Origin of the sequence: Marinicella meishanensis (assembly GCF_019931145.1) — a bacterium.
GTDB classification, from domain to species: Bacteria; Pseudomonadota; Gammaproteobacteria; order Xanthomonadales; family Marinicellaceae; genus Marinicella; species Marinicella meishanensis.
This window is the reverse complement of sequence record NZ_JAIOUV010000004.1, coordinates 1-115,343: the sequence shown is the minus strand read 5'-3', so window position 1 is coordinate 115,343 and position 115,343 is coordinate 1. Positions and strand designations below refer to the sequence as shown.

General features: G+C 53.6%; 100 protein-coding genes (1 of these 100 running past the window's edge). 53 read left to right on the top strand and 47 right to left on the bottom strand.

Annotated elements, in window-relative coordinates:
• The 11 genes from K7G70_RS07670 to K7G70_RS07620 form a co-directional block, all read right to left on the bottom strand.
• Positions 1–1,297 carry the 5' portion of an ATP-binding response regulator gene (locus K7G70_RS07670; RefSeq protein ID WP_223788034.1) on the bottom strand. The gene continues 116 nt to the left of window position 1, outside the view, so only the first 1,297 of its 1,413 coding nucleotides appear in the window; its start codon is at positions 1,295–1,297; its stop codon lies off the left edge, out of view.
• Positions 1,294–1,770, bottom strand: a complete 477-nt coding sequence (locus K7G70_RS07665; RefSeq protein ID WP_223788033.1) for a Rab family GTPase — start codon at positions 1,768–1,770, stop codon at positions 1,294–1,296. The genes K7G70_RS07670 and K7G70_RS07665 overlap by 4 nt, the downstream gene beginning before the upstream one ends.
• The gene (locus tag K7G70_RS07660; RefSeq protein WP_223788032.1) at positions 1,767–3,569 is read right to left on the bottom strand and encodes a hypothetical protein; all 1,803 of its coding nucleotides are present in this window, start codon (positions 3,567–3,569) and stop codon (positions 1,767–1,769) included. The genes K7G70_RS07665 and K7G70_RS07660 overlap by 4 nt, the downstream gene beginning before the upstream one ends.
• A 7-nt stretch (positions 3,570–3,576) precedes the next feature.
• Positions 3,577–3,972 (bottom strand): hypothetical protein, encoded by a 396-nt coding sequence (locus tag K7G70_RS07655; protein ID WP_223788031.1) that lies wholly within the window; start codon positions 3,970–3,972, stop codon positions 3,577–3,579.
• A gap of 16 nt (positions 3,973–3,988) precedes the next feature.
• Positions 3,989–4,666: a response regulator transcription factor gene (locus K7G70_RS07650; RefSeq protein ID WP_223788030.1), complete on the bottom strand. Its 678-nt coding sequence runs from the start codon at positions 4,664–4,666 to the stop codon at positions 3,989–3,991.
• Positions 4,667–4,755: 89 nt separating this feature from the next.
• A complete protein-coding gene (locus tag K7G70_RS07645; RefSeq protein WP_223788029.1) occupies positions 4,756–6,114 on the bottom strand; it encodes a coniferyl aldehyde dehydrogenase in 1,359 nt (452 codons plus the stop codon).
• Between the two features lie 41 nt (positions 6,115–6,155).
• A complete protein-coding gene (locus K7G70_RS07640; RefSeq protein WP_223788028.1) occupies positions 6,156–8,312 on the bottom strand; it encodes a sensor histidine kinase in 2,157 nt (718 codons plus the stop codon).
• Positions 8,309–8,860: a DUF4390 domain-containing protein gene (locus K7G70_RS07635; RefSeq protein ID WP_223788027.1), complete on the bottom strand. Its 552-nt coding sequence runs from the start codon at positions 8,858–8,860 to the stop codon at positions 8,309–8,311. The genes K7G70_RS07640 and K7G70_RS07635 overlap by 4 nt, the downstream gene beginning before the upstream one ends.
• Positions 8,857–10,116 (bottom strand): 16S rRNA (cytosine(967)-C(5))-methyltransferase RsmB, encoded by a 1,260-nt coding sequence (gene rsmB / locus K7G70_RS07630; RefSeq protein WP_223788026.1) that lies wholly within the window; start codon positions 10,114–10,116, stop codon positions 8,857–8,859. The genes K7G70_RS07635 and rsmB overlap by 4 nt, the downstream gene beginning before the upstream one ends.
• A 10-nt stretch (positions 10,117–10,126) precedes the next feature.
• Positions 10,127–11,050: a methionyl-tRNA formyltransferase gene (gene fmt / locus K7G70_RS07625; RefSeq protein ID WP_223788025.1), complete on the bottom strand. Its 924-nt coding sequence runs from the start codon at positions 11,048–11,050 to the stop codon at positions 10,127–10,129.
• 3 nt (positions 11,051–11,053) lie between these two features.
• On the bottom strand, positions 11,054–11,671 hold the full coding sequence (locus tag K7G70_RS07620; protein WP_223788024.1) for a thymidine kinase: 618 nt from the start codon (positions 11,669–11,671) through the stop codon (positions 11,054–11,056).
• Positions 11,672–12,297: 626 nt separating this feature from the next.
• Here K7G70_RS07620 and K7G70_RS07615 point away from each other — a divergent pair.
• From K7G70_RS07615 to trhA, 12 genes are all read left to right on the top strand, one after another.
• Positions 12,298–13,743 (top strand): EAL domain-containing protein, encoded by a 1,446-nt coding sequence (locus K7G70_RS07615; RefSeq protein ID WP_223788023.1) that lies wholly within the window; start codon positions 12,298–12,300, stop codon positions 13,741–13,743.
• 46 nt (positions 13,744–13,789) lie between these two features.
• On the top strand, positions 13,790–14,110 hold the full coding sequence (cutA, locus tag K7G70_RS07610) for a divalent-cation tolerance protein CutA (RefSeq protein WP_223788022.1): 321 nt from the start codon (positions 13,790–13,792) through the stop codon (positions 14,108–14,110).
• Positions 14,094–16,370 (top strand): protein-disulfide reductase DsbD, encoded by a 2,277-nt coding sequence (locus tag K7G70_RS07605; protein WP_223788021.1) that lies wholly within the window; start codon positions 14,094–14,096, stop codon positions 16,368–16,370. Before cutA ends, K7G70_RS07605 begins: the two co-directional genes overlap by 17 nt.
• Positions 16,371–16,442: 72 nt before the next feature.
• Positions 16,443–16,871: a type II 3-dehydroquinate dehydratase gene (aroQ, locus tag K7G70_RS07600; RefSeq protein WP_223788020.1), complete on the top strand. Its 429-nt coding sequence runs from the start codon at positions 16,443–16,445 to the stop codon at positions 16,869–16,871.
• Between the two features lie 23 nt (positions 16,872–16,894).
• Positions 16,895–17,347: an acetyl-CoA carboxylase biotin carboxyl carrier protein gene (accB, locus tag K7G70_RS07595; protein WP_223788019.1), complete on the top strand. Its 453-nt coding sequence runs from the start codon at positions 16,895–16,897 to the stop codon at positions 17,345–17,347.
• 14 nt (positions 17,348–17,361) lie between these two features.
• Positions 17,362–18,708: an acetyl-CoA carboxylase biotin carboxylase subunit gene (accC, locus tag K7G70_RS07590; protein WP_223788018.1), complete on the top strand. Its 1,347-nt coding sequence runs from the start codon at positions 17,362–17,364 to the stop codon at positions 18,706–18,708.
• A 12-nt stretch (positions 18,709–18,720) separates the two neighbouring features.
• A complete protein-coding gene (prmA, locus tag K7G70_RS07585) occupies positions 18,721–19,605 on the top strand; it encodes a 50S ribosomal protein L11 methyltransferase (RefSeq protein ID WP_223788017.1) in 885 nt (294 codons plus the stop codon).
• 138 nt (positions 19,606–19,743) lie between these two features.
• Positions 19,744–20,550 (top strand): zinc-ribbon and DUF3426 domain-containing protein, encoded by an 807-nt coding sequence (locus tag K7G70_RS07580; RefSeq protein ID WP_223788016.1) that lies wholly within the window; start codon positions 19,744–19,746, stop codon positions 20,548–20,550.
• The gene (locus tag K7G70_RS07575; protein WP_223788015.1) at positions 20,547–20,789 is read left to right on the top strand and encodes a helix-turn-helix domain-containing protein; all 243 of its coding nucleotides are present in this window, start codon (positions 20,547–20,549) and stop codon (positions 20,787–20,789) included. Before K7G70_RS07580 ends, K7G70_RS07575 begins: the two co-directional genes overlap by 4 nt.
• Positions 20,790–20,898: 109 nt before the next feature.
• Positions 20,899–22,476: a bifunctional phosphoribosylaminoimidazolecarboxamide formyltransferase/IMP cyclohydrolase gene (gene purH / locus K7G70_RS07570; RefSeq protein WP_223788014.1), complete on the top strand. Its 1,578-nt coding sequence runs from the start codon at positions 20,899–20,901 to the stop codon at positions 22,474–22,476.
• Positions 22,477–22,493: 17 nt separating this feature from the next.
• Positions 22,494–23,789: a phosphoribosylamine--glycine ligase gene (gene purD, locus K7G70_RS07565; RefSeq protein ID WP_223788013.1), complete on the top strand. Its 1,296-nt coding sequence runs from the start codon at positions 22,494–22,496 to the stop codon at positions 23,787–23,789.
• Between the two features lie 108 nt (positions 23,790–23,897).
• The gene (gene trhA, locus K7G70_RS07560) at positions 23,898–24,545 is read left to right on the top strand and encodes a PAQR family membrane homeostasis protein TrhA (protein WP_223788012.1); all 648 of its coding nucleotides are present in this window, start codon (positions 23,898–23,900) and stop codon (positions 24,543–24,545) included.
• Positions 24,546–24,583: 38 nt separating this feature from the next.
• Here trhA and K7G70_RS07555 read toward each other — a convergent pair whose 3' ends face one another.
• Complete coding sequence (locus K7G70_RS07555) at positions 24,584–25,609, bottom strand: FAD:protein FMN transferase (RefSeq protein ID WP_223788011.1); 1,026 nt, start codon at positions 25,607–25,609, stop codon at positions 24,584–24,586.
• A gap of 125 nt (positions 25,610–25,734) precedes the next feature.
• Between K7G70_RS07555 and K7G70_RS07550 the strand changes: the two genes are divergently transcribed.
• The 6 genes from K7G70_RS07550 to K7G70_RS07525 all read left to right on the top strand — a co-directional run bounded on the left by K7G70_RS07550 (position 25,735) and on the right by K7G70_RS07525 (position 31,125).
• Complete coding sequence (locus K7G70_RS07550) at positions 25,735–26,097, top strand: DUF6249 domain-containing protein (RefSeq protein ID WP_223788010.1); 363 nt, start codon at positions 25,735–25,737, stop codon at positions 26,095–26,097.
• On the top strand, positions 26,070–26,648 hold the full coding sequence (locus K7G70_RS07545) for an RNA polymerase sigma factor (protein ID WP_223788009.1): 579 nt from the start codon (positions 26,070–26,072) through the stop codon (positions 26,646–26,648). Before K7G70_RS07550 ends, K7G70_RS07545 begins: the two co-directional genes overlap by 28 nt.
• Positions 26,645–26,929: a hypothetical protein gene (locus K7G70_RS07540; protein WP_223788008.1), complete on the top strand. Its 285-nt coding sequence runs from the start codon at positions 26,645–26,647 to the stop codon at positions 26,927–26,929. Before K7G70_RS07545 ends, K7G70_RS07540 begins: the two co-directional genes overlap by 4 nt.
• 116 nt (positions 26,930–27,045) lie before the next feature.
• Positions 27,046–28,296 carry a DUF819 family protein gene (locus tag K7G70_RS07535; protein WP_223788007.1) on the top strand — a complete coding sequence of 417 codons (1,251 nt, stop codon included), beginning with the start codon at positions 27,046–27,048 and terminating at the stop codon, positions 28,294–28,296.
• A gap of 59 nt (positions 28,297–28,355) precedes the next feature.
• Positions 28,356–28,757: a zinc-ribbon domain containing protein gene (locus tag K7G70_RS07530; protein WP_223788006.1), complete on the top strand. Its 402-nt coding sequence runs from the start codon at positions 28,356–28,358 to the stop codon at positions 28,755–28,757.
• A 190-nt stretch (positions 28,758–28,947) separates the two neighbouring features.
• Positions 28,948–31,125, top strand: a complete 2,178-nt coding sequence (locus K7G70_RS07525; RefSeq protein WP_223788005.1) for a TonB-dependent receptor — start codon at positions 28,948–28,950, stop codon at positions 31,123–31,125.
• A gap of 83 nt (positions 31,126–31,208) precedes the next feature.
• Here the strand turns inward: K7G70_RS07525 and K7G70_RS07520 are convergent, their stop codons facing one another.
• The 7 genes from K7G70_RS07520 to K7G70_RS07490 form a co-directional block, all read right to left on the bottom strand.
• A complete protein-coding gene (locus tag K7G70_RS07520) occupies positions 31,209–32,252 on the bottom strand; it encodes an ABC transporter ATP-binding protein (protein WP_223788004.1) in 1,044 nt (347 codons plus the stop codon).
• A complete protein-coding gene (locus tag K7G70_RS07515) occupies positions 32,236–33,867 on the bottom strand; it encodes an ABC transporter permease (protein WP_223788003.1) in 1,632 nt (543 codons plus the stop codon). The genes K7G70_RS07520 and K7G70_RS07515 overlap by 17 nt, the downstream gene beginning before the upstream one ends.
• A 55-nt stretch (positions 33,868–33,922) precedes the next feature.
• On the bottom strand, positions 33,923–34,942 hold the full coding sequence (locus tag K7G70_RS07510; RefSeq protein ID WP_223788002.1) for a Fe(3+) ABC transporter substrate-binding protein: 1,020 nt from the start codon (positions 34,940–34,942) through the stop codon (positions 33,923–33,925).
• Positions 34,943–35,044: 102 nt separating this feature from the next.
• Positions 35,045–36,199, bottom strand: a complete 1,155-nt coding sequence (locus tag K7G70_RS07505) for an ABC transporter permease (protein WP_223788001.1) — start codon at positions 36,197–36,199, stop codon at positions 35,045–35,047.
• Positions 36,200–36,206: 7 nt separating this feature from the next.
• On the bottom strand, positions 36,207–37,148 hold the full coding sequence (locus K7G70_RS07500; protein WP_223788000.1) for an ABC transporter ATP-binding protein: 942 nt from the start codon (positions 37,146–37,148) through the stop codon (positions 36,207–36,209).
• A gap of 20 nt (positions 37,149–37,168) precedes the next feature.
• Positions 37,169–38,137, bottom strand: coding sequence for an HlyD family secretion protein (locus K7G70_RS07495; protein WP_223787999.1), 969 nt, complete (start codon positions 38,135–38,137; stop codon positions 37,169–37,171).
• Entirely contained in the window at positions 38,134–38,769 is a 636-nt protein-coding gene (locus K7G70_RS07490) for a TetR/AcrR family transcriptional regulator (RefSeq protein WP_223787998.1), read from the bottom strand. The genes K7G70_RS07495 and K7G70_RS07490 overlap by 4 nt, the downstream gene beginning before the upstream one ends.
• A gap of 274 nt (positions 38,770–39,043) precedes the next feature.
• Between K7G70_RS07490 and K7G70_RS07485 the strand changes: the two genes are divergently transcribed.
• Positions 39,044–40,462 carry a right-handed parallel beta-helix repeat-containing protein gene (locus tag K7G70_RS07485; RefSeq protein ID WP_223787997.1) on the top strand — a complete coding sequence of 473 codons (1,419 nt, stop codon included), beginning with the start codon at positions 39,044–39,046 and terminating at the stop codon, positions 40,460–40,462.
• Between the two features lie 13 nt (positions 40,463–40,475).
• On the opposite strand, the gene K7G70_RS07480 is transcribed toward K7G70_RS07485, so the two are convergent.
• A complete protein-coding gene (locus K7G70_RS07480; protein ID WP_223787996.1) occupies positions 40,476–41,141 on the bottom strand; it encodes a cupin domain-containing protein in 666 nt (221 codons plus the stop codon).
• 8 nt (positions 41,142–41,149) lie between these two features.
• Positions 41,150–41,914 (bottom strand): SDR family NAD(P)-dependent oxidoreductase, encoded by a 765-nt coding sequence (locus K7G70_RS07475; protein ID WP_223787995.1) that lies wholly within the window; start codon positions 41,912–41,914, stop codon positions 41,150–41,152.
• 104 nt (positions 41,915–42,018) lie between these two features.
• Between K7G70_RS07475 and K7G70_RS07470 the strand changes: the two genes are divergently transcribed.
• Positions 42,019–42,366: a winged helix-turn-helix transcriptional regulator gene (locus K7G70_RS07470; protein WP_223787994.1), complete on the top strand. Its 348-nt coding sequence runs from the start codon at positions 42,019–42,021 to the stop codon at positions 42,364–42,366.
• A gap of 9 nt (positions 42,367–42,375) precedes the next feature.
• On the opposite strand, the gene K7G70_RS07465 is transcribed toward K7G70_RS07470, so the two are convergent.
• Entirely contained in the window at positions 42,376–43,224 is an 849-nt protein-coding gene (locus K7G70_RS07465) for a DUF3667 domain-containing protein (protein WP_223787993.1), read from the bottom strand.
• A 42-nt stretch (positions 43,225–43,266) separates the two neighbouring features.
• Positions 43,267–43,986 (bottom strand): SIMPL domain-containing protein, encoded by a 720-nt coding sequence (locus tag K7G70_RS07460; RefSeq protein ID WP_223787992.1) that lies wholly within the window; start codon positions 43,984–43,986, stop codon positions 43,267–43,269.
• A gap of 131 nt (positions 43,987–44,117) precedes the next feature.
• On the opposite strand from K7G70_RS07460, the gene K7G70_RS07455 reads away from it, so the two are divergent.
• The gene (locus tag K7G70_RS07455) at positions 44,118–46,838 is read left to right on the top strand and encodes a serine/threonine-protein kinase (protein ID WP_223787991.1); all 2,721 of its coding nucleotides are present in this window, start codon (positions 44,118–44,120) and stop codon (positions 46,836–46,838) included.
• The gene (locus K7G70_RS07450; RefSeq protein ID WP_223787990.1) at positions 46,831–47,379 is read left to right on the top strand and encodes an ECF-type sigma factor; all 549 of its coding nucleotides are present in this window, start codon (positions 46,831–46,833) and stop codon (positions 47,377–47,379) included. Before K7G70_RS07455 ends, K7G70_RS07450 begins: the two co-directional genes overlap by 8 nt.
• A 29-nt stretch (positions 47,380–47,408) precedes the next feature.
• Here K7G70_RS07450 and K7G70_RS07445 read toward each other — a convergent pair whose 3' ends face one another.
• Together K7G70_RS07445 and K7G70_RS07440 are read right to left on the bottom strand one after the other, a co-directional pair.
• Positions 47,409–49,526: a DUF8740 domain-containing protein gene (locus K7G70_RS07445; protein WP_223787989.1), complete on the bottom strand. Its 2,118-nt coding sequence runs from the start codon at positions 49,524–49,526 to the stop codon at positions 47,409–47,411.
• Positions 49,527–49,546: 20 nt separating this feature from the next.
• Complete coding sequence (locus tag K7G70_RS07440; protein ID WP_223787988.1) at positions 49,547–49,816, bottom strand: hypothetical protein; 270 nt, start codon at positions 49,814–49,816, stop codon at positions 49,547–49,549.
• Between the two features lie 204 nt (positions 49,817–50,020).
• Here K7G70_RS07440 and K7G70_RS07435 point away from each other — a divergent pair, with 204 nt between their 5' ends.
• Positions 50,021–50,884, top strand: coding sequence for a tetratricopeptide repeat protein (locus tag K7G70_RS07435; protein WP_223787987.1), 864 nt, complete (start codon positions 50,021–50,023; stop codon positions 50,882–50,884).
• A 3-nt stretch (positions 50,885–50,887) separates the two neighbouring features.
• Here K7G70_RS07435 and K7G70_RS07430 read toward each other — a convergent pair whose 3' ends face one another.
• Positions 50,888–52,135 (bottom strand): RNA polymerase sigma factor, encoded by a 1,248-nt coding sequence (locus K7G70_RS07430; protein ID WP_223787986.1) that lies wholly within the window; start codon positions 52,133–52,135, stop codon positions 50,888–50,890.
• Between the two features lie 11 nt (positions 52,136–52,146).
• Positions 52,147–52,500 carry a YciI family protein gene (locus K7G70_RS07425; RefSeq protein ID WP_223787985.1) on the bottom strand — a complete coding sequence of 118 codons (354 nt, stop codon included), beginning with the start codon at positions 52,498–52,500 and terminating at the stop codon, positions 52,147–52,149.
• Positions 52,501–52,696: 196 nt separating this feature from the next.
• Between K7G70_RS07425 and K7G70_RS07420 the strand changes: the two genes are divergently transcribed.
• The 3 genes from K7G70_RS07420 to K7G70_RS07410 are packed head-to-tail and all read left to right on the top strand — an operon-like array spanning position 52,697 to position 54,338.
• Complete coding sequence (locus K7G70_RS07420; RefSeq protein WP_223787984.1) at positions 52,697–53,173, top strand: hypothetical protein; 477 nt, start codon at positions 52,697–52,699, stop codon at positions 53,171–53,173.
• Positions 53,173–53,400 (top strand): helix-turn-helix transcriptional regulator, encoded by a 228-nt coding sequence (locus K7G70_RS07415; protein ID WP_223787983.1) that lies wholly within the window; start codon positions 53,173–53,175, stop codon positions 53,398–53,400. The genes K7G70_RS07420 and K7G70_RS07415 overlap by 1 nt, the downstream gene beginning before the upstream one ends.
• Positions 53,397–54,338 carry an NAD(P)-dependent alcohol dehydrogenase gene (locus tag K7G70_RS07410; RefSeq protein WP_223787982.1) on the top strand — a complete coding sequence of 314 codons (942 nt, stop codon included), beginning with the start codon at positions 53,397–53,399 and terminating at the stop codon, positions 54,336–54,338. Before K7G70_RS07415 ends, K7G70_RS07410 begins: the two co-directional genes overlap by 4 nt.
• 17 nt (positions 54,339–54,355) lie before the next feature.
• On the opposite strand, the gene K7G70_RS07405 is transcribed toward K7G70_RS07410, so the two are convergent.
• Positions 54,356–54,823 (bottom strand): MarR family winged helix-turn-helix transcriptional regulator, encoded by a 468-nt coding sequence (locus tag K7G70_RS07405; RefSeq protein WP_223787981.1) that lies wholly within the window; start codon positions 54,821–54,823, stop codon positions 54,356–54,358.
• A gap of 47 nt (positions 54,824–54,870) precedes the next feature.
• Between K7G70_RS07405 and K7G70_RS07400 the strand changes: the two genes are divergently transcribed.
• The 3 genes from K7G70_RS07400 to K7G70_RS07390 all read left to right on the top strand — a co-directional run bounded on the left by K7G70_RS07400 (position 54,871) and on the right by K7G70_RS07390 (position 57,033).
• Positions 54,871–55,653: an alpha/beta hydrolase gene (locus K7G70_RS07400; protein WP_223787980.1), complete on the top strand. Its 783-nt coding sequence runs from the start codon at positions 54,871–54,873 to the stop codon at positions 55,651–55,653.
• Positions 55,650–56,492, top strand: a complete 843-nt coding sequence (locus tag K7G70_RS07395) for an acyl-CoA thioesterase (protein WP_223787979.1) — start codon at positions 55,650–55,652, stop codon at positions 56,490–56,492. The genes K7G70_RS07400 and K7G70_RS07395 overlap by 4 nt, the downstream gene beginning before the upstream one ends.
• Before the next feature lie 193 nt (positions 56,493–56,685).
• A complete protein-coding gene (locus tag K7G70_RS07390) occupies positions 56,686–57,033 on the top strand; it encodes a DUF4267 domain-containing protein (protein WP_223787978.1) in 348 nt (115 codons plus the stop codon).
• A gap of 26 nt (positions 57,034–57,059) precedes the next feature.
• Here K7G70_RS07390 and K7G70_RS07385 read toward each other — a convergent pair whose 3' ends face one another.
• The 3 genes from K7G70_RS07385 to K7G70_RS07375 form a co-directional block, all read right to left on the bottom strand.
• A complete protein-coding gene (locus tag K7G70_RS07385; protein ID WP_223787977.1) occupies positions 57,060–58,364 on the bottom strand; it encodes a DUF1329 domain-containing protein in 1,305 nt (434 codons plus the stop codon).
• On the bottom strand, positions 58,361–58,834 hold the full coding sequence (locus K7G70_RS07380) for a GNAT family N-acetyltransferase (protein ID WP_223787976.1): 474 nt from the start codon (positions 58,832–58,834) through the stop codon (positions 58,361–58,363). The genes K7G70_RS07385 and K7G70_RS07380 overlap by 4 nt, the downstream gene beginning before the upstream one ends.
• A 123-nt stretch (positions 58,835–58,957) precedes the next feature.
• Entirely contained in the window at positions 58,958–59,716 is a 759-nt protein-coding gene (locus K7G70_RS07375; RefSeq protein ID WP_223787975.1) for an SDR family oxidoreductase, read from the bottom strand.
• 124 nt (positions 59,717–59,840) lie between these two features.
• Between K7G70_RS07375 and K7G70_RS07370 the strand changes: the two genes are divergently transcribed.
• The 4 genes from K7G70_RS07370 (at position 59,841) to K7G70_RS07355 (ending at position 62,377) form a co-directional block, all read left to right on the top strand.
• Positions 59,841–60,449: a TetR/AcrR family transcriptional regulator gene (locus K7G70_RS07370; protein ID WP_223787974.1), complete on the top strand. Its 609-nt coding sequence runs from the start codon at positions 59,841–59,843 to the stop codon at positions 60,447–60,449.
• A gap of 10 nt (positions 60,450–60,459) precedes the next feature.
• Positions 60,460–60,942: a DUF4442 domain-containing protein gene (locus K7G70_RS07365; protein WP_223787973.1), complete on the top strand. Its 483-nt coding sequence runs from the start codon at positions 60,460–60,462 to the stop codon at positions 60,940–60,942.
• Positions 60,943–60,982: 40 nt separating this feature from the next.
• Positions 60,983–61,426, top strand: a complete 444-nt coding sequence (locus K7G70_RS07360; protein WP_223787972.1) for a hypothetical protein — start codon at positions 60,983–60,985, stop codon at positions 61,424–61,426.
• Positions 61,427–61,501: 75 nt separating this feature from the next.
• Positions 61,502–62,377 carry a winged helix-turn-helix domain-containing protein gene (locus K7G70_RS07355; RefSeq protein WP_223787971.1) on the top strand — a complete coding sequence of 292 codons (876 nt, stop codon included), beginning with the start codon at positions 61,502–61,504 and terminating at the stop codon, positions 62,375–62,377.
• Between the two features lie 60 nt (positions 62,378–62,437).
• Here K7G70_RS07355 and K7G70_RS07350 read toward each other — a convergent pair whose 3' ends face one another.
• Positions 62,438–63,187, bottom strand: coding sequence for a choice-of-anchor J domain-containing protein (locus K7G70_RS07350; protein ID WP_223787970.1), 750 nt, complete (start codon positions 63,185–63,187; stop codon positions 62,438–62,440).
• Positions 63,188–63,445: 258 nt separating this feature from the next.
• On the opposite strand from K7G70_RS07350, the gene K7G70_RS07345 reads away from it, so the two are divergent.
• The gene (locus K7G70_RS07345; protein ID WP_223787969.1) at positions 63,446–66,112 is read left to right on the top strand and encodes an alpha/beta hydrolase family protein; all 2,667 of its coding nucleotides are present in this window, start codon (positions 63,446–63,448) and stop codon (positions 66,110–66,112) included.
• 53 nt (positions 66,113–66,165) lie between these two features.
• Here K7G70_RS07345 and K7G70_RS07340 read toward each other — a convergent pair whose 3' ends face one another.
• The gene (locus tag K7G70_RS07340) at positions 66,166–68,004 is read right to left on the bottom strand and encodes an endonuclease (RefSeq protein ID WP_223787968.1); all 1,839 of its coding nucleotides are present in this window, start codon (positions 68,002–68,004) and stop codon (positions 66,166–66,168) included.
• 295 nt (positions 68,005–68,299) lie between these two features.
• Positions 68,300–69,943, bottom strand: a complete 1,644-nt coding sequence (locus K7G70_RS07335) for an integrin alpha (protein WP_223787967.1) — start codon at positions 69,941–69,943, stop codon at positions 68,300–68,302.
• 193 nt (positions 69,944–70,136) lie between these two features.
• Between K7G70_RS07335 and K7G70_RS07330 the strand changes: the two genes are divergently transcribed.
• The gene (locus K7G70_RS07330) at positions 70,137–70,709 is read left to right on the top strand and encodes an ECF-type sigma factor (RefSeq protein WP_223787966.1); all 573 of its coding nucleotides are present in this window, start codon (positions 70,137–70,139) and stop codon (positions 70,707–70,709) included.
• Positions 70,706–73,492, top strand: coding sequence for a serine/threonine-protein kinase (locus K7G70_RS07325; RefSeq protein ID WP_223787965.1), 2,787 nt, complete (start codon positions 70,706–70,708; stop codon positions 73,490–73,492). The genes K7G70_RS07330 and K7G70_RS07325 overlap by 4 nt, the downstream gene beginning before the upstream one ends.
• Positions 73,493–73,542: 50 nt before the next feature.
• Here K7G70_RS07325 and dtd read toward each other — a convergent pair whose 3' ends face one another.
• The 5 genes from dtd to K7G70_RS07300 form a co-directional block, all read right to left on the bottom strand.
• Positions 73,543–73,980 carry a D-aminoacyl-tRNA deacylase gene (gene dtd / locus K7G70_RS07320; protein ID WP_223787964.1) on the bottom strand — a complete coding sequence of 146 codons (438 nt, stop codon included), beginning with the start codon at positions 73,978–73,980 and terminating at the stop codon, positions 73,543–73,545.
• 62 nt (positions 73,981–74,042) lie between these two features.
• Positions 74,043–74,987 carry a tRNA (adenosine(37)-N6)-dimethylallyltransferase MiaA gene (gene miaA / locus K7G70_RS07315; protein WP_223787963.1) on the bottom strand — a complete coding sequence of 315 codons (945 nt, stop codon included), beginning with the start codon at positions 74,985–74,987 and terminating at the stop codon, positions 74,043–74,045.
• Between the two features lie 9 nt (positions 74,988–74,996).
• The gene (gene mutL / locus K7G70_RS07310; RefSeq protein ID WP_223787962.1) at positions 74,997–76,826 is read right to left on the bottom strand and encodes a DNA mismatch repair endonuclease MutL; all 1,830 of its coding nucleotides are present in this window, start codon (positions 76,824–76,826) and stop codon (positions 74,997–74,999) included.
• 54 nt (positions 76,827–76,880) lie between these two features.
• Positions 76,881–79,109, bottom strand: coding sequence for a ferrous iron transport protein B (feoB, locus tag K7G70_RS07305; protein ID WP_223787961.1), 2,229 nt, complete (start codon positions 79,107–79,109; stop codon positions 76,881–76,883).
• A gap of 9 nt (positions 79,110–79,118) precedes the next feature.
• Positions 79,119–79,361 carry a ferrous iron transport protein A gene (locus K7G70_RS07300; protein WP_223787960.1) on the bottom strand — a complete coding sequence of 81 codons (243 nt, stop codon included), beginning with the start codon at positions 79,359–79,361 and terminating at the stop codon, positions 79,119–79,121.
• Positions 79,362–79,631: 270 nt separating this feature from the next.
• On the opposite strand from K7G70_RS07300, the gene argS reads away from it, so the two are divergent.
• Genes argS through K7G70_RS07285 form a run of 3 tightly spaced genes read left to right on the top strand, consistent with a single transcriptional unit; the run spans position 79,632 to position 85,493 of the window.
• Positions 79,632–81,404 carry an arginine--tRNA ligase gene (gene argS / locus K7G70_RS07295; RefSeq protein ID WP_223787959.1) on the top strand — a complete coding sequence of 591 codons (1,773 nt, stop codon included), beginning with the start codon at positions 79,632–79,634 and terminating at the stop codon, positions 81,402–81,404.
• Between the two features lie 3 nt (positions 81,405–81,407).
• Complete coding sequence (locus K7G70_RS07290) at positions 81,408–81,986, top strand: SPOR domain-containing protein (protein WP_223787958.1); 579 nt, start codon at positions 81,408–81,410, stop codon at positions 81,984–81,986.
• Positions 81,987–82,025: 39 nt separating this feature from the next.
• Positions 82,026–85,493, top strand: coding sequence for a PKD domain-containing protein (locus K7G70_RS07285; protein WP_223787957.1), 3,468 nt, complete (start codon positions 82,026–82,028; stop codon positions 85,491–85,493).
• A gap of 723 nt (positions 85,494–86,216) precedes the next feature.
• On the opposite strand, the gene K7G70_RS07280 is transcribed toward K7G70_RS07285, so the two are convergent.
• The 3 genes from K7G70_RS07280 to clpB form a co-directional block, all read right to left on the bottom strand.
• Positions 86,217–87,119, bottom strand: a complete 903-nt coding sequence (locus K7G70_RS07280) for a lysophospholipid acyltransferase family protein (protein WP_223788380.1) — start codon at positions 87,117–87,119, stop codon at positions 86,217–86,219.
• 811 nt (positions 87,120–87,930) lie between these two features.
• The gene (locus K7G70_RS07275) at positions 87,931–88,227 is read right to left on the bottom strand and encodes an FmdB family zinc ribbon protein (RefSeq protein WP_431310019.1); all 297 of its coding nucleotides are present in this window, start codon (positions 88,225–88,227) and stop codon (positions 87,931–87,933) included.
• 27 nt (positions 88,228–88,254) lie between these two features.
• Positions 88,255–90,837 (bottom strand): ATP-dependent chaperone ClpB, encoded by a 2,583-nt coding sequence (clpB, locus tag K7G70_RS07270; RefSeq protein ID WP_223787956.1) that lies wholly within the window; start codon positions 90,835–90,837, stop codon positions 88,255–88,257.
• A gap of 142 nt (positions 90,838–90,979) precedes the next feature.
• Between clpB and K7G70_RS07265 the strand changes: the two genes are divergently transcribed.
• Positions 90,980–91,870 carry a hypothetical protein gene (locus K7G70_RS07265; protein WP_223787955.1) on the top strand — a complete coding sequence of 297 codons (891 nt, stop codon included), beginning with the start codon at positions 90,980–90,982 and terminating at the stop codon, positions 91,868–91,870.
• Between the two features lie 151 nt (positions 91,871–92,021).
• On the opposite strand, the gene K7G70_RS07260 is transcribed toward K7G70_RS07265, so the two are convergent.
• The 3 genes from K7G70_RS07260 to K7G70_RS07250 are packed head-to-tail and all read right to left on the bottom strand — an operon-like array spanning position 92,022 to position 95,078.
• Entirely contained in the window at positions 92,022–92,789 is a 768-nt protein-coding gene (locus K7G70_RS07260; protein ID WP_223787954.1) for an alpha/beta hydrolase, read from the bottom strand.
• Positions 92,790–92,832: 43 nt separating this feature from the next.
• Positions 92,833–93,522, bottom strand: coding sequence for a response regulator transcription factor (locus K7G70_RS07255; RefSeq protein WP_223787953.1), 690 nt, complete (start codon positions 93,520–93,522; stop codon positions 92,833–92,835).
• Positions 93,519–95,078 carry a sensor histidine kinase gene (locus K7G70_RS07250; RefSeq protein ID WP_223787952.1) on the bottom strand — a complete coding sequence of 520 codons (1,560 nt, stop codon included), beginning with the start codon at positions 95,076–95,078 and terminating at the stop codon, positions 93,519–93,521. The genes K7G70_RS07255 and K7G70_RS07250 overlap by 4 nt, the downstream gene beginning before the upstream one ends.
• Positions 95,079–95,315: 237 nt before the next feature.
• Between K7G70_RS07250 and K7G70_RS07245 the strand changes: the two genes are divergently transcribed.
• On the top strand, positions 95,316–96,029 hold the full coding sequence (locus tag K7G70_RS07245; protein WP_223787951.1) for a c-type cytochrome: 714 nt from the start codon (positions 95,316–95,318) through the stop codon (positions 96,027–96,029).
• 84 nt (positions 96,030–96,113) lie between these two features.
• Here the strand turns inward: K7G70_RS07245 and K7G70_RS07240 are convergent, their stop codons facing one another.
• On the bottom strand, positions 96,114–98,342 hold the full coding sequence (locus K7G70_RS07240) for a xanthine dehydrogenase family protein molybdopterin-binding subunit (RefSeq protein WP_223787950.1): 2,229 nt from the start codon (positions 98,340–98,342) through the stop codon (positions 96,114–96,116).
• The gene (locus tag K7G70_RS07235) at positions 98,339–98,809 is read right to left on the bottom strand and encodes a (2Fe-2S)-binding protein (protein ID WP_223787949.1); all 471 of its coding nucleotides are present in this window, start codon (positions 98,807–98,809) and stop codon (positions 98,339–98,341) included. The genes K7G70_RS07240 and K7G70_RS07235 overlap by 4 nt, the downstream gene beginning before the upstream one ends.
• Positions 98,810–99,334: 525 nt before the next feature.
• On the opposite strand from K7G70_RS07235, the gene K7G70_RS07230 reads away from it, so the two are divergent.
• The 12 genes from K7G70_RS07230 (at position 99,335) to argH (ending at position 114,910) form a co-directional block, all read left to right on the top strand.
• Positions 99,335–101,422 (top strand): FG-GAP repeat protein, encoded by a 2,088-nt coding sequence (locus tag K7G70_RS07230; protein WP_223787948.1) that lies wholly within the window; start codon positions 99,335–99,337, stop codon positions 101,420–101,422.
• Between the two features lie 151 nt (positions 101,423–101,573).
• A complete protein-coding gene (locus tag K7G70_RS07225; RefSeq protein ID WP_223787947.1) occupies positions 101,574–103,151 on the top strand; it encodes a GMC family oxidoreductase in 1,578 nt (525 codons plus the stop codon).
• Complete coding sequence (locus tag K7G70_RS07220) at positions 103,144–104,088, top strand: ABC transporter permease subunit (RefSeq protein ID WP_223787946.1); 945 nt, start codon at positions 103,144–103,146, stop codon at positions 104,086–104,088. Before K7G70_RS07225 ends, K7G70_RS07220 begins: the two co-directional genes overlap by 8 nt.
• Positions 104,085–104,897, top strand: coding sequence for an ABC transporter permease (locus tag K7G70_RS07215; protein ID WP_223787945.1), 813 nt, complete (start codon positions 104,085–104,087; stop codon positions 104,895–104,897). Before K7G70_RS07220 ends, K7G70_RS07215 begins: the two co-directional genes overlap by 4 nt.
• 37 nt (positions 104,898–104,934) lie before the next feature.
• On the top strand, positions 104,935–106,677 hold the full coding sequence (locus tag K7G70_RS07210; RefSeq protein WP_223787944.1) for an ABC transporter ATP-binding protein: 1,743 nt from the start codon (positions 104,935–104,937) through the stop codon (positions 106,675–106,677).
• 4 nt (positions 106,678–106,681) lie between these two features.
• Positions 106,682–107,188: a GNAT family N-acetyltransferase gene (locus K7G70_RS07205; protein WP_223787943.1), complete on the top strand. Its 507-nt coding sequence runs from the start codon at positions 106,682–106,684 to the stop codon at positions 107,186–107,188.
• Between the two features lie 663 nt (positions 107,189–107,851).
• Positions 107,852–108,877: an N-acetylornithine carbamoyltransferase gene (locus K7G70_RS07200; protein WP_223787942.1), complete on the top strand. Its 1,026-nt coding sequence runs from the start codon at positions 107,852–107,854 to the stop codon at positions 108,875–108,877.
• A complete protein-coding gene (locus K7G70_RS07195) occupies positions 108,874–110,076 on the top strand; it encodes an argininosuccinate synthase domain-containing protein (protein ID WP_223787941.1) in 1,203 nt (400 codons plus the stop codon). The genes K7G70_RS07200 and K7G70_RS07195 overlap by 4 nt, the downstream gene beginning before the upstream one ends.
• Positions 110,073–111,188, top strand: coding sequence for an acetylornithine deacetylase (locus K7G70_RS07190; protein WP_223787940.1), 1,116 nt, complete (start codon positions 110,073–110,075; stop codon positions 111,186–111,188). The genes K7G70_RS07195 and K7G70_RS07190 overlap by 4 nt, the downstream gene beginning before the upstream one ends.
• Positions 111,185–112,600, top strand: coding sequence for an acetylglutamate kinase (locus K7G70_RS07185; protein ID WP_223787939.1), 1,416 nt, complete (start codon positions 111,185–111,187; stop codon positions 112,598–112,600). The genes K7G70_RS07190 and K7G70_RS07185 overlap by 4 nt, the downstream gene beginning before the upstream one ends.
• Complete coding sequence (argC, locus tag K7G70_RS07180) at positions 112,593–113,570, top strand: N-acetyl-gamma-glutamyl-phosphate reductase (protein ID WP_223787938.1); 978 nt, start codon at positions 112,593–112,595, stop codon at positions 113,568–113,570. The genes K7G70_RS07185 and argC overlap by 8 nt, the downstream gene beginning before the upstream one ends.
• Positions 113,570–114,910 carry an argininosuccinate lyase gene (argH, locus tag K7G70_RS07175; RefSeq protein WP_223787937.1) on the top strand — a complete coding sequence of 447 codons (1,341 nt, stop codon included), beginning with the start codon at positions 113,570–113,572 and terminating at the stop codon, positions 114,908–114,910. The genes argC and argH overlap by 1 nt, the downstream gene beginning before the upstream one ends.
• The last annotated feature ends 433 nt before the right edge of the window (positions 114,911–115,343 follow it).

The window sequence follows — 115,343 nt, the reverse complement described above, 5'->3', positions numbered from 1 at the left end:
ACAGGGTGTGGCTGAAGCGGTTTTGGTACTCGGCAAAGGCCTCATCGGCCCGACCATCGGCCAGGTTGAGGTCGGTGATCAAGGTGTCAAAGCGTTGTTCGGCTGACTGCGCCAACAACTCGGCCAGGGTGCTGGCCGTGGTCACCTGATGGCCGGCTTGGCTGAGGTAAAAGGCAAACAGGTTCAGGCAGTCTGCATCGTCATCTACCAACAAAATGTGCCGCACCGGGGTGGTTGTTTGGTGGGTCAGGGACAAGCGAAAACAGCTGCCTGATGGGTCGCTGGCTTGTAAGGTCAGTTGACCGCCCAATTGTTCGGCCAACATTTTGCAGATGACCAGGCCGATGCCATTGCCCGCTGAATCACTGCGGCCTTCGCGGGACCAGGCGGTGAACAACTGCCGCTGAAAAGCTTCGCTCATGCCGCAGCCACTGTCCAGCACGTCCACATGCACTTGATTTTGGGTGTGGGTGGTGCACACGGTGACGTGACCCGACTCGGTGTATTTGATGGCATTGCTGATCAAGTTGGTGAAGATTTGTTGCAGTTTGTTGGGATGGGAACGCAGCGTCAAGCTGGGCTCCACCTGATTGCGCAGTTGCAAGCCTTTGCTTTGGGCTTGCAGTTGAAAGTCGGTGAACAAATCAGCGATCAGTTGCACCAGCGATACGGCTTGGCGGGTGCTGCGGGTTTGTTGTTGGTCATAATCCAGGGTTTGGCTGATGATTGTTTCCAACTTGGCCACGTTGTTGCTGATGACGGTGCTGGCCTGGGCCACATCGATGTCACCTTCACTGAGCAATTCGTTGTAACCTTTGATGGCATTCAAAGGGTTGCCCATTTCGTGGGACAAGGCGGAAATGTAGAACGATTTGGCGGAGTTGGCGGCCTGGATGTCCTCATGGGCCGCTTCCAAGGTGGCAAACAACCATTGCAGCTTTTCTTTGGCGAGGGCTTGTTCATGGGCCAGCTGTTGTTTGGCTTGGACCTGTTTGTGGACCTGGTCAATGGGCACGAATATCAGGTATTTTTGCGCCTCGGCCAACAGAAAATGAACATCGAATACCAGGCTGCCGTGGTTATAAAAAGGAATGAAGAATGGCTGCTCCAAAGTTTCTGCTGCCAACAAAGGCAAACAGGCTTGGATGTCGGTGCTGCTTGCGGGGATGCCCAAATCTTGACTGGCTTTGGGGTTGATGTGGCTGATTTGGTTGTTGGCGTCCAGCGTGATGATGCCCCATACCGCGGCTTGGTAGTGCCGGTAGATGTGCTCCAGGACCGAGGAAGGCAGGCTCACGACAGGTGTTTTGACAGTGCCAAAAAGGCGTCTTCCACATTGTCGCCGGTTTTGGCACTGGTCCAATAACTGTGTTGGCTGAACTGAGCCACTTGTTCATTGCTGGCCTCAGTCCAATTGATGTCATCGGTCAAATCGGCTTTGTTGATGAAACACACCGATGGCAAGTCTTTCAGCTCAGGGGCGTCGGCCACGATCTCTTCCAAAGTCGACAAGGAAGCCGGTTCCGTGGCATCCACCACATAAATGATGCCATGGGCGCCTCTGAGATAAGGTTTGTAGTGGTTTTCTTGTTCGAAGCCAGCGATGTCCCAAATGATGAATTTGGTGTGATCGTCGATGATTTTGGTGGCAATGGCCACGCCAACCGTGGTTTGGTATTTTTCGGAAAAGTGATTTTTCACAAAACGGTCGACCAGTGAGGTTTTGCCCACCGCAAAGCGACCGATCATGCATACTTTTTTGGATTTCATAAGGTCACCTCAAACCAAACGCCAATGCGACTCAAGTCTATGGTCTCTGTGGTGGTGCTGCATGGCACGTTGTCCAGCTCGATGTCGTCCACATCCACCCCCAAAGCCTTTAACTCATCATACACCAGCTGTAAGCGCCGTTGGTTGTTTTCATTGCTCTCCTCAATCGAACCCTGACAATCACTTTGGGCCCGCAAGGTGAGTGCGGGCACCGCGCCCACGGCTTGTAAATGGGCCAGGGACTGGGCCAACTCGGCCAATTGTTGTTGCTGCGAAGGGCCGAGGCGACTGATCGAGGAAAACAGCAGGGGTGTTTGGTTGATTTGATCAACCACAGCTGTGGGGTTCACGGTGGTCACGGCCGTTGGGTCAATGTCCCCATGGCTTACGAGCAGCTGACTGAATTCGGCCAGTGCTTGTGGGGTGCTCAAGCCGGTCAACACAAAACCTTGATCGGTTTCAGCCACCACCAGTTGATGGGGCGCCGGGTGTTGTTGCAAAAAGGCCGCCAGCTCAAAGACATGGGATTCGGTGGTTTGGTCGTGCAGTTGTTGGACGCCTGGCATCATGCCGATGAGCTGCAGTTTGGCTGGCCAGTCTGCCACCTTGTCATGTTCACCGGTTAAGGTGACTTGCTGGTCATTGACGGACACCTTGACCCCAGGGGTGTTCAACCATTGGCTCACCCGATGGCCGATCACCTCATCGGCCAAAGACAAGTATGGGGTGCTGTTGATGACCACCGGATGGTCCAGTTCGGGCAAGCGGGCCAAGGGGTCTTGTAGGCCGGTGGCAATGAATTGGTCACCGTCGTGCTGCAGGCTTTGCAGCACAAAACCCGGGGTGGACTGCAGTTGCTCGGTGACAGCATTCTGGACCTGGCGGCGTTGGTAACCAGACCACAACAACCAGGCCAACAGTGCGGTCAAGCCAATGATCCAAGGCCAAAAATTAACCCCAGATTTGGTTTCATCATCGCTGGACTGGTCTTTGGTCAACAGCAGTTTTTCCAATTCGTTTTTCAATGCCGGGTTGTTGTTCCAGCGAGATTCATCCACCAGTTGCCGATGTTGCTCCAAATGCAGGCTTTCCAGAGATTCGGTCATGGTGTCGCGCAAACGGGCCGTTGGCGCCCCTTTGATCACGGCAGCCAAGTTGGCTTGGTTGCCGTGGATCAACCACACCAGATCATCACCCAGTTCGGCTGCCGACAAGCCCTCACCGTCCTTGCTCACCGCGTCTTTGACAAAGTCCTGGATCGCCGTGAGCATGGCAGACATGGCTTCTTTGTCTTGCAGCAGGTCGTCCTCATGGCCAGCAAATTCAATCAGCATGCCCGAATGGTTGTCGATCAAAAACACCTGTTGCACCTGGTATTCAATGGTGTTGTTGAAGACGATTTCGGTGAATGGCACACCGGTGGTGAAGGCCTGCCATCGCCACCTGAGCGCTTTGGCAGAAATGCCCATTTCAACCGCCCGATTGACGTCTGCAACAAACCGACGAATGGCCGAGGTGACCGATTTTCGGATCATGGGACCGATGATGGGCAACAAGGCGTCGATGAAGGTTTGTTTGTTGGTTTTGACCGCCTGAACGTAGGATTCGGGATCGATGCGAGAAAACTTTTTTTGGAATTCAGGGTTTTCAGCGATGGTCAGGTCCGCCGCCGGATCCAGCACTTCGCTGATTTTTTGGGCCAACTGTTGTTTGTCTTGCAACAGTTGTTGGATGGCTTTTAATTGAGCAATTTCCTCACTCAGCAACAAGGCTTTGAGTTTTTCGCGGTCATTGCTCATGGTTTGTTTATTCGGCGATTTGATCCGCCATTTTTTTCAGTAAGTCAGACAGTTCGCTGCGGTGGGTAAGGCGGTGGTCCAAGTCATTGGCCCTTTCTTGCAGTTCGCCGAGGATGCTGGCTTCGGTCTCGATGATGCGGTTTTTCAAACTGCTTTCGATGGCCTGCATTTGTTCGTTTTGGTCGGCTTGCAAATCAGACAGGTTTTGCGTCTGGGTGGATTCCACTTTTTTCAGGTTTTGGCTCAGTTGTTTGTTCAAGGCATCCAATTGTTTTTTGATGCCGTTGAACTGGCTGTTGATGTCAGCTTCCAACTGGGCAAACTTTTTCTCGATGTTTTTGGTTTGTTCGCCAAATAATATGTCGCGGATTTGATCCACTGAATCGTTGTTTTTCTCTGCCATCTGACAACTCCTGAAATTAAACTTTAATCAACCGATAGCCTTTGTGATACACCGACACCAACTTCCAACCGGTGCTGCCATCCAGTGACAGCTTTTTGCGCAGGCGACTGATGTGGGTATCCACCGTGCGGGTGGTGATGGAGGAACTTTTGGTCCAAATGGTTTCCAACAAATAGTCGCGAGAAATCAAGCGGTCCTGGTTGTTGAAAAAATAATGGGCCAGCTCGAATTCTTTGGCCGTCAGTTTGACTGATTGGTGGTTATAAGTCACCACGCTTTCTTTGGCGTCAAAAGTGAAGGGGTCCACCGAAACCAAGGTGTCCATGCTTTTGCTGTGTCGACGGTGCAAGGCATGGGAGCGGGCAATCAATTCGGTTTGCTTGATGGGCTTGACCAAATAGTCATCGGCCCCTTGGTCCAAGGCTTTGACCAAATCATCCTCGTGATTGCGGGTGGTGACGAAAATGACCGGCAGGTCATGGTGCTCACTGGAGCGCACCCAGCTCAACACTTCCAAACCACTGATGACGGGCAGGTTCCAGTCCAGAATCAATAAATCCGGTCGTTCAAAGGGTAATTTTTCGATGAAATCCCGACCATTGTCGAAGCATTGGCACTGGTGATTTTTTTCTTCCAACCAGTGTTGAATCAGTTGTGCCTGATCCGGGTCATCTTCTAGGATAAATACCTTCATTCAATCACTTCAATTAAATCGCTGTGCAGTCATTCTAACTCAATTTTACATTTATTTACATCAACATAATCCAAAGTCTTAAACGATTCTCAACGATTCAACAGTTGGATGAATGATTGTTTGAGTCGGGTGTATGGGGCGCGAACCAGGCCATTGAGGTTCAAGCGCGATTGGTAGTAAGTGGATTTCATGTGGCTCATCGCCAAAAAACCCTGATAACCGTGGTAACTGCCCATGCCGCTGGCACCAATGCCACCAAAAGGCAGGCCTTGTTGGGCAAACTGCACCAAGGTCTCGTTCACCGTCAAGGACCCCGAGTGGGTTTGGTCGCGCACTTGTTTGATCACCGCTTGGCGGTTGCTGAATAAGTACAATGTCAAGGGCCGGTCTCGCTGGTTGATGAAGGCCAATTGTTCGGCCAAGCCCTCACAGGTGATGATGGGCAAGATGGGGCCAAAGATTTCTTGTCGCATGATGGGGTGATCCAATGGTGGGTTGAGGACCAAGGTGGGGGCCATTTTTTGCCCTTCGGTCACGGTGCCCAAGTGGTGGATTTGCTCATTGGGAATCCCATCCAACAATTGTTGCAGTCGTTGGTGGTGGTGTGGGTTCACCACACAGCTGTAATCGCGGTTGTCGGCTGGGTTGGGGTAGGATGCGGTGGTCACCTGGCTGATGGCCTCAACCAATGCTTCCATCCGTGCGGCATCGATCAACACATAGTCGGGTGCCAGACAGGTTTGTCCGGCATTGAACCACTTGCCCTGAGCGATGGCTTTGGCCGCCCGTTTGATCGGGTATTTGTGGTCAATCAACACCGGTGATTTACCGCCCAATTCCAAGGTCACAGGGGTCAGGTTGTCACTGGCATTGCGCATGATGATTTTGCCCACCTGGGTGGAGCCGGTGAACAAAATGTGGTCCAAGGGCAAGGCACTGAAGGCATTGGCCACGGTGGCATCGCCCAGCACCACGTGCACTTCATCGTCGGCGAACACTTCGGCCAGCATGGTTTTGATCAAGGCGGCGGTGTGACCGGTGATCTCCGACGGTTTGACCATCACCCGGTTGCCGGCCGCAATCGCCGCCACCAGGGGCTCCATCACCAAATTAAATGGGTAATTCCAGGGCGCCATGATGCCGACCACCCCTTTGGGTTGTGGGGTGATGGCGCATTTGGAGGGGAAAAATTTCCAGTCGGCGTGCCAGCGGCGGCTGCGAACCCATTGTTTGAGGTGCCGTTGGGTGTGCTTGATTTCTTCCAAGCAGACCATGATTTCGGCCAACAAGGACTCTTCGGTGCTGCGGTGCGAAAAATCCCGGTTGATGGCCTCTGCCACTTGCTGCTGATGGTGCCGAATGGCTCGGGCCAGGGCTTTGAGTCGTTGGATCCGCGTGGCCAGTGCCAAAGGTGGCAGGGCTTGCATGGTTTTCAGTTGTCGTTTCATGGTTCGTTTGCTTGGCTGATGGGTGGTGGCTGTCACAGGGTTCAGGCCACCGGTAAATGGATGGTGATGACGGCGCCGTGTTGGTGGTTGTCCACGCGGATGGAGCCGCCGTGTTCTTCGACGATTTTTTTGACGATGGCCAGGCCCAGTCCCGAGCCACCTTTTTTGGTGGTTTCATAGGGCTCAAACACGTGATCAATGATGTTTGGGGCAAACCCGTGGCCGTTGTCTTTGACCGTGAGGATCATTTGCTCGCCGGTGGTCTCGGTGCTGATGTCAATGCGGATGTCGCCTTGGTCCACGCTTTCTTGGGCATTCTTGATCAGGTTGGTCAACAATTGGCGTATGCGGCCCCGATCCAGCAGCATTTGTGGCTCTGGATCGGCCAGCTGCACGTTGAAGATGATGCCTGGGTGGGACAGGCTGTACAGGTCCACCATTTCGTTGATCAAAGGATTGAACCCGCCCAACTCTTTTTTCAACTCCGGCGGTTTGGCATAGTCTGAGAAGGCGTTGACCAGGGTCTTTAAATTTTCCACTTGGGAGACGATGGTTTGGGTGGCGCGATCCAGGATTTCGTCTTCTTCCTGGCTCAGCTTGCCACTGAAGCGCATGTGCATGCGTTCGGCCGACAACTGAATCGGGGTCAGGGGGTTTTTCACTTCATGGGCCAAGCGCCTGGCCACCTCACTCCAGGCGGCATCGCGTTGGGCCTGGTTGATGATGGTTTGGTCATCAAACACGATCACGTGACCGCCGCCCTCCATTTCGGCTTCACTGATCTGGCTGCCCCGCACCAACAAGATGCGGCGCAATGAATCTTCCGCGATCAACACTTCTTGTTGCCAATACTGGGTTTTGTCCGCCACTTTTTGTTTGATCAAGTCCACCAAAGGCGACAAGGTGGGGTTTTTCATGGCAATGAAGTCGATGTTTTGGTTGATCAGGCTGCGATCGGACAAGTGCAAAATTTTGTGGGTGGCTTCATTGCTCAGGCGAATCAGGAAATCGTTGTCGATGCTGATCACCCCGCTGGTCAAATGCGACATCACGCTTTCCAGATAGGCCCGTTGGTTCTCGGCCTCACTCTGGGCCCGGTGGGCCAGGGCGCTGGAGGTGGCGATTTGGGTCGACATGGAATTGAACGATTCCACCAACAAGCCCAGCTCATCGTTGGAGGCCACCGGGATCACCCGGCTGAAGTTGCCGCGGGTGATGGCGTCGGTGGCTTCGGACAACATTTTGATGGGTTCAACCAAACGCCGGGCGGAAGAAAAAGCCCGCAACATGGCCAACAACACGCTGATCAACAACACAATGGATAGGATAATCATGAAGGTGCTTTTCAGTTGTTGCCGCTGGAAATTTTGTTTGTTGTACTCGTGGTACTGGGTTTCGATGTTGATGGCCAAGCTTTCATATTCTTCAGGAATCGGAAACAAGCCCTGCAAGATGCGATTTTGTCCGATGTTGATCGAGCGGTTGCTGCTGATTGGCACCGCCACCCGCACTTGCAAGCCCTCATCTGCTGAGGGTTCAACCCGGGCCAGGATGCGGTTGTTGTTCAACTCGGTGATGGTGCTTTGCGGCAAATTGGGTGACACAAATTTCAAAGGGTCCAGTGAATTGGAAAACAGCAACAAGCCATCGGCACTGTAAATGGTCAGGGAGTTGGCTTTGGAATTGTCCAGCAAGCGATCCAAGTATATGCCTTGGTTCAATGGATCCACTTCGGCCAATTCGGCCGCCATGTCACGACCGGTGTTCAAATGGGTGTTGGTCTGGGTGTCCAGAAAGATGTTGCCCAAAGAAATCGCATCATTCAAGGCTTCATCGGTCGCCACATCAAACCAGGAATCAACGTATTGGTTGACCAACATGGTGGCAAACAAATACAACACAATCACCGGCGGCAAAGACAAGCCCGTGAACATCAACACCATGCGCGTGGTCAGTTGAATGCCGGGTTCTTTGTTGCGGCGTTTGATCACCAGCCAGACAATGCGCTGGATGATGATCAGAATCAAAATCACCACCGCCAACACCGATGCGGCAAACAGCCAAATGTAGATGCGGTTGAAGTGTTCTTCGCCTTGCACCGCAGTTCCCAACAAATACAGGGCCACCAATAAAGTGAACACCAACACAAAGATTGGCAGGTTCTTATTCATCAGAAACGACTGCAAGCGTTTCTTCATGGGCTGGTTTCCGGGTCAGTGGTGAGGTTCAGTGGGTGTACTTGCCAGTCGGTGTTGAGGTTCCAATCCGGATCAAACACATTGGGCAGCTGCATGATGGAGGGCAGGGCTTGTTTGTCTAAAAACAAGCGTGTTTGCAGATAGTCAGCCGCTGGTTCGGCCTGAAAACTGAAGGTGGTGGCCCCACCCATGTGCGCCAGCAAGCCATTGAGGTTGGCAAAACTTTGTTTGGTGTTGGTGTTGCGGTTGTGCAGTTGGTACTGGCTGCTGAGTGAAAAATACCGCACTTGCATGGTTTGGATTTTGTGGTCGATTTGGCGGTCCAGCCACCAATCCACCGATTGCTTGAGCTGCACTTGCATGACAAACGTGATGACGATGCCGCTTTGGATGGCTTGGGTGACTTTGTCAGAAAGTTGGATATCGAATTGAGGGGTGATGAGTAATTCCGGCCCCAGCCGCTGTTGATCGACCCCCGTGAACTCGGTGGCGGCGGTGACCCAGGCCCAAGCCAACAACAGCACAGCGATGGTGGATGGCCGCCTCATGCCGTGCGCCGCAACAGACAATAATAAAAACCATCCATGTGTTCAGAGCCGGTGAGGATTTGTTGCCCGAAGGCACAGTCCACCGCGCCCTCGATGGCCATGGGCAGCGGGCTGAAAGACGGGTTGTGTTGCAGAAACTTTTTGATGGCACGCTCGTTCTCTGAACGAAAAACCGAACAGGTCGCATACAACAAGGTGCCGCCCACCTGCAGCAATGGGGCCATTTGCCGCAGAATTTCTTGTTGCAGTTGGGTCAATGGTTTCAAGTGTTCTGGTTGCCTCAGTAATTTGATGTCGGGATGGCGCCTGACCACGCCAGACGCGCTGCACGGCACATCCAGCAATATTTTGTCATATTTCGTCCCCTGAAACCATTCTTTTGGTTGGGTGGCATCGCCCAATATCATGCGGTTTGCCTTAAGTTTCAGGCGGCGGAAGTTGTCCTTGACCAAGGCCAATCGGTCCGGGTCCTGTTCCAGGATGTCCAGTTCAATGCCCGGCGCCAATTGCTGCAGGTGAGCGCTTTTGCCACCGGGTGCAGCGCAGGCGTCCAACACCCGATCGTGACCTTCTGGTGCCAACAGGTGGGCGGCGTATTGGGCCGCGGCATCTTGCACCGACAGGGTGCCGGCTTGTAAGGCCTCATGGATCGGGGTGCCGGTGTCGGTCAGGCGCCAGGCTTGGGCCAAGTGCGGGTGTGGTTGTCCCGACTGCGCGGACCAGTCCAATTCACTGCGCACCCACAAGGGCGGTGCTTGGTTGTTGGCGTCGACGATTTGACGCCAATGGTCCGGCCAGTCCTTGCGCAACAAATCCAGCCACCAGGCCGTGTGATTCAGTTGCGCCGATTCGGTGCTGGGCTTGAAATCTGTGTCAGCCAGGGTCAACTTCAAAACTTTGTTGAGCAGGCCGGCGGCCCAGGCCTTGCGCATTTTCTTGGCGGCTTTGATGGCCTCGTTGACCACCGCGTGGTCGGGGGTTTGCAGCTGAACTTTTTGACCCACACTCAAGGTCAACAGGGTGCTCAACCACTTGTCTTTGACCGGTTTGTCGACGAATTTATGCCACCGCGCTTCCAGGTTTTGGTGGTGGCGCAGGGTCTGGTAGCAAATGTTTTGAATCCAAGCCCGATCGGCGGCTGGCAAGGTGTTGGGGACCCCAGCTTGCAAGGCCGCTTTCAGGTGTTGTTGTTTGTGCACCACTTGATACAAAACTTGGGTGGCCAGCAAGCGGGTGGGTTGGGCAGTGGCGTTCATGAACCGAGACTCAAGCTTGATACCAGGCGGCGCGGGAGGCCATGAAAGCCTCCACCGGCATGCGTTTTTTGCCCGCCTTTTGCAGTTCCAGCAGTTGCAAATGGCCTTCACCACATTGCACCACCAAGGTTGATTTGTCGGCATGGATCACCGCACCGGGTGCGCCAATGTCTGCGCCCTCCAGCGCGGCAGCTGACCAAATTTTCATGGCTTCGCCTTGCAGTTCAGTGTGGGAGCCAGGCCAGGGATTGAAGGCCCTGATTTGGCGTTCAATTTGGGCCGCCGTTTGGGTCCAATCAATGGTGGCTTCGGCTTTGGTCAGTTTGTGGGCATAGGTGGCTTGGTCATGGTTTTGGGCTTGTGCGGGTGGCAAGCTGCCGCTGACCAGTTCATCAACGCATTGCACAATGGCCTCCGCACCCATGTGACTGAGTCGGTCATGCAGGGTTTGGCCGGTGTCATCTGGTCTGATGTCCGTGGGGTATTGATGAAACACCGGCCCGGTGTCCAACCCGGCTTCCATCTGCATGATGGCCACCCCGGTTTCGGCATCGCCGGCAAGGATGGCGCGGTGGATCGGTGCCGCCCCCCGCCACCGTGGCAACAGGGAGGCATGGATGTTCCAACAACCATGTTTTGGCAAGTCCAGGATGTTTTGGGGAATGATCAGACCATAAGCCACCACCACCATCAAGTCGGCGTCCATGGCCGCCATCAAATCCACCACGGCGGCATCTTTCAAGCCGGTCGGTTGGAGCACGGTCAGCCCCAGTGCTTCGGCGGCCTCTTTGATCGGCGTTTTTTGCATTTGTTGGCCGCGCCCCTTGCGCTTGTCAGGCTGGGTGAACACCGCGGTGATGTCGTGCCCGGCAGCAGCCAGACCTTGCAGTGGAGGAACGGAAAATTCAGGGGTGCCACAAAAAATGATTTTCATTGGTCAAAGGTCCTCCAACGGCAGTGAAATTTGTGAGGGTTTGATGCTGCCTTGGTCATGGAAGATGCGTTTGTATTCAGCGCGCGAGACCGACACGTACCGTTCGTTGCCACCGATTTGGATTTGGGCCCCGGTTTTGATGGCTTGGCCGCGTTCGTCAATGCGCACCACCATGATGGCTTTTTTACCGGTGTGGCAAATGGTTTTGAGTTCACGCATTTCGTCGGCCCAGGCCAGCAGGTATTGGCTGCCTTCGAACAGTTCGCCTTGAAAATCAGTGCGCAAACCATACGCCAGCACCGGAATGTCCATTTTATCCACCACCTCAGTCAATTGATACACTTGGGCTTTGCTCAAAAACTGGGCCTCATCCACCAGCACACAATCAACCGGACCATGGCTTTGCACCAAGTTAAACAGGTCTTCTTTTTGGTTGAAAATGATTGAAGGTGATTCGATGCCAATCCGAGATTTGACCACGCCCTGGCCAAAGCGGTCATCCAAAGAGGATGACAAAATCAGGGTTTGCATGCCCCGTTCTCGGTAGTTATGACTGGACTGCAACAAATGCGTGGTTTTACCGGCATTCATCGCAGAATAATAAAAGTACAGTTTGGCCATGAGCAAACCAGCTAAAAACCCCGTATTCTAGGGCCTGTTAACACCAACTGCAAGGCGACTGCTGGATCGTATTTTTCAGCCATCAAGGCATCAGTCGTGATGTGTGGTCACTCCACATGAACGAATGAATAACGCTGAGGGATGGAAAATACGACCCAGCCCCATGGGTTCAGACTGCAAAGGCCACACCCTGCGTTGCTCATCGTTCGATTGGAATGACCAAACCACGCGATTCGCGCTTTGATTGTGACTTCTGCAGCCTGAACAGTGGTCTTGCAGTTGGTGTTAACAGGCCCTAGCAGAAGCCAGGCTGGCTGACAGCCCGAACGCACCCTTGGTTGCCTGGGCTGGCGCGGCGATTGTGGCTTTTCACACAAGCCCCACAGAAAAGTGCTATACTGATTGGGTGATAAGGGGGCTTTTGCTGCTGGATGCATGGCGGTGATGAAGCACTTGCTTCGCCATCATGGCATTTTTGGTAAGCATAAGAAGTGGGTGAATCGGTCAATCATGACCGGATGGTCCACCGCTTTCTGTGCTGCAGTAATTGACCGAATTGTTACCCAAATGACATCAGGTAGCCAATGAGGAAAAGGTATTGGATAATTGGGGCAAGTTGTGTTGTCTTGTTGGCAACGGCCTTGATTGCGGCCTTTTACATTTACCAGTTGTTTCAAGATCACACCACCTTTCCAGGCAACGTGTGGTACTGGTTAACCCTCAACACCTGGATCATCATCAGTGTCGCCACCATCATCTATTTGTTGCACGTGGCGGTGTACCAAACGCGGCGCAAGCGCTGGCTGAGCATCATTCGCAACGCCCATGTGGATTACCTGACCGGGCTGCCCAATCAATACCAGCTGATCAAAGACCTGAAACACAGCGAGCACACCAACCTGGCCTTCCTCAAATTCAACAACTACAACAGCATCCTCAACACCTATGGCCCAGCGGTTACTGATGGGGTGGTCAAACAAGTGGCGGCGGTGCTGGCGGCATTCGAGCATCCGCTGATGCAAAAATCCGGGCGATACTACATCCAACAAGCGGTGTTTGCGGTGCTGGAAGACCAGGACACCAGCTATGAGAACATCGCCACCATCACCAAAGCGATCGTCAAAAACATCATGAATACCCGCTACCAGGTGGGTGATGATGAATACATCGCCTTGAACATCACGGTGGGGGCGGTGCGGCAAAATGAAGACGCATTCATGCTGGCCAACATGGCCTTACAAGAAGCCGAATCTCAGAAACTGCAGTTTTATTTGATCGATGACCTGCAAGCCAACCTACCGGCCATTTACAAACGCGATTTGGCCTTGACCCAAGCCTTGTTGCAAGGCATCCAAGACCGGCGATTGGTGGCTTGGTTTCAACCGATTTATCACGCCAGACAACACACCGTGGTCAAATACGAATGTCTGGCCCGCTTGTTGGACGAAAAGCAACAAGTCAAAATGAGTCCCAATGTCTTCATGCCGCTGGCTCATCGGGCCAATTTGTATCACATGGTGACCCGCGTGATGGTCAAACATGCCTTGCGTTTTGCCGAACGGAATGAGGTGGTGGTCAATGTCAACATCAGCCTGTCGGACATCAACAACCGCCGCACCTGTGACTACATCTTTCACAAAATCAAGCAATCCAGTCATGGCCATTTGATCCATTTTGAGTTGTTGGAAAATGAAGCCATCATGGAATCGGCGGCCATCGTGCGGTTCATCAATCGCTTGCACGATTTGGGCTCCCGCGTGGGCATGGATGATTTGGGCAAAGGCTATTCCAACATCGAACGGTTGCTCAATTTACCGATCGATTTCGTGAAAATTGATCGCAGCATCATGGAAAACATCACCCAAAACCTGGAAATGCAGCAGGTGGCCAAAGGCATCGTGCGCCTGGCCCACAAAAAGCGCCTGAAAGTGGTGGCCGAATATTGCGCCGATGCCGATTTGACTCGGCTGGCCAAAGACTTGGGGGTGGATTACCTGCAAGGCTATTATTTGGGCAAGCCAGCTCCCGGCCCGGTCATTGACGCCCCAGCCACGGCCGAAGCCAACGGCTGATATTTCTGTTAGAATGGCGCCTGAAACATCCCGCCAATAAATTTGTATGAAAACAGACTGCATTCAGGTCTTTGTCAGCTGTGCCAGTCAAGCCGAAGCCAACATGATGGTTGAAACTTTGTTGACTGACCAAATAATTGCCTGTGCACAAATCATGCCAGGGGTTGAATCTTTTTATCGCTGGCAAGGTCAAATGACCCAGTCTTCCGAGGTGCTGTTGGTGTTAAAAACCCGGCAATCTCACTTTGAACGGCTGCGGTCCACGATCAAACAGCACCACAGTTATGACGTGCCTGAAATCATTGCCGTGCCTCTGGTCAACGGTGATCAGGACTATTTGAATTGGATCCATGAAGAAACCAAATAACAACATTAATGGTCGACTGCCCGTGTGGCAGTGGACACTGACCGCCCTTTTGGCTTTGCTGTCCAGCTCGGTACTGGCCGACCGCACCCCGCCGCCGCCCGATGAAGCCATGCAATTGTCGGTCACAGTGGAAGATCAACAAACCGTGCGGGTGTCATTCGCTTTGTTGGATGAGGTGTACCTGTATCAGCACGCACTGGCCTTCACTGGCGAAGACCTGGATGTGGATCAAACCCAATTGAAATTGCCCCAAGGCAAGGAAAAAGACGATCCGGCATTCGGTCTGGTGCAAACCTATTGGGAGTCTTTACAAATCGATGTGCCGGTGATGGCCATCGGCGAGCAGCCCAAACTGCAAATCAAGTACCAAGGTTGTGTGGATGGCTTCATTTGTTACCCGCCTCAACGAAAAACCATTGACCTCACCGGTCAACTGTTGCCAGCCGCAGTACCGGCGGCTGCTGATCAAGGCCTGTTGAATTTGGGCAACAACAGCAGCAGCGGCTTCTTTGCCAATGACCAACAACTGCTGCCGGTGGACCAGGCCTTTCAGTTCGAAACCATCGCTTTGGATGCCGAGGTGTTGATGGTGCGTTTCACCATGGCGCCGAACATCTACCTGTACAAAGACCAGGTGGCTTTCACCACCTTCACCGACGGGGTGCAACTGGGTGAGCCTGTGTTCCCCGAGGCCCAGCTCAAAGACGACCCTGAATTTGGCCTGGTGGATGTGTTCTACGATGTGGTGGAAATAGAATTGCCCTACAGCCGCTCAGCTGCTGGCATCGACACGTTAGACATCGAAGCGGCGTTTCAGGGCTGCGAGGACGGTAAGGTGTGTTACCCACCGACCGCACAATTGGCCACTGTGGATTTGCCGCCAGCCGCCACCTTGGTAACTGAGGCAGCGTCCACCCAAATGGCCAGCCAAGTGGCCAGCCAAGGACAGGCGCCTGATCTGGCCGTTGCCAAATCAGAAACCGAAGAGATCAATGAGGTGTTCGATGAATCCATTTTCTGGATCATGCTGCAGTTCTTTGGCTTTGGCTTGCTGTTGGCTTTGACCCCGTGCGTGTTTCCCATGATCCCGATCCTGTCGGGTTTGATTGTGGGCCAAAAAGACCCGTCCACCGCCAAAGCCTTCACTTTGTCGGTGATCTATGTGCTGGCCATGGCGGTGACCTACACCGCGGTGGGGGTGGTCATGGGCCTGATGGAAATCAATGCCCAGGCCTTGTTCCAAAAACCCTGGATCATCACTGTATTCACGTTGATCTTTGTGTTGTTGAGCCTGAGCATGTTTGGCTTTTATGATCTGCAATTGCCGGCCAGTTGGCAAAACAAGCTGACCCACATTTCCAACCGCCAAAAAGGCGGTACCTATGTGGGGGTGGCGGTGATGGGGCTGTTGTCGGCTTTGATCGTGGGTCCTTGCGTGGCCCCGCCCTTGGCGGCTGCCGTGATATACATTTCGACCACCGATGGGGGACCGGTGCTGGGCGGCTTGGCCTTGTTTGCCATGTCCTTGGGCATGGGCGCCCCGCTGATTGCCATTGGCACTTCGGCCGGTAAATGGATGCCCAATGCCGGTGGTTGGATGAATGTGGTGAAATCATTCTTTGGTATTTTGTTGTTGGGTATGGCAATTTGGTTTTTGTCGCGCATCTTGCCGGGTGACATCACCTTGATGTTGTGGGGTGTGTTGCTGATTGCCAGCGCCGTGATGTGGCACCAACATGCCAAGAACAACGGTTTGAGCGGTTGGGTCATGTCTTTGTTTGATGCCCTGCGCATCTTGTTGTTGATCGTGGGTACCGCGCAGTTGATCGGTGGCATGGCCGGCAAATCCGACCCCATTCGACCGCTCAAAGGGGTGTTCTCGGGTGGCGCCGTGACCGCACAGAAAGTTGAATTCAAAATGATCAAGTCTTTGGCCGATCTGCAGCGCGAAATCGAGCAAAGCGACCAGCCCGTGTTCCTGGATTTTTATGCCGACTGGTGTGTGGAATGCAAACGCATGGAACGCACCACTTTCCAAGACCCTGAAATTGTCGCCCTGACTGCCCAAATGACGGTGTTGAAAGCCGATGTCACGGCCAATGATGCGGTGGATGCAGCACTGATGAAACGCTTCGGCATTGTGGGGCCACCAGCCAGTTTGTTCTTTGCCGCCGATGGCACGCCATTGAAGGCGCTGAACTTTTTCGGTTACAAAAATGCCTCGGACTTGAAACAAACGTTTGAAAAAATACTAAAATAAGCAACTTTCTGGACATTCGCTGCCAATTGATGCACAATCGCGGAACTTAGAAGCGAAATTTGTATTTCATCCATGCGCGAAATTGCCGTCATCAATGGTCCGAACCTGAACTTATTGGGCACTCGGGAACCTGAAATTTATGGTTCAGAATCATTGCAAGACATCAATCAAGCGCTGACCACCTTGGCCACCGAACTGGACTTGCAAGTGCGGTTCATGCAATCCAACGCCGAGCATGAAATCGTGGAATACATCCACCGTTGTCACCACGAACAAATTTCCGGCATCATCATCAACCCAGCCGCTTTCACCCACACCAGTGTGGCGATTCGCGATGCTTTGCTGGGTACCCAAATCCCTTTCATCGAAGTGCACCTGTCCAACATCCACGCCCGTGAACCGTTTCGGGCGAAGTCGTGGCTGTCGGATGTGGCCATTGGCACCATCACTGGCCTGGGTTCTCAAGGCTATGCCATGGCACTGCGGTATTGGGCCGACTGAACACACATTTACAGGACACAGCAATGGACATCAGAAAAATAAAAAAACTCATTGAACTGTTGGAACAATCATCCCTCACCGAGATGGAGATCACCGAAGGTGAGGAAACCGTTAAATTATCGCGCATCAGCCAAGCGGCACCGGCAGCGCCGGCACCGGCCCAAACCGCACAAGTGGCTGCGGCGGCACCGGCTCAAGCCGGCCCGGTTGAAGCGGCACCTGTGGCTGCTGATGAACCTTCGGGCCTGTTGGTGCGCAGCCCCATGGTCGGCACTTTTTATGCCTCGCCATCACCCGACGCCGAAGCTTTTGTGAAAGTGGGTCAGCAGGTCAATGTCGGTGACACCCTTTGCATGGTGGAAGCGATGAAGATGTTCAATCAGATCGAATCAGAGCACAAAGGCAAAATCAAACGCATCTTGGTGGAAAATGGCCAGCCGGTTGAGTTTGATGAACCGCTGTTTGAAATTGAGTGAGCTGAGGATCCGATATGTTCAGTAAAATTGTCATCGCCAATCGCGGCGAAATCGCGCTGAGGATCTTGCGTGCCTGTCAAACTTTGGGGGTCAAAACCGTGGCAGTGCATTCCACCATTGACCGCAACCAAAAGCACGTCGGCATGGCCGATGAGTCGGTATGCATCGGTCCGCCGTCTTCCTTGGAATCCTATTTGGACATCCCCAAAATCATTGCCGCGGCCGAGGTCACCGATGCCGAAGCCATTCACCCGGGTTATGGCTTTTTGGCCGAGAATGCCGAATTCGCCGAATGCATTGCCGAATCGGGCTTTAAATTCATTGGGCCGCGGGCCGAAACCATCCGTTTGATGGGTGACAAAGTGGCTGCCATCGAGGCCATGAAAGCCGCCGGGGTCCCTTGTGTGCCGGGTTCAGATGGGCCGTTGAACGATGATCCTGAGCGCAACTTGGCCATCGCCAAAAAAATTGGCTACCCAATCATCGTCAAAGCCGCTGCTGGCGGTGGTGGCCGTGGCATGCGGGTGGTGCACACCGAAGCGGCCTTAAACAACGCCATCATCACCACCAAAACCGAGGCAAAAGCCGCTTTTGGTGATGACACGGTGTACATGGAAAAATACCTGGAAAACCCGCGACACATTGAAATTCAGGTGTTGTCGGACATGCACGGTCATGCCATTCACCTGGGGGAGCGCGATTGTTCCATGCAACGTCGCCACCAAAAAGTGGTGGAAGAGGCGCCGGCACCGGGCTTGACCGAGGAAGAACGCGCTGCCATCGGCGAAGTCTGTGTCGAAGCCTGTAAGCGGATTCGCTATGAAGGGGCTGGCACCTTCGAATTTTTGTATGACTCGGGTCATTTTTATTTCATTGAAATGAACACCCGCATCCAAGTGGAACACCCGGTCACTGAATTGATCACCGGGGTGGACCTGATCAAACAACAGCTGCTGATCGCCAGCGGCGAGCACCTGCAAATTCAACAATCGGACATCCAGCTGACCGGCCACGCCATTGAGTGCCGGGTCAACGCCGAAGACCCCAAAACCTTCATGCCTTCACCGGGCACCATCGACATATTTCATGCCCCAGGCGGCCCCGGCGTGCGGGTCGATTCGCATGCCTATGACGGCTATCCGGTGCCACCGAATTATGACTCCATGATTGGTAAAATCATCACCCACGGTGAAGACCGCATCACCGCCATCCGGCGCATGCGACTGGCCTTGGCTGAGACGGTGGTCAGCGGCATCAAAACCAACATCCCCTTGCAGCAGAAAATCATGACCGATCGGGGTTTTGTGGCCGGTGGCAAAAACATCCATTACCTGGAAAAACGCCTCAAAGAAGACAACTGAAGCGGAACGCCCATGGCCTTTTATGAATTGACGGTGCAGGTCAACCAAGCCTTGTCAGCCACCATTGATGAATTGATGATGGCTGCCGGGGCCGTTGGCGTGACCTATGCCGATGCCAAAGACCAGCCGATTTATGAGCCCAAGCCGGGTGAAATGCCTTTATGGCACCACCTCAAAATCACCGCTTTGTTTGATGACCAAGGCTTGCTGGAAGCCGCCAGTCAGCAATTGCACCAAACCCACCCCGAATTGGAACAGTTGCAAACCCAACTGGCCGACCAGGTGTGGGAGCGGTTGTGGATGGCCCATTTCAAGCCGCTGCAATTTGGCCGCAACAGCTGGGTCATCCCCGATGGTTATGAGGTGGTCGACCCCGATGCCAAAAACCTGTTGCTGGATCCCGGTTTGGCCTTCGGTACCGGCACCCATGAGACCACGGCCTTGTGTTTGCGGTGGCTCGATGAAAACGATGTGAGGGGCTTGTCACTGGTGGATTTTGGTTGTGGTTCTGGGATCTTGGCGGTGATGGCCTTGCTGCATGGTGCCAAACAGGTGATTTGTGTGGACATCGATGATCAGGCGATCATGGCCACCCGACAAAATGCCAAAAAAAATGGGGTGGCTGCCGGCATCCAGGTGGTGAATCCTGAAAATGTGCGCAGCATCAAAGAACAAGATGGGATTTTGGCTAATATATTGGCAGAACCTTTGATGACTTATTGCGATGCATTTCATCGCATGCTCAAACCACATGGCTTCATCGTGCTCAGCGGCATACTCAAATCTCAAAAAAACATGATTTGTGAAAAATATGCCACTCGATTTATTGACATTGCGTGTGAAATTGAACATGATTGGGTGCGTGTGGGAGCCATCAAGGGTCCAGTCAGCGAGTGAAGAAGAACGGCGCAGCCGTTTGACTCGACATCCACTGGCGATAAAAATCCAGTTTACTTAAATATTCCGACTTGATTGTGTGTGTCTGAGAGTGTGTTGACCAGCGCGGTTGAGTGAACTTAAACGCAGAGAAAAGAATTGTATACTCAGTGCAGAGGTTGTGGTGAAGTGTTCGTGATCGAAGTCGATCACTTGACCCACGCGCGTGGCCAAGTCCGTTGTAACTTATGTGGCACGGTGTTTGATGGTTTGGAAACCTTGAGTGCGCGAAAACCCCATGAAGATGAAGACCTGCTGCTGCACGATTTTGACAATGCCCCACCGTTGTTGACCCAAGCTTACCATTCCCTGCATGTGGCTGAGGCGGTCGAAGAAGAATTGGCCGATGATGGCAGCATGCCCGCTTTCATCACCCCCGAAGAGTCAGTGGCCGATGTGCCTTTCGTGGCAGAGAAACGCCAACAACCACCCCAGACTTCCAACAAAATGTGGTCCCTGCTGGCGGTGGCGATGCTGGCGATGCTGGCCTGGCAGGCGCAAATGGCCATTGCCGCTGGTCAAATCAATTTACCTGAAGGGGCGGTCAGTGACAATTTGTGTGGACTGATTCCCTGTGCGCAGGAAGTGGAGGCGGTGGATCTGAATGCCATATCCCTGGTGTCCAGAAACATCCGACCTCACCCAGGACGGGACGAAGCCCTGATCATCACCGCCAGCATGATCAACGCCAATCCCAACAACCCAACATTCCCGGCTTTGGAAATCAAACTGTCGGATCTGGATGGTCAAATCGTGGCCATGCGCCGTTTTGTGGCCCAAGAATACGTGCCTGCCGATGTGCTGCGGGCTGGTTTTGTGTCCAACACCTTGATTCCAGTGAACCTGGAAATTGTCAGCCCCGGGGCCGATGCGGTGGCTTTTGAGATCGGTTTTGTGCAGCCATGAAAGCGTCGGACCACAACCAAAAAGCCTTCACCCGCGAATCGGTTCGCACTTATCTGGAGTCACTGAATGGTCACAGCACCAATTGTTTGTATGACTTGGTGATCGATGAGACCGAAAAAGGCATGATCCTGGAAGTGTTGAATTGGTGTCAGGGCAACCGCTCCAAAGCCGCCGACATCCTGGGCATCACCCGCACCACCTTGCGCAACAAAATGCGCAAATTGAAAATTTCCAGTTAACCGCACCTGCCGCCTGGTTCGCTGGGCTTGATCCGTTCAAAAACTGCATGAACCCCCCATTGCAATCCTGTATAATACGCGGCTTCCTGATTGATCACACATTCTAGTCATGGCTCAAAATCGCGTACCCATCAGACGGGTTCTCATCAGCGTTTCCGATAAAACCAACATCGAAATGTTGGCCTCAGGACTGGCCCGTTTGGGCGTCGAAATCTTGTCCACTGGTGGCACCGCAAAAATGCTGGAACAAGCCGGCATGGTGGTCACCGAAATTTCCGAATACACCGAATTTCCGGAAATGATGGATGGCCGCATCAAAACCCTGCACCCCCGAGTCCATGGCGCTTTGTTGGGCCGACATGGGGTGGATGATGAGGTGATGAACCAGCATGGAATTGAAGGCATTGACTTGTTGGTGGTCAACTTATACCCCTTTGAATCGACCATCATGAAACCCGATGTGAGCTTGGAAGAAGCCATCGAAAACATCGACATCGGTGGTCCGGCCATGATTCGCGCCGCGGCCAAGAATCATGACCGGGTGACGGTGTTGGTGAATCCCGATGACTACGAAGAAATGCTGGATGAATTGACCACCTATGGGGGCATTTCGCACGCCAACCGACACATCCTGGCAGCCAAAGCCTTTGCCCACACCGCCCGCTATGATGGTTTGATTGCCAATTACCTCAGTGCCATCAATGACACCGAGGAACAAGAAGATTTCCCGCGTTATTTCACGCAACAATTCAAGCACCGCTCAGAGTTGCGTTATGGTGAAAACCCACACCAAAAAGCGGCCTTTTACACCGAACAAAATCCGGCCTCAGGCACCATTGGCCACGCCTGGCAAATCCAAGGCAAGGCCTTGTCCTATAACAACATTGCCGATGCCGATGCGGCCCTGTCCTGCGTCAAAGAATTTAAAGACACACCGGCTTGTGTGATCGTGAAACACGCCAACCCTTGTGGGGTGGCGGTCGAAACAGACCACACACTGGCTTATCTGAAAGCCTTTGCCACCGATCCCACCTCGGCCTTTGGTGGGGTGTTGGCCTTCAACGGCAAACTCACCGGTCAAACCGCCGAGACCATCCTCGACAAACAATTTGCCGAAGTGATTGTGGCGCCTGATTTTGATCAAGACGCCCTGAAAATTTTCGCCACCAAGAAAAACCTGCGGGTCATCTGTTGTGGAGAAATTCCCACCGCCAACAAACCTTGGTTGATGTACAAACGGGTCAGTGGCGGCTTGTTGGTGCAAGATGCCGACATCCAAATGATCGATGTCAATGAAGCACAAGTGGTGACCAAACGCCAACCATCCAAACAAGAATTGGCCGACATGGCCTTTGCTTGGCGGGTCGGTAAGTGGGTCAAATCCAATGCCATTGTGTATGCCAAAAACGGACAAACCATTGGCGTTGGCGCCGGCCAGATGAGTCGGGTGGTGTCGGCCCGCATCGCCTCCATCAAAGCCGATGATGCCGGCTTGAAAGTGGCCGGATCAGCCATGGCTTCGGATGCGTTTTTCCCCTTCCGTGATGGCATCGATGCCGCGGCTCAGGCGGGCATCACCTCGGTCATTCAACCCGGTGGCTCGATCCGCGATGAAGAAGTGATCCAAGCCGCCAATGAGCACGACATGGCGATGATCTTCACTGGCATGCGCCATTTTAATCACTGAACAAAAAAGGAAATCTCATGAATCAAGTCACGAACAAAACCCAGAATCGGGTGTTGGTCATTGGATCGGGCGGACGCGAACATGCCTTGGCCTGGCGTTTGGCGCAATCGACCACCGTCAGCCACACTTTTGTGGCACCCGGCAACGCCGGAACCGCACGGGAACCCAACACCGAAAATGTCGATCTGGCCGTGAATGACTTCGCCGCAGTGATTAATTTTTGCCGAGCCAATGACATCAGTTTGGTGGTGGTTGGCCCCGAACAGCCGTTGGTGGATGGTCTGGTGGATGCCTTGTCGGCGGCCAATATTGCTTGCTTTGGCCCCAGTGCCCAAGCGGCGCAACTGGAAGGGTCCAAAGCGTTTGCCAAAGATTTTCTGCTGCGTCACGGCATTCCCACGGCCGCTTATGGTGAATTCACCGATGTGCTGGCGGCCCATCAATATTTGGCCAAGCAGTCATTCCCCATCGTGATCAAAGCCGATGGCTTGGCCGCAGGCAAAGGGGTGGTGATCGCCGAGAACCTGTCACAAGCGCAGGCGACGGTGGAAGACATGCTGTCTGATAACAAGTTTGGTGAGGCCGGCAGTCGCATCATCATCGAAGAATTTTTACAAGGAGAGGAGGCCTCCTACATCGTCATAGCCGACGGTCAGAACTTCATTCCCATGGCCACCTCACAAGACCACAAAGCCCGCGACAATGGCGATGTGGGACCCAACACCGGCGGCATGGGGGCTTATTCACCGGCTCCGGTGGTGACGCCGGAGATTGACCGCCAGGTGGCTGAACACGTCATCCAGGCAACCTTGGATGGCATGGCCCAAGACGGCATGCCATTCACCGGGTTTTTGTATGCCGGCTTGATGATCAATGCGGCCGGTCAAGCCAAAGTGCTGGAATTCAATGTCCGCTTTGGTGACCCCGAAACCCAACCGATCATGACCCGCTTGCAAAGCAATCTGGACCAACTGTGTTTGGCCGCCATTGAAGGCCAGCTCGACCAAACCGAAATCCAGTGGGACCCGCGCAGTGCCTTGGGTGTGGTTATGGCCGAACAAGGCTATCCCGGCGCCTATGGCAAAGGCCATGAAATCCAAGGCCTGGACCAAGTCACCGACGAGGTCAAGGTGTTCCATGCCGGTACCGCCCAGGCCGGTGACGCGGTGGTGACCAATGGTGGTCGGGTGTTGTGCGTGTGTGCGCTGGATGCCGAATTGGCCAAGGCCCAAGCCAAGGCTTACAACGCGGTCAAGCAAATCACTTGGGGCAGCGAGTACTACCGCACTGACATCGGCTTCAAAGCCTTGTAAAAACGGCTTGCCAGTCAGCGATTAAAAAGGCACCTGCGGGTGCCTTTTTTGCAGGCGCGGCAGAAAACAGTGTTATACTGTGATTATAGCGTACACATGTAAACTGAAATGACTGCAAATCCCGTTAAATACTACCCACCGCTCGAAGAAAAGGTCAACATTGGTTCGCACTTGTTGGGCCTGCTGCTCAGCGTGGTGGGTCTGGTGTTGCTGCTGATCGAAGCCATTCAGGCTGGCAGCACCGCCCAAGTGGTCGGCTTCACCGTGTTTGGGGTCAGTTTGATGTTGTTGTACACCGCCTCAGCGGTTTACCATGCCAGTCAAAAACCGGCGCTGCGCCGCAAACTGCGGGTGCTGGATCACGCCGCCATTTACCTGTTGATCGCGGGTACCTACACGCCCTTTATGTTGGTGACTTTGCCCGGGACTTTGGGTTATGGCATCTTGATCGCAGCTTGGAGCATGGCTTTGGTGGGGATCGTGTTGAAGGTCTTTTTCACCGGCCGCTTTGAGTTGGGGTCAACCCTGTTATATGTGCTGATGGGTTGGGCCATTGTGTTTGCCATCAAACCCTTGGCCGCCAACTTGCCGGCCACGGGTCTGAGTTGGCTGATTGCCGGCGGCATTGCCTACACCCTGGGTGCGGTGCTGTATGCGATCAAAAAAATCCCTTTCAACCACGCCATCTTCCATGTATTTGTGTTGTTGGGCAGTGGCTGTCATTTTGTCGCGGTGTATGGCTATGTGGGGGTTTGATCCCTGAGTCAGCAAACCTGAGCTGGTTGCCACAGCAATCAGTCCACCACTTGACAATTCAAGGTCAGGTTCTGCAATCGATTCAACATTTTTTTGGTGGCTTGACAGCTCAGCTCACCGGTGATGATCAAGGCTTCTTCAATGCCCATTTTTTGGGCCGTTGCATGCCACTGATCACTGCCTGCCACCACCAAGGCCGTGGCCGCCGCATCGGCCTGGATGCCAGAACCACTGATCACAGTCGCTGACACAATTTCTGCCACCGGCATGCCGGTTTTGGGGTGAATGATGTGGGAGTAACGCTGGCCATCAAAGGCTTTGTAACGTTGGTAATTGCCTGACGTGAACACCGCTTCATCACCATCAATGGTCAGTTCGGCCACCATCGACCAATCGGTGGGTGATTGGATGGCGATGCGCCAGGGGTTTTTGCCTTTGTCACCCATGCTGCGCAAGTCGCCACCGGCATTGACGATGGCGTTGTTGATGCCGTGTTGACGCAAGAGGGACATGGCTTGGTCCACCGCATAGCCTTTGGCGATGCCGCCAAAATCCAGCCACACGCGCGGATTGTCGCTGCTCAACTGTTGGCCATTGAAGTGCAAATCATCCACGGTCAGCTGCTGGGATACCAGCGCTTGGATCTCATCAGTCTCCGGTGGTGGGGTCAAAATGGGGTAGTCATCGGTGTGAAAGCCCCACAGGTTAACCAGTTCGCCAATCACCGGGTTGAACAAGTGATCTGACTGCACAGCCAGGTCACGGGTTTGTTGCAGAAAGGACAACTCCTCTGCGGTCAAAGTCACCGTTTGACCCTGGCGCAAAGCCTGGTTGATGTCATCCAAGCGGCCCGGTTTCCAAGCGTGCCATTGGTGATGCATGGCATTGAAGGTGTCGCTGATTTGCTCGATGGCGGCTTGGGATTGTGCAGGATCGTCGTGCCACAAGTTCAACTCCACCAAAGTGCCGAACACAAACAATTGATGCTTGGTGGGCGTCAGATTGATTGATTCACAACCCGCCATCAACCAGCAAAAACAAACAGTGAACAAGGCCTTTTTCATGATGATATTTTAGTTCATTTGGTTGTGGATTGATCACAGTCTGTGGATAAATTTGAGGTTCTTGCATCCAAAGCACAGCATCCTGGTCTCTATTAAGACATCATCATCTGAAAAACAGGAGTCCCATGACCGTTGAAGCAGCCATCTTATTCGTCATCATTTTTACCTTGGCCATGTTGATTTTTGTGCACATGGTTAATCGCCACAAGCTGAAAATCAAAACCCATGAATTGCTGGAAAAAAGCCTCGACAAAGGCATTGATGTGACGCCCGAAATGATTGAAAAACTGCACCAGGACCGCTCTCCTCGCTACAAAGACTTTCGCCGTGGTATCATAATGGCAGCGATCGGTGCGGCGGTGTTTTGTTTCAGTTTGATCATTCCTGAAGACGACACGGCCAAGGTGTTTCGCGGCTTGTCACTGTTTCCATTTTTTGTCGGCGCGGGGTTTTTACTGGTTTGGAAAGTCAACAAGTACGACGACTGAAACTGGTGAATCAAGACACGGTCTTGTCATTGGTTAACCGCGTAGTCACCCGTGATGACCACGCGGCTTTTGCACGCCTGGTGCAGCTGCACCAAGGTTTGATTCGGCATTTCCTGCGGCGCCTGGCTGCGGGCGATCACGCCACCGCCGAAGATTTGGCCCAAGAAACCTTTTTGTTGGCTTACCGCAAAATTCACCAATACCAATCCACCGGGACCTTCAGTTCTTGGCTACACACCATTGCCTATCGTTTGTTTTTGCGCGGCTGTCAGGCGGTACAGACGGTGAGTTTCGATGCCGAGGTGCACAGCGCCGTTTTGCATCGCAACCCGGCTGAAGCCGACTTAGACGCCGAGCGGTTGATGCGCATCTTAAATCACAAAGAGCGGGCGGTGATCACCCTGTCTTGTGCCGTGGGCATGAGTCATGGTGAAATCCAAACGGTGACCGAATTGCCTTTGGGCACCATCAAATCCTTGATCCAACGGGGTAAAACCAAGCTCAGAAAACACCTTCAACATCCCCAGTCAACCCAACAGGTGAACTCATGAATGACCAATCCATCGAAGACATTTTGGCCTACCACCAGCCTTTGGATGGGGCCCATTTTCGCCAGCAACTGCTGCAACAATTGGCGGTGGTGCAAGCCCGCCGTCGCCGCATCATGGTCTGGTTTTGTGTGTTGGGCGTGTTGTTGACCTTGGTTTACTTGTGGTGGATGCTGCCCAGCCTGGTCTGGTCGCAGTTGTTCACCCCGATCAATGGCCTGTTGCTGTTCGGCATCGGGGTGTTTGTCATCTGGTTGTGGACCGACACCCTGACCAGTCATTAGGGCCCAAAGCTGAACCAGCAGAAGGTGCCAACAGGCGCTGGATTTTCAGTCAATTTTCAAGCACTTACTTGAGCTGATTTGATACACTGATGGCAGTTGAATTGGTGCAGACTTCGATGAAAGACGAAACCCATCAGTATTTAATCCAAAGTGATGCCGTGTTGTTCGGCGTGTTGGCAACCATCTTGGGTTTGGTGTTCTATACCAAACAAAGTCAGCACCCTTTCTGGGTCAAGTTTTACACCTTTGTCCCGGCCTTGTTGATGTGTTACCTGTTGCCGTCGTTCCTGACCACATTTGGCTTGGTCGATCCGGATGCGTCCAATTTGTATTACATGGCTTCACGTTATCTGTTGCCGGCGGCGCTGGTGTTGTTGACTTTGAGTATCGACCTCAAAGGCATCATCCGCCTGGGACCGAAAGCCGGCATCATGTTTTTTACCGGCACCTTGGGCATTGTCATCGGCGCGCCGATTGCTTTTTTGGCAACCCGGGCGTTGTATCCCGATGCGTTTGCTGCTTCCGGGGCAGAGGAGATTTGGCGCGGCATGACCACTTTGGCCGGTTCCTGGATCGGCGGTGGTGCCAACCAGGCCGCCATGAAAGAGGTGTGGGAAGTGTCGGATGCTGCCTTCACCCAAATGGTGGCGATTGATGTGGTGTGGACCAACATCTGGATGGCGATTTTGTTGTTGATGGCGGCCCGTGCGGCAAAAATCGATGCCCGAACCGGGGCCGATGTCGAGGCCATCGAACGCATCAAGTTGAAAATGGAAACCTTCCAGAAAGAGCACAGCAAAGCCGTGACTTTGCCAGACTTGGTGTTCATGGCCGCCATTGCTTTTGGCCTCACCGGTTTGTCACATGCCATCGCCAATTGGTTGGGCCCGGCCATCAAAGACCATTTACCGCTGTTGGCTGAATTCAACCTGGATTCGACCTTTTTCTGGCTGGTCATTTTGGCCACCATCGGTGGTGTGGTGATGTCCTTCACCCGCGCCAAGCGCCTGGAAGGGGTGGGCGCCTCAGGTGTTGGATCTTTGTTTGTTTACATGCTGGTGGCGACCATCGGCTTGAAAATGGACGTCACCCAAATCAAACCCTTCTTGTTCGTGATTGGCGGCATTTGGATCGCCACCCATGCCATCTTGTTGTTGGTGGTGGGCAAGTTGATCAAGGCCCCGGTGTTCTTCCTGGCAGTGGGCTCCCAAGCCAATGTCGGTGGTGCCGCCTCGGCACCGGTGGTGGCCTCGGCCTTCCACTCCGCCTTGGCCCCGGTCGGCGTGCTGCTGGCCGTGCTCGGTTACGTGGTCGGCACCTCCGCCGCCATGCTCACCGGCATCATTTTGCAATCGTTGGCGGGATGATTTCAGTGATATGAAACCCTGTTATTTCCTGACTTGATCCGGGTATACGTGTTTAAACCATGAAAAAATACCGCATCAACAAAGACGCCTATTCGGCAGCCTCAAAACGTTCAGTGGGCCACGAATTTCTGGGTGATGATTATCAGGATAAAAAATACACCTGTAAAAAGTGCCGGCAGGAAGCTGTGTTCCTCGCCAAAGATCAAAAAGAGGCTTTTGAAGTCAAGAAAGTCTATATGTGGGCCCACCGTGAGCTGTGTGGGCCTTGCTACAAAACCATGAAATCAATCAGAACAACGCTCCGGCAAATGCAACAGCAATACATTCAGGACATGTCAGCGGTGATTGCTGATCGCTCATTTCTCAAAGTGTGGTTGGAACTGCTTGAGCTTTACCCAAAATTCGGAGCCAAAGCCAACACGGCGCGCATAGATTTTGTCAAAAAACAACTGACTGAGTGATCTGCAGTCACGCTCTGACCTGACAGTCAACCCAAAGTCTGCTGATAACGGGTGATGTCGATCAAGGGTGCTGAGTGAAGGCGGTTTAAGCAATCGCCAGGTGATGTTAAAAAATTGTTTATAACGTAATTGACAATCATTCTCGTTATCAATAAAATTCGCACATATTCATTCTTACAATCATTTCAACATGAAATCCAACTCAAACAAACAGCTGGTTCTGTCAGCCCTGTTCGCCATGCTGTTCACTTTTTCCGTCATTGCCCAAACCCATTCTGAACCGGCCGTTGATCCCAAAGTGGATCAGTCGAACTCACCAACACAAAGCGATGAAGATGAGAACCTGGACACCTTGGTGGTGCAGGGAAATTTTTTGTATGCGGATCAAATCAATGCCCTGAAGACGCCCACGCCGATCATTGATGTGCCACAAAGTTTGACCATCATGACTGCCGATGAAATCAAATTGCGAGGCTTTGACAGCATCAGCGACATCATCGATTACACGCCAGGAGTGAACACCTCACAAGGTGAAGGTCACCGAGATTCGGTGGTGTTTCGTGGGGTGCGATCAACCGCCGACTTCTTCATCGATGGTGTGCGAGACGATGTGCAATACTACCGCCCGTTGTATAACCTGGAGCAGGTTGAGATTTTGCGAGGCCCCAATGCTTTGTTGTTTGGTCGAGGCGGTACCGGCGGTATCTTGAACCGGGTCACCAAGAAAGGGGTGTTGGGCATGGCCTTCAATGAGTTGCAAACCAGTGTCGATTCATTCGGCAGTTTTGGCCTCCAAATCGACAGCAATTTTGACACCGGAGATCATTCAGCCTTCCGCATCAATGCCATGTTTGAGGGCTTGGAAAACCACCGCGACTTTTTTGACGGTGACCGCGTGGGCATCAACCCCACCGCACGTTTTGCCTTGGGCATCGACACCACTTTGGACCTGTCATATGAGTATGTGGATCATGAGCGATTCATTGATCGCGGCATCCCCACCGGCACCAATGGTCGACCGGTTGCAGCCTTTGAAGACATCGTGTTTGGCGATCCCAGTCTGAATTTGAATGCCCTGGAAGCACACCTGTTCCGCGCTTCGTTGCAACACGCCTTCAGTGACAACCTGAAAGGCAACTTCAGTGCCTTTTACGGCGATTATGACAAGTTCTATCAAAACTTTTACGTGTCTGGATACGACCAGGCCAACAGCCCTGATGTGGTCACCTTGGACGGTTATGTGGACACCACCCAACGGGAAAACCTGATCGTTTCCGGTAATTTGATTGGTCAATTCATGACCGGTGATGTGGAGCACACCCTGATCACTGGCGTCGAATTCATCGACACCGCCTCAGATCAAGACCGTTACAACGCGTTCTGGAACACCACCCTGGATGACAACGAAATCTTTGTCATCAACCGGCCCTTGGATCTGCGCAATGGCGTGGGTGTGAATGCTTCGGGCAATCCCACCATGAACGATTTCACCGCTGATTTGAACGACGACACCCACGTGGACATCGAGGTGTTCTCAGCGTACGTACAAGACGAAATCCAGCTTTCAGACCGATTGGATTTAATTTTGGGGGCCCGCTTCGACAGTTTTGACATCACAGTATTCAATGTCGTGGCCGCCGAAACCCGCAGCCGCAAAGATGAAGAAGTGTTACCTCGAGCCGGTTTGATCTTCAAACCCCAAGAAGACATGTCATTGTATGCCAGTTACAGCGAGTCGTTCTTGCCGCGCAGTGGTGAACAGTTTGCCAACATCAATGGCAACAACAACCAACTCGATCCCAATACCTTCACCAACCTGGAAGCCGGTTTTAAGTGGGATTTTGCCCAAGGTTTGAGTTTGACCGCAGCGCTCTTTGAAATTGAACAAAGTTCCCCGCAGGTGGCTGACGATGACCCGGCCACTTTGGATGTGATTGATTCTGAAATCACCGGATTTGAGGCCCAGCTGAAAGGCCAAATCAATGACCAATGGTTCATCTCGGCTGGCTACAGCTATTTGGATGGCGAGCAAGTGAATCGCAGTGGCAACACTGGCTTGCGCCCCCGTGAATTGCCTGAGAATACGTTCTCACTGTGGAATAACTTCCAATTAAACGATCAGTTCGGCATGGGTTTTGGTTTTACTTACCAAGACGAGAGTTTCATCAACAACAGCAACTCGGCCAAATTGCCCAGTTTCACCCGCTTTGATGCCGCGGCATATTACGACCTGTCGGATCAGTTCAGCATCCAGTTGAATGTGGAAAACTTGACCGATGAACTGTATTTTCCCAATGCCCACAGCACGCACCAAGCAACGGTGGGTGCTCCATTGAATGCCCGGTTGACGGCCAACTGGCGCTTCTGACCGAGGACCCAACCCCCTGAGGTGGCTGTCAAGTCACCAACCAAAATCAGCCATGGTTTCGCCATGGCTGATTTTTTTGCGCGTCAGCTTGGGTCAGCAAACCCCACATAACCTTGTTTGGTACCCACCTGCAGGGCCACTGCTTGTTGTTTGGACAAGGCTTGGGCTTGTGGCCATTGCACCACGCCGCCCTGGTTTAAGGTGGCAGTGATCAGGTGATGGTCGCCCTGATAAATCGTTTGTGAGACCACCGCATTGGGGGTGGCATCGGTGACCTTGATGTGGTGTTTGGGAATGCCAATTTGCACCTTTTGGTCGGCGGTAAATTGCTCGGGATTGGCCAATGACAAGGTCCCCAGGGGTGTTTCGATTTGACCATCTTTGGTGCATTGACCGCTGACTAAATTGGCGTGATTGAGGAAGGTCACCACCGCCGGATGGGCAGGTGTTTCATACAAATCATGCGGGCTGGACCATTGTCGCAACTGACCAGACAACATCACGCCCATTTGATCGGCCACGGCAAAAGCTTCATCAATGGAGTGGGTTACCCACAAGGCAGTGGATTGATCGGCTTGAAGCATCGATTTCACCTCCAAAGCCAAGTCGCCTTGCAACCCCGTATCGACACTGGAAAATGGTTCATCCAACAAGATCAACTTGGGTTTGGGTGCCATGGCGCGGGCCAAAGCCACCCGTTGTTTTTGGCCTCCAGAGAGTTGGTGTGGGAATTTCGATTGATGACCTTGGATTCGACACAAGTCCAACAGCTGCTTGATTCTGTTTTGGCGCTCAGCCGCACCCAATGCCTGTAAGCCATAGGCGATGTTGTCACGCACCGACAAGTGCGGAAACAAGGCCAAATCTTGAAACAACATGCCCACTTGTCGTTCTTGGGGTGGTTTGTGGTGTTGGGCATTGGCGATCAGTTGTTGGTCTATGAATATGTCGCCTGAACGGGGTTGTTCAAAGCCGGCCACCAGCCGCAATAGGGTGCTTTTGCCACAGCCGCTGGGGCCCAGCAAACAGCCGATTTGTCCGGCTTGGATTTGCAAGCTGATGTCTTGCAGCAGGTTCTGGTGGTCATAAGCAAATGCCACTGATTGCAATTCAAGGGTGGTTGTCATGGGCACGATTGATTCTTTTGTTCAACAATAACACAGGCAACAAACCCACAGCAACAATGCTCAAAGCCGGAATGGCGGCATCGGCCAGGCGTTCATCCGAGGCCAATTCATAGGCTTTGACGGCCAGGGTGTTGAAATTAAATGGCCTGAGCACCAAGGTGGCAGGCAATTCTTTGAGCAGATCGACAAAGACCAACAACGCGGCGGTCCACAGGCTGCTTTTCAACAAGGGCCAATGGATGCGGCGAAAAGTTTGTTGGTGGCTGTTACCGGTCAACAGGCTGGCTTCATCATAGGTGTGGCTGATGCCTTGATAAGCCGCCTCCAATGGTTTCATGGCCACGGCCAAAAAACGGATCACATAGGCAGTGATCAAAGCGATGAAGCCGCCACTGAAGAACAACATGGCCGGCGCATCGGCATACCAAGCGCGCAACCCATTGATGCCTTGGTCCAACCAGCCATAAGCCATGGACACGCCCACAGCGATCACCAAGCCGGGAATGGCATAGCCCAAACCCAGGCTTTGAACCAGTCTTTGGGTCGGCCGGTGGTGGGTGTGGCGTTTGACGTATTGGGCCAACAAAGCCACCGCCACAGTGACCAAGGCCGCCAAGCTGGCCACCCAAAAGGTGTTGATGATCAGCGCCATGAAGTCAGTCCACCACAGCTTGATTTGGGATTGTCCCGCCATCAACAACAACAGCACCAGCGGTGCCACGAAGCCCAGGCCGACCACCAGGCCACACCACAAGGTGCCGAGCCAAGCCCGCCAACCGCGCAAGGTTGTTTTTTGTGTGCCTGGCAGGCCATCATTGACCACATCATAGCGGGCCGCTCCACGCCAGACTTTTTCCAGTCCCATGATCAACAACACCAGGCCCAGCAGCAAACACGCGATTTGGGCCGCGCCTGACAATGAGCCCAAACCAAACCAGGTTTTGAAGATGCCGGTGGTCAAGGTGTTGATGCCAAAAAACTGCACGGTGCCATAATCGGCCAAAGTTTCCATCATCACCAAGGCCAAGCCACCAAAGATGGCCGGCCGGGCCAAAGGCAAGGCCATGCGTCGAAAGAAGTTTTGGCCGCCGGCCAATTGGTGGGCTTCCCACATTTGTTTGGAGAGCTGTTGAAAGGCCGCGCGGGACAACAAATAAACGTAGGGATACAACACCACAGTCAAGACCAGCACGGCGCCACCCAGAGAGCGGATGTTGGGGAACCAATAATCGTCAAATGACCAGCCGAATTGCGCCCGCAATGTGCTTTGCAAGGGTCCGGCCACATCCAACCACCAAGTGTAGGCATAGGCGACGATGTAGCCTGGCATGGCCATCGGCAGAATCAACAGCCATTGCCAGTGCCGGTGCCCAGGAAACACATAACGAGCCACCAACCAGGCGGTGCTGACACCCAGCAGCAAAGTGCCCACCCCGACCCCCAACAACAACCACAAAGACTGTTGCAAATAGACTGGTAGAACGGTGGTCGACAGGTGTTGCCAGACCGCCGACTCGGGGGTGACGGCTTGCCACAGCAAGGCAACAAAAGGCAACACAAAGACCAGCGACAACAGCCACAGCCAGGTTGCTGATTTATGGATTCTGGGTTTCAAAAAAACGGGTTGGGATCATCTGTTCAAGGCTTCACATGTTACCCGGTTTGGTGGTTTAAGGCCAGCCGGCACGGTCCATGATTTTCACCGCTTCGGGATTCAATTCACCCAATCGAGACAAGTTCAAGGCGTCCTTTTTGAAGTCACCCCAGGCCGCCAACAGGGGGTGTGCTTCGATGTCGGCGGTTACCGGGTATTCACCGTTGGCGTTGGCATACCAACTTTGGGCCTCGGCTTGCACCAAAAACTCCAGCAGTTGTTGGGCGTGGTCCCGGTTTTTCGCCGCTTTTGTCACGGCGATGCCGGAGACGTTGACGTGGGTGCCGCGGTCGGCCTGGTTGGGCCAAAACACCGCCACTTGTTCTGCGGCTGCAACTTCGGCCGCATCGTCTGACTGTAACATGCCAAATAAATAATAGGTGTTGGCCACGGCCAAGTCACATTGACCGGCGGCCACGGCTTTGATTTGATCGCGGTCGCCACCCACCGGTTGGCGGGCAAAATTGTTCACCACCCCAGCAGCCCAGGTTTCGACGGCTTCGACACCCTCACTGGCAATCATGGACGCCACCAGCGACTGGTTATAGATGTTGGATGATGATCGAATACACACTTTTCCTTGCCATTGCTGTGCAGTGATCGAGGCGTAATCAGTCAACGTGCTGGGGTCGACCCGATCTTTGGCGTACATGATGGGTCGGGCGCGCAGAGACAAACCAAACCAGTGATTGTCTGGATCCCGATAAGTCGCCGGAATGGCTTGGGTGACCACCGTGCTGTTGATGGCTTGGGTCAAGCCTTGGGCTTTGGCGCGGTACAAACGTCCGGCATCCACCGTGATCAGCACATCGGCTGGGGATGCAGCGCCTTCAGCGCGCAAGCGCTCGATCAAGGCATCGTCTTTACCGGTGACCAAATTCACTTCGATACCGGTGGCAGCGGTGAATTGATCCAACACCGGCTTGATCAAGGCTTCTTTGCGCGAAGAGTAGATATTGAGTTCGGGGTTGGCTTGTTCGGCACAAGCACTCAGGATCAGCAGGGCGATGAACGGCAAAAGGATGGGTGGTTTCATGGGGTTCTGATTGGGTTGATCAAGAAAGCTGTTATTTTAATGAAAATGATTATTATTTGTAAAGAATAGATTGACCCCGTCCATGCCGGACAAATTGTTCAGTCAATCCAAAGTTTGTTTGTAACGCGTGATGGCGATCAAGCCGATCACGGTGGTGAATGCCAGTAAGGCCAGCAGGTCTGGTTGGTGGTCCATCAAATCGGTGCCTTTGAGCATGATGCCGCGGATGATGCGCAGGAAGTGGGTCAAAGGCAGCACTTCACCGATGGCTTGAGCCCATCCGGGCATGCCGCGGAACGGGAACATGAAGCCGGACAACAGGATGGATGGCAAAAAGAAAAAGAACGTCAGTTGCATGGCCTGCATTTGGGTGCGGGCCAGGGTAGAAAAGGTGAACCCCAAAGCCAGGTTGGTGACGATGAACAGCATCACCCCTAACAGCAAATCTGGTAACGGGCCTATGAAGGGCACGGCAAACACGTGGTGGGCGGCCAACAGCACCACCCCGGTTTGTACCCCACCAATCACCACATAGGGCAGGATCTTGCCCAACATCACTTCAATTGGCCGGGCCGGCATGGCCAGCAGGTTCTCCAACGTGCCGGTTTCGGCTTCGCGGGTCATGGCCATGGAGGTGATCATCACCAGGGTCATGGTCAGGATCACCCCCAACAGGCCAGGCACAATGTTGTATTGAGATTTGCCTTCCGGGTTGTAACGGGGGTGGACGATCACCGACACCGGGCCGGGTGAAGTGGCCAGGTGTTGCAGCGGCCCCGTCAAGTCATGCCGCAGTGCCTGGTTGATGATGTCCTGGATGCGGCCGATGGCATTGGATGAAGCCGAAGGGTCGGAAGCATCGGCTTCGATCAACAACGGCGGCCGCAGGCCCTTGATCAATTGGTCGCTGAAGCCGGCCGGCACATGCACCGCAAAGGCCACATCGCCACGGGCCAACAAGTCACTGTTTTCTTGGGGGCTGCTTGAGCGGTGGGTGATGTGGTAGTACTCCGACACCGACAAGCCCCGAATGATGCTGCGCACCAACGGTGAGTTGTCTTCGGCATAAACCGCGGTGGGCAAGTGTTTGGGATCGGTGTTGATGGCAAACCCAAACAACATCAGCTGCATCAAGGGGATGGCCAGCATCATGGCAAAGGTCATGCGGTCGCGGAACATTTGGATGAATTCTTTGCGCAGGATGGCATTGATGCGACTGCTGCAATGTGACCATTGGGTTGTATGCGGTGTACTCATGGGTGATTCATCCGTGGGTTCGCTGATCGGCGCCGCTTTGGGCCATCAAGGCGATAAAGGTGTCTTCCAAGCTGGGCTCCACCGCTTGCCATTTGATGTCAGCGGCTTGTTGTGCACTGCGTTGGATGGCCGCCGCCAAAGCGGCTGGGTCGGTGCTGCTGACATGCAGGGCATTGCCGAAGTAGGCGACGTGTTCGATGCCGGCTTGGCCTTTGAGCCAGGTCGCCATCTGCCGCACCTGCGGTCCAGAGCCTTTGAAGGTTTTCAAACCGGATTGGCTGATCACGTCTTTGACCGTGCCTTGGGTGATCAATTCACCGTGGGCCAGGTAGACAATCTGATCACAACGTTCCGCTTCATCCATGTAATGGGTGGAAACCAGAATGGTCATGCCTTGGTCGGAAAAGCGGTGAATCTGATCCCAAAAATCCCGCCGCGCTTGGGGATCCACCCCGGCTGTGGGTTCATCCAACAGCAGCAACTGGGGTCGGTGCATGGTCACGGCGGCCAAGGCCAGGCGTTGTTTCCAGCCGCCTGACAGGGCCCCGGCCAATTGATTTTGGCGGTGGGTTAAGCCCAATGCGTCCAGGGTTTCGTCAACCAATACCCGGGTGTTGGGCTGGTTGTACAACCGGGCCACAAACTCGAGGTTTTGGCGGATTGACAGGTCGGCCCAAAAGGAAAATTTCTGCGTCATGTAACCGGTGGACCGCTTGATGATTTCAGCCTCGGTGATGATGTCATGGCCCAAAAACAGTCCGGTACCAGCGGTGGGTTTGAGCAAGCCACAAATCATGCGAATGGTGGTGGTTTTACCGGAGCCATTGGGCCCGAGGAAGCCCCATACTTGGCCTTTGGGCATTTGGATGTCGATGCCATTGACCACCGGGTGGCCGTCAAAGGCTTTGACCAAACCCCGCACATCTATGGCCAATTGGGCGTCATTCATGGGCTTGACTGCTGGCTGGTTCACCATTGCACCTCAACCGGTAAACCCGGCGGCAAGGATTGGCCGGCTGCCAAGCGGGCTTCGATCAGAAACACCAGCTTATCGCGAACCCCTTGGCTGTAAATCACGGGTGGGGTGAATTCCGCGCTGCTGCTGATGTGGCTGATGTGGGCGGTGAGGGGCTGATCGAGGCCATCGGCGCTGATTTGCACCGATTGCCCCAGCTTGATGGTAGGCAGGTGGGCTTGGCTGAGGTGGAAACGGACCTTGTCCTGATCGGTCAAGCGCACGGTCAACACCGGTGCCGTGGCCGGCACAAATTCACCAGGGTGGTAATGTACTTCATTGATCACGGCGGTCATGGTGCTGGCCACCGAGCGTTTTGCCAAGGCGTCTTGCTGGGCAGTCAATTGCGCTGCGGCGGCCTGAACCTGGGCCTCTGCTTGTAACAAGCGGTCCACGCGACCACCCAAACCCGCGACAGCAATTTCTTGCTGCAGGGCTTTGAGGTCAGAGTCACTGATGGCCAGTTCGGTGTTGGCCTGATCCAACTGTTCTTGATTGATCAGTCCTTGTTTGACCAAAGACTGCATGCGCCGTTGTTCGGTGTTGGCCAAGTCAAGCCGTGCTTGGGAGGCTTGAATGCGCGCCGTCAAGGCCGCCAGTTCCTCGGGTCGGGCACCCTTGTGTAAGTCGGCCAAGGCTGCTTCGGCAGCCAGCATGTTTTGCTGGGCTTGTGCCACCCCCGCTTGTTGTTGGGTGGCGTCCAATTGAAACAAGGGTAAGCCCGGTGAGATGGCATCGCCTTCGGTCAGTTCCATGGTGGTCAACCAGCCAGATTGCGGCGCGGCCAAATGGCGCCACTCGGCTTCGATGTAACCGGTGATGGTGGGTTCAGGTTCCGAGCCGGTACAACCCAGCATCAACAAGAATGCACCTATGGGCAGCCAGATTTTTGGCCTTAGTTGGGCCTTCATTGGGTTCTTCATGCGTCCTCCGTTGGGTCCATGGTCAGGGCGTTCATCAACATCTGGCGATGCAGAACAAACAAGGCTTTCAAGTCCAGTGGGGGATCACCATCTTGCGCGAAAACGGCCTGCCAAATGGCCGACAACACCACCGGTGCCACCACCAATCGGGCAAACAGCGCCGGTTGTGCAATGCGGGTTTCACCGCTTTGGTTGCTGCGCTCAAACAACTCGGCGAGGGCGGCCAAAGCCTGTTCAATCACTTTTTTGCGGTAGCCTTGAATGATCTCTGGAAAGGCCTTGCAATCACCGATCAGGATTTTGATCAATTTGGGCAAGCGTCCCTCAGCGATGACTTGGGGCACAAACTCGGTCAAGGCGGTCAGTGCCAGATGCGCCGAAGGCGCGGCCTGCAGCATGTGCACGATGTGCCCTTGTTTGGGTTTGGCCACGGTTTCGATCAAGCCATTGAACAACGTTTCTTTGGAATTGAAATACAAATACAAGGTGCCTTTGGACAGCCCACAACGGGCCGCGATGTCGTCCATGCGTGCCGCCGTAAACCCTTTTTCATAAAACTCATCCAACGCGGCATCAAGCATGCGCTGTTTTTTTTCGGCTTTGGCGTCGTCACTGATGGCACGTTTTTTCATGTTGATTTCACTTTATTAAATAACTGACTGGTCAGTCATTATAGTTTTTATGACCTGATTGTCAATCAAAAGCGTCACAAGGTGGTGTCAATGGACAGTTCATGACCAATTGAGTGGAGACCAGAACCAGAGAATTCATGTTTTGTTTAAGCCCTGAAAATCAAAATTGGTTCGCAGATCTCAGATCAATTTGTGTATACAATTAGACACCCTCATCAACCGTTCCAACACCATGTTCAAACAAACTTGCCACATGAGACATCAATCGGCTCCAATGAATTATTCCTCAGTGGCCTGGTTGCTGGCCCTGTGCTTAAGTCTGTGTGGATTGGCCATGGCCAAAGGTTCCCGTCACCCAGAAATCAAGGTGATCAAGCCAACGGACAACCCCCTTGGGCAAGGCGTGATATGCGAAGCCCAAGCGCCATCGGTTTGTCATTATGCCAGTCCCAATGGCGATGGCACCGGTACTTACGCAGATCCGGCTTCGTTGCAAGACGCCTTGGCGCCCGCAGCAGCAGGCGACGTGGTTTACCTGTTGCCGGGCAACTACCAAACCAAGGTGACCATTGAAGGCGATGTGGCAATCATGAACTTGAATAAATATGCCCTCAGGGCAATGCCATTACCAACCGCTGCGGATCCTTTGACGATCAAAGGCTATCCTGGAGGTGTCGCCAGAATTCAAGGTGATTGGTCAGAGCGATGCGTGATCATTGATCGACGCTCTCATTATCGGTTTGCCAATTTGGTCATAGAAAATTGCTTGCACGAAGCCATTCGCTTGGGCATTGACATTCCTGGGCAAGACATCAGTTTTACCAACATCGAAATCAGTCAAGTGCGCTACTTCAACAACAGCGGATTCCTCACCGTTCACAGTTACCAGAATGTGCGCATTGAGGATTCAGTGTTCCATGACTATGAAACCACCAATGGGTCCAATGGCAACAGTTTTTTCCTCAAGTTCTTTCAGGCCAGTGATGTGCTGGTTGAAGGCAATGAGTTTTATGGGGCAGGCTCTGGTCTGTACTACAAACATGGGGAGTCGGTGTTGGGCAACGGTGGGTACACACGCATTTACCGCAATCATTTTCATGACCTGTCAGAAGGGGTGGCGATCAAAAGCAATCAAAACCGCACCGAGATCAAAGGCAATTTGATTTTGAATGCAGCGGTGGTGATTCATGATGAAGACGGTACCCAGCAGCCATTCACCTGGGACACTGAAATCACCCACAACACCGTGGTTTCTGGGGCCATCCAACTCAACCAAGGCAGTGATGTTTACATCCCAGGCGTTCAATTGGGTGCTTTTGAGGCTCAGGTAGCAAAGAACATTCTGCTCAATTCCGATTACTCGATTTGGGAGTATGGGCCAGACAGTCAGTTCAATGCCGGTGTTGGCTTGGTCTCGGATCACAATTGTCTGTTCGATGAAGGCCAAGCACAGGTGGTCAATTATTTCGGGGCCGCTGGTTCTTGGGGAGACCTGGGTGCCATTTACGATTTTGCCCAATGGCAAAATTTGGGTTTTGATTTGAATTCATGGCTCACAGATCCGCAGTTGGGTGCTGATTACATCCCTGTCGTTGGTTCAGCATGTGAACGGTTGGGTCATGCGGGTTTCAATTGTATTTGGGCGGGTGAACACCATCCTGAGTGGGTGTTTTGTCAGGGGTTTGAGCTTTGATTTACTGGTAGACTCAAGCGTCCAACAAATGCCCTGTTTTGACCCAAATGACGGTTTCTTCTTCGACAAAAGGATGGTGGCTGCTGAGGTGGGGGCTGCGGATCCAAGTACCGGCCGGGTAGCGACCGTGTTCGTCTTGGAAGGTGCCTGAGAGGACAAAAATCTCTTCGCCACCAAAATGGGTGTGGGGTTGGAAGACCTCACCGGCGGGCCATTTCACCAGGGTCGTGTGTTCACTGCCGTGGCTGTGCAAGGGCATCACTTGCAACCCACCGATGCCAGGTTGCCATGGGGTTTCCTTGGTATCGATGCGCAGCTGTTGTTGGTCTTTGGCTTGGAACTGACACAGCTTCACCAACAGGGTGCAGCCCGGTTCGCTGAACGGCGCGTGTGAGCTGCCATCTGGATTGCGCAGGTAGGTGCCGGCTGGGTAATCGCCGTGCTCGTCAGAAAACACCCCGTCCAACACCAGGATTTCTTCGCCCCGTGGGTGGTGGTGTGTTTTGAAGCGGGCGCCGGGTTCATACTTGACCACACTGGTGGCATGGCCCGATTCGGCCCCGGCCCGGGCCAGGCGTTTGCGGAACACCGTGGGGGATGGGCTGGGCGACCAATCCAGCCGGGCGGTTTCGATCACCACCCGCTGGCTGAAATCCAGGTTCAAGTTGTCATCTTTCATGCGTTTGCTCAATTTCTCCCGGCCATGACCCCACCATCAACGTCCCAAATGGCGCCGGTGACCCAATTGGCTTGGTTCGACAACAGGAAAGCGATGGTTTGGGCCACCTCATCGGCAGTCCCAATTCTACCAATGGGATGAAATGAGTCAAATCCTGCCAAGGTGGCATCGACTTCATCTTGATCGATGAATGATTCATAAATGGGGGTTTTGACCACCGCCGGTGCCACTGCATTGACCCGGATTTGATCCGCTGCCAACTCCATGGCCAGGTGTTGGGTCAAGGCATGCAAGCCGGCTTTGGCCATGGAATAGGCCGATGACGGGGTGGCTTTGACCGCTTGTTTGGCCCACATGGAACCGATGTTGACGATGGCGCCAAAGCGCTGATGTTGCATGTTTTTGACCACCGCCTGGGTGATCAAAAAGGTGGCTTTGTTCAGCCCCGCATAGCGGTCGTATTCCGCCGCGGTGTGGTTGACAAAGTCATTGGGGGCAAAGGTGCCGGCGGCATTGACCATATAATCAAAAGTCTGGTCTTTGAGCCGCTGAATGAAGGCGTCTACGGCGGCCTCGTCAAGCAGGTCAACAGCATGGCTTTCGGCCTGGCCCCAGCGGGCCAAATGTTGTTGGGCCGCCGCCAGTTTCTCTGGCTGGCGACCGACCAAGGTGACCTGCACTTGGTCGGACAACAATTGTTGGGCGGTGGCCAAGCCCATGCCACTGGAACCGCCGATGATCAGGGCGCTGCTGTTGGCTTTGAATGGGTTCATTTTGGGTTCTCCGGTTGTCATTGATGGGGCCCATGTTATGATGTGAAACGGCACAAAAAAAGCAGGTACCAACCGGTGTGGTGGGTACCCATTGGGCTAAATTCATGAATCCAAAAGAGAAAAAATTTTCCAGACAAACAGCACCCGTGGATGGCGCCCGCATGGTCGAGACCATCTTCGGCTGCAAATGGTCCTTAACCGTGTATCAATTGTTGGCCAATGGCATCAACCGCCCGGGTGAAATGGTGCGAGCGGTGGAGGGGCTGAGCACCAAGGTTTTGAACGAGTGTTTGCGGCGCAACCTGCAGTTTGGCATCCTGGAAAAAATCGCTTATCCGGAAATACCGCCGCGGGTGGAATACCGAGTCACGGCACTGGGCGAGCATTTCATTGCCACCGTGGACCACATCCAAGCCTTGCAACAACTGATTGATCAACAAGCACCGGCTTGAAGACACTGGTCACTCAATGACGGCGGTGACCAAAAAATACTGAATCAAGCGATACACGGTGTGCACCAGGCGCATCGCTGCAAACAACAGCGCGGCTTGCAGCAAGGTTTGCCACCAGGTCCGTTGGTACAAAGTGTGGACCGCCAGCAGCAGGTAAATGGCGGTGCCCACCGGCAGCAACAGAAAGTACCAATAACCGTATATCAAGTCCAAGCCCAGCAGATTGACCAACCAATCCACCGCATGCAGACACAGCATCAACAACACGATCCAAGCCATGTACCAGCTGTGGAAATTCAGCGCAAACACCAGATGATCACCGGCGAAATAACCCCGTTGCCAATTGATCAGCCAGGCGCACAAGAAAAACAACAAGGCTTGGATGATGATGGTGGAGCGCGCCAGAATCACCACCGACTGGTTGTATTGAGCGGCGTAGGTGGCCGGATCCAAACCAGAGGTGGGTAAAAAGTGCTGTTGGTGGATCGGTTGAATCCAGGCACTGTAAGGTTGCAGGTTTAGCTGGTCATACAGGTTGACATTGAAATCGGTGATCGGCGAGAAAATCACAAACAGGAAGTTGATGATCAGGAACAAGCTGATGGGTTTTAAATACCGCACGCGTTCGCCCACATGGTACTTGCGATCCAACGACCCTGGGCGGATCAATAACAGGCCCAAGGTGCGCCAAATTTTGTTTTCAAACGAGGTGACGTTTTCAATGTAGTCGCTGATGATGTGGCGCATGGAGCGGCTTTTGGCATCCAATTTGCGTTCCCCACAATGGCCACAAAAAACCTGGCCCATGGTTTGGCCACAACTGGGACAGGCTTGACTTGAGGGGTCTGCTTCAGTCATTCGTCATGGCGGGTTTCAAGGTTCCATTCCAATCTTTGCGGGTCAGTCAGCCAAATAGTATTCAATGGTCGATACCACCCGCACTTTTTTGATGTGGGGGTTGTTCTGATCCCGTGGGCTGACGCTGAATTGGCCTTGTCGGGCTTGTTTGATTTTGCCCAATTGGCTGTTGGAGTCAGCGGCAAATTTCTGTGCCACTTCCCGTGCGTTCTGGGTGGCCTCTTCGATCATCGCCGGCTTGATCTGATTCAATTCAGTGAACAGGTATTCAATGCGGTTGTCATAATCATCGCCTTTCAGCACGATGCCTTGTTTACCCAGATCAGACAGCTGGGTCATGGCTTGCCGGACCGCGCTGATTTGGTCTGAATACACGGTCACCACCTGGGTGCCGACGAAGCGGAAGGCGGCTTGGTTGGAATCGCCGTAGTTCTGCGCCTGTTTGTCCATGATGGACGGTGGGGTGAAACTGATGGCTGCGGCCGGAATGTTCTGCTGTTGCAGGAAAGTGATGATGGCTTGGTTGTTGCGATCAATGGTGGCATACATGTTGGTCAGGTCATTGTCGGCCAGGGAATATGAAATCGGCCAAATCACCAGGTTGGCCGGCATCTCGCGTTCTGACAGGCCCTTGACCGTGACGCTGCGGTCGAGTTTTTTGTACTCGATGATCGCCTGTGACAACAAATAGCCCATGCCGGACAAGCCCAAACAGATGAACAGGCCCAACAGAAAAAAATGGGGTTTGCGGGTTTGCATCATGTCTTGATCCCAAACAAAACTTCATTATAAAACAATCTGTTTTACTTTGACTCAAGGGAGGTCGCAGATGGGTCTTGATTAATCTGGGTGGGGCACTTAAGCTGATGTTTGATGGTGGAAGAGGTGTGTCAATGACCCAAGATCCCAAACTTAATGAGCTCATCAGACAAGCCTTTGCTGAGGCGGATGAAACAAATTCCGATGCGGTGACGGCACAGTTACCGCCTGTGGGTGCTTTGTTGACAGAAACGGCAGTGGATGGACTGATCGGTCAAACCATTGGCCATTGGCGGGTTGAACGTCTGTTGGGTCGCGGTGGCATGTCGGTGGTCTATCTGGTGTCTCACTCGGAACAAGCCATTGAGATGCAAGCCGCCTTGAAAATCTTGCCGGTGGAATTGGTCAGCCAGCAGGTGGTCGAACGGTTTGTGCGAGAACGACAGATCTTGGTTGATTTGGACCACCCCAACATCGCCAAACTGTTGGATTTGGGGGTGACCGAAGCGCACGTCCCTTGGTATGTGATGGCTTACTTTCCTGGCCAAGACATCATCTCATTTTTACAACAGACGCCAACCAACTTGACCCAGAAAACCCACTTATTCCGGCAAGTTTGTGAGGCCATGGCCCACGCCCATCGCCACGGTGTGGTCCACCGCGACATCAAACCAGGCAACGTCTTGGTCAATGATCAACTGGCCGTCAAGGTGTTGGATTTTGGCATTGCCTTGAAAGATGAAAACCCCAGCATGACGGCCACTGGGGCGGTGCTGGGCACACCAGGCTACATGTCGCCTGAGCAATGCAAAGGTCAAAATGCCCTGGTAGATGCGCGCAGTGATGTGTTTTCCATGGGCACCTTGTTTTACCACATGTTGACCGGGAGCCAACCATTCCAGGCCGACAGCGCAGCGGAAATGGGCTATCAAATCATCCATGAGGAAGCCAAGTCGATGCCGGCTGACATCCCCAAAGATTTGCAAGCCATTATCGGCCAATGCTTGGCCAAAGACCCCGATCAAAGGTATGCTTCGGCGTCTGCTTTACTGAGTGACATCACGGCTTATCTGAATGGTGATGTGGTGCAAGCCAGGCGGGTTTCTTGGTGGGGCCGGGGGCTGAAACGGGCGCGCCAATTTCCCAAAACGACCGGGTTGCTGGCGACTTTTGTGTTGGCGGTGTTGGGTTTTGTGTTGTTGACATGGTTCCAAGCCCAACAAAACCAACGGCGTTTGGAACAGGCTGAGCGGTTCGTGCAGCAGGCTGAATCGATTAAAAACGAAGTGCGGCGACTGCACATGCTACCGGTGCACAATGTGCAGCCGGCTTACCAACGCATCCGCCGGCAAATTACTGAACTTGATCAACAAATCAAGGCCAGTGATGCCAATCGATCTGGCTTGACCGACTTGGCGTTGGGTTCAGCGCATTTGAGCATGCGTGATTTTGAACCGGCCTTACAGTTCTTGCAATTGGCCCGCGACAAAGGTTGGCAATCACCGGCTTTGGATCAACAATTGGGTTATGTGTTGGCCATCGAATGGACCAATCAAAGGCAAGCCAATAAGGGCATCAAAGACCCCGCAGCCCAACAAGCCCATTTGGCTGCGGCCGAACAAAACTATTTACAGCCAGCGGTGCGATTGTTGAGCGAAACCCAACAACAATCGGCTTTTTTGGCCGGGCGACTGGCCTGGATTGAAGGGCGGTATGAGGATGCCATTGCCCATTACCAACAGGAACTGCAAACCAATCCTTGGCGGCATGAAGCGGCCAAACAAATCTCCGAAGTGTACATGAACCTGTTTCGGGAGACCGGCGCCACCGAGGGTTATGACGCCGCCATGCCTTACATGGACTTGAGCAATGAATACTTGGCGCAGGCCATCGAAATCGGTCGTTCAGATCCTCTGAACCACGTCTCCCGCTGTACCAATGCCGGCATTGACATTCAAATCAAACGGTTTTTGCGTCGCCATGAGGCGATCCCAGCGGCTTTCCAAGCAGGCATGCAAGCCTGTGAAAATGCCTTGGCCTTGGAGCCAACGGCTTATTCGCCTTGGGCCAACATGAATTTGTTGCTGCAAAACCAAGCCCAGGTGATGGAGACCGAAGGTCAAGTGGCCACTGACCATTACCAACAGGCCTTGGTTTTGGCCCAACGTGGTTTGGCTCAACATCCAGACAAGATCCCGCTGTTGGTGGCACAAATCAAGCCCTTGACCAAATTGGCCGCTGCGGCCATTGAACAAGGCCAGTCACCCCAAGAATATTTGACAACGGCGGTGGCGGTGGCCGAACGGGTCATTGCCTTGGATGCGGCTTCCTCAGAAGGTTGGAAAGAGCTGGGCCGGGTGCATTGGGCATGGGCCGATTACCAACAAGACAACTTGGGCGATGGCCCGGCGGCGGTGGCATCATTGCAAGCGGCGAGTCAAGCCTACACCAACCCCCAGCAAAACCAAATATCGGTGACTTCGCAATTGAATGCCGCTTTGATTGAAGCGCAACTGGCCCGCCTGTTGTATGACTTGGAACGATTTCAAGAGGCGCCACAAGTCATGCATGACAGCATCTCACGTCGGGTCGAACACCTGCCTAACAGCCCGCGCTATTTCAGTTACCACCAAGGGGCCATGGAAGATGCCCAAACCTTGTTGACATGGCAAGCGCAAGCCGACACCATAGGTACAGGGGTCATCGAGGACTTGGTTCAAGTATTGGTGAACAAAACCTGTGCCATTACAGGGGTGGATGCGGCAGACTGGCAAGCCTTCAAAACCAACTTGGCGGCTTTCAAGCCACCAGACATGGTCATACCAAGTTGTGATCCGGCGGTGATCGATGAATGAGTTCAACGTGACCTTATTGATTGAGCAGGCAGCCAATGGTGAGCAACAGGCGTTGGACCAATTGATTCCATTGATTTACCCAGATTTAAAAGTCATCGCAGCCGGCCTTCGTCGGCAACAATTCGATGCCAGCGCCACCTTGAACACCACCTCATTGGTCAACGAAGCCTGGATCAAATTAAAAAAATATGGCGTGGATGCCAGCAGTCGCAAACATTTCTTTTGCATCGCGGCCCAAGCCATGCGTCAAATCTTGATCAACGCAGCGCAGGCCAAAAAGACCCAGAAGCGCCAAGCCAATGTGGCTTCCATGCATGACATCCAAATCAACAGCACCGAATCGGCAGACTGGTTGTTAAAACTCAACGCCGTCATCAAAGCGGTGGCCGAGCACAACCAACGGGCCCAGGAAGTGTTTGAGCTGAAATATTTCCTGGGCCTGGGCAATGACGAGGTCGCTGACTTACTCGGTGTCAATGTCCGCACCATTAAACGCGACTGGCAGGCAGTCAGGCGGGTGTTGCAGCAGGTGTTGGGCTAACCTTCTTTGTTGTCATATTGCACAACGCATTAATACGAACACACCGAATCGGCACACATGAAATTTTTGATGCGGTCATCGTCTCTGCTGACGAAGGTGATCAATGGTTTTTGCTCGTTGTTCATGATGACGGAATGGGTTGGTCTGGCACCTGGAAAGTCATTGATCACCCGGCTGCTGAAATCGTTGCATCGGTATTCGGTGCATCGGATCAGGTGCAATGCATCGATGTCACCTTGCTTGAGGAATGTGATGATGGGCTGATTGTCCTGATTGAAGGTCAAATCGGCAGCTTGGCCTGAAGCTACCAAATCGCGGGTGGAAATCGAAGCACAAACCACATCCAAACAATAGGCCATTTTCAACACATCATTGGTCAGGTCTTGGTAGATCATGACGGGTCTACCAGTCACTGGATCCAATGCCAAGCCCTTTTGAAAATTGCCGATGAAAGTGCTGTTGTCGACGATGCGATTGTTGCCGGTGTTGCAGTAGGTGCTGGTACAATCACGTACTTTTAGGATTTGGTTGCTGTCTGCGTTGTAAAGGATCAAGGCCCGGTTGCTGGCTGCACGCCAGATGATGCGACTGTAATTGCCGGTGTTACCTGCACTGTCGACGACATAGTTGTTGCTGGCCGTGCATGCGCTGTTAAAACAAGCAAAAACCCGCAAGTCATCATTGTCAAAATCATAATAACTGATCAAGGGAAACCCAGATGAAGTGTGGGTCAAAGAAGGATTACTGCCATCAGTGTTTAAGTCAATGACATTGTGGTTGGTACAGTCTGTGGTCACGCAAACCAACAACTTCAATGTGTAGTTTTCGTTGTAAACCACATTGAGTTTGTTGCTGATTGGGTTGATGGCCGCACTGAAGCCCACACCAGCCAATGAACCAATTAACCATTGATCCATGTTTTGAACGCCTGCTGTGCAATTGGCATTGTGGCATTGGTAGAGGTGTAAATATGGCACGCCATTCATGTCGTATGATGCATAGATGATGATGGGCAGGCCGTTGCTGTTCAAAACCGATTGGACAGCCACAAAAATATTGTCTGTGACATCAACTGAATTCAATTGACTCACCGGCAACAGCTCACAGTCCAAGCTGCCATCTTGGTTGATGGTACGCAGATGGTGTCCTGGTGCACATTGTCCATTGATTCTTTGTTGTACTTGTGAACTGTTGATTTGATTGCTGCCCACCGCACTGGCTTGAATCTTATTGGCGCTGACGGCGCCATCAGCCAACTTGTCCTCATTGATTATGGCATTGGTCAAATCAGCCCTTTGGATGGTGCCATCAACGATGTCGGCACTGGTGACTGTGGTCAGGCCCGCTTGGTCACTGGCACAAGCCACACTGCCGTCTTGGTTGACACTTTGCAAATACTGACCGACTGGGCAGGTGCCATTGATGCGGTTTTGGATCTGCGATGGATTGATGTGGCTGTTGTTGATGCTGCCGCCTTGGATTTTGTCAGCGGTGATGCTGAAATTGGCCAAATCGGCGGTGTCCACGGTGCCATCGACGATGTCACCACCGGTCACTTGGGTCAGGCCAGTTTGGTCAGCGGCACAATTGACCGAACCGTCTTGGTTGATACCAGTCAGGTATTGGTTGCTGGGACAAGTACCGGTGACCCGTCCTTGGATTTCAATCAAATTGGCTTGACTGGCGCCGATTGCTTGCGCTTGTACTTTGGCGCTGCTGACGCTGCCATCGCGCAGTTCGGCTTGACCCACTGCATCAACGCCAACGAATTGGGCATGGATGGCATAAGGGCTGGATTGGATGATCTGTCTGGGTAACAGCTGTTGGTAGCCTCCGGTGCTGTTGCCCGGTCTGACATGGATTTCCAACCACATGTGATCACCAATGAATGCACCCAAGCCGAAATCCAAAGGCGTGGCAAACATGCCGTCATTCACTGGCAAGTCATCAGCCAAGTAACTGCCCACCAAAGTGCCACCTTGGGCGGCATCATACAATTCAAACTCAAAGTCCATGGTTTGATTCACCGGTTGGCCGGCAGAACGCAATTCCCCTTGGTAGGTGAACTCACTGCTCAACGGGGTTTGGCCCTCGGCTGCAAAACTGGCCATCACCCAGGCCATAAAAATTAATGTGTTGCGGATCATGCTGGTTCTCCTGTTTGTGGTTATGGTTCAAAGCCAGTGATGAAAATAACGTCATCATTGGCAGTTTGGTTTGGGGACCAAAAGCCTGGTGACAGTTGGTATGTGCCACCCTGGCTGAGCGGTTCAGCGACGGCTTGGCCGATGGTGCCTTGTAAGTGGAAGCTTTGGCCTTGCAGGGTCCCGCCGCCGCTGTTGATGCTGTGTTGTTTGATCTCATAATTGGCAGCCACCGAATGGGCCAAGAGCAAAGAGACAAACAGGCTCGTAGTTTTTAAGATCGGTGCTTTCATGTTGTGATCATCGTTTTGGTTCATATCAGGTACATACAAAACCCAAGATCGAAAGGGACAAAAATTGATGAAAATTTTTCAATTAAGCGACAAGTTTGATGCAGGGGATGGATTGGGTTACGAAAAATTAATGCCCCATCCGTTAGGATGCATGGCTTTCTAACTGGCAAAATGGTGAACAGGATGCGGATTGGGATATTTTCGATGTTGTTGATGGTTTCATTGGGTGTTGGGTCGGTAACGGTCGCTCAACGGTCCGCCGTGCGTGATGCGCTGAAAGCCAATGACTGGGACGCGGCCTTGGATTTGGCCGAGGACTTGGTCGATGAACACCCACACAGTTCAGTGGCCCATTTTTTGTTGGCCAGCGCCTTGCGGGTCAAGATGCAAGAGGTCAGTCAAGTGCGGGCGATGTTTTCCTTGGGCGATTACAAAGAGGCCTTGGCCAAAAGCATCGAGTTGGACCCAAAAAATGTCGATGCCCGCACCGAAGAAATTGGTTTTTATTTGTTTGCCCCGGGCATCGCCGGTGGTGATAAAGACCACGCCGCTGAACGCATCAAGCAGTTGAAAACGGTCAGCCTGTTCCATGGTTTACAGATGGAAGCGCAATGGGCCGCGGTCAACGAACAACCAGAGCTGCAAGGACAGTTGTTGCAACGCATGGTCGAGTTGGAACCAGACAATCCAGAGGCTTTGATGCAGCTGGCGGGATGGCACATGCAACGAGAAGGCCACGCTGCTGCCGAAGATCTGCTGTTGCGTATCCAAGGCGATGTCGATCCGGGTTGGCCGTTGTTGGCTCAATACCAACGGGCCAAATGGCGCATCCTGGCCCAACAAGAGTCGGCATTGGCCATTGAGTTGTTACAGGGGTATCGGGAAAAATTGCCGCAGGTCGACAGCGAACTGGGCTTGCCGCCGGCCGCGGCTGCCTGGTGGCGAGAGGCCTTGGCCCACGAAAACCAAGGCAACACCCAACGGGCCATTGAGTCGCTCAAACACAGCCTGGCTGCCGATGCCGATTTTGCGCCGGCCGCAGAGGACTTGGCGCGCTTGACTGATTGACCCTCAGCGCAAACGGTCCATTTGTTGTTGGATGTGAGTCCGCTCTTGTTGATTTTTTGACAAGGCCATGGCTTGTGACAGGTAACTGATGGCCTGGTCTGGTTCGGCCCTGAGTTTGGCGATCTGGGCATGGGCCAGAAAGTAAGGCAGGTAGTCGGGTAATTGTTGCGTGTCGATGGCTTGTAACAGATGCCAGGCTGCCTCCACATCTCCAGCATAAGACAGGGCCACGGCGTGGTTGATGCGCACCGGGTCGGTGGGCTGGTATTGCCACAATTTTTCATACAAGGCCACGATCTGGGTCCAATCGGTGTCTGACCAACTGTGCGCCAGGCTGTGAACCCCGCTGATGGCCGCTTGAATTTGATAAGGGCCCAGGTTCTTCAACGCCATGGCTTGCTGAAATCGGCTGTTGGCGGCGGCGATCAACCCCTGGTCCCATAAATCGCGGTCTTGGTGTTCCAAACTGATGAAGCGGTCAGGGTGCGCATGGCGGGCTGGCATGCGCGATTGGTGAAATTGCATCAAGGCCAATAAGCCCAACACTTCGGCTTGATCGGGCAGCAGTTGATTCAAGGTGTTGGCCAAATACATGGCTTCATCGGTGTGCACCGGATTGATCAGCCCCAGTTGTTCATGGGCATAATAACCGGCATTGTAAATCAGGTAGATCACCGACAACACCTGATTCAAACGCGTGGGCAATTGCGCCGAATCCGGCACTTGATAGGGGATGCCCGACAATTTGATCTTGCGTTTGGCGCGCACCAGGCGTTGCGCCTGGGTGGTGGTTTTGAGCATGAATGAGGCCGCCACCTGTTCGGCGGTGAAGCCACACACGGTGTTCAAGGTCAGGGCCACTTGCGTGGTTTCATCCAGTGCCGGGTGACAACAACTGAAGATCAACCGCAAGCGTTCATCGGCGATGTCATGGTCGGTGTGTGCGCCAGACAATTCATGTTGCAGTTCTTGTAATTGACTGATCAGTGGTTGCTTGCGATGAAAGTTGCTTTGCCGCCGCAAGCCATCGATGGCATGGTGGTAGGCGGTTTTCAACAACCAGCTTTTGGGGTTGTCAGGAATGGCGGCATCAGGCCAGTGACTCCAGGCTTTGACAAAAGCCTCTTGCAACGCGTCCTCGGCCAATTCGAAGTCATTGACTTTTTGGATCAAAATGGCCAACAGTTGCGCCCGCTCATGGCGCATCAATTGGTTCAATTGATCGCGCAATGAGTCGGGCTGATTGGACATGGCAGCAGCGGTTAGCTGGGCAAGACCATGATGGGTCTGATCTCCACGCAACCATAAGCCGCTGAGGGAATCTTGGCGGCATATCGAATGGCTTCGTCCAGGTCTTTGCAATCCAACAAATAATACCCGCCCAGGGCTTCTTTGGTCTCGGCAAAGGGGCCATCGGTGATGTGGCTTTGGCCGTTCCGGACCCGCACGGTGGTGGCGGTGGTGGTCGCCTCCAAGGCTTCGCCGCCGAGCATCGCACCCGCTTGTTCCACTTCGTCGGTGAATTTTTGGTATTCACCCAGCATTTGCATGAAATCGTCATCACCGGGTTGTGGGCCGGCATCTTCCGCGCTGTAAATCATCAATAAATATTGCATGGCTATCTCCTGTAAGGTATGAATCAGTTTAAATCAAAGGTGACATAATTACACCTGCTTGCCGTGTTGAAACGAGTGAGGTGAGAACAATTCGACAGGTCATTGAAAAAAATTGACAAAAGGGTTGTTTGGGTTGCATAATGTAACCCAAAGGTATCATTATGTGATGTGTAAGTATCAATAACAAGGAGAAAATATGGAAAACAATCACTGTGCAGAAAAAATTGACCGCATTTACAGCCGCTTGGCCTGGATCATGTTAATGACGGGTGGCTTGTATCTGATCAAATTGTTGGCCCCGCTCTTACCTGTCGGCTGGCAAGCCTACATCCAAACAGCCATACCCTGGTTGGGTTCATTGATCGGTCTCATGATTGTGTGGGCTTTGGGTCCGAACTTGCTGCAGAAAATCAAAAACCAACAAGCCGTTGACCAAGATACTGAGGGGTTTGCCGCCCACGCATTACAACAAGCCTTGTCGATCTCTTGGGGCATCACCATCGCGGGGATGGTGTTGTTCCAGACAGTCAGCAAGGTGTTGTTTGCAGCCGTCATCAGTGGCACCACCTATTTCAATGTCATGTTTGCTTTGATGACGGTTTCGGCCAGCATCACTTTCCTGTACTTGGTGCATGATGGTTTGGTCCAGCCTGAGACCGAGGATTGGGACTGATGTCGGCCACTTTACACAATCGGATCCGGGTGTTTCGGGCCGAACATCGCATCAGCCAAAGTGAGTTGGCGGCCGCCATTGGCGTGTCGAGAAAAACCATCAGCACCATCGAGGTGGGCCGGTTTGTGCCATCCACTGTGATCGCCTTGAAACTGGCAGCCCATTTCAACACCACGGTTGAGGCCTTGTTTCAATTGCCTGAGACCAACCAGGAGCCCTTGTCATGAAAGCCATTGTTTGTAAAAAATACGGGGGTGCTGCGGTGCTGCAGGTCGAAGAATTGGCACCGCCTGTTCCCAAGCCCGATCAGGTGTTGGTCCGGGTCAAGGCCGCCTCGGTGAATCCGGTGGACTGGAAAATCAGAAGCGGCTCGCTGATCATCAAAACCGGTTTGCAGCCGCCGCGCATCCTGGGTTCGGATTTTGCTGGCGAAATCACGGCCGTTGGTTCACAGGTGAACGATTACCGGGTAGGAGATGCTGTCTGGGGTAAGTTTGATTCTTTCAAAGGGGGCTCTTATGCCCAAGAAGTGGTGGCCCGGGCGGAGAACATCGGGCCCAAACCAAGCAACTTGGATTTTCAACAAGCCGCTTCGATGCCCAATGTGGCTTTGACCGCCTTGCAGGCCATGATCCACAAAGGCCACTTACAGGCTGGCCAAGCGGTGTTGGTCAATGGGGCCTCGGGTGGGGTTGGTCTGATGGCGGTGCAAATTGCCAAGGCCTTGGACTGTCACGTCACCGCGGTGTGCAGTCAAAAAAACCAAGCTTTGGTGCACTCCATGGGGGCCGATGGGGTGCTGGATTACCAGATCGAAGACATCTTGGCCCAGCACAACGCCTATGACGTGTTTTTCGATTGTGTGGCCAACCAAGCGTATTTCAAAGTCAGAAAAACCCTGAAAAATGGTGGGGTGCACGTCAAAACCACCCCGGATTTGATGAGTCTTTTGGGACAAGTGTTGCGGCCCTTGATCAGCAAAGTGCCCGATCACATCATGGTCAAACCGCGGCATGCCGATTTGGAACAATTGCGCACTTGGGTGGAAGCCGGGCAACTCAAACCGGTGATCGCTGAGGTGTTCCCCATGGCTGCCGTGGCGGCCGCCCATGACTTGAGCCAGGCTGGTCGCGTGGTGGGTAAGTTGGTGTTGGACCTGGCTTAGGCGGTCTCCTTGGCCGCTCAGCCGCTGCGGTCCAGTTGGTCCAAGGCGTCATGCACCCGGGTCATGATGTCCAAATTGGTTTGGATTTCGGCTTCACTGAGCACCCCGGTCATGGTTTGCACCATTTCGATCTGCACCGCCATCGAATGTTGCAGTTTGTGTTGACCCGCTGGGGTCAGGTACAAACGGTGCACCCGGCCATCGGCTTGGCAAGGTCGCCGGTCAATCAAGCCTTTGGCCTGCATTTTCTTTAACAACGCCGAGGTGTTGCTTTTGACCACCAACAAATGATCACTGAGTTGTTGTTGTGAGCTGCCGGGTTTGTGGTTGATGTTCATCAAAATGTCGTGTTGGGCTGCGGTCAAGTCCAAGGCAGCCAGTTTGTGGTTCATCACTTTTTGGCATTTGAGGTAACAACGAACCACCGACAACCAAGAGGTGTGGCCTTGGATGTCGTTGGGTCGGATGGTCGATGGTGGTTTCATTTTCACATTTAGTTCACAAGTGAACCATACAGTGTATAATGATTCCCATGAAAAGTAAAACACCCATGAACCGCATTGAATACCCCACCGCCACTGGCCCCTTGAAGCCACCCAGTAAATTCAGCACTTTGAAAGAAGCCAGGGCGCCGCTGGAATGGTTGTTGGCTTGGGGCAACCGCAGAAAGTTACAACAAGTGCCGCCAGGCGATGGCCGCATGGTGGTGTTGGTGCCCGGTTATGGTGCCGATGAATGGTCCATGCGGCCGCTGAAAAAATTCCTCCAAGGTTTGAAATATCGGGTCTTTGATTGGGGGCATGGCCGCAACCGCGGTCACGTCAGCCAAGACACCGGATTGTTGGCCGACACCGTGTCTCGCCTGGTGGCACAACACAGCGGCCAGGCGGTGACTTTGATCGGTTGGAGTTTGGGCGGGGTGTTGGCCCGGGAAGTGGCCCGCTTACACCCGACTTGGGTGGATCAAATCATCACCATGGGTACCCCCTTGTTGGGCGGCCCCAAGTACACCGTGGTGGCCCACAAATACGCCCGTTCCATGGACATGGATCTGGATGCGTATGAAGCCGAAATCCACGCCATCAACAGCCAAGGCATCAGCCAACCACTGACGGTGATTTACAGCAAATCCGATGGGGTGGTGGGTTGGCGCGCCAGTGTCGACACCTACAACGAACAGGCCAAAAACATCGAAGTGAGCTGTTCCCACCTGGGCATGGGGGTGCATGCCCAGGTGTGGCAAATCATCGCCGAAAGCTTGGCCACCAAACGCCCCGATCAAGCAGTTAACGAGACCGCAGGTGTAACCGCTTGAAGGCTTTGTGGCAAAAATTCATGCACCAAGCGCAGTTGGATGACTTGGTCGACGATTTGGATCAAGACCCCAATCACCAACTGATCGTGCCGACCAGCTGGGCCCAGGGCCGCACGGTGTATGGTGGTTTATCTGCGGCTTTGATTCACCACCGCATGCAAGACCTGGTGCAGCAAGCCCATCCGGACGAATCCCGTCCCGTGCGGTATTTGAATTTGAGCTTCATCGGTCCCTTGCAAACCGAGCAAGCACTGACCATCGAAGTGGAGCTGTTGCGCCAAGGCCGCAGTGCCACGCAACTGGCGGCGCGGGTGACCCAGCAAGACCGGGTTTGTGTGTTGGCCCAAGCTTGTTTTGGGGTGGCACGCGAATCGGCCATCCACCTGACTGAACGCCAGTCACATGCCATGCCACTGCCGAAGAAAGGCGATTTCATTCCGATGGTGCCCAAAGTGGTGCCCAAGTTTTTGCGGCACGTGGACTTGAATTTACAGCGGGGTCGCTGGCCCTTCATGCGCGGTGATTTGGATGAGCTGCAGGGCTGGATGCGCTTCAAGCAGCCGCCCCCAGCTTTCAATGACAGCCACTTGATCGCTTTGATCGATGCCTGGCCTTGCACCGTGCTGCAACAATTCAAAAAGCCGGTGGCCGCCAGCACCATGAACTGGAATCTGGAATTCACCCAAACCGCCAGCCAGCCAGAAGCCACCGATTGGTTGTCATACCAAGCCACCACCGCCCACGCCGCCCATGGCTATGTGTTCGGCGATGCCGAGATTTGGAACCAACAAGGTGAGCTGTTGGCTTTGAGCCGACAAACCGTGGGGGTGTTTGGTTGATTGGATCCAGATCAATAAATTGTCTGTTTTGTTCAGCCAATCAAAGATCTGGTCTTGAAACCCGTGCATTGGCGTGCAGTGCTTGACCACATGGCGGCGCCTGACTATCATCTGAGTCTGTTTCCACCCAGGGGTTGTGATGACATCACCACGAAATAAACTTGAAATGACGGTTCAACTGTTGGTATTTATAATGGCTGCCATCCAGCTGTTCTATGCCATTTTTGCCTACTTGGATCCGGCCGCATTTGCTGTGCTTAGGGGGACCGATTTGTGGGCAGAGAACGATGCAGATTGGGTGCAAATTTATGCCTCAAGAACGGCATTCATTGGTCTCATCATTCTGTTGATGCTGCTGCTCAAGCATTACCGGTTGTTGATGTTTGCCGCTTTGTTCGGATTGGTGATGCCCTTGACTGATGCCTGGTTGGCTTATGCCAGTCAAGCGGCCAGTGGGGTAATCATCAAACACTTGCTGACAGCGGCCTATTTGTTGGTAACCGGTGTTTTGCTGTGGCGCATCAGTCGGGATAATTACTGAACATCATTACCGAGAAGAGTCATTCATCACTTCACAAACCGTTTCAATCCATTGGTGCTGAACAGGCTGGAATTGACTAAGGGGGCTTGGTAGTCATTGTGGCTTTTTAATTCATTCTGTAGGCCCATGACGTGGTATTTGCCACTGGGTAAATCATGGTAGACATTGACCACCGGAAAGGTGCCGGGCATGTTCGGGTCTTGGTGTAGGTAGGACAGGGAAACCCGAAACAACTCACCGCGCTGGTCATACTGGTCGGCCACCGCCACCGACCAGGAGTCGGCGTCCACATAAAAATCCCGTTGGCTGTACAGGTGCCGCCATTCGGGTTTCAAGGTGGCCCGGATCACCCACACCCGCTGCAATTCATAGCGGGTGTGTTGTGGGTTCAAATGACCCGGTTGCAGCAAGTCGTCGTATGTGAGGCTTTTGTCATTCAGGCGGTCGTTGTTGTAAGGGATGTACACGGTGCGTTGTGGCAGCAATTGCCAATTAAACCGGTCCGGGGCACCGTTGATCATGTCGGTGTCATCGGCGGTGCGCAGTCCATTGGCGTTGTTGATCGGTTGGTCATACGCCAAAATCGGCGCCCGGATCACCCGCCGCCGGCCTTTGTCCCACAACCAGGCAGAACGGGGCTCTTGCCATTGATCCAAAGGTTCCAACACCAACCCACCAGAGCCGGATTGGGTGGCCGGTGCGGTGGTCTTGGCGATGGCTGAGAACAAGCGGTTCGGATGGGGGTTGTCGTTGAGGTAATGATCAAACCGCACCACTGTCTCGTGGGTGCTCAGTTGCACCCGGCCTTGTTCGTTGACGGTGGCGTGGCTGCTGGTGGTTTTCAATTGTTGCCCGCGCCAACGCAGCACGTGATTGAAATACACTTCAGCGGCAGATTGTGGAAGCGGGAACGGGATCCCACCTTGGCTGTCGAGCACCCCGGTTTGGTCGGCATTGAGCCGGGCGCTGGTGGCGTTGTTGCGGGTGTTGGCATACACCCAATCGGGCGCGGCAAAAGTCCGGTGAGAAGGATAGACCGGCATCTGAAAAGTGTTTGGGTAGGCTTTGAACAGCGCCACTTGCCCTGCCGTCAGGTGGGCCAGGTGTTGCTGGTAATTGGCCTGGGTGATGGTGAACAAGGGTTTTTCCGCCGGATCAACAGCCGGCACATCTTGCCATCGGGGGATGCCCGCGTCATCGCCGCTCATGGGCGCGCCCATGGGCGTCAATTCGGTGCCCAATCGTTGGACCTGTTCGGCGTCGACTTGGGCCCAGGTGGTCAGCGGCAGCCAGCTCAAGCACAAGCACAAGCACAGACGCACGCGCCTCATGAGGCATCTCCTGCTGTTGGATTGAGGCGCATCTCGATCAGGTGTTGTTCAAAACCGGCTTTTTCATAGGCCCGAATCGCCCGCGGATTTTGGGCATAGACATGCAGGATGATTTCACTGATGCCCTGTGTATGAAACCACGCGGTGATGGCATCAATCAGGGCTTGGCTGACGCCTTGTCCCCGCTGTGCTTGACGCACATACATGAAGCCTATGTAGCCCAAATGACTGGTTTGAAAAAACGGTTTGCGCTCTCTGATCTGTCCATACACACTGCCAACCACAGCACCGTCCACCTCGGCCACCAACACTTCGGTGTGATCCGCCTCCAGGTATTCAGCAATCGGGTAATAACTGATCGGCTCATTTTGAATCAAGGTGGGGTCCATGGGCCGCTCAGTGGCGATGATTTTTTGTTCAAAATCCAGCAGGGTGGGTAGGTCCGCTGGTTTGGCAGTTCTGATGTTCACGGCTGACTTGAAAAATGGTTCAAAGTCACATCTTAAGCCATGGCAGCCAGATTTGTCGATCACCCTTTCAGGAAGCCAACAAAAAGGGGCCAATGGCCCCTCAATGATTGACTGTTGGTCGGTTTATTCGACCACCGGCGCTTCAATCACATTTTCTGCGTAATCGTGGTAGGCGGCTTCAATTTGCTTGGCCATGGAGTCGGGGAACAGGTGAAACTGACCGGTTTTCAAGGCTTGGACAATGCCGGTGGCCACCACATCAACGGGGTCCCCGTCATCGAATCCGGCTTGCTTGGCCATGTCGGTGGCAATGGGTCCGGGGTGCACCGACAACACCTGTATGCCTTGTTCGGCCCAACTGTCTTTCAAACCTTGGGTCAATGAATAAGCGGCGGCTTTGGAGGCTGAGTAGGTGCTGAACGGAGCGAAGTTTTTGATCGATGCCACCGAGTTCAGTTGCACGAACGCCGCCTCATCCTGGGCGGCCAAGATGGGTTGATAGGCTTGGGCCATGCGCAACAAACCAACGGTGTTGATGTTGAACTCAAAGGCCAAAGCGGCTTCGGCATCAGGGCTGGTGGGATCGGCGGTTTTCAATACCCCGGCATTGTTGACCACCACTTGGGCGTCGGGGGTTTGTTGGGCCAGGCGTTGGATGGCGGCATGGTCGGCCACATCGACTTGCACGGCTTGCACGCGGTCACCGTATTGTGCTACCAGGGGTTGGGCAGATTCCAGCTGGCGCACCGCCAGATAGACTTTCTTGGCGCCGGCTTGCAAAAAGGTCTCGGCAATCGAGCGACCAATGCCGCGGTTGGCGCCAGTCACCACGGCGACTTTGTCTTGGATGTCAATGGTTAAAGGTTGTTGTTTGGTGTTCATATGGGTTTCCTGTGAGTTGTTGATGATGAAATATGTATTCTGTACCGTTCGGTATGTTTGCAATTCTATACCGAACGGTATAAAATGGTCAACAGTTTTTTTAAATTATCTGAAAGGTGGCAATATGGCCGGTGGCCGACAACGCAGCTTTGACAAACAGCAGGCTTTGGAGCAGGCCATGCGGGTGTTTTGGCAGAAAGGATATGTTGGTGCATCATTGATGGATTTGACCACCAGCATGGGCATCAACAAGCCCAGCATGTATGCCGCCTTTGGCAACAAAGAACAACTGTTCATCCTGGCCACCCAAAACTACCTGCAAAATTATGCCGCTGATCATGCGGTGTTTTTACACCAGCCCGATACCCCCCTGATCACCCGGTTGAAAAACTATTTGATGTCGGCGGTGGCTTCACAATGTGGCAAAGACGGTCCCAAGGGGTGTTATTTGTCGGTCTGTGTGACCGAAGCCGCCGCCGAGGACATGCCAGCCGCTGCCCAACAAACCATCCACCAAGCCAAAGGCCTGGCCGAACAAACCCTGACCCAATTTTTTCAACAAGCCCAAGCTGAGCAACAACTGTCTGAGACACATGATCCGGTCGTGTTGGCGCAATACTTTGTCACTTGGCTGCATGGCACCGCCGCCATGGCCCGGGCCGACAAATGTTTGACGGAATTGGAGGCGACGATCGATCTGGCACTCAAGGTCATTGAACCCAAGCCACACTGAAGGAGATCCCATGGGCATTTTGCAAGGCGTTGGCCAAGTCAATCAGGCCAAAAAACTCAAACGCATTTTGAATTGGTACGGACCCTATTTGGGCGCCGGTGTGAAACTCGAGCACATCGCTGATGATTGGCGGGAAGTGCGGGTGGCCATGCACATGCGCTGGTACAACCGCAATGCCGTGGGCACCCATTTTGGCGGCTCCTTGTACGCCATGATCGATCCACATTACATGTTGATGTTGATGAAGCTGTTGGGCCGGGAGTATGTGGTGTGGGACCAATCGGCCACCATTGATTTCATCAAACCCGGTACCGGCACCGTGCGCGCCACCATGCAGGTGACCGAGCAACAGCTGAATGACATTTATTTGCACACCCACAATGGCGACAAGTACCTGCCTGAATTTTCGGTGGCCATCAAAAACGAAGCTGGCGAGGTGGTGGCCAAAGCCCACAAAACCCTGTATGTGCGGAAAAAATCCAAAACCGGATAAGCCTTTTCAGCCTGCGACTTGATCGTTACAATGTGAAGCCATGACCGAAGACGACATCACCATCACCATCAATGGCGAAACCCACCGCTTCAAAAGCGGTGATGCCGAAGCCATGCAGAACATGCCCTGGCCACAGCGCAAAAAACTGATCGACTTGCTCGAATCGATCCGGCAAGCTGAGTTTGTGGCGGCCGCCCAAAGCCAAGCTGCTGCGGAACCGGTGTCGCCGCAACCCAGCCAGCAGCCAGTGGTGTCCAAGACTGCGCCGAAACAACGCCAGCCAGCAGCCACCCAGTTAAAGCCAACACCGACCAAGCCATCGGATCTTGGAGTCGATGCCAGTCGTCAATCCCCCGAGGATTTGATGCAGCAGTTGATCATGCAGGAAAAGCAACACAGCCACAGCATTCCCGATCGCTTGACGGTGGTCAAATACATGCTGGCCGTGATTGTGCTGATCATCTTGCTGTCGATGCTGTTCTGAAGGCAAACGATCCCCCCTTGTTGCCGGCCGCTGGGCTGGCTATAATCATTGCTTTTGTCAAACATGGCTTGCTGAATGTCATTGCAAATAGGCCCCTATGAGGTCGATCCCGATCACAACAAAATCAGTCGCCTGGGTCAACCCGTCAAGTGGGGTGAAAAAGCCCATTCTTTGTTCATCCTGTTGTTGAGCCAAGCCCCCAAGACCATCAGTAAAGAAACCATTTTTGATCACGTCTGGAAAGGACGGGTGGTCACCGAAAATTCCTTGTACAAGGTGATCAGCAAGCTGCGGCCAGTGTTGCAAGAAGACGGTCTGGAGATCGAATCGGTGTTTGGAGAAGGTTATCGCTTGATCGAACAGCCCGGGGCAGCGGATACCGCCAAGCCAAAACCGGCTGCGCGGTCATGGCCCTGGTTGGGTCTGACCTTGGCTCTGGTGTTCACCGCCGGTTTGATCTGGTTGGGCTGGCAGCACCGCCAGCAGCAACAGTTGATGCAACACATGGTCCAATTGCAACAAATCATGGCCGTCACCCGCCAAGCCTTCATTTCACAAATCAACCGCCGCAATGAACTGGGTGAACTGCTGTCACAACGGTTTACCTTGCAACAAGCCGATTCCTGGGAAAAACGTTTTTATCAACTGCACGACCAAATGAATGAACAAGAGCGGTTCTTGTGTCAGCAAACCCGGGCTTACACCGAAGGCCCATTGTATGAAAACAATGCCGCGGCTTTGGCCCTGTTACAACAGCACCCAGCGATGGTCCAGGAACTGCCCCTGGCACCCGAATTGATCACCCATTTGACCATTTGGTTGAACAAGTATGAACGGGTGTTTCGGGATTCAGAAAAGATGTGTTTGTTGTATGTGGGGGTGGAAGATGGGGCGGCTTTTCCTGCTGGTTTTGATCAACAATTGGCCGATTGGATCACCGCCAAACAGTGACTTAAGCGGGGTCGGTGTGGGCATGGACCCAACACCAACCCGATTATTCATGCCTCAGGTTCATGCCTCAGGTTCACGCGGTTCCATGGTGCGGCGGTGCCACCACAGCAGCAGCAACATCAAGCCGCTCATCACCACCAAACCGATGCCCGTGAGCCCCGGCACCGCCGTGGGGGTGCCGGCCGGAGCCCCTGGTCCAATGCCCAGAGAGTCCAGCGCAATCAGGTTGCCATTGAAGGGGGGTTGTCCCACGTCTTCCACGAAATACACCAAGGCCAAGCGACCGCTGGCATTCACCGGCACATTGACTTCAGCCCATTGTTCCGGGTAGCCACCGGCTTGGAGGTTGGGGTTGACCGCACCGATCACCACAAAATCACCAAAATCCTGGCCACCACGCACGGGGTCACCAGCCACGCAAGGACCGGTGTTGATGCCACCTGAAGGACTGTGTACGATCATCAAGCGATCAGCGGAGATGGAATTGCTTTGCGTGCGGGTGAAAAAGTTCAATTGTTCGACGAACCCCAGATCAGGCAGAATCACCCAATCACACAGCACATTGCCTGCGGTTTGGCCCACACCACCCAATAAATAGGAGTCACTGGCGCCATCATGGGCCGGAAACAAATTGGCAAAACCCTGTGACCAAAATGCATCACCGATGAGGTCTGAGCGATTCTCAAAGGTCCAGCCGTCATTGGGCAGGTTGTTGATGTTGGTAAAATCTTCTGGCAGACCACCGGCCTTGGCTGGGCCCAACCACAAGCCAAGTCCAGCCATCAAGCCCCAAATAAGTGATTTTTTCATGTGCTTTCCTCATGGAATAAAAAACCCCAATGTGCCGCAGGAATGCGGCTGTGCGGTAGTGAATAAATCTGAAAATATCTGCCCTCATGGGTCAGCGCCAGTCACACAGACCTTCACAGGAGCGCTTGGACCTCCTGCTGCATCGATTTCATGGCTTATTTTGAACAGCCAGCAAGGTCTATGGCGCTGCCACCCAACACGGACTGAAAATTTTGTTAAAATCTGCAATCGAAATCAACCAACAGACACAGGGACGACATGCCAAACCATTCACAACTGCAAAGGACCATTCTCACGCCCACACTCGGCTTGTTGCTGATGCTGATATGTGGCACAGCATGGGGCCTCAAATTCAATGAGAATGAACTGCAAATCCTCAAAGGCTCAGACCCAGAATTGGCCGCCGATGAGGGTTATCTTTATTTGTCTGTAGAAAGCAATCACCACTTCACCACCTTAATCATCGATCCGGTCGATTCTGGTAAAAAACTCAGGTTCACTGATTTGACCGCGGGTGAAAACCATGCACTGATCAAATTGAAAGCGGGCAAATATTATTGGAAATCGATCAGAGGCTATTTGTTGTTCGGCTTGAGTTGGTTCAAGTTTGAAGCCGATGAGCACACTTTTGAAGTGAAACCCGGGGTGGTGAACTACCCAGGAACTTGGCGCACTGAATTCAAATACACCGGCTTATTCCGTGGTTATTTTTCTTTGAAATCCTTCAACAAGGCTGCCATTGAGTGGCCTCATTTTCAGGAAAATTACCGACAGTTCACTGGTGACACACCCATGGTTTTTAGCGGTTACTCCGCCGATGAATATCATCGATTTTTCCCGGCCATGCTGAAAAAATATGATTTCAAAGCCAGGCAACAACTGGACTATCGAGAAATTGAACAGTCGAGCACCCCCATTAAGTTATTTGACATCGATGACGGAGTTGACCAACAAATTCAACAATTTCCGATGTTAAACGACTATTTGGATCACGATGCCCAAGTCTCTGGAGAGATCAACCCATCAGGTGAGTGGGTGTTGATGAGCTCCAAGCAAAACAAGCAAACTTTGATTGAGGTGGTCAACATCAAAACCTTCAAATCCTATGTGGTGTTCAAAGAGTTTTTGCCCAACCGCGCTCGTGTCAGAAACCTGCGATGGATTGACCAAAATTCTTTTTTATATGATTTGGACTATGAAAAATATTCGTTCAGCCAAGTGGTACATTTGCAATGGCATGGGGACACTGAATTGACTGGGGCCCAGGTGGTTGAAATGCCCTTGGCGGGTTCTGTCTTGGATCCATTGATTGATCAGGAAAATCGGATGCTCTTCACCAACCACCGCTTACAAGATGTCAACAACAAAAACATCAATGGTGTCTATTTGGTGGATACCAGTACCGAAAAGACCGTCAAGAAATCATTCAAAAAGAAATTCAAAAAGACCAAAAAGTTTGACAAAGTCATTGACTGGTTGACCGATCACAGTGGCGCGGTGCGTTCGGCCATTGAAGTTGAATACGACAAGAAAAATGAACAAGTGCTGTATCACCATTGGTTTTTGCCCAATAAAGATTCTGATGATTGGGTCAAAATCAAAACCAGTTATGATGACGATGATGTGCCTTTGCCGGTTAAATTATCTGCCGATGAAACATTCTTTTATGCGTTCACAGATGCCTATGGAGACAAGCAGTCGGTGCACAAATATTCGGTCACTGATTATGCCCACCTGGGACCTTTCATTGAAAATCCAGAGGTTGACATTGAAACGTTGATTCAGGATCCAAGCACGCGCCAAATCATTGGTTACACCCACATGGAAGGTGGCTTGTCACAACGCCTCTTTTTGGATGAAGAAAGTGATCGCATCAAGTCATTGCGGGAACAAAATCCGCAGTTGCAATTGTATGTCCAGCAACACTTGCCTGAGCATGGATTGATGTTGCTGTATGCCACCACCCAGTTTTCCAAGGGGTCTTGGTACTTGTATCAACAACAGGCTGGCAGCATCACCAAGTTGTTGGATGAGAGTCCGGTTTATGAGCAACTGCCCAAGGGTGACAACCACAGTTTGACCATCACCGCCGAAGATGGGGTTACGGTGGAAGGGTTTTTGGTGGTGCCCTCACTGCGGGGTGATAACAAGCCACCATTGGTGGTGATCCCGCATGGCGGACCCATTGGGGTGAGGGACACTGCCAACAACGACGAAATGCAGCATTTTTTTGCCGCCAAAGGCATCGCGACTTTGAAGGTCAATTACCGCGGATCCAGTGGCTATGGCAAAGCTTTCAAGGAATTGGGTAAACAACAGTGGGGCGAAAAAATTGAAGCCGACATTCACGCCATGGTGCTGCATGCGGCCGAGAAACACGATTTGGATTTGCATAAAGTGTGCGCCATGGGCAGCAGCTATGGCGGTTATTCGGCGGTGATGCTGACGGTGTTGTACCCGGAAGTATACCGTTGTGCGATTTCGCTGCATGGCGTGATGGATTTGCCGTTGTTGTTTGGTAACGAATCCCTGATCAAAGACGATGGGTTTTTTACTGAATTGGCGCAAATTGTCGGCGATCCTCAAAAAGACCTCAATCGCTTGTTGAATAAGTCCCCGTTTTATTTGGTGGAAAAGATCAATCGACCGATCAAGCTGTTTCATGGTTTGACTGATGAGCGGGTGACTTTGGAACACGCTTTGCGCATGCAACAGATGTTCACCATTCTGAAAATGGATGCCGATCTGACCATTTTAATGGATGAAGGCCATTCCATGAAACACCTCAACTCCAACATCCACTACGTCGCCGAAAGTCTGAAATTTTTGGATCAACACCTGGATTTGCCGTTGGACATTGGTCAGGACACCAAGGACTTGCCTCCGGCCACCACGGTGACCGATTACATCAACGCCGATCAATGAACTGTGCAGACCTCAAAGCCCAAGTACTTTGAGGTCTGCCATCACGGCGTCAATCACAAAAATTCAATTTGCCAGGAGTTGATGTAGCCGGTGTCTTGGCTGTACACATCGGTGACCCGCAATTGCCAGGTGCCGCCCGCAGGTGCTGTGCCTTGGTCGGTGGTGACCACTTCATCCAGGTTGTTGGTGCTGCCCCCACTGGGGTTGCGCAAGGTGGTCACTTGGCCATTGGGCGCCACCAACTCCACCCGCAAATCACCCCGGTAGGTGTGCACGATGTTGTAGCTGATGCGCATGTCACCGGCGGCGCCGGTTAAGCCCACGGTGATTGAGCTGGTGGCACCAACCGGGTTGTTGTCGGGGATGTTGACGTTGCTGTTGTTGGTATAAACCAGCGGGGCTGAGTCTGTGTATTGGGCCAACAAGCTGGCGCCACTGAAGTCCTCATAGGCATGGATCAACACGTGGTAGGTGCCGGCTTGGATGTTATTGATGGTGCAATTTTCATGGTTACTGCCAGTCCAAGAACGGCAATCAAAAGTGCCGGTGGTCGGTTGGCTGCCATGCCTGATGTACAGGTCGGCATCGCCACTGCCGCCACTGAGGCTGAAACTCAAAGCGCTGGCAGCGGCTGGCACTTCGAAGGTGTAGAACTGCTGACTGCCGCTGTTACCTGACAAGCCGGATTTGGGCACGCCATTGCTCAGTGCCGAGCCCGCGTTGTCACCGAAGTTGACTGACACGGTGGCGCTGGGCATCGACTCATTGGCGGCCTGATCTTCCGCGGTGACGTAATAGCGGTAGTGGTTGCCGGCAGCAACGGCGCTGTCGGTGTAATTTGAATAGACCCGTAAATTTGCATTCAGTGGATTAAACGGGCCGTTGTTGACCGATCGATAAACGGTGTATCCGGCCAGATCGGTTTCGTCGTTGTTGTACCAATCGACATAGATGTGTTGGTTGTTGGGGGTGGCACTGAGGTTGCTGACCTGGGCTGGTGGGGTGGTATCGGCGCCGCCACCGCCATCACAAACCAACTCGAACACACAGCGCACCCATTGGGGGTTGTCGATGAATGGGTTGCGGTTGCCTTGGGCCGCGGCCACCGCTTCATTGTGTTGGTGTTCATATATATCAACCGGGTCATTTTGGTGCCAAAGCAACAGCACCGACAACAAACCCATGTAAGCCACACTTTCGTTGTTGCCCGTCTGTGAGGCTTGGATCAAAGCCAAATCATCGGTCAGGCGTAAATCCGGTTCCCAGTGACCAGTGATGCCATGGGTGCCGCCGGCATAACGCACATCCATGTAAAACAGGGCACGGGCGATGTCGCCCTGGCGGGCTGACCACACATCCCACACCCCGCTTTTGGTGTGATTGGACTGCCCGGCACCCCCACGGCCATTGTTCACTTCGGTGCTGCGCTCATCACAACCACCGGTACAAATGTCAAACGGCTTGTTGCTGCGGGAAGAGTTGTAAGAGCCGTTGGCGATGAACAGGTGGTGCATGTCGGTGTAGGGGTAATTGCCACTGCCGTCGTCAGGGAAACCATAAGATTTTGGCCAGGAGTGCTCCCGGTTGTAATCATTGTTGCCGCCGCCAACTTTTTGGTAAGCCGCGTTTTTGTAAATGGCGATGACTTCATTGCTGTCATCGACATTTTCCCCGGCCAATTCCAACACGTCCCAGGTATCGGTGGCCGATGAAGTGTAGGGCAGTCGGGTGTGGTCATCGATGATGGCGTGCAGTGAGTTGCGCAAGGCCGTCGGCGTTGACTCATCGACACTGGCATAGTAGTTGGGGTCGGCTTGGGCCCAAACCCAAGAAGAAAAAAGCAACAGGCTGGTGTTGATGCACAGCCTGACCAGAGATCGGTGTCGGTTCATGATTCACTCCCACTTGTGTTTGTTGTCGTCAGGTGAGCGTTGCGCTGAACCTGTGACCCGCAACTTATCAAGGGCATGTGAACCCGGGATGACGCTGGGGTGACGGTTCTGTGAACAGCCCACCACATCACATCCTGTGACACCGCTCGCACCCTTCAATGGGCGTCTTTTGGGTGTCGCACAATCCGGTGCTGTTTGATTATAAACAGGGCAGTCTGAGGCAAAACCGGTGTTTGGTCACAAAAAAACACCCCCAACCGGCTGCATATCTGCAACGGTGGGGGTGAAACAGTGATCAGCCATCAAAATCATCGGCAAAGATCACATCGGGGTTTTCAAAGCTGTAAACCCGCACCGAGCCCGAGTCATTTTCGCCATCAATCGAGTCATCGCCAGGCAACCCCACCACCAGTTCGGGACCGGCTCCGAAATCGCCCACTGTCATGACATAAGCCATTTCATCGCCGCTCAATGAACCCGAGTTTTGATAGATGTTGTCTTCGATCGTTAATCCGGAATTGCCGCCATAAATGATGTGAAAAGCACCAGCCAAGCCATCTTCTCTGGGCACCCCCACCACCAAATCAGTGTACAAATCATAATTCAGATCACCGGCGGTGAGGGCGTCGCCAAATTGATCACTGTTTTCAGCCACGCCATTGATGCCGTCGGTGTTTTGATGAAAGATTTGGTTGCCAGTGGTGCTCAATCCCGCCACACCACCATAAATGATGTTGACCGCACCAGCGGCAAACACACCATCGCCATTCAAGTCCTCGCCAGTGACGCCGACAGCCAGATCAAAGGCCTGGTCGCCATTGAAGTTACCTGTGGTTAAGGTTTGTCCGAAGCGGTCATTGTTTTCTGGCACCCCAATGATGCCATCGCCTTGGTGCCATATCTCATCATCGGCATTGGCCTGCAAACCGGATGCCGCACCATAAAACACTTGGACAATACCCGCGTTGGCCTCACCGTCTACCATTTCACCAGGCACACCCACTGCCAAGTCAGAAAAAACCACATCTGATCGGAAGCGGCTGGCAGCCAGGCTGCGACCAAATTGGTCATTGCTTTCGGCCGAATCATCAATGCCAAATGTGTTTTGGCTCAGTGAATCGCGGTTGGCACCGTCCAATCCAGCTGGGTCCCCATAAAACACATCGACCTGGCCGGCATTCTGAATTTGGTCGGCATTACCAAAATCTTCAAACGGTGTGGAAACCGCCAGATCAACACAGCGGTTGCCGTTGTGGGTGTCGCCATCGAAGTTGCCAGTCACCATGGCCCAACCAAATCGATCACCGGCTGAAATTGAACCGTTGAATGAAGTGCCCAAGCCGCTGCCTTGCCAAATGAAGGTTGAGCCTTGTCCATTGTCAGCAAAACCTGAGGCCGAAGCATAAAAGATGTTGATGGCCCCCACATTACTGCGGGTGCTGCCGCTGAGAATGACGGACTCATTGGGGGTGCCAACGGCCAAGTCATCAAACCCATCACAGTTGAAATCACCACTGGCGATGCTTTGACCGAATTGGTCATTGGCCTCAATGCCATTGAGGGTTTCCAGATTGCTGCCGCTGTTGTCGAAAGTTTGATACAGGTATTGGTGGTTGTCTGGATCCAAACCATTGGGTGTGCCATAGATCACCAGCACGGTGCCGGTGTTGAGGATGGCACCAAAGAAAAAGTCATGGTTGGGGATGCCAATGGCCAGGTCTTGCCAACCGTCGTTGTTGAAATCCCCATCAGCCACCGCCTCACCAAAGCGATCGATGGCCACAGTGCTGCCACTGATGCCAACGGTGTCTTGGTTCCACAGCCGCTCATCAATGACGTTGAAGAGCCATGCAAATGGGCTGTCAGGCTCTTGTTGTGCTTGACTTGAGTAACTGCCCAGCAGCAAACCCAAGATCATGATTGTGTCGTATCGTTTCATGTCATACTCCTAACTGTTGAAAAATTGGGGCATTTGCAGCCCTTATTGGTGAGTTCGCTGTATTCAGGTAAATTTTTCATCCATGCCGAAAAAAAACCTTTGAGGGTCATAAACTGCCAAGTCTTTCACAATTTAAGCCTTCTGATCCTGGTGATCTTGTGACGGTGCGTGGCAAAGGCTATGATGATTGGTCATGAACACCCGCAATGACATGCATGCCATCACCTCGTTGTTCGACCAACACTTGTCGGCAGGCGCCTGTGATGAATTGTTTGATCGTTTGTACCCAGCGATCAAAGCATTGGCCCGCAAGGAACTGTTGAAACTGAACCCAGGTCAGCACATGAGTCCCACCGTATTGGTGAATGAGTGCTATTTGAAGTTCAAGCTACAAGGCCACTACAGTTTTGAGAATCAGCAGCATTTTTATCACACAGCGGCCCGTTGCATGCGCTTCTATCTGATCGATAACCTGCGGCATCACCAGCGGTTGAAACGTCAAGGTCAAGAGACCGCTTTTCAACACAGTCAAGTGCAGGGAGATAAGGACATCGCTTTGGACATGATGTTGTTGGATGATGCCTTGCAACAACTGCAAGTCATTGACCCAGCGCTGGCTGAATTGACCTCCCTGAAGTTTTTTTCGGGCATGACTTTTGCTGAAATGGCCGAAATATACGCTTGCAGCATTTCACAAGTGCACAAGCGATGGCAAATTGCCCGCGCCTTGTTGATGAACCTCATAGAAGACAGCACTGCCTCATGAAACCCTCTGATACACAGCACCTGTGGCAACAGGCCAAAGCCGCATTCGAAGCTTATGTAGATCTGACTGAGGCCCAAGCCCAGGCCAAGTTGGCAGCGGATGACACATTGTCACCAGCGGTGAAACAACACGTACAACGGTTGTTGGCTGCCATGAACAAATCGAAAACCTTGCTGGATGATGTAGACGCCAGCCAATTGTTCCGACGCATGCAACAGCTGACTGACCTGACAGGTGCACGCATTGATCATTATGAGTTGACTGATTTGTTGGCAGTGGGAGGCATGTCATCCATTTACCGGGCCAAACGGGTTGATTCTTCGGTGCAAAAGCCGGTGGCCATCAAAGTCTTGTCGGTGCAGTCTGATTCGGATGAATTGGTCACCTTATTTCAGCGTGAGTTGAAAGCGCTGTCAAAATTGAACCACCAACACATCGTGGCTTTTTATCATGGCGGTGAATCCAGTGAGGGCATTTATTATTTGGTGATGGAGCTGTTGGCCGACGCCATCACCTTGCGGGAATACGTGGCCCGGCAAGGGGCCGATGAGCGGCGCACGGTGCAGTTGATTCATCAAGCCGCAGCCGCCATGGTCAATGCCCACGATCATTTGATCATTCATGGCGATTTGAAAGCCGACAACATCTTGATGGATGCCAATGACCAACTGAAAATTGTGGATTTCGGTATCGCGGCGTTCACTTATCAGCAACAACGCCAATCCCATCCCATTTACACCCCCAACATCGCGTCTCCAGAACAGGTGCGGGGTGAGCACATCACCATCAAAACCGACATCTATTCATTGGGTGCCACGCTGTTGCAGTTGCTCACCGGGCGGTCACCGCAGCCAGCATTCACGGCACAAGATCATGACCCTGAAGCCATCACTGCCCACATCAAACAGCTGTTACACTTCCACTCAGTGAACCCCGAACTGGGCCAAATCATTTTGCGCGCCATGCACCAAGACCCCCTCAAAAGGTACGTGACGATGCATGATTTGGCAGCCGATTTGGCCCATTGGCTGGCCAATGAGCCGGTGGCAGCCATGCAAGGTGGGCGGGCTTATCACTTGCAGAAGTTTGTGCAGAGGAATCGATGGTTGACTGTGGGTTTGTTGTCTTTGTCTCTGGTTTTGTTGGTGGCCATGGTGGTGGTGCAGTACTATGCCATGGAAGCCAGGCAGGAAGCGAATCGGGCTCAAACCACCTTGGATTTCATGACCCGGGTCCTCAGCCAAGCTGATCCGGCTCATCCCAATCAGGGCGCCACCACCATTCGAGAAGCGGTCAAGCTCACCTTGTCACAGAATCAGGATGCTTTGGCCGAAGATCCAGAGAGTCAAATAGAAATCCTCACCAAGGTGACTGAAATTTACACCCAATTGGCCTTGTATGACGAGGCCGCCACCACCGCAGAACAGATTCATCAGATTTATGTGAAAACCGAAGGGGCCCTGTCACGCCCCGCTTTGTATTGGTTGTATGAAGCCGCCGGCCACCACCATGCCGATGGTGCCTTCGAACGCTGTTTGCAGGTTGGTCATTCGGTGATTGCACAACTGGATGCAGCGCCCGAAGATTTTCCATCGGTGCGATTGAACGCCTTGAATGCCATCATCAAGTGCCATGTGGAGCGCTTTGAAAATGAAACCGCCTACCAGTACATGCGAGTGGCTCATGAGTTGATGGAATCTGGGCGCATCAAAGACCGCGAAGCACTGGGCCGAACTTACAATTCATTTGCCGTGATCACTCGGCGACAAGGGGCCTATGAGCTGTCCGCTGATTTTTATACCAAGAGTTTGTCTCACATTGCCGCTTCATTGGGTCGTGACAACACAGCTTATGCCACCATCTTGAATGGTTTTGGCCGCATGTATATGCTGCAAGATCAATACGCACTGGCTCGACCCTATTTGGAGGAATCGGTGGCGCGGGTCCAGGCGTTTGATCCCGACAGTCATGTGTTGGCGCGCAACATGAGTTATCACGCCAAATACCTGTTCAACACCGGCCAGCCGCTGGCTGCCTTGCAGCAGTTGGAACAAGCGGCTGCCATTGCCGCCAAGCGCAATCACCAGTTCACCTCCATGATCATTCAGGACTTGCGCCATGAATTCAACCTCAAAGCAGGCCAGCACGAAGTGGCCTTTGACGCTGCATTGAATGGTTTGAGTTTGGCCCATCAGATGTATGGTCGAGACCATCCACGGGTGGCTTTGTATCTGCAGCTATTGGCGCAATTGCTGGCCAGTTTGGGTCACCACGAATTGGCGCAACAAGCTTGGCAAGTCAATGTCGATCATGTGACCGCAAAAGGCCAAGGGCGCACCGAGACCGATATCAGCGATCAGGCCATCAATGTCGCTGAAATGGGTTTGGGCGCTTGGTTGGCCGGTGATCAGCTGGCAGCCGCCCAATTTTGGCAACAAGCCCAAAACTTGGCTGATGACCTGGCGGTGGTGGCGGCCCTGGGTGAATTGTTACAGCCTGGACAAGACGTGGCGGTGGCGGCTGACCGTTCGCCAGCCGATGCCATGTCATTGTGGCAACAGTTGACCTTAGCCAGTGATGACCCAGACCATTGCCAACTTGACCGCCAACCAGCAGCATTGATCAACCCGGTGTATTTGGCCGTGTGGCATCGGCATTGTGAGTTGGCCGCAGCGTCCAACAATTCGACCCATCAGGTTGTTGTGCCAGCCGCACAGTTGGCCCTGATCAACCAATGGATACAGCGCTTGTCCCTGTCTGCTTCAGTGAATCCTGAAAGTTGAAATTGTGACAATTGTCATCATTCGTGCTCGATGAGAAGAAATGACCGCAGTCAGCTTTCCAACCAAAAGGTCACGGGTCCGTCATTGACCAGACTGACTTGCATGTCGGCACCGAACTGGCCGGTTTCGGTGTGCAAGCCGGTTTGTTTCGCTAGCGCCACCATTTGATTGAAGATGTGTTGTCCATGCGCTGGGGTGGCGCCGCGGGAGAAGCCAGGTCGGTTGCCTTTTTTGGTGTCGGCCACCAGCGTGAATTGCGACACCAACAACAGCTGACCTTGGATGTCATTCAGGGATAAATTCATTTTGCCCGCGTCATCGGCAAAGAGGCGGTAACGAGCGATTTTACCCAGGATTTTTTCGGCGTCTTGCACGGTGTCCTCGCGCTCCACCCCGATCAAAGCCAAAATGCCTTGTTGGATCTGGCCCACGGTTTGACCGCCGACTGCGACCTGGGCTTGTTTAACGCGTTGGATCAGGGCTTTCATGAACTGGGATATTAGCAGAAAACAGGGAAAAATTTAGGCCTGGGGCTGTATTTAGCGTGAATTCAGTCGATGAAGGCATGCACCTGATCTTGTAACTGCGCCAAGTAATCGGGTTGGGTGGGATCCAGCCAAATGGCGTCCGGTTCTTTGCGCAACCAGGTCAATTGCCGCTTGGCCAGTTGGCGGGTGGCAGCGATGCCTTTGAAGATGAAATCCTCGCGACTGGTGTTGTGCTCGAGGTGTTCCCAAGCCTGGCGGTAACCCACCGATCGCATCGATGGCAATTCATCGTGGTTGCGGGAATCGGCCATCAAGCTGCGCATTTCATCCAAAAAACCTTGCGCCAGCATCTGTTCAAAGCGCATGGCGATGCGCTGGTGCAGGAGGCTGCGGTCGGCCGGTGCAATGATGATTTTCAAGGTTTGGAAAGGCAGCTTTTGACCCTGGTCCATGGCATACAAGGTGGTCATGGTTTGCCCGGTCAATAAATACACTTCATAGGCCCGGTTGATGCGCTGCGGGTCATTGGGGTGGATGCGGGTGGCGCTGTCTGGATCGACTTCGGCCAATTGTTCGTGCACGTGTTCCCAACCAAACTCGTCTGCCATGGCTTGGATTTTGGCCCGCACGGCTGGGTCGGCTGCTGGCAGTTGCGACAAACCGTGCTGTAGGGCGTGGTAATACAACATGGTGCCGCCGGCCAACAACGGCATGCGGCCACTTTCGCTGCTGGCTTGCATCAGGTTTTTGGCGTCGTGACAAAAGTTCGAAGCCGAATAAGGTTCCCACGGCTCACAGACATCGACCAAGGCATGAGGCGCGCGGGCCAGGGTGGCGGCGTCGGGTTTGGCGGTGCCGATGTCCATGCCCTTGTAAACCAAGGCGGAATCCACGGAGATGATGTTGGCGTTGAATTGTTCGTGCAGCAAGATGGCGGCATCGGTTTTACCCGCTGCCGTTGGTCCCATCAGCAAGATGGCTTTGGCTGCTGCAGTTTGATCCACCATGGCGGATGATTATTGACCACGAAGGAATAATTTGTCCAGTTGTTTCATGTCCAATTGAGCCCAGGTGGGGCGGCCGTGGTTGCACTGATCCGAACGCAAGGTGTGTTCCATGTCACGCAACAAGGCGTTCATTTCCATGATCGACAGTTGGCGATTGGCCCGCACCGAGCCATGACAGGCCATGGTCGACATGATCTCATTAATCTGGGCTTCGATTTTTTGGCTGGAGCCCAAGGCCACAATTTCAGACAACACGTCTTTGATCAGGTTTTCCACATCGGCATTGGCCAACATGGCGGGAATCTTGCGGATCACCAGGCTTTCTTCACCCATGACCCCCAACTCAAAGCCCAATTGTTCAAACCACTCTCGGTGGGATTCCACCGCACCCACTTCGCGGGCCGACACATTGACCTGAATCGGCACCAACAGTTTTTGGTTTTTCAAGGCATCGGCATGGAATTTTTCTTTCATGCGCTCATAGGTGATGCGCTCATGGGCCGCGTGCATGTCGACGATGATCAGGCCATGCTGGTTTTCGGCGATGATGAACACCCCGTGGATCTGCGCTTTGGCATAACCCAAAGGCGGGATGTCTTGGTGTTGACCATCGGCCTCAGGTAAGCTGGGGCTGCTGATGGCATCACCCACCGGATAAGTGTGCAATTGGCTGCTTGCTTGGGCCGATTGTTGTAAATAGTCAAAACTGGCCTCGCGCACACCTGCTGCTGGGGTGCTGGCACCCAAACCACCGTAACCACCCCCGCCAGACAGGTTCATGCGGTGTTGCATTTGTGAGTAATCCGGCAAGGGCTCGGCTTTGGACTCTTGCATGGCACCGACACGGGTGGCGGCCAGCGACTGATGGATGGAGCCAAAAATGAAGTCATGCACCAGCTTGGAATCGCGAAAGCGCACTTCGTGTTTGGTCGGGTGGACGTTGACATCGACCAATTCAGGATCGATTTCCAGGTACAGCACAAAAGCCGGAAAGCGACCATGGAACAGCACGTCTTGATAGGCTTGGCGGATGGCATGACCCACCAGCTTGTCTTTGATCATGCGTTGGTTGATGTAGAAAAATTGCCGGTCCGGTTGCGCCCGATTCCACGACGGTTTGGCCACCCATCCCGACAGGCGCAAGTTGCCGCGTTGTTGTGTGATGAAAATGGCGTTGTCGATGAAGTCTTTGCCACACAGTTGGTTGATGCGTTGGTGGCGCAAGATTTCGGTGTCGCCACCTTGGGCATTGCGGATCATTTTGCCGTTGTGGCTGAGGCGGAAGGTGACATCAAAGCGTGACAAGGACACGCGCTTGATCAGCTCATCAATGCGCAGGTATTCGGTTTTGTCGGTTTTCAAAAACCGCCGTCGGGCTGGGGTGTTGAAAAACAAATCGGCCACAATCACTGTGGTGCCCACCGGATGGGCCGCCGGTTTGGGACCGTCAATCTCGCCGCCGTGGGCGCTGATCTGGTAGGCCATCTCGGCACCTTGGTGGCGGGAAATCAATTCAAAACGACTGACCGAAGCGATGCTGGGCAAAGCTTCGCCACGAAAACCCATGGTCAACAACGATTCCAGGTCGTCCAAGGAGTGGATTTTACTGGTGGCGTGGCGCTGTAAAGCCATGGCCAAATCGGCCTCAGGAATGCCTTGGCCGTTGTCGGTGATTTTGATGCGCTTCTTGCCGCCGGTCTGCACGTCGATGTCGATCACGGTGGCACCGGCGTCCAAGGCATTTTCGACCAGTTCTTTGACCACCGAAGCCGGTCGTTCAACCACTTCGCCAGCGGCGATTTGGTCGATCAATTGATTGGGTAATTGTCTGATAGGCATGGCACTTATTTTAACACGTGTGGGGCCGATCTCTGCAGCGTTTCCTGTCTGCGATTATGTGATGTGCAGCGGAATGGTCTGCTGTCGGGTTTGCTTGGCATGCCTTTTCAAGACCCCGTAAAATACCCCCATGGCCAGCACCGAACCCAATAACCACAAGGAGGCAAACACGGGTTGGTTCTTGAACATCACCACCTGATAAAAGCCACTGGCGATCAGGTAGGCCACCGCGGTTGAATAGGTGGCGGAAAACACCGCCCATTTTTTGCCCGATTCCTTGGCAATGGTGGCGATCACCGTCACACAGGGGAAATACAACAACACGAACAGCAGGTAGGCATAGGCAGCCCAAGTGCTGCTGAATTTGTCCTGTAAAATGCCAAACAGTTGACTTGAAACCCCTTGGTTTTCAGCCATGGTTTCCACCGCATCAATTTCGGTTAATGACATACCCAGCGGATCGACCAGGGCATCGGCCAGACCGACGGCTTTGTCAGGAATGGTTTGTACCGCGGCCAACAGTTGTTCGCCGATGCTGGCGTCGGTCTCCTCGATGGATTTGGTGTAGATGGCGTCCAGCGACCCGACCATCACTTCTTTGGCCAACAAGCCCGTGAACAAGCCCAACACCGCCGGCCAATTGTCCTCATCAATGCCCATCGGCGCAAACAGCGGGGTGGCGATTTGCGACCCGGCCGCCAGTAAGGACTCGTCGATGTCTTCGTTGCCCCAGCTGAAATCCCGACCAATCGAAGCTATCAGTTGCAAAATCAGCACGATGACGATGATGATTTTTCCGGCATCGACGATGAAACCCCGCAGCTTGTGCCAGGTTGATTTGAGGATGTGGCGAACCCCTGGGAAGCGCCATTGGGGCAGTTCGATCACAAACGGATCGGGTTTGCCAGGCAAAATGGTGCGGCGCATCAACAAGCCGGTGGCAATCGCCACCAGCACCCCAATCAGGTACAGTGACAACACGATCAAGGCCGCGTGTTCGGTGAAAAAGGCCGCCACAAACAAGGCGTAAACCGACAAACGGGCGCCACAAGACATGAACGGGGCCATCAAGGTGGTGATGATGCGCTCGTCTTGACGGGCCAATTGGCGCGTGGCCATCACCGCCGGCACATTGCAGCCGAAACTCACAATCAAGGGCACAAAGGCTTTGCCTGACAGGCCGATGCGGTGCAACCAATTGTTCATCACAAAGGCCGCCCGCACCATATAACCGGACTCTTCCAGCAGGGTCAAAAACAAGAACAGAAAACCAATCACCGGAATGAAGGTGGCGACGGTTTGGATGCCGGCACCGATGCCATCGGCCAGCACCACTGCCAACCAGTCAGGGGCATGGATGGCAGCCAACAGTTGTTTGGTGCCGTCGATGAACAGGGCGCCGGCAGCGATGTCGAAAAAGTCGATGAAGACGTCGGCCACATTGATGGCAAAGAAAAACATCAAGTACATCGCCAACAAAAAGGCCAAGGTGCCGGTCAGTGGCCGGGTCAACCACTGGTCCACCTGGTTGAAGGCCGTATGGCTGCTGGCTTGGGCGTTGGCTTCGGTGTTGGTCTCCGCTGTGTGGGTGACCGCTTGGGCCAGTTGTAAAGACTGTTCAAAGCGGGCCTCGAAGATGCGTTTGCTGTCGGCCAGCACATCTTCTGAGCGTTGCAAGTGGGCCTTGATGGCGGCCGCAGGGCTATCGGCCGCGGGCAATTCGATGTCGGCCGGCAGTTCGGTGTGCTCATGGGGCACATGATCGGGGCTGGCCAGGTGGGCCGCGATGGCATCAAACAATGCCACCAGACCGATGCGCTTGATGGCGGTGGTGCTGATCACTGGGCAGCCGGTCATGGCGGCCAATTTTTGCGTGTCGATGGTTTTGCCACTGGCGGCCCGCTCGTCATCCATGTTGAGTACCAGCACGGTGGGTTTGTCCAAATCCAATACTTCGCTGGTCAGGAACAAGCCGCGTTCCAGGTTGTTGGCATTCAGTACATTGACATACAGGTCGATGTCGCCACGTTCAATGGCCTGTTTGACCACCCGTTCATCTTGGCTCAAATCAGCCAGCGACAAGCCATAAATCCCGGGTAAATCGACCAAGGTGAACTGGGTGTTGTGGCGCACCAGGCGGGCTTGGGTTTGGTTGACGGTGACCCCGGCCCAGTTGCCGGTTTTTTTGTTTTGCCCTGCCAGCGCATTGAACAGGGTGGTTTTGCCACAATTGGGGTTGCCGATCAGGGCGACCCGTGGCAAGGTTCTCTGGCGCTCATTCATGGCGGTGGCTTAAACCAGCGAAACGGAAATGGCGTTGACCAAGTCGGTCCCCACCGCGATGTGGCCAAATGGGGTTTTGACCACCGCGCCGTGCTTGTACAAGGCCAGCAACTCAATCACCATGCCCAGACCCAAACCCATCAAAGTCAATTTTTGTCCCAAACTGTCAGAACAGTTGTTGTGACACACTTGGTAGGTGTTGCCTGCGGTGGCTTGTGACAACTGCACTGCAGTGGGGTTGGGGTGGTTCATGATCAATCACTGAATGAAAATAATAATGGTTCTCATTATTGGGTAATTTGGGCCATTAATCAAGCACCGATCCACAATAAGTGACTTTTGTTTGACCCAAATCAAACCCCCTGCTCGGGGCATCACTGAAGCGCCGCCATGGGTGGCCAGTCCCGGCACTGCAAGTGCTTGGAAAAAAAACGTGAACTTGGGTGACAAAGCGTCGATTTGCATGGTTTAGTGCCCAGCAGTTTGTTAAAATCGAGCGTTTATTTTTGACTGGAATCATTGATGATTGGACACATTCAGGAATTGATCGAAAACGCCCTGGAGCATTTGCAGGCCAAAGGCGAATTTGAACTGGAACAAAACCCAACAATCAACATCGAACGCACCCGCAGCAAAGAACACGGTGATTACGCCTCCAATGTGGCCATGACCCTGGCCAAACCCTTGCGCGCCAAACCCCGCGACATCGCCGAAAAAATCATCGCCGAAATGGCCGATTCCACCCACGTCAGCAAAGTGGAGATTGCTGGCCCAGGCTTCATCAACTTTTACTTGACCGATGCCTGCCGCTTGTTGGTGCTGAAACGCATCCTCAAGTTGAAACATGAATTCGGTGCCAGCCAGATAGGCGAGGATGCCAAGATCACCGTTGAGTTTGTCTCGGCCAACCCCACCGGTCCTTTGCATGTGGGACATGGCCGGGGGGCTGCTTTTGGTTCCAGCTTGTCCAATGTGCTGAAAAAAGTGGGCTACCAGGTGCACGCCGAATACTACGTCAATGACCACGGCCGCCAAATGGACATCCTGGCCACCTCGGTGTGGTTGCGGTATCTGGAACTGTGTGGCGAACGCATTGTGTTTCCCGCCAATGGTTACAAAGGCGACTACATTTTTGACATTGCCCGCAAAGTGCGCCAGATCAAGGGTGACGAGTACCGCCACGAGCAGATGGAGGTGTTCGCCCAAGTCAGTCCCGATGAGCCTGATGGTGGGGACAAGGAACAGCACATCGATGACCTGGTGGTCAATGCCAAAGACATTTTGGGCGCCGGTTATGAAAAGATTTTTCGCATTGCGCTGAAATCGATCCTCAGTGGCATCGAAGATGACCTGGAAGAGTTCAATGTGTTTTACGACGAGTGGTTTTCTGAGAAGTCCTTGCACGATGGTGACACCATTGATCGGGCCTTGAAGATCCTCGAGGATGGCGGCCACCTATACAAAAAAGACGGCGCCCTGTGGTTCAATGCCACCCACTTTGGTGATGAAAAAGACCGGGTGGTGATGCGCGACAATGGACTGAAAACCTATTTTGCCTCGGACGTGGCCTATTTGTTGAACAAATTCGAACGCGGTTTCACCAAGTTGGTGTATGTGTTCGGGGCCGATCACCACGGCTACATCAAGCGGCTGGAGGCCGCCACCAAGGCTTTGGGCTTTGATCCCGCGGCCTTGGAAATTTTGTTGGTGCAGTTCGCCCACCTGTATAAACAGGGTGAAAAATTGCCAATGTCCACCCGTTCTGGGCAGTTTGTGACCTTGAGTGAGTTGGTTTCAGAAGTGGGTTGTGATGCCGCGCGGTTTTTCTATGTGATGCGCTCGCATGACCAGCATTTGGACTTCGACATGGATCTGGCCAAATCCCAATCCAATGAAAACCCGGTGTATTACATCCAATATGCCCATGCCCGAATTTGCAGCATCATGCGCAAATTGGAAGAACAAAACATGACCCACAATGTCGAAATTGGCCATGCGGCGGTGGAATTGTTGGTCGAAGAACAGGAGCAAGACTTGATCAAGGCCCTGTCGCAGTATCCAGAAGCGGTGGCCAAAGCGGCGACCAATTATTCGGTGCACACGGTGGCCAACTACCTGCGGGATCTGGCACAATTGTTCCACAGTTACTACAATGCCCACCAAGTGCGGATTGATAACGAAAATTTACGCAACGCGCGTCTAAACTTGTGTTTGGCCACGCGGTATGTGTTGGCCGATGGCCTGTCATTGTTGGGTTCATCCGCGCCACAAGAAATGCTGTCAGAAGACCAATAAATCATGACCAAGAAAAAAGCCGTGCGCAAGACCACCAAACGCAAGACCACCCGCAAAGCCGGGCAGAAACGACCGGTGCCCGGTTGGATCATCCTGCTCAGTGGGGTGCTGTCGGGCTTGTTGTTGGCCATTTTCATCTACATCAAAGGTTGGGTGCCCGAACCGATTCAGCCCAACCAGCCGGTGCCGGGGGTGGCCAAGGAAGTCGAACAGCCCATTGAAGACGTCAGCAAAGATTTGAGCAAGTCCAAACCGGATTATGATTTTTATTCGGTGTTGCCAGAAATGGAGGTGGTGATCCCGAAAGAAGAGCTGGAACAACAGGTGGCGCGTGACAGCAAAGAATACACCTACATATTACAGGTGGCTTCGTTCAAGAACCGGCCCGATGCCGAGGAATTGAAAGCCCGCATTGCCTTCACCGGTCAAATTGCCTTCATTCAATCGATCGATGTCAACGGCACCGAATGGCACCGGGTGCGGGTTGGACCGTTTGACTCCAGCCGCGAAGCGGACAAACAAAAACGACAACTGGAAGCAGGAGGGCACAAGGCTTTGGTGCTGAAAGAAACCAAATCATAACCACACAAGCAGACTGCCAGGCAGTCATGAGGTGAACACATGAACAGACAGAAACCGACGCTTTGGACTTGGGTGCTGGCCACCGCCATGTCCACCGCATTGACCACCGCCACCAACATGGCTTGGGCCCAAACCGCCACCTACCATCTGCCGCCGGTCGATCTGGTGGCCAACAAAGCCCAAGCACCGCTGGTCAAAGGTCCGGTGCAGTATGGCATCAACACCCTGATCGACGACATCAAAATCACCAACGGCATCGCCACCAATGGCCAGTGGACCGATTTGGGAGATGGCTTCAGTGAATGGACCATTCGCCTGCAAGCGGACCATGCCACCAGTTTGGATTTCGGTTTCAAGGACCTGTACTTACCGCCCACCGCGGAGCTGACGGTGGTCGGTCATCAGCACAAAATCATCAAAGGCCCCTACACCAGTGCCGTGCATCAACCGCATGGTCACTTCTGGCCGGGAACGGTGCCTGGCGACTCGGCATCCATCACCATCAAAGTCGACAATCGGTATAAAATGTACTTGAGTGCCAACCTGTTCAATGTGCCCCGCGGCTTTTACAAATTCTGGGAACAGCCGGTCAACGGCATCGGCAACAAAAGCTTGGAATGCAACATCGACGTCAATTGTGATGAAGGCAATCCATGGCGCACACAGATCAACTCAGTGGCCCGATACAGTTTTTTAGATCCAATACAAGGAATGAGCTTCTGTACAGGTCAACTGATCAACAACACTGCCGAGGATGCCACCCCGTATTTTTTGACCGGTAACCACTGTGGTTTTGAAAGGGCCAATAACCAAGCACAATTGGATGCCATCGCCGCTTCGATGAACATTTGGTGGAATTACCAATCGGCCACCTGCCGAACGCCTGGTTCTGCCTTGAGTGGCACCGTCATCTCGTTGGAAGGCTTCAACGACACCCAGTCGGGTGCGGCCCACGTAGCCAACGACGCCGCCAGTGATTTTGCTTTGGTGCGTCTGAACGAAATCCCCGATGCCGCTTATGGCACCCATTACACCGGCTGGGACCGCCGCGACATCGCCCCGGATTTTGCTTTTTCCGTCCACCATCCTTTAAGCCATGCCAAACGCATTGCCATTGAAAACAACCAGTTGTTCATCACCACGCCGCCCAATGGTGGTGTGACGGATTCGCACATCACCATTGATGAGTGGGACGAGGGGACCACCGAGATTGGGTCTTCGGGCAGTGGACTGTGGACCGACGAAGGCTTGCTGATTGGCACTTTACATTTTGGCACCGTGGCAGAAACTTGTGATGTGCCGGTGACCGACAGCTATGGGCGCCTGTTCTTTGCCTGGGATTTTGGCAGTGACGCCCAGTCCCGCTTGTCCGATTGGTTGGACCCGGACAACACCGGTGCAGAAACCCTGGCTGGATACGAAGGTTGTTTGGCGCCGTCGGTGGCCATCAGTCAAGTCAGTGGTGGTGAAGTGGGAGAGTTGATCAACTTCAGTTCACAGGTTTCCGGTGGCACCGGAGGTTATATCTACCAATGGGATTTGGGAGCGGATGGCATCATCGATGGCACCGGTACCGATTTTGAGGTGCGCTTCAACCAGGAGTTTGTGGGCGACATCAAACTTTTGGTGCGTGACTCATCGGGCTGTGGCCGCAGCACCAACCAGGCCTTGGTGGTGGCTGCCCCAGACATCCAGCTGCAAAACGTGGTCAACATCCGTGAAAATTTGGATCAGGTTTGTGGCAACAACAACAGCGTGATTGACCCGGGTGAACGGTGGTCGACCGTGCTGCTGGCGCAAAATGTGGGTGCCCGCAGTGCCACCGATGCCTACCTGGCCTTGGGCAAACAGCGCTTTGAAGATGAAGCCCTGCCCAGCGATGCCTATGGCAACACGGTGGATAATTGTGCCCGCACCTTCATAGACATCACCAGCACCGGCACCGTGTTGCAATGGGAGCCGGCCAATGATGATTTTCCGGCTGATGACGATGGTTCGACTTTGATCCAATTGACCCAAAGCTTTGATCACTACGGCCAAAGCATCAGCCAATTGCGGGCGTCCAGCAACGGTTATCTCAGCACCTCAATCAATGCCAATGGCGGTGATTGGGACAACGATTGTCCGTTACCGGATGCACCCAACCAGGATGATGAAGGTGCGCGGATTTATCCTTTGCATGATGACCTGAAAGATTCGGTGTTTTACCACCAGTACTTTGACAACTGCCCGCGCCCCGCGGACACCGGGGTGGATCAGCCGTGTGAGGTGTTTTTGTGGCAAGGCGCGGATTTGTTCAATTCCGCAATCGTTGAAGACATCGACGTGCAGGCCATTTTGTACCCCGAAACTTCCCAGTGGGTGTTTCAATATGCCGGCAACAACATCAATGGTGGAGGCGCCACAGTTGGTATCCAAAACACCACCGGATCGGACGGCATCAGTGCCGCCTGTGATGACGGCGCGGCGGTCAATGCCACGGTGGCTTATTGTGTATACAACCGCGATTTCCAACCGGCGCCCAGCGGCAGTGTTTTCATGGTCATCGAAAACCCGGTGATTGGATTGGGCAACATGCCGGTGACCCAAACCCAAAACCGCAGCTTGCATTTTGCGGTCACCGAAGACGCCCAATGCGGCAGCCAAATTGGCATTGATCTGCAGGCGGCGGTGTATGACGAAGGTTTCAATGCCGGGACCAGCAACATCTTCAGCCAAACCATTGGCAACAACGGCCAATGCAGCGTGGTCACCAGTTGTGGCGTGGGCAACAGCGACAGCGTGGCCAGCAACGACCTCAGACCACGGCGTGGCTTGTGGTGGAACCCGGATCGCGGCGGCAACGGCTTCGATTGGTACACCTTGGATCAAAGTTCGCTGGTCTACCTGTTCTACACTGGCGAAGCCGATGGCGAACCGGTGTGGTATTTGGCCAATGACGCCGATGCCAAACACAACCAATATTTCAATAACATCACCCGCTATCAAGTGCCCGGTGGCTTTGGCCAGGGCCAATTGACCTTCGACACCGTGGGTTGGTCCAACACCAGCTTTATTGATGCCACGAACGCCATTCAGGTGCGGGAAATCAATGGCCGCTTGAGTGCTGAAAAATTGGAATTTTTCCAGTACGGACCTGATGACACACCGAATTTACACACCGGTCTGTTTTTCACCCCCGATGAGGGTGGTTGGGGACAATCGGTCGGTACCTTGGGTGATGCCCGGGTGGTGATCAACTACCTGTACACCGATGCCGGTCAGCCGTATTGGACCATCGCCAGTGGCCCCAATGACAGCAGCCCCATGGACGCCTACTACTTCAACACCTTCTGTCCGAGTTGTCCGGCGGTGGGTGCCCCCGGCCGCATTGTCGGCGACATCAGCCTGAGCCTGAACGGCCAAGTGGACGGCACCCTCAACCAATACAACGTCACCGACGAGGGCGTCAATTGGAGCCGCAGCAACCTGCCGTTGATCAACTTGATTCCGCCTGAAGACGACTGATTCAAAGACCAGCGAGGTGGGCGACGCGCCCACCTGCCGCCGACTGAAGTCGGCGCTCCAGGGTGGTCCAGGGTGGGTTCCAAACCTTTGGAGCGTCGACTGCAGTCGACGACAAGGCGAGGCGGAGAGCCGAGTCTTCATTGGCTGGAACGTAACCAAACTTTGGAATTGAGTCACCCATCAAATTGTTCTGCTTGGCATTCAACCAACATCCACGCCGACTGAAGTCGGCGAACCAGGGCAGGTTCCAATCTTTAGGAGCGTCGACTGCATTCGACGACAAGGCGAGGTGGTGAGCCGAGTCTTCATTGGCTGGAACGTAACCAAACTTTGGAATTGAGTCACCCATCAAATTGTTCTGCTTGGCATTCAACCAACATCCACGCCGACTGAAGTCAGAGAACCAGGGCAGGTTCCAATCTTTAGGAGCGTCGACTACAGTCGACGACAAGACGAGGCGGAGAGCCGAGTCTTCAATGGCTGGTGCCGTTGCCGAATGCTGGATTTGGGCCAATCTGTCTTTTGCTCTGTGCCTGAAGAAACATCAAACGCCGAATTCGCTTAACGAGCGCTTCTGTTCGCAGTGAGGGCTTCGACGGGCTCAGCCACCTTAAATTTGAAATTCTTCAAGGCCACGGATCTTTCGCATGGCTCAGCCACTTTTTGAATCCAACGTTTCAAGCCCACTGAGCCTGTCGAAGTGCCCTTTAAATTCAGCGGGCTTCAAGTTGCTTTCTGATAAGGCTTCGAACCATCGGCTTGGATGCTGAAGCGTTTGTAGGTCCATTGGTATTGGCTGGGATTGATGGCGACCAGTTCCTCGATGGTTTGATTCAAAGCCGCCACCGAGGTTTCGGTGTCGGCATAGATGGCTGCTGGACCGGCTTTGAAATGCAAATCAAAGCCCTGGCCATCCGGCAGACGCTCAGCGACGGCAAAGACCACCGGCACCCGGGTTTTGCTCGCCACTTTGCTGAATAAGGTCATGGTGTGGGCGCTTTGGCCCATGAACGGGGCATACACTCCTTGGCCGCTTTTCGGTTGTTGGTCGGGCAAGATGGCCAGGATGTGCCGTTGTTTCAAAACGGCAAAAATCTGTCGCACCCCTTTGGCATCGGCGGTGATTTGGTTGGCCCCACCTGCCCCCCGGTGTTTGAGCAACAAGCGCTCGATTTTGGGGTCACCCGGTGGCTTGTACAGAAAAGAGAAGCCTGGATACCGCGACAACCACAGGTTCAACACCTCCCAATTGCCAAAATGCGGCGCGGCCAACAACAGCCCTTGGTCCTGGGCCAAGGCCTGTTCCAACACCCCCAACCCATGGATCTCGCCGATGATGGCATCGATGTTGTCGCTGTACTTATTCCAGATCAAGCCCAACTCCAGCATTGATTTGATGGTCTCGTCCAAACTGTCGCGGGCCAATTGGGTTCGGTCCTCGGGGCTCAGTTGGGGATAACACAAGCGCATGTTGGTGGTGGTGATGCGCCGTTGTTTCTCCGACCAGCGCCACACCATCCGGGCCAGAAACTCCGCCCAGCGGTGGGCGGTTTTGAGCGACAGCCAGCTGGACAGGCGGATGATGAACTGGAACAGGAATGCACGCATGGGGGTATTGTAATGGATCTGTCGGTGGAATCAGTCCTTTGGGTAAATCGCAGGCAAAAAAAACCGCCATCCTGATCGAACGGCGGTTAATTTCCGGGGACTCCAAACACAAAATCCCCTATCCCTTATTCCCGAGTTTGGTACTTCTTGTACCTGACCACCACTCCGTGTTGATGATCAAACTGAACCGGCTTCCCGGTTCTCCCTGACTGTGCTTCATTGGTTGGCAACCTGTTGGCTCAATGGGTTACCCGATCCTTGGGAGGTATTATGCGGGGCTTGAATGGGCCTTGTCTGTCCATGGATTCTGATGCGCTTGTAGGAAAAAATAGACAATCGCCCATTTGAGGTGGCAGGTGGCGTTGGCGAATGGCACAACGGCATGTTGGTAACAACCATCAACTTGGCGCGTCGACTGCAGTCGACGACAGGACGAGGCGGCGAGCCGGGTCTTCATTGGGCGGTATGATGCCGGGGATTTGAATCTGGTCACCGATTGAATCTGTTCTGCTGGGCATCAACCCAACTCATCGCCGACTGAAGTCGGCGCTCCAGGGAAGGTGGTTAATGTTGTCGAGCGTCGACTGCAGTCGACGACAGGACGAGGCGGCGAGCCGGGTTTTCATTGGGCGGTATGATGCCGAGCTTTTGAATCTGGTCACCGAATGGCACCATTCTGTTGGGCATCAACCAAAAACCTACGCCGACAGAAGTCGGCGGTCCGGGAAAGGGGGTCGGCGCAGCAGGTAAGTGAGTCAATATTTGGCGCGTCGACTGCAGTCGACGGCATGGCGAGGCGTCAAGCCGCTGCCTTCTGAAAACAAGGCCTTCAAGCCTCGGCTTGTTTGGTCTTGTTGTCTGACTTGCTGGCCGTCTTTTTGTTGTCGGCGGTTTGCGGTTTGCCTTTGTGTTTGAAATCGGTGGCGTACCAACCGGTGCCTTTCAATTGAAAGCCGGCAGCCGAGACTTTTTTCACCAGGTTGGGGGTGTCACAGCTGGGGCAGTCGGTCAACGGTGCATCCGACATTTTTTGCAGTTTTTCCAGTTCATGGCCGCAATCGCGGCAATGGTATTCATAAATGGGCATGTTGATGTCCTCTCTTTGCGGCCAACACACACGGGGCATGAACTGCCCCGTGCTCAGTTGCGCTCCTTAGTGGGGTTGCTGCGCAGAAAATTCAAGCGCTTGATCAACCAAATTCACCGCAATCACGCTGCCTGGTGGGAAATCACCGGCCAACAGTTTGGAAGCCAGTGGGTTTTCCAACTCATCCTGGATCGCCCGCTTCAAGGGTCTGGCGCCGTACACCGGATCAAAGCCGACATTACCCAGGAAGTCCAGGGCTTCATCGCTGATGCTCAGGTGCAAATCACGGCTGGCCAGGCGTTTGGTGACCTTGTTGATTTGGATCTTGGCGATCAAGCGGATGTGCTCTTGTTTCAAGGGGTGGAACACCACAATGTCATCAACCCGGTTGATGAATTCCGGGCGGAAATGACCACCGACCACACCCATCACCGCATCTTTGATGGCTTTGTAGGGTTCATTGATTTTTTCTTGAATCAAATCAGAACCCAGGTTCGAGGTCATGATGATCACGGTGTTTTTGAAATCCACCGTGCGGCCTTGACCGTCGGTCAAACGACCGTCGTCCAACACCTGCAACAACACATTGAACACGTCGGGGTGGGCTTTTTCCACCTCATCCAACAGAATCAATGAGTAAGGCTTGCGGCGCACCGCTTCGGTGAGGTAGCCACCTTCGTCATAGCCCACATAACCCGGAGGCGCCCCGATCAGGCGGGCCACCGAATGTTTTTCCATGAATTCAGACATGTCCAAACGGATGATGGAATCTTCGGTGTCGAACATGAATTCGGCCAAGGCTTTACACAGTTCGGTTTTGCCCACCCCGGTGGGTCCAAGGAACATGAATGAGCCGATTGGCCGGTTGGGATCGGCCAGACCTGAACGCGAGCGGCGGATGGCGTCGGCCACGGCGGTGACCGCTTCTTCCTGACCGATCAAGCGTTTATGGATGGCCGCTTCCATTTGCAATAATTTCTCTTTCTCGCCTTCCATCATTTTGTTCACCGGAATGCCGGTCCACATGGAGACGATTTCAGCAATCTCGGCTTCGGTTACCTTGTTGCGCAACAATTGAAACTGGCTCATGTCCACTTCGGTGGCCTGGTTGATTTGTTTCTCCAGTTCCGGTATTTTGCCGTACTGCAGTTCCGACATCTTGGCCAAATCACCGGCGCGCTGGGCCACTTCAAACGCGGCTTTGGCTGCTTCCAGCTCTTCTTTCAAATGGGTGGTGCCTTGCACCGCGGCTTTTTCGCTGTTCCAGATTTCTTCCAGATCAGAGTATTCCCGCTCTAAGGTGGCGATGTTTTCTTCCAGTTCGGCCTGGCGTTTTTTCGAAGCCTTGTCTTTTTCCCGCAACAGCGATTCACGCTCCATTTTTAATTGGATCAATTTGCGGTCCAACTTGTCCAGCTTGTCGGGTTTGGAATCGATTTCCATGCGGATGCGACTGGCCGCTTCGTCCATCAAGTCGATGGCTTTGTCTGGCAAGTTGCGGTCGGTGATGTAGCGGTGCGACAAAGTGGCGGCCGCAATGATCGCCGGATCGGTGATTTCCACCGCGTGGTGCACCTCGTAGCGTTCATTCAAACCGCGCAAGATGGCAATGGTGTCCTCCACTGACGGTTCTTCGACCAAGACTTTTTGAAACCGACGCTCCAAGGCCTTGTCTTTTTCGATGTGCTGGCGGTATTCATCCAAGGTGGTGGCGCCGATGCAGTGCAACTCGCCGCGGGCCAGGGCCGGTTTCAGCATGTTACCCGCATCCATCGCGCCTTCGGCGGCACCGGCGCCGACCATGGTGTGCAATTCATCGATGAACAGGATCACTTGGCCTTCTTGTTTGCTCAAGTCATTGAGCACCGACTTCAGGCGCTCTTCGAATTCACCGCGGTATTTGGCCCCGGCGATCAAAGCACCCAGGTCCAAGGACAACAGTTTTTTGCCTTTCACCCCTTCGGGGACTTCGTTGTTGACGATGCGTTGGGCCAAACCTTCAACAATCGCGGTTTTACCCACGCCCGGTTCACCGATGATCACCGGGTTGTTTTTGGTGCGGCGTTGCAGGATCTGAATGGTGCGGCGGATTTCGGCGTCGCGACCGATGATCGGATCCATTTTCGATTGTGCCGCGCGGGCGGTCAAGTCGACGGTGTATTTTTCCAGGGCCTGGCGGTTTTCTTCGGCGCCCGGGTCATTGACGTTGCCGTCGCCGCGCACCTCATCGATGGTCTGTTCCAATGAATCGCGTTGGGCCCCGGCCTTTTTCAACAATTGGGCCGTGGTGTCACTGGAATCCAACAAAGCCAAGGCAAACAGTTCGCTGGCGATGTATTGGTCATTGCGTTTTTGCGCCAGCTTATCAGCCAGGTTCAACACTTTGATCAGGTTGTTGGACAGGTTCACTTGGCCGGTGTTGTTGGCGATCACCGGCATCATTTCAATGGTTTCATGCACGCTTTGGCGCAACAGATTGACGTTGACCCCAGATTTCATCAACACGTGTTTGATGGAAGAATGCTCCTGATCCAACAAGGCCGCCAGGACGTGGGCCGATTCAATCATGTTGTGGTCTTTGCCGACCGCAATCGATTGGGCTTCGTTGATGGCTTGTTGGAAATTGGTGGTTAATTTATTAAAGTTCATGATTTCCAATTAAATATGTCATTGGCAGCATAATGGGGGTGGGCGCTGGGTTTTTCAAATAGACCCCACTACCACCTGTGCATTGTTTGACTTGGGTCAAACAGCGCTATGATGCATCCATGATCAAGGAGCAAGACCAAGCATGAAAATTCTGATGATGTGGCTGATGTGGGTTTGGTGTGCGACCGGTTTGGCTGAAACTGAAAAACAATCAGGTGGTGACCCAGAATTAAAACAGCGTGATGAAGTGCCACCAGATTACACGGTGTTTGTTGGTAAGTTGCAAAAGCAGACCTATGTTGATGGTGTCATGCCAACAGAATGCTTTGAAAAAGTGTGCATGAGCAGCTTTTACCTATATCACATCAAAGTTGAGGACGTGGTGGTTGGCGAACCGTTGAAACGAAGAACCCAAGTGGCCAGATTTCAGCATGCCAAGTATCTATTCAGGAGCAGTCAATCGGCATTGTTTGTCATTGCACCAGTTAAAAACCCAAGCTGGGAGCGATTTTTAGGCACGCCTTATGAGTTGGTGGATTTTTCTCAATTGTCAGCTGAACATTGCTTGGAATATCCCACCAATAAATACATGAGTTACCTTGATGAGAAAGAGCATTGTGTGGGTACCTCATTGTTAAAGGCCAAAGGCAACCTCATTGCTGAAAGATTGAGATTTCAATTGTTTAATGAGGTCATCGATCGGGTTGAAAGGCAGTTAAATCAACAAGAACTTTTACAATCTTTTGATGATTCCTATTACAGTGATGGTAGAAAAGCATTGGATACCGAGGACCAAGAAGAAGCTTGTTATGATGTGGATTTCGATAAACACGATAAAAACCCCGATTGTGACTTTTCAAAACATTATATCTTGCTGAGTTATGGAGTCTCCAAAGGGCTTGCTGATCAAGCCAAAACGCTGTTTCAACAGGAACTGAAAGCCTCCCGCTTGAACCTGAAACCTTTTGACATCCGCTACCGGGTGATTGAGCACGCTGATCACAGTGAATTCCAGGTGCATTATAAGTACTGATATTTTATGCAATGGACGGTTCTCCCAAGTTACAGAAACCAAATGAAAATGGGTCCCCGGATCAAGTCCGAGGACGACGGCAAACAGCAAATATGCTCACTTCAAGAGAGTTCCTCGAAAACGCTTTTCAATGCGGATTAATTGACTCAAATCAACACCGCTGTTGGCAATTGAAGAAGTTTTTGATCGATTGGAAGTAGGCGGGGTTCAAGTCCAGGTCGTTGTGACCGGCAGGGATTTCAATGGTGCTCAAGCGATGGTCGGGAATTGATTGGATCAGGTTTTGGGTGCGGGCCGGTGGGATCACCCGGTCTTGGGTGGCGGCAATGACCAGGGTGTCGGCTTGGACTTGTTGGATGTGAGTCAAAGAATCATAATGGTCTTTGAGCAGCCAATCCATGGGGTAAATGGGCAGCATGGCCTGGGCCACGTTGCGGATGCTGTCAAATGGGGTGACCAACACCAGCTGGTCGACTGGGCGTTGGCTGGCGAGGTAAGTGGCCACGCCTGAACCCAAAGAACGCCCGATCACTTTGATGCATGGGTGTTTTTGTTTAACCGCATCGTACAACGCCAGCGCATCGGCAAACAAGGCCGGCTCACTGGGCGACCCTGCCGTCCCGGCATAGCCGCGGTATTGCATTAAATAAGTACTGTGTTGGGGAAATTCTTGAAAAAAGTCACCGGCCGTGTAGGCCACATTCTCCGCATTGCCACCAAAATACAAGATCGCTTGTTGGGCCCGGTCATGGGTGACCAGGGCTTGGATGGGGTGGCCCTGATTGATTTCCAGGGCAGTGAAATTGTGAGCCGTGGCGGCGGTGGGCAGATAAATCATGTGCCGTTGGAACAGGTACAACAACAAGCCCAGTAAAAGGTAAATGATCAAGATCGATTTAAGTAGGCCGATGAGATTCATGGTTGTTGTTGACCGCCGTGATCCGGCATGGTTTGCGGTTTTATTATGATAACAGTTGGTAGCCGGTTTTGGAAACGGTACCGATCTGGGTGTTGTGGCGTCCGTCCAACTGGCATTTTTTTCGCAATTCTGCGATGTGGGTGTCCACCGTGCGGCTGTTGATCGCGGCTTGGTGACCCCACACCTGTTGCATCAACTCTTGGCGGGAGATGGCGCGAGTGGGGTGGTGCAGCAGGTACAGCAGCAGTTGGTATTCTTTGGGCGGCAAGGTCACCGGTTCATTCAACACCAACACCTGCTGTTGGGTGGTGTTGATGGTGAGGTGGCCCACAGTCAAGCTGGGTGTCGGGGCTGACTTGGGTTCGCTGGCGGTGCCGCGGCGCAGCAGGGCTTCAACCCGCGCCAACAATTCCATCAAGCCAAACGGCTTGGTCAGGTAATCATCGGCCCCGGAACGCAGGGCCCGCACCTTGTCCATTTCGGTGGACCGGGCGGTCAAACACAGGGTGGGAATTTGGTACCCCGCTTGGTGCAGTTGTTTGATCAAAGTGAAACCATCAACGTGCGGCAACATCATGTCCAGGATCAACAGATCCGGCTGTTCATCGTCGATGTGTTGCAGCGCCTGGGCCCCGTCATGGCAGCAAGTCACGTGGTAGCCCTCCAGGCGCAAGTTGGCAGCCAAGCCCAGGGCCAACTCGCGGTTGTCTTCGATCACGGTGACGGTGGTCATGAGACTTCTTTATCCTCCTGCCTTGGGGGCTTATTCGGCAACTGCATGATCACCGTCAGACCGGTTGCCGGGTGCGCAAATGACAGTTGCCCGCCCAAGCGTTTCAACAGTTGTTGGGCAATGCCCAAGCCCAAACCATTGCCATTGATGCCGCGCCGTTCATCGCGGTCCAAGCGTTGGTGATTTTGCAAGACCAATTTAACTTGTTGGGGCGGAATGCCAGGCCCTTGATCGGTTAATTTCAGGGTGGTCAGCAGCTCGGTCTGAGCGGCTTCCAGCCGCAAGGTTTGGGCTGGCGGGCCAAATTTCACTGCATTGTCCAACAGGTTCAACAACACCTGTTTGAGCTGGTCAGGGTCGCTGATCAAAACCAAGTCGGTGGGGATGTCCAGCTCGGTTAGGATCGCCCGGTCTTGCCACAAGATGCGTTGTAGTTCGAGCAGCTGTTGGATGAATGCCGCCAAATGAATGGTCTGAACTTGTGGCTTGGTGGTGCCCCGGTGGAGTTGATTCAGTTGCAAAATGTTGTCCACCAATTGACCCAGACGAATGCTTTCCTGGTTGATCACCTGCAAGGCGTGTTGCTGTTGTTCTGGCGCCGGTAAACGCGCCAGCAGCAAGGATTCGGTGTACAGGCGTATTTGAGTCAGGGGCGTTTTTAATTCATGTGAGGCGCGGGCAATGAACAACACTTTCTCGGTGTTCAATTGCACCGCACTGCGGTACAACCAATACATCCACACCATGGCCCCCACTGCCACCATGATCAGGATCAGCAAAGGAGTCAGCTCGGTTTGCGGCAACCCATCATCCAGTAGCTGCTCGGCCAATGGTTCGGTGATCGCGGTGTGGGTGGTGTATTCGGCGAACAGACCACCGTAGTCGTCGCCGATCACTGTGGTGGCAGCGGCTGCTGCCTGGTCAGTGCCAGCTGATTGCCACAAGGTGCTGCCACTCGGGTGTCGCAAGGCTAACTGCAACCCCGGCAGTGCTTGGTTGTTGGACAACACCGCAGGCAGTAAAGGACGCTGTTCGACCAGGAAGTGCAAGGCTTCGGTGACGAAGTCTGGGCTGAATTGAACCAGTGCGATGTGGCGATCATTGGCTTTGATCCAGGCACAAAAAGACAACTGGGGTTGGCTGAGGTGATGCGCACCAAAGCCTGATTCCAGGTTGAGCTGATCCCAAGCTGGGGCACATTTCATGGCACCCAATGATGGGTGGCTTATTGGTGTGGTGGTGTCCAGCTGTTGGTCATGAATCGCGATGGCTTGGATGCCAGAGCGCACCCGCCAGCGGGCCTCGGTCATGGCATCCTGGGGTTGATCGAGGTATTGGGCGATGAGTTCACTGGGTTCATTGGGGGTGACCCACTGTTGACTCAAGTCATACATGGCCAGGTAGCCCAGCTGGCCTTTGATGCTGCGATTGAATTGTTCCCCAGCCATGGCGGCATAGTCGGTCAACACCTGCTGCACAGTTTGTTGTTGGGTTTGCCAACTTTGTTGCAGACGCCAGATCAAAGTGATCAGCACCCAGGCGATCAACACCATCATGCCAATCAGGAGGTGTTGCTGCCAGGATTTTGTGGAAGTCGTGCTGATCACTGATGGGGATTGGTTGGTGTCATAGACATGCGTGATATAGGGGTCATTTCATTGTAACGACAGGTGGATGTCTGTGCAAAAGCTTGGGACCTGAAAAACAGAATTCTGACCATTTCCTGACAAAAACCCAACCAAAAATCAGCAGCCGTTGGCTACCATCAAAGACACTCAATTGAAGGAACTGCCATGAAATACCTGATGATCTTGTTGTTGACTTGCCCATGGGTGGTTGGCGCAGACATTTTTGATGATCCCAAAAACCTGAAAGTGCTGTCAGAAGACATCAGCCCGGTTGATTTGCGCCGTACCATGCGCATGATGGCCAAAGGTTTGGGTGTTCGATGCCAACATTGCCATGTGGGAGAGGAAGGTCAGTCCTTGCGGGAGTTTGACTTTGCCAGTGACGACAAAAACAACAAAGAAAAAGCGCGTTTTATGTTGAAAATGATGATGGACCTCAACCAGCACATGGTCACAGGTATCAAAGACCGCGAAGTTGAAATTCAATGCATCACCTGCCATCGAGGCAGTGTCAAACCATGGCAAACGGTGGATGTCCTCAAACAAAAATTAATCCAAGAGGGGGTGGCAGCGGCGTTGTCCCATCACGATGAGCTGAAAGCCGAATATTATGGTTCACACACCCATGATTTCACCCCGCAGATGCTCAATGACTTGGCCGCCATGGTGAGCCGAGATCACCCACAAGCGGTGATCCCCATATTACAGAAAAACCTGACCATGCACCCCAAACACCTGATCAGTTTGGTCAACTTGGGTGATGCCTATGTGTTGAACAAAGAACCGAAAAAAGCCCTGAAATATTACAAGAAAGCCAGCAAGGTGGATGACCAACCTTGGCTTGAGCAAAAAATAAAGGCGGTCAAAGAACAGTTGTGACTCTGGTGTTGGTTTTGGGTCTGGGTTGCACTGTCGGGCATCAACCAGGCCACTGTTCCGGCCTGGTTGATTGACCCAATGCGATCACACCAACTGCAAATCCTTCATCGGTAAGCGGCGATGGCGTTGCCCATTGGCGGCAAAGATGGCATTGCAGATGGCCGGTGCCACCGGTGGCAATCCGGGTTCGCCGACCCCTGTTGGTATGGCGTCGCTGTCCACCAAATGGACGTGAACGTCGGGGATTTGATTGATCCGGCTCATTTGATAATCATCAAAATTGCCTTGCTCAATGACGCCATTCTTGGCCGTGATTTCTCCGTAAAAAGCCAATGATGCACCAAATATCAGTGAGCCCTCCATTTGTGAAATGACCCGGTCTGGATTGAGGATTTGTCCGGCATCCACGGCCATGTGCACGTCTTCCAGTTTGACCCGGTTGCCTTGGGTGGAGACTTTGACCACCACCGCGATGTAGGTCAAAAACGAACGCCAGGCGGCGATGCCCATGCCGGTGCCATCAGGCAGCTCCTGCCCCCATTTGGCTTTGGCTGCCGCCAGCTCAATGACGTGTTTGAGGCGGCTGGTTTCAGCCGGGTATTGTGCGGCTGGCTCACCGTAATTGCTGTATTTGAAGCCATCGGCTTCGAAATCTTCGGTGCGGTCCGAGCCAATCAGTTGCAGCAGAAAATCCTTCGGATCCTGGCCCGCCGCATGCGCCAGTTCATCCACGAAGGAGGAGGCGGCGAACACGTTGTTGATGTTGGTCACCGAGCGCACCCAGCCGATGCGCATGAAGGTGTCGGTTTCGCCCAAGGCGATTTTGATGTTGGGCACCTCAAACATCATATCACCCTGACCCAAATCGGTGCTGCCAGCGGTCCTGGCCGAGGGATCAAAGGTGGCGCTGATGGGGTGGTTGACCATGGCATGATACCAACTGGTCACCCGATTTTTGGCATCCAAGGTAGCGGCCAATTTTTGGTAGCTGGGTGAATGGTAATAACCGTGTTTGATTTCATCTTCTCGGGTCCACAACACTTTAACCGGCAGCTTGGTTTCATTGGCCAGAAAAGCCGCTTCGGCGACAAAGTCGGGTTTGGATTTGCGGCCAAAGCCGCCGCCCAACAAGGTGACATTGATCTCGACATTGGCGGCGTTCTCTTGCGGTATTTGCAATGTGCCCATGACGTTGCGCTGGGATGCCTGTGGGGTTTGGGTACAGGCCCAAACTTCAACCCGATCACCGTTGATTCGCGCGGTGGCGGCTGGTGGCTCCATGGTGGCGTGGGCCAAGCCAGCAACGTGGTAGTCGGCGGTGATGGTTTTGGCCGCTGCGCTTTGCGCCTGTGCCATGTCACCGCGGGAGCGCACCACTTCTTGGGGATCTTCCAGGGCTTTTATGAACACCGCTTCGTGGTCTTGGGTGCTGTAACTGGCATTGGCGCCGTGGTCCCATTCAATTTTCAGTTTGTCCCGGCCTTGGATCGCGGCCCAGGTGTTCTCAGCGATCACCGCCACCCCGCCCAACATTTTGAACATGGCTGGCGGGGTCAAGGCGGGCAGCTGCACCACTTTGATCACCCCAGGGACTTTCATGGTTTCGGTCGAGTCCACTGACTTGACGGTGCCGAAGACCACCGGAGGTCGGGCAATCACTGCATATTTCATGCCGTCCAATTCAACGTCATAACCATAAACAGCGCTGCCAGTGATGATTTCGTGGCCATCAATATTGGCCATGTTGGGTTGGGCCACATAGCGGTACTGATCGGCCGTTTTCAGGGTCAAAGCATCGCGAGCCGGCACTTCCAGGGTGCTGGCGATTTTCACCAGTTCCTTGAAATCCAGGCGTTGGTCTTGGTGGATGGCTTGGTGATTTTCAATGCGCACTTGGTCCACGGGCACCGACCACACTTTGGCCGCGGCTTGTTGCAATAGGGTGCGCATGATGGCGCCGGCTTCTTTGAGTTTTTGATAGTTCTTGCGCACACTGCGTGAGCCATCGGTGTTTTGTGAGCCATATTTGGCATCGCCCAGTGCTTGTTTCACGGTCACGCGGTTCCAATCGGCTTCCAACTCGTCGGCCACCAACAGTGGTAAGGTGCTGCGGATGCCTTGGCCCATTTCGCTGCGGTGCGAGATGATGGTCACTTGGCCGGTCTCATCCATTGACACAAACACATCGGGTTGGAAGCTGTTTGGGGTAGTTGTTTTAGCCATGAGGGGCGAAAACTGCACCCCCAACATCAAGGTGCCGGAAGCCAAGCCGGTGCTTTGCAGGAATTTTCGGCGAGAAATTTTCTGGATCATGACTGCGCTCCTGCTTTGTTGGCTTTGGCCGCCTGTTTGATGGCCGCACGGATTCGGGGGTAGGTGCCGCAGCGGCAGATGTTACCAGCCATGGCGCCGTTGATGTCGGCATCACTGGGGTTGGGGTTGTTGGCCAGCAAGGCCGCGGCCGACATGATTTGACCGGTTTGGCAATAGCCACATTGGGCCACTTTCAAGTCTTGCCAAGCTTGTTGCACCGGGTGATCGCCTTGCTCTGCCAAGCCTTCAATGGTGGTGATGCTTTTGCCTTGGGCATAGGACATTGGGGTGATGCAAGAGCGCATGGCTTGGCCATCGATGTGCACGGTACAAGCGCCACATATGCCTTTGCCACAGCCATATTTGCTGCCGGTGAGTTTCGCCACATCGCGCAATGCCCACAGTAATGGCATGTCTTCACTGACGTCGAGCTTGGTCAGCTGGCCATTGATTTTCAATTCAATCATATCAGTACCCCTGTTGTTCGGTTGATTTATGCGTCAATCAGTATACCACTTGAACAGATGCCCTCACCATGCCAAAAGGCAGTGATTTGAATCGACTCAGGTGTGATCCTTTGGCTGCATTGGCCGAACGGGGCAGCGACTTGCCAGGGCCGGTCTGGTGGTACGGGTTGTTGGCCAGAATTTTCAACAGGCTGTCCTGTTTGTGAGAAAAATGAACACCAGACCTGTTTACAATGGGCGCAGCGGTTAAGCCAGTAGGTCGCTGGTCATGACCCATTGAATGGCCGTTGATTTTGACTTTTGTGACCAGTTTTTCGGCTGAATTCCGAGTTAATTGATGGGGTGAGGTGGCATCGAGCTCGAACCAGACATCTGTCATGACTTGGCCATTTATGTGCAACTGGCTTGGCAACCTACGATGACTGGCATACAATGAACCGACCTGAGGCCCTGTCAATCCAGGTTTTGCGGCTGTTCGATGCCTCACCACAGATTGGGTTTTATCGCTGAGCAAAGGAGCATGACATGAAACAATTGATATTAATCGCACTGCTGACAGTGTCATTGAAAGCGTTGGCCGAAACCGAACGCTTACCGGGATCGGTTCAGGCTTTTTCTAATATGGGCAAAGCGGTGTCATTGCACCAGGGACGGGCATTGGTTGGCACACCTTATGGCCCACAAACGGGTGGTCCTGGGATGGTCGTTGACTATCGACTGGTAGACGGTTCCTGGCAACGACAAGACAATTTGTCTGCCGCCGATGGTAACGACGGTGATGGTTTTGGTTTCCATTTGGTCCAAGATGGGTCGCGGGTGGTGGTGGGTGCGCCTCGCGATAATACCTTGGTTGACCAAACCTTTCATGAACAACACGGCTCGGTGTATGTATTTGAACTGAATGAAGACGGTCAGTGGGAGCAGCAACAAAAACTGCTGCCACCGGTGCTTGCCTCAGAACTGTATTTTGGTTATCAAGTGGCGCTGCAAGACAACACCTTGATGGTGCAAGCAGACGAAGTGAATGGACCAGATGACACCAGTCCAGATGTGATCCATGTTTATCGGCAACAAGGCGGTACCTGGGAGTTGGTGGACACCATTCGGGTGCCAGACACCGCGGCCAATGAATTCTTGGGTGCCTGGGAAATGGTGCTGGATGGCAACCGTTTGTTCCTCAGTCAACAGATCAATGATGACGTGGCTCGGTCTGGCAAGGTTTTGGAGTATCAACGCCAAGGCCTGCAATGGGTTCAAGTCAATGAATTGATGTTGTCACCATTTGACAGCCATGATTTTTATGGCTATGCCGTGACGGTGTGGCAAGACCATTTGGCCATTGGAGCGCCGTCCACCAATGACGATGCAGGAGCGGTGCACACCTATCGCAAGGTGGCAGGCACTTGGACTTACCACCAGACTTTGGCCATGCCCACCGGGCAGACCAACCAGCTGTTTGGATATGATGTGGAAATGCAGAAGCAACAGTTGTTTGTGGGTTCCATCCATGATGAAGAGTTCGAAGGTGCGGTTTATGTTTATCGTTTGCAGGACGGCAACTGGGAATTGCAAGAACGGCTGGAAGCTGGAGACAATGACAACCACAACGATTTTGGCAATGCCCTCAGCGCCGATGGCGCTCAAGTGCTGATCGGGGCTGAATATTTGGGCACCCAACGCGGCGCGGCCTATATGGGCACGGTTGAACCTGCGGCATCAAGCCTGCCATTGAATGCGGGTTTGAATGGTGCTTGGTTCGATCCAATGATCCCGGGTCAGGGTATTTTTCTGGACGTCAATGCCGCCGCAGATTTTGCCTTCATGGGACTGTTCACCTACGACACCACAGCGGCCGATAATGAGTTGGCTGGCCTGATCGGCGCCCCTGGGCAGCGATGGTTGGTCGGCGCAGCCGGTATCGATCAGCACCAGGAGTCGATCCACTTTGATTTGTATTACGCCTATGACGGATTGTTTGATGATGCCCGTGAGGTGCAGGTTTCTGACACGGTGGCTTACGGTTGGTTGAGCATGCGCTTCAAAAGCTGCCTGGAAGCCGAAGTGACCTATCACATCACCGAACCCAACCTGTCGGGCTCGTTTGTGGTGACCCGACCAGCCGCCGGCAGTGGCACCTTGTGCACCGAGCTAGATACCGCTGCCCCCACAGCCGCCGATGATGACTTCAATTACGCCCTCAATGGCGGTTGGTTTAACCTGGCAACCGGTGGGCAAGGCCTGTTCATTGACAAATTCAAAGGCATCGACACGGCGTTCATGGGTTGGTTCACCTTCGACACCGAGTTGGCCGCCGCCAATACCAGCAGTGACATCGGGGCTTTGGGGCAGCGGTGGCTGGTGGGCACTGGCACCGTCGATCCGGAGGACTCGAATGTGCTCAACTATGAGCTGTATTACACCTACGGTGGGCGCTTTTTGGATGCCACCGAAGTGACGGTGATTGATCCGGGCAGTTACGGCGTGTTGCGGGTTGAGTTTGTGGATTGTGCCCAAGCGCGGGTGGAATACGACATCGGCGAAGGTGAATTGACCGGCTCCTATGACATGGTCCGCTCGATTCCTGATCCCAGCGGTTGTGCGGATGCCAACTGAGTGACAAACATTGTTGTTCGCCGGCCTTGAATTGACCTGGGTCAAACATGGGCTCATTTCAGGCCCAAATGGTGGGTTTGCGTGGTGCAAACGTGGGTTATTTGGTCGGGTTGCGGTATAATAACGAACGTTTGAATAAATACCCTCTACATTGAATACATTTGACTACATCGTGGTTGGTGCCGGCTCGGCCGGTTGTGTGTTGGCCAACCGCTTATCCGCTGATGGGAAACACCAGGTTTTGTTGATCGAAGCCGGCAGCAGCGATTGGAATCCTTTGATCCACATGCCCGCTGGGCTGGCCAAATTGGTTGGCGTCAAGTCGATCAACTGGGGCTATGAAACGGCCCCCGAACCCGAACTGAACAACCGCCGCCTGTATTGGCCGCGTGGTAAGGTCTTGGGTGGCTCTTCCTCCATCAATGCCATGTGCTATTGCCGCGGCCACCGCAAAGATTATGACCACTGGGAGGCCTTGGGGAACCCCGGTTGGGGCAGTGCCGATGTGTTGCCTTATTTCATGAAAAGTGAGAACAACCAGCGCCTGAAGAACGAATTTCACAGCGACGACGGTTTGTTGTCGGTGATGGACCACAAATACACCAATCCCCTCAGTGATGTGTTCCTGGATGCCGCAGCCGAGGTGGGCTATGACCGCACCGATGATTTCAACGGCCTCCGCCAACGGGGTTTTGGTTATTACCAGGTGACCCAGAAGGACGGTTCGCGTCACTCCACCGCCCAGGCTTTTTTGAAGCCAGCCCGCTCGCGGCCGAATCTGACGGTGTGGACCAAAACCATGGCTTTGAAGGTGTTACTCACCGGCAAGCGGGCCACAGGATTGCTGGTCAAAAAGGGTCGCCATGTCATTGAACTGGCCGCCAAGCAAGAAGTGATTTTATCCGGTGGGGCGATCAACTCGCCGCAGCTGTTGATGCTGTCTGGCATCGGCGTGGCCGAGGAATTGGCTGAACATGGCATCGACTGTGTGCATGACTTGCCTGGTGTGGGGAAAAACTTACAGGACCACCTGGACGTGTGCTTGGTGCAACGCTGCAGCCAAAAAATCACCTACGACACGGTCAGCGAAATCCTCTCCGGTTTGAAATACTACTTGTTCAAGGAAGGCCCAGGCACCTCCAACGTGGCCGAAGCCGGCGGTTTTTGGAAAACCCCGTTGGCCGAGGACGACCGCCCGGATTTGCAGTTTCACTTTGTCCCGGCCATCCTCGATGACCATGGCCGCAACCGCATCAAGGGCAATGGTTACACCTTGCACATGTGCGTGCTGCGGCCGGAAAGCCGCGGTGAAATCCGCTTGTCGTCGGCCAACCCGGAAGACCACCCGCACATCCAGGCCAATTACCTGCAGGTCGAACATGACCTGAAACTGATGCTGGAAGGCTTCAAAATTCAACGCAAAATTTTTGCCGCCTCGGCCTTCGACGCCTACCGCGACGATGAATTGTTCCCTGGCAGTGAGGTCCAGTCGGAAGCACAGGTGATTGAATTCATTCGCAACAAAGCCGAATCAATTTATCACCCCATCGGCACCTGTAAGATGGGTTCGGATGCGCTGGCGGTGGTTGACCACCACCTCAAAGTACACGGCGTCGAGGGCTTGCGGGTGGTGGATGCGTCGGCCATGCCAACCCTGGTCTCCGGCAACACCAACGCCCCCACCATCATGATGGCCGAAAAAGTCAGTGATCACATCATGAATGGTTGAGCTGGTGGTCAAAAGACTGCTGTGGGGCATTCCGGTCCTGTGGTTGATTTTGACCCTGACTTTTTTCTTGTTGCGCCTGGCCCCAGGCGGGCCGTTTGATCAAGACCGCGAACTCAGTCCGGCGGTCGAACAATTGATCGCCGAAAAATACCAACTGGATCAATCCTTGCCGGTGCAATACGCCCAATACCTCAAACGGGTGGTCAGCGGTGATTTGGGCCCGTCTTTTCAATACGCCGATTTGACCGTCAATCAATTGATTGGCCTGGGCTTACCGGTGTCCTTACAAATTGGCTTTTGGGCATTGCTGCTGGCCTTGTTGTTGGGTGTGGCTTTGGGTGCGGTGGCGGCATTGTACGCCAACCGCTGGCCAGACACCGTGGCCATGTTGACCGCAGTGATTGGCATCAGCACCCCCAATTTCGTCATTGCCCCTTTGTTGATTTTGTGGCTGGCGGTGCATTGGCAATGGTTGCCGGTGGGCGGTTGGTCTGGTGGCGAATGGCGGCATCTGGTGCTGCCGGTGGTGACCTTGAGCCTGCCTTACATTGCCGCCATCGCCCGTTTGGTGCGCGGTTCTTTGTTGGAAATCCTCAGCCAACCATTCATTCGCACCGCCCAAGCCAAAGGCGTGGCACCCAGCCGGGTGTTGTTGTACCATGCACTGCGTCCGGCGTTGTTGCCAGTGATCAGTTATTTGGGCCCGGCGGCCGTCGGGCTGATGACCGGGTCGGTGGTGATCGAACAAATTTTTGGCATCCCTGGCATGGGTCGATTTTTTGTGCAAGGGGCGCTGAACCGCGATTACACCCTGGTGTTGGGTGTGGTGCTGGTGGTCGGGGTGATGATGTTGTTGTTCAATCTGTTGGTCGATGTGTTGTACCGCTGGGTGGACCCCCGCACGGTGCCTACCGATGCCGCTGGAGCCCGAGGATGAAGCTGAAACTCGGATTGGCTTTGTTGGTGCTGGTGTTGCTGATGATTGGGGTGGGGCCGTGGTTCGGAACCCAAGACCCGGAAACCATCCACTGGGACCACATGGCAGCGGCGCCCGATGCCACCTTTTGGTTGGGCACCGATGTCATGGGCCGGGATGTTTATATGCGCACCTTGCTGGGCGGCCAGGTGTCGCTGTTGGTTGGATTGTTGGCCTCGTTGGTCAGTGTCGCGATTGGTGTCTGCTATGGCATGGTGGCCGGCTTCATCGGTGGCAAAACCGATGCATTGATGATGCGTCTGGTGGACGTGCTGTATGCCTTGCCGTTTTTGTTTTTGGTGATTTTATTGATGGTGTTCTTTGGCCAACACCTGTGGCTGTTGTTCATCGCCATAGGTTGTTATTTGTGGCTGGACATGGCCCGCATCGTGCGCGGCCAAACCTTGGCTTTGAAAGCCCAGCCCTTCGTCGAAGCCGCTGGGGCCATGGGCCAATCACCCATGACCATCCTGCGGCGACAGATCCTGCCCAACCTCAAGGGCGTGGTGGTGGTCTATGCCACCTTGACCATTCCGCAGGTGATCATGATTGAATCGTTTTTGAGTTTCCTCGGTCTGGGCCTGCAAGACCCGATGACGTCCTGGGGGGCTTTGGTCAATGAAGGGGCCAGTCACATGGAATTGGCGCCGTGGTCATTGTGGTTTCCGGCTTTATTTTTGTCCATGACACTGGTAGGATTCAATCTGCTGGGGGATGGTCTGCGGGATCGCTGGGATCCAACCAGCCAACAGCGCGCGAGCGACTCATGATCATCAACAACACCGAGCACACTAACAACCAGCCACCATGAGCCAAACCGATTCCAATTCATTGTTGCGCATTGCCGACCTGACGGTGCGGTTTCGCAGTGGCCATGCCGACATGACGGCGGTGAGTCAACTGAGTTTTGACATCCCCAAAGGCCAAACCGTGGGATTGGTCGGCGAGAGTGGTTCCGGTAAATCAGTCACCGCTTTGTCGATTTTGGGCTTGATTCCACAACCCCCCGGTCACATTGCCGGTGGCCAAATCTGGTTTCAGGATCAGGATTTGTTGGCCCTGCCGGAAAAAGCCTTGCGTCGCATTCGGGGCAACGACATCGCCATGGTGTTCCAGGAACCGATGACCTCTTTGAATCCGGTGTTTCGGGTCGGCTACCAAATTGCCGAAGTGTTGCGGCTGCACTTGAAGTTGAACAAAAAACAAGCCTGGCAACGAACCCTTGAACTGCTCGATTGGGTCGGCATTCCAGAGCCCCAGCGCCGCGCCCGCGCTTATCCCCATGAATTGTCCGGTGGGCAGAAACAACGGGTGATGATTGCCATGGCCATTGCTTGTGAGCCGCAATTGTTGATTTGTGACGAACCCACCACCGCTTTGGACGTGACCATCCAACAGCAGGTGTTGGAGTTGTTGCAAAACCTGCAACGCGAATTGGCCATGAGCATGCTGTTCATCACCCATGATTTGGCGGTGATCGCTGATTTGGCCGATGAAGTGGTGGTGATGTACCGCAGTGAAAAAGTGGAGCAGGCCGCCACTGCTGACATCTTTCGCCAAGCCCAGCACCCATACAGCCAAGGTTTGTTGGCTTGTCGGCCCAAATTACACGACAACCCCAAACGCCTGTTGACGGTGGCCGATTTCCTTGGCCCTGATGGCCAAGCCAAACAACCGGTGATCGAAGCCGCCGCGCCCAAGCCCGACAAAACCCAGCAAGGCGTGTTGTTGGAGGTGCGCGACCTGAAAACCCACTTCCCCTTGAAATCGGGCCTGTTTGGTCGGGTCAATGACCACGTCAAAGCGGTCGATGGGGTCAGTTTTCAGGTGCACAAAGGTGAAACATTGGGCTTGGTCGGCGAGTCGGGTTGTGGCAAGACCACCCTGGGCCGAACCATTTTGAATCTGCAGGCACCCACCGCCGGTCAGGTGCACTTTGATGGCATCGACGTGTTTGCCCAAAACCCCAAACAAATGCGCCAACTGCGCTCGCGGATGCAAATCATTTTCCAGGACCCCTACGCCTCACTCAACCCGCGCATGACCATCGGCCAGGCCTTGATGGAGCCGTTGCGCATCCATCGCCCCGATGACTGCCAGGCACTGCGGCAGGAGCGGGCGGTGTCGTTGTTGGAGCAGGTCGAGTTGAACCCAGATCATTTGAGCCGCTTTCCGCATGAGTTTTCCGGCGGCCAACGCCAACGCATCTCCATTGCCCGCGCGCTGGCGGTGGATCCTGAATTCATCGTCTGCGATGAATCCGTCTCGGCCCTGGATGTGTCGGTCCAGGCACAGGTGTTGAACCTGTTGTTGGACCTGCAAGAACAGCGACAACTGACCTACATTTTCATTTCGCATGATTTGTCGGTGGTGAACTTCATCGCCGATCGGGTGGGGGTGATGAACCAGGGTCGAATCGTCGAATTGAACACCGCCAAAGCGATCTATCACAACCCGCAAAATGCCTACACCCAAAAACTGCTGGACGCGATCCCCAAAGGGGAACCCAAAATACGACCCAAAGGCCAAACCACTGGGATTATCACCTGAGACCATGAAACTGATCAAACCATCAATGGCCTATCAAAGCAGTTACCTCAGCTACATCGCTGAGTTGGGTGATGAAAACCGCCACCCGTTCCCTTTGGATTTTGCGCACCGTGATTTCGCTGCTTTGTTGCAAAAAATCCAAGCCTATGAAGACGGTGTGGACTTGCCCGAATCGTTTGAACCCAGCAGCACGTTTTGGCTGATTGAAGGCGATGAAATCATTGGCATGTCCAACCTGCGCCACCGCTTGAACGACGTGTTGCGGCATTCCGGTGGCCACATTGGCCTCGGCATCCGCCCTTCGAGGCGGGGGCAAGGACTGGGTTCTGAATTGCTGCGCCTGACCCTTGAGCAAGCCTGGAAGCGGGGCATCAACCCGGTGCAAGTGCATTGTTACGAACACAACCACGCCTCGGCCGGCATGATCCAGGCCAATGGCGGCCTGCTGGATTCCACCATCACCGACGAAGACGGCCACCGCGTGCAACGGTATGTGATTGACCTGGAATAAACATTGAACAAAAAGTGAAGTCATCCCGGGTGCAGTCGGCCGTTGTCATTCCAAATTTGCACGACACACCCACATCCATGTGGCGGCCGTTTCAGCGTCCTGCTCACACGGCACACCTCCGTCCATGGAGGCGAGGGATATGACCAATAATATGTATAACTGTCTGAGTAAGGTGCATGCTTAATGAAATTTCTCCACTCGTTTCACTCGGTCGGAATGACGGGTTCTTTCTCTTTATGGGTTCACAAGGGCAAGTTCCTTCTCATACGTCATTCCTGCACAAGCAGGAATCTACAACATGACACGCAGATAACATCTCAGATGCAAGGATGAAGATCATTAACGCTGATCTCATATGTAAGACCCCAACGAAAAAAACACCCCCATAACAAAAAAACATTTGCCATTGACTTTCAAAGCATGTTACTTTACGCCCAAGTGAACACAAAAACATGATGAAACACAACTTCGAACAAAACCTGAAATCCATTCAAAACAACACTGTGAACAGTGCTGTGGTTGTTCGTCGTCGCCGTCCGGTAAAGCGTATGGAGCTCTTTGGTTAGGCGTGTGATTCAGTAAAACAAGAATTTTAAAAACCCGGCCAAAGAGCCGGGTTTTTTAATACCCGCGCTTTTTGGCTTTATCAAGACAGGAAAAACGATGATAAAGCACTTTCTCAGCACCGAAGACTGGTCCCAAGCGGACCTTGAGGGCTTGTTGGCCGATGCCGGCTACCTCAAACAACAGCCGATCCAAAATCACCTGCATGGCCAATCCATTGCCTTGCTGTTCCTCAACCCTTCGATGCGCACGCGGACTTCATTTGAGTTGGGCATGCAACAACTGGGCGGCACCGCCATCGTGTTACAACCCGGTAAAGACGCCTGGGGCATTGAGTTCGAGCCAGGCGTGGTTATGGATGGCGCCGCGGAAGAACACATCGCCGAAGTGGCCGGGGTGTTGTCGTCCTATGTGGATATGATCGCCATTCGCGCCTTTCCCCAATTCCAGGATTGGTCCATTGATCGCCAGGATGCCACCATCAAAGCCCTGGCGGCCCACGCTGCGGTCCCGGTGATCAACATGGAAACCATCGTCCACCCTTGCCAGGAGTTGGCGCTGATGATGACCATCAAAAACCACCTGAAACAAGTCAAGCAGAAAAAATTCCTGCTGACCTGGACCTACCACCCCAAACCCCTGAACACCGCGGTGGCCAACTCGGCTTTGTTGATGACCTCGAAGTTTGGCATGGATGTGACCTTGCTGTGTCCCAATGAACACTACCTGCTGGATGACCATTACCTGGCCACGGCCCAGGCCCAATGCGCTGCCCATGGCGCCAGTTTCACCGTTACCCACGACATCAAAGCGGCCTACCAAGACGCCGATTTTGTTTATGCCAAGAGCTGGGGCGCACTGCCGTTTTACGGTGATCCGGAAACCGAGTTCAAACACCGTGAACCGTTCAAACACTTCATCGTTGACGGCGCCAAGATGGCGCTGACCAACCAGGCCAAATTCAGCCACTGTTTGCCCTTGCGCCGCAACGTCAAAGCCACCGATGAGGTGATGGATGCCGACTACTGCGTGGCGCTGGAAGAGGCCGAAAACCGCTTGCATGTGCAAAAAGCGCTGATGCTGAATTTAATGAACCAATCAATCAAAACACAGGAACCATCATGAAATCCAAAACCATTGTACTGGCCTTTTCCGGCGGACTGGACACCTCTTACTGCCTGCATCATTTGGTGCAACAAGGCCGCCAAGTGCACACCGTGCTGGTCGACGCCGGCGGCATCGACGCCGACGAGCTGCATGCCATCGAACAACGGGCTCTGGCCTTGGGCGCAACCGAGCACCACACACTCAATGCCCAACAAGCCATCTGGGACCAATTCGTCAAACCCCTGATCTGGTCCAAAGCCCGCATGCGCGGTGAATACCCTTTGCTGTGTTCAGATCGCTATGTGATTGTCAGCCTTTGCTTACAGTTGTGCGATCAGCTGAACACCCCGTATTTTGCCCACGGTTGCACCGCCATGGGCAACGATCAGTTCCGTTTTGATCAAACCGTGCACTCGCTGGGTGATTACCAGATCATCGCCCCGATTCGGGATTTGCAAGCCGAGATCCAAGGTAATGTTCGGGACCATGAATTGGCGGTGTTGCAGCAGGCTGGCTTTGCCATGTCGGCGCAACACCAAAAGTATTCGATCAACGAAAACATGTTGGGCGTGACCATTTCGGGCAGTGAGATTGACACCTTTGATCCACCCGGACCCGAAAGTGCCTGCTGGGTCAAAGCCAAAGCCGATTGGCCCGCCGAACCCCAAAGCTGGACCTTGACCTTTGAACAGGGTGTGGCCTCCGCGCTCAATGGCCAGTCCATGGCCGGTCCAGAGTTGTTGCACACCTTGAACCAGCAGTTGGCCGCTTGTGGCATTGGCCGCCACATTTACACCGGTGATGTCAGCGTTGGTTTGAAAGGGCGAATCGTGTTTGAGTGTCCCGGCATCGATGGTCTGATGCAAGCGCACAAGGCCTTGGAAGACTTGGTCAACTCCAAATTCCAAAACCAATTCCGCACCCAAGTGGCCGAACGCTGGGGCGAGCTGGTGTATCAAGGCTTTTTCTATGAGCCGCACAAGCTCGATCTGGAAGCCTACTTGCAGCATTCCCAGTCTCATGTCACTGGCACCGTTACCCTGTCTTCGGCCGGTGGCAGCCTGTTGGCCACCGCGGTGGATTCACCGTACATCATCCAAGCGCCCCAAGCGGTCTATGCGCAGTCCTGTGACTGGACCCCGGAAGAGGCCTTGGGCTTCATCAAACTCACCGGCCAGGGCGCGACCCTGGTCAACCAAGTCAGGAGGGCCTCATGAACCAAGCCGCCAAAAACATCGATTTGACATCGACCCAGGACCCGATTCAACATTTAATTGAGCAACACCTGGCCATGCTGATCAGTCACGACACCTGCAACCCACCGCGTGAAATCGCTTTCACCGATCCCTTGTTCGTGGCCTTGGAAGCGTTTTTCAAAGGCCAGGGCTTCACCGTGACCATGGCCGATTTCGGTCAGGGTCGGGTGGCGTTTTACGCGCTGCGCGGTCAGCCAGACGTGCTGTTCAACGTGCACCTGGACACGGTGCCGGTGAGCGGTGGTTGGACCCACGATCCATTCACCTTGACCCAAGTCGATGGTCGCTATTTCGGGCGCGGTGTGTGCGACATCAAGGGCGCAGCGGCCTGCTTGATGGCCTTGGCCGAGACGGCTGAACAGCCGATGGCGGTGTTGTTCACCACCGACGAGGAGGGCACCAACGCCTGCTGTGTGGAACAGTTCATCCTCGATCACGACCTGTCGGTGTTTCAGCAGGTGGTGGTGGCCGAGCCCACCGGGTGTCAGGCGGTGTTGCAACACCGGGGATACGTCTCGGCCCATGGTCAGTTCAGTGGCATCAGTGGTCATTCATCATCGGTTGGGGCCTTGACCGGCAATGCGGTGCACCAAGCCAGCGCTTGGCTGCAGCAAGCCACTGCCATGGCGGCCACCGAACAAACGGCAGACAACCCAGCCGGTATTTGTTTCAACCTGGGTTACATCCAAGGCGGCGAGAAGAACAACATGATCGCCGAACAATGCCAATTGGGCTTCAGCGTGCGGGTGCCAGCCGGCCAGTCCTCTGAACAGGTTTATGCGCAGTTGATCGCAAAAGCCCTGGAAGCCCAATGGCACACCACCCTGATGGCGCCGTCCTTGCCGGAAAACCAGGCTTTGGCCGAGCAGTCCCAGCAGTACTGTCAGGCCCATGACTTGCCCATCGGTGCGCCGGTGGATTTTTGGACCGAGGCGGCCTTATTCAGCCAAGCCGGGGTGCCGGCCCTGGTGCTGGGACCGGGCGACATTGCCCAGGCGCACACCACCGACGAATGGGTGGCTGTGGCGCAGTTACACCAATGTTATCAATTGTATGCAGGATTGTTGTCATGAAATCGAATTCTAAACAACTGAATCAGGCCAAACACCTGAGTCAGGCGGCCAACCACCAGGCCATTTTACAGAGCGCGCTGTTGCAGCTGACCAACAGCCAGGAAGCGCGGCATTATTTGAACCGCTACCACAGTCAAGACGAGATGCGTTTTGCGGTGGTCAAAGTCGGCGGCGGCATTTTGGACCAAGAATTGGAGCAGCTGGCCGAGTCGTTGGCCTTGTTGGCCAATCTGGGCCTGGCCCCCATTGTGGTGCACGGTGCCGGGGTGCAGCTGGACCAGGGTTTGGCGGCGGCCGGCATCGACAGTCAGAAAAAAGCCGGCATCCGCGTCACCGATGCGGCCAGCATGGCGGTGATTCGGCCGATCATGTATCAGGTCAACCAACAGTTGGTGGCGGCTTTGGAACAACAAGGCGTGCGGGCCAGCGGTGTGGTGCACGGGGTGTTCGAAAGCGAATACCTGGATGAGGCCGAGTATGGCCTGGTCGGTTCGGTATCGAAGATCCACCTGTCACCGATCAAACAGGCTTTGCACAGCGGCGCCATTCCGGTGCTCAGTTGTTTGGGTGAAACCAGCAGCGGCCAGGTGTTGAACATCAACGCCGATGTCGCCACCCGCGAACTGGTGTGGCAGGTCAATCCGCACAAAATCATCTTCGTCACCCCCACCGGTGGGGTGTTGGATGCCAATGACCAGATCATTTCGGCGATTCAGTTGCACAACGATTTCGAACAGTTGATGCAACAAGACTGGGTGCACTCTGGCATGCAACTGAAGCTGACCCAGATCAAAGAATTGCTCGAGCCCATGGGCCCGGGCCATTCGGTGTCGATCACGTCGAGTAAGAACCTGGCCCGTGAGTTGTTCACCCACCAAGGGGCTGGCACCTTCATCAACCTCGGTGAACGCATCACCGAACACGACACCCTGACACCGTTTTTGCAACAGCAATTGGTCGGCATTCTGCAAAACGCCTTTGGCCGCACCTTTCGAGCCGGATTCTTGGGTGGTCTGCCCATCAAGAAGGTGTACATCGCCGAATCGGGCCGGGCCGCGGCTTTGATCACCGCAGGCGAGCATGGCCATGCATACCTGCACAAATTTGCCGTGACCCGCGAAGCCCGCGGTGAAGGCTTGGCCGCCACCTTGTGGCAGCAGATCAAGCACAACCACCCACAACTGTATTGGCGCTCCCGCGCCCACAACGAGATCAACACCTGGTATTTCAAACAAGCGGATGCGTCCATGAAGTCGGCACAGGTAAAAACCAAGCCTACAGACAACGATTGGGTGGGCTTTGCCTGTGGTTTGAGCCCCCAGGAGTCCTTACACTGTTTGCAGCAGGCCTTCACCGAAGATTCGGGCTGGGAAGGCGCAGCAACCCCATTGCCGGAGCAAAGTCATGGCTGAGCCGATCAAAGCCGCCATCTTGGGCGCCCGCGGCCATGTTGGGGTGGAGTTGATTCAATTGCTGGATGCACACCCACAGGTGCAATTGGTCGCCGCCTACTCGCGTTCACACGCCGGTAAGCCGGTGCAGCAGATGGTGGCTGGCTTTTCCGACCCGCATTTGGCGTATGCCGATGGACCAATTGCAGACCTGCCAAACCATGACTTGGACGTGTTGTTTGTGGCCTTGCCCGATGGCCTTGCCAAACAGCACACGGCGCTGTGGCAACAAATGGCCCCGAGGACCCTGATCATCGACCTCAGTGCCGACCACCGCTTTGATGATGATTGGACCTATGGTCAACCCGAGACCTGTGAACAGTCCCTGGCCATCGCGCGCCTGATCGCCAACCCCGGTTGTTATGCCACCGGATTGCAATTGGGTTGGTACCCCTTGTTGCCCTACCTGCAAGACAACGATCACGATGTGCCGACCGCCTTTGGGGTGTCGGGTTACAGCGGGGCTGGCACCACGCCTTCGGACAAAAACAACCCCAAGCGCTTGGCCGATAACCTGTTGGCCTACAAGCCCACCGACCACACCCATGAGCGGGAAGTGACCCGGGTGCTGGGGCGACCGATCCGTTTCATGCCCCACGTGGCGGCGCATTTTCGCGGCATCCACCTGACTTTGTCTGGAAAACTGAATTTGACGTTGACCGCCGAAGAACTGTTCAAGATCTACCAACAGTTCTACGCCGATTGCCCCTTGATCCAGGTGCAAACCACCGCCCCAGAGGTCCAACAAATCGCCCAACAGCACGGTGTGATCATCGGTGGCTTTGCCGCCTCCCAGGCCGAGCCGGGCCACCTGGTGTTGAACGTCTGTCTGGACAACCTGCTCAAAGGTGCGGCCACCCAAGCCGTGCAAAACATGAACCTGGCCTTGGCCGCCAGCCACCAAACCCAAGCCTTTACCGGAATAATATGATGAACCCCAAAACGCTTCAAACCTCCAACCAATCAAGCCAAACCACACAAACACTCGATGCGGTGCTGTGGTCAGCCCAAGAAAACACCCTGCCACCGGAAGTCATGGCTTACCTGGCCGGGGCCGACGTCGAACTGGACCAAGCCTTATTCCTGTATGACATCCAGGGCACGCTGGCCCACCTCAAAGGCCTGGCCGCCATTGAGCTGATCAGCGCCGCTGACTTGAGCCAATTCGAGGCCGCCTTGGCCCAACTGCAACAGGCTTTCATCAAGCAGGAGTTTGTGCTGGACAGCCGCTTTGAAGACGGCCATTCAGCCATCGAGTTCTGCCTCACCGAACAACTGGGCGAACTGGGCAAGAAAGCCCACACCGGCCGTTCAAGGAACGACCAGGTGCTGACCTGTCTCCGGTTGTTCATGAAAGACCAGATGGGCGGACTGAAAGGTGAAGTGGTGGCGGTGATCGACACTTTGCTGAACCTGGCCAAGGACCACACGGACACCCTGATGCCAGGTTACACCCATCTGCAACGGGCGATGCCGACCACGGTCGCGGTGTGGTTGCTCGGCTTTGCCGAAGGCTTGCTCGATGACCTGCAACAGCTCAATGCACTCGGCGAGCTGCTTGATGCCTCACCCTTGGGCACCGCCGCCGGTTTTGGTGTGCCATTGCCCTTGGCCCGGGAATTGACCGCCGCGGCCATGGGCCTGTCGCGGGTGCAGGTCAATCCCGTTGCCGCACAAAACTCGCGTGGCAAGTACGAACTGATGGTGCTGCACCAGCTGTCTTATTTGATGTCTGATGTGCGCCGTTTTTCTTGGGACCTGAGCCTGTTCATGACCCAGGAGTTCAATTTCATCGGCCTGAAAAACACCCACACCACCGGCTCCTCCATCATGCCGAATAAGAACAACCCCGATGTGGTCGAAATCATGCGCGCCAGCCAAGCCGTGGTCGACGGCGCCGCCGCCCAGGTGCATGCCCTGCTGTCTCTGCCCAGCGGCTACCAACGCGACCTGCAATTGTCCAAAGAACCCTTGATCAAAGGCCTCAAAGCCACCCGCGACACCTTCGTCCTGTTGCCTGGCCTGCTCGAAGCCCTGGTGTTCAATACCGATATCATGCAAGCCGCCATCACCCCCGCAATGATGGCCACCGACCAAGCCCTGGCCCAAGTCCAACAAGGCCAAAGCTTCCGCGACGCCTACCTCGCCTCCAAAGACGGCCAAACCCCCATCACCCCCGAACAATCCATCCAAGCCCGCGTGTCCCTCGGCGGCGCCGCAAATTTGGGCTTGGAGATTTTGGAGGAGCGATTGGAGGGGCTTACTCAATAGGGTGTCATCACCACTGTGATTAATGGGAATTAACCATGTGGCTGTGATAAACCAATCAAACCGTCATCCTCGGGCTTGACCCGGGGATCCATTTTGTGTGCATTAAGTGTTATATTGTGAAATGATGTCTTTTTTGTTAATTTTTTATGGTACATTTAAAAACGTGTGAAAAAATTATATTTTTAGTTGGGGAATTTTAATGACACTCCTTGAGTGGACAGCATCAATAATTAGTTCTTTGGCGTGGCCTGCTACTGTATTAATAACTACTTTGTTACTCCGGAAACCACTTTCTCAAGTAATTCTTACTATTTCAAAAATTAAGTATGGAAAATTAGAAGGTGAATCGCCCCGGGTTTACCGGAGAGTTTTTTACTTGAGTCATGCCGCATTGGCAGACTCACCAGTTGATGCATAATACATCATTTCTTTT

Coding starts and splice junctions, on each gene's coding strand:
- K7G70_RS07250 (WP_223787952.1), bottom strand. CDS start 95,078: ATGATGGTGTTGATCGCCTGGGTGCTGATCACTTTGATCTGGCGTCTG.
- K7G70_RS07480 (WP_223787996.1), bottom strand. CDS start 41,141: ATGAAAGATGACAACTTGAACCTGGATTTCAGCCAGCGGGTGGTGATC.
- K7G70_RS07535 (WP_223788007.1), top strand. CDS start 27,046: ATGAAAGACGAAACCCATCAGTATTTAATCCAAAGTGATGCCGTGTTG.
- prmA (WP_223788017.1), top strand. CDS start 18,721: ATGGCCTTTTATGAATTGACGGTGCAGGTCAACCAAGCCTTGTCAGCC.
- K7G70_RS07470 (WP_223787994.1), top strand. CDS start 42,019: ATGAATCCAAAAGAGAAAAAATTTTCCAGACAAACAGCACCCGTGGAT.
- K7G70_RS07460 (WP_223787992.1), bottom strand. CDS start 43,986: ATGATGCAAACCCGCAAACCCCATTTTTTTCTGTTGGGCCTGTTCATC.
- K7G70_RS07415 (WP_223787983.1), top strand. CDS start 53,173: ATGTCGGCCACTTTACACAATCGGATCCGGGTGTTTCGGGCCGAACAT.
- K7G70_RS07215 (WP_223787945.1), top strand. CDS start 104,085: ATGAAGCTGAAACTCGGATTGGCTTTGTTGGTGCTGGTGTTGCTGATG.
- rsmB (WP_223788026.1), bottom strand. CDS start 10,116: ATGAACGCCACTGCCCAACCCACCCGCTTGCTGGCCACCCAAGTTTTG.
- K7G70_RS07605 (WP_223788021.1), top strand. CDS start 14,094: ATGAAGAAACCAAATAACAACATTAATGGTCGACTGCCCGTGTGGCAG.
- K7G70_RS07575 (WP_223788015.1), top strand. CDS start 20,547: ATGAAAGCGTCGGACCACAACCAAAAAGCCTTCACCCGCGAATCGGTT.
- K7G70_RS07540 (WP_223788008.1), top strand. CDS start 26,645: ATGAATGACCAATCCATCGAAGACATTTTGGCCTACCACCAGCCTTTG.
- K7G70_RS07300 (WP_223787960.1), bottom strand. CDS start 79,361: ATGAACCACCCCAACCCCACTGCAGTGCAGTTGTCACAAGCCACCGCA.
- K7G70_RS07485 (WP_223787997.1), top strand. CDS start 39,044: ATGAATTATTCCTCAGTGGCCTGGTTGCTGGCCCTGTGCTTAAGTCTG.
- K7G70_RS07275 (WP_431310019.1), bottom strand. CDS start 88,227: ATGCCCCGTGTGTGTTGGCCGCAAAGAGAGGACATCAACATGCCCATT.
- K7G70_RS07340 (WP_223787968.1), bottom strand. CDS start 68,004: ATGAACCGACACCGATCTCTGGTCAGGCTGTGCATCAACACCAGCCTG.
- K7G70_RS07370 (WP_223787974.1), top strand. CDS start 59,841: ATGGCCGGTGGCCGACAACGCAGCTTTGACAAACAGCAGGCTTTGGAG.
- K7G70_RS07510 (WP_223788002.1), bottom strand. CDS start 34,942: ATGAAACCACCCATCCTTTTGCCGTTCATCGCCCTGCTGATCCTGAGT.
- K7G70_RS07495 (WP_223787999.1), bottom strand. CDS start 38,137: ATGAAGAACCCAATGAAGGCCCAACTAAGGCCAAAAATCTGGCTGCCC.
- accC (WP_223788018.1), top strand. CDS start 17,362: ATGTTCAGTAAAATTGTCATCGCCAATCGCGGCGAAATCGCGCTGAGG.
- K7G70_RS07455 (WP_223787991.1), top strand. CDS start 44,118: ATGACCCAAGATCCCAAACTTAATGAGCTCATCAGACAAGCCTTTGCT.
- K7G70_RS07505 (WP_223788001.1), bottom strand. CDS start 36,199: ATGAGTACACCGCATACAACCCAATGGTCACATTGCAGCAGTCGCATC.
- K7G70_RS07665 (WP_223788033.1), bottom strand. CDS start 1,770: ATGAAATCCAAAAAAGTATGCATGATCGGTCGCTTTGCGGTGGGCAAA.
- K7G70_RS07530 (WP_223788006.1), top strand. CDS start 28,356: ATGAAAAAATACCGCATCAACAAAGACGCCTATTCGGCAGCCTCAAAA.
- K7G70_RS07255 (WP_223787953.1), bottom strand. CDS start 93,522: ATGACCACCGTCACCGTGATCGAAGACAACCGCGAGTTGGCCCTGGGC.
- purD (WP_223788013.1), top strand. CDS start 22,494: ATGAATCAAGTCACGAACAAAACCCAGAATCGGGTGTTGGTCATTGGA.
- argC (WP_223787938.1), top strand. CDS start 112,593: ATGGCTGAGCCGATCAAAGCCGCCATCTTGGGCGCCCGCGGCCATGTT.
- K7G70_RS07360 (WP_223787972.1), top strand. CDS start 60,983: ATGACCGAAGACGACATCACCATCACCATCAATGGCGAAACCCACCGC.
- K7G70_RS07385 (WP_223787977.1), bottom strand. CDS start 58,364: ATGAGGCGCGTGCGTCTGTGCTTGTGCTTGTGCTTGAGCTGGCTGCCG.
- K7G70_RS07620 (WP_223788024.1), bottom strand. CDS start 11,671: ATGGCCAAACTGTACTTTTATTATTCTGCGATGAATGCCGGTAAAACC.
- mutL (WP_223787962.1), bottom strand. CDS start 76,826: ATGCCTATCAGACAATTACCCAATCAATTGATCGACCAAATCGCCGCT.
- K7G70_RS07435 (WP_223787987.1), top strand. CDS start 50,021: ATGTTGTTGATGGTTTCATTGGGTGTTGGGTCGGTAACGGTCGCTCAA.
- K7G70_RS07490 (WP_223787998.1), bottom strand. CDS start 38,769: ATGAAAAAACGTGCCATCAGTGACGACGCCAAAGCCGAAAAAAAACAG.
- K7G70_RS07445 (WP_223787989.1), bottom strand. CDS start 49,526: ATGATCCGCAACACATTAATTTTTATGGCCTGGGTGATGGCCAGTTTT.
- dtd (WP_223787964.1), bottom strand. CDS start 73,980: ATGAAAGCCCTGATCCAACGCGTTAAACAAGCCCAGGTCGCAGTCGGC.
- K7G70_RS07525 (WP_223788005.1), top strand. CDS start 28,948: ATGAAATCCAACTCAAACAAACAGCTGGTTCTGTCAGCCCTGTTCGCC.
- K7G70_RS07550 (WP_223788010.1), top strand. CDS start 25,735: ATGACCGTTGAAGCAGCCATCTTATTCGTCATCATTTTTACCTTGGCC.
- K7G70_RS07500 (WP_223788000.1), bottom strand. CDS start 37,148: ATGAATGACGCCCAATTGGCCATAGATGTGCGGGGTTTGGTCAAAGCC.
- K7G70_RS07230 (WP_223787948.1), top strand. CDS start 99,335: ATGAAACAATTGATATTAATCGCACTGCTGACAGTGTCATTGAAAGCG.
- K7G70_RS07350 (WP_223787970.1), bottom strand. CDS start 63,187: ATGAAAAAATCACTTATTTGGGGCTTGATGGCTGGACTTGGCTTGTGG.
- K7G70_RS07355 (WP_223787971.1), top strand. CDS start 61,502: ATGTCATTGCAAATAGGCCCCTATGAGGTCGATCCCGATCACAACAAA.
- trhA (WP_223788012.1), top strand. CDS start 23,898: ATGACTGCAAATCCCGTTAAATACTACCCACCGCTCGAAGAAAAGGTC.
- fmt (WP_223788025.1), bottom strand. CDS start 11,050: ATGAAAATCATTTTTTGTGGCACCCCTGAATTTTCCGTTCCTCCACTG.
- clpB (WP_223787956.1), bottom strand. CDS start 90,837: ATGAACTTTAATAAATTAACCACCAATTTCCAACAAGCCATCAACGAA.
- K7G70_RS07365 (WP_223787973.1), top strand. CDS start 60,460: ATGGGCATTTTGCAAGGCGTTGGCCAAGTCAATCAGGCCAAAAAACTC.
- miaA (WP_223787963.1), bottom strand. CDS start 74,987: ATGGTGGATCAAACTGCAGCAGCCAAAGCCATCTTGCTGATGGGACCA.
- K7G70_RS07410 (WP_223787982.1), top strand. CDS start 53,397: ATGAAAGCCATTGTTTGTAAAAAATACGGGGGTGCTGCGGTGCTGCAG.
- K7G70_RS07555 (WP_223788011.1), bottom strand. CDS start 25,609: ATGAAAAAGGCCTTGTTCACTGTTTGTTTTTGCTGGTTGATGGCGGGT.
- K7G70_RS07240 (WP_223787950.1), bottom strand. CDS start 98,342: ATGATCCAGAAAATTTCTCGCCGAAAATTCCTGCAAAGCACCGGCTTG.
- argH (WP_223787937.1), top strand. CDS start 113,570: ATGAACCCCAAAACGCTTCAAACCTCCAACCAATCAAGCCAAACCACA.
- cutA (WP_223788022.1), top strand. CDS start 13,790: ATGAAAACAGACTGCATTCAGGTCTTTGTCAGCTGTGCCAGTCAAGCC.
- K7G70_RS07330 (WP_223787966.1), top strand. CDS start 70,137: ATGAACACCCGCAATGACATGCATGCCATCACCTCGTTGTTCGACCAA.
- K7G70_RS07285 (WP_223787957.1), top strand. CDS start 82,026: ATGAACAGACAGAAACCGACGCTTTGGACTTGGGTGCTGGCCACCGCC.
- purH (WP_223788014.1), top strand. CDS start 20,899: ATGGCTCAAAATCGCGTACCCATCAGACGGGTTCTCATCAGCGTTTCC.
- K7G70_RS07420 (WP_223787984.1), top strand. CDS start 52,697: ATGGAAAACAATCACTGTGCAGAAAAAATTGACCGCATTTACAGCCGC.
- K7G70_RS07195 (WP_223787941.1), top strand. CDS start 108,874: ATGAAATCCAAAACCATTGTACTGGCCTTTTCCGGCGGACTGGACACC.
- K7G70_RS07655 (WP_223788031.1), bottom strand. CDS start 3,972: ATGGCAGAGAAAAACAACGATTCAGTGGATCAAATCCGCGACATATTA.
- K7G70_RS07375 (WP_223787975.1), bottom strand. CDS start 59,716: ATGAACACCAAACAACAACCTTTAACCATTGACATCCAAGACAAAGTC.
- K7G70_RS07200 (WP_223787942.1), top strand. CDS start 107,852: ATGATAAAGCACTTTCTCAGCACCGAAGACTGGTCCCAAGCGGACCTT.
- K7G70_RS07205 (WP_223787943.1), top strand. CDS start 106,682: ATGAAACTGATCAAACCATCAATGGCCTATCAAAGCAGTTACCTCAGC.
- K7G70_RS07660 (WP_223788032.1), bottom strand. CDS start 3,569: ATGAGCAATGACCGCGAAAAACTCAAAGCCTTGTTGCTGAGTGAGGAA.
- K7G70_RS07450 (WP_223787990.1), top strand. CDS start 46,831: ATGAATGAGTTCAACGTGACCTTATTGATTGAGCAGGCAGCCAATGGT.
- aroQ (WP_223788020.1), top strand. CDS start 16,443: ATGCGCGAAATTGCCGTCATCAATGGTCCGAACCTGAACTTATTGGGC.
- accB (WP_223788019.1), top strand. CDS start 16,895: ATGGACATCAGAAAAATAAAAAAACTCATTGAACTGTTGGAACAATCA.
- K7G70_RS07210 (WP_223787944.1), top strand. CDS start 104,935: ATGAGCCAAACCGATTCCAATTCATTGTTGCGCATTGCCGACCTGACG.
- K7G70_RS07520 (WP_223788004.1), bottom strand. CDS start 32,252: ATGACAACCACCCTTGAATTGCAATCAGTGGCATTTGCTTATGACCAC.
- K7G70_RS07325 (WP_223787965.1), top strand. CDS start 70,706: ATGAAACCCTCTGATACACAGCACCTGTGGCAACAGGCCAAAGCCGCA.
- K7G70_RS07440 (WP_223787988.1), bottom strand. CDS start 49,816: ATGAAAGCACCGATCTTAAAAACTACGAGCCTGTTTGTCTCTTTGCTC.
- K7G70_RS07190 (WP_223787940.1), top strand. CDS start 110,073: ATGAACCAAGCCGCCAAAAACATCGATTTGACATCGACCCAGGACCCG.
- K7G70_RS07390 (WP_223787978.1), top strand. CDS start 56,686: ATGGCTGCCATCCAGCTGTTCTATGCCATTTTTGCCTACTTGGATCCG.
- K7G70_RS07405 (WP_223787981.1), bottom strand. CDS start 54,823: ATGAAACCACCATCGACCATCCGACCCAACGACATCCAAGGCCACACC.
- K7G70_RS07635 (WP_223788027.1), bottom strand. CDS start 8,860: ATGAGGCGGCCATCCACCATCGCTGTGCTGTTGTTGGCTTGGGCCTGG.
- K7G70_RS07465 (WP_223787993.1), bottom strand. CDS start 43,224: ATGACTGAAGCAGACCCCTCAAGTCAAGCCTGTCCCAGTTGTGGCCAA.
- K7G70_RS07645 (WP_223788029.1), bottom strand. CDS start 6,114: ATGAAACGACAACTGAAAACCATGCAAGCCCTGCCACCTTTGGCACTG.
- K7G70_RS07475 (WP_223787995.1), bottom strand. CDS start 41,914: ATGAACCCATTCAAAGCCAACAGCAGCGCCCTGATCATCGGCGGTTCC.
- argS (WP_223787959.1), top strand. CDS start 79,632: ATGATTGGACACATTCAGGAATTGATCGAAAACGCCCTGGAGCATTTG.
- K7G70_RS07245 (WP_223787951.1), top strand. CDS start 95,316: ATGAAATACCTGATGATCTTGTTGTTGACTTGCCCATGGGTGGTTGGC.
- K7G70_RS07345 (WP_223787969.1), top strand. CDS start 63,446: ATGCCAAACCATTCACAACTGCAAAGGACCATTCTCACGCCCACACTC.
- K7G70_RS07425 (WP_223787985.1), bottom strand. CDS start 52,500: ATGCAATATTTATTGATGATTTACAGCGCGGAAGATGCCGGCCCACAA.
- K7G70_RS07185 (WP_223787939.1), top strand. CDS start 111,185: ATGAAATCGAATTCTAAACAACTGAATCAGGCCAAACACCTGAGTCAG.
- K7G70_RS07220 (WP_223787946.1), top strand. CDS start 103,144: ATGGTTGAGCTGGTGGTCAAAAGACTGCTGTGGGGCATTCCGGTCCTG.
- K7G70_RS07650 (WP_223788030.1), bottom strand. CDS start 4,666: ATGAAGGTATTTATCCTAGAAGATGACCCGGATCAGGCACAACTGATT.
- K7G70_RS07235 (WP_223787949.1), bottom strand. CDS start 98,809: ATGATTGAATTGAAAATCAATGGCCAGCTGACCAAGCTCGACGTCAGT.
- K7G70_RS07400 (WP_223787980.1), top strand. CDS start 54,871: ATGAAAAGTAAAACACCCATGAACCGCATTGAATACCCCACCGCCACT.
- K7G70_RS07640 (WP_223788028.1), bottom strand. CDS start 8,312: ATGAAGAAACGCTTGCAGTCGTTTCTGATGAATAAGAACCTGCCAATC.
- K7G70_RS07335 (WP_223787967.1), bottom strand. CDS start 69,943: ATGAAACGATACGACACAATCATGATCTTGGGTTTGCTGCTGGGCAGT.
- feoB (WP_223787961.1), bottom strand. CDS start 79,109: ATGAATGAGCGCCAGAGAACCTTGCCACGGGTCGCCCTGATCGGCAAC.
- K7G70_RS07260 (WP_223787954.1), bottom strand. CDS start 92,789: ATGAATCTCATCGGCCTACTTAAATCGATCTTGATCATTTACCTTTTA.
- K7G70_RS07265 (WP_223787955.1), top strand. CDS start 90,980: ATGAAAATTCTGATGATGTGGCTGATGTGGGTTTGGTGTGCGACCGGT.
- K7G70_RS07430 (WP_223787986.1), bottom strand. CDS start 52,135: ATGTCCAATCAGCCCGACTCATTGCGCGATCAATTGAACCAATTGATG.
- K7G70_RS07290 (WP_223787958.1), top strand. CDS start 81,408: ATGACCAAGAAAAAAGCCGTGCGCAAGACCACCAAACGCAAGACCACC.